Raw genomic sequence first — 115,343 nt, 5'->3', positions numbered from 1 at the left:
TCCGCAGACGGAGTCGAGGAAAGAGAGTCTAGCGAGTGCGGAAGAGCCAAACGAGGCCAGCCGGCAATGAGGCAAAACCTGTAGGCTGCAAGTTAGATAGCACCCGAGCATGGAGCCGGGAACCGGCTCCAAAGGTCAGCTTTTGCATCTGCAAAGAAAGCTGCTATTTACTATGTGGTATTACTACACAAATCGAAGTAGTAATTAAAATAAGAAGTCTCCTTGAATATTAAGGAGACTTCTTATTTTTTAGTGAAGTTATTACTATTTTATAGGGATTACCTCCTGGTTCTTATTTCAAATTAAAAAGCTAAACTATTTCAATTTACATATTTTTCACACATAGCACTATTATAAACTACTTCTGAGATATTTATCGATTATTATCCTCCCCCATTACATCATAACCACGCCATTTGTACTCTTTGCCAATTTTGGAGGCTGCCGGCCAGGCAATCTGGTGTTGGCTGCTGGCCACCCACTTGCGCCGGTTTTCTTCCGTGTCAAACGAGATCTGGATCTGATAATTATAAGTAGTCGCTTCGGCCTGGATTTCTTTAGCCAGATTTTCCGGATACAGGCGCAGCAGTTTAGATTCTAAATAGCCGGTCTGCACTTTCATGGCAGGTACATAAACGGTGTGATATATTTTTTCAAATGCTTCGCTTTCGGCTTTCGGAACTTTAAAATCCATCTGCAACGCTATGGCTTTTGCTTTTCCCGGTGACGTTTGCAAGGTTGCAGCATTTGGTTTAGCAGCCGCTACCCCGATCACCAGCAATTCCAGGTCTTCCTTGCCATCATTGGTAATGGTAGACTTTTCGCCTAATAACCCATAAAAAGAATCATCTGCTTTAATAGCAGCTTTCTCATTGTTTAACGCTACTGATCCCGAGCCTTTTATCACGTAGTAAACTTCTTCGATCCCATCCAGTTCGCGGGGTCCGGCGGTACTGCCGGCCGGAATGACTACATGATCTACGTGGTTCCAGTTCGTCCGGAAAATATCGGCGTTCAACACTCGGCGGTACAGTACCCCATTACCCGGGAAAGCCGCATTGTTGGTTTTAAGCGTGCTCCGCTCCATGCGACCGGACACAAATACCGGTATTGGATCCAGATTAACACCCACCCGGGCATCGGCTAAGTCAAAATTATCGGCCTGACCTTTTACTTTACTTACCGCAAAATTCAGCCATTTTAACTTTTCGTTAGTGGGGTTATAAATGGCATGTGCATCGCCCATTTTACAAGGCACTACTGCCGGCGCTTTAATTTTAGAAGTGCGGCCGTTTACGGTAAATTCAGCTTCGCCGGTTAGCAGTACATACATTTCCTCGATGTTGTGGTGAAAATGATGCCCAATGCCAGATTTAGGATCTATAACCCCGGAATGCAAGTAAAGAAAGTTAGTTGATAATTCGGTGCGCCCGATTAACTGGGTAAATCCCATTTTCCCGGCTCCGGCATGTACCGCCGATAATTGCCGGTATTTAGCCGGGTCGTTAGGCACAACGCGATTTTTAGTAGGCTGGCCGGTAGCCGGAACCATCATAAAAGTAAATAATAAGGCAAGCAAATGGTTCATGATTCGCAAGAGGTTTAGTTAACTAAATAAGTAGTAAGTAGTAAGTTAAAATTTTAAAAAATTGATACAGGTTTTCTCAATAGAGTCTATCAGCAAGCCTAGTGCTACGCCAAATTAAAAATTAGAAATTATGAATTAGAAATTAGGCCTAAAGGAACTGTATGATATCCTAAAGCCTAATAATCATTCTACATATTAAATTAAAAAAGCACCCGATTATTTATTTTTTACCCGGAAGCGCGTATACCACATAGCCTCTGGGTAAAGCACCCGGCTTTTTGGCGTGGTTAATCCCATCGCGGGTAAAGTTTGACGTAGCATTCACTACCAGGTATTGTTTCCCCGCTATTTCATACATGATTGGCTGCGCGTTCGATTCGTGGCTCAGGGTTGTTTCCCATAACAGCTTGCCCTTCTCCGAATCAAAAGCATATAATTTTCCGCCCTTCGCTGTACAAAATAGCAGACCATTGGAGGTGACCACCATGCCTTTTCTTTGCGCTCCGCCCGGTGTACCTAAATTTTGAGTTTCTTTATTTAGCGAGAGGGTATCCTCCCCAATGGTGTGTTCCCATTTAACTTTACCGGTATTCAAATCATAAGCCATCACCCTGGACCACTTCGGATTTAATAAACCCGGCCAGAAGGTACCATAATCAGTGGTATAGCGATCTTGCGGATGATCTACATCTTCGGGGTATTCCGACATAGGCGCCACAACTTTAGCATCTGGTTTAACCTTGGCCCCACCGGACGCCACTACCGGGCCCTCCGGCATTTTCGAAGAATCATTTTTGCGGCCAAAACCCATGCGCATGGCGGGGTTTCCACCTAAGAAACGGTAAATAGCGGTTACCTGTTCTTCCTGGATATGCGCAAAACCTGGCATTTGTCCGCGGCCGGCGGCCAACAAACCTTTAAAATCATCAATGCCTATGCGTTGTCCGGCGTTAACAATAGAAGGCGCAATGCCCGCCCCAGTCATATTTTCGCCATGGCAAGACCGGCAGGTACTCGCATACAGTTTCTTTGCTTTTTCTACATCATCCTGTGACATTAATTCGGTAGGTGCTTTAATTTTTTCAAGCTTGTAAACCGATGGGTATTCCTGCGCTAAAATGTACACCATTCCGTTTTTCGGATCGGCGGCCGTATTCCCAAAATTTACCCCGCCCAGAGCCCCCGGCACGGCAATGGTTTCGTATTTATCGGATGGTGGAATGTACAAACCCGATTTAGCTTCGGCAATACGCTTCTGCCACTTTTCTCTTTCGGTTTTTGAATAATAAGGGTTAAGCGTTTCCTGGGTAACCTCGTGCCGGGTAAAGCTGGGTACCACCGTCGGAATGGGTTGCGTGGGCCAGGCCTGTTCGCCGGGCATTTCGCTGGCCGGAAACGGTTTTTCTTCAATCGGAAAGATGGGTTCACCCGTAACCCGATCAAATACAAACATAAAGCCGTGCTTGGTAGCCGCCGCCACCGCATCAATGCGTTTGCCTTTATGTTTTACAGTTATTAATTGGGGCGCTGAAGCCAGGTCATAATCCCACAAATCGTGATGTACCGTCTGGAAATGCCACAAGCGTTTGCCGGTGCGGGCATCTAAAGCTACCAGGCTATTGCCAAATAAGTTGCTTCCGATGCGGTCGGCTCCGTAGTAATCATAAGTTGGTGAGCCCAAAGGCAAGTAAGCAATTCCCCTTTTTACATCCACGGATATTTCGCTCCACACATTTACGGCACCCACATACTTATACGCATCTTTCGGCCAGGTTTCGTAACCAAATTCCCCTGGATGCGGAATGGTATGGAATATCCATTCTTGTTTACCGGTAATTACATTATAAGCTCTTACGTGCCCAGGCGGTGAGAAATACGCTTCGCCGGGAGCAGATCCCATAATGATTAAATTATCAAATATTACCCCGGGCATCATGGATTGAATTCGGCGGATGCTGGATACTTCCCGGTCCAGGCCTTCCCGCATATCCACATAGCCGTTGTTGCCGAAGGTCAGGATAGATTTTCCGGTTAGGGCATCAATGGCCTGCAAGGAATTATTCAGGGTAAATAATAACCGACGGTCTTTCCGGTCTTTGCTTTCCCAGTAGTTAATGCCCCGGCGGGTTAATCCCTGTAAGTTGGCATGGATCCAGATTTCTTTACCCGTCAGGGCATTGATGGCGACTAAAGAATAATTTTTAGCCATTACATACATAACGGTATCCACCACAATCGGGCTAAAAAAATTAGGTACAGAATCGGCGGTGGGATAAACCCAGGCTACCTGCAACTTACTGACATTCTTTTTAGTAATCTGAGAACCTTTAAAATACCGCGATTGATCTGGTCCGCCGCCGTAATGTTGCCATTTGGCATAATCATCAGATAGCGAGGAATCCGGGGTAAAGCTGAAATAAGCAAATAAACATAAGAGGGCAATAAAAACACCGGTAAGCTTTTGTTTCATTTTGTATTATTTAAAATTTGTTGTGGTGAACAGGAAAGAATTAACCTATAGTTAATTTAAACAAGCCAGAATTTCCCAGGGCCAGGCTAATTATTTTCATGCATAATACACCAGCTATAATTTAATGAATTTTAAAGCAGTATTTGGAACATTAGCACTTTTAGTTTTTAAAATTTTTAGTCTCCAACAATCGTTGGATTTGGCAAACGGACCTTTGATTGCTCATTTAAATAATAGCGGGGCAAAGTTGTACAGATTGTTGCGCCAAACCGGCCAGGTATGACCACCCGGATATTCGGTATAAGTGTATTTTACCTTCATCTGGTCGAACTTGGCGAGCATTTCTTTGCAGTTATTGTAAGCAATATCTTCTTTGCCGCCCATGGCTACCCACAGCAGTTTTAAGTTGTTATTAATGGTGGTTGAGTTGTTTTGAATAAATTCGTACTGCGGATTAGATAAGGCCGGTTGATTACTAAACCAACCGGAGCTGAATACTCCCAAATAGTTAAACAAATCCGTGTTGCGCATGCCAGCGTGTAAGGTTTGCAAGCCACCCATCGATAAGCCCGCCAGCGCCCGGTTTTTACCATCCGGCAGAACCCGGTAAGTTTTTTCGACCACGGGTATAACCGCCTGTTTCAATTCATTTTCAAAAACTTTAAAAGCATTCTCGTTAAACCCGGACATACCCATATTGCCATCGAGCATAACTACCAGCATGGGCTTGGCTTTTTTATCGGCGATCAAATTATCCAGGATTAAGTCGGTTTTGCCTTGCGTCGCCCAGCCCCGTTCATCTTCGCCGCCCCCGTGCAGAATGTACAATACCGGATATTTTTCGGTAGTATTTTGGTCGTAGCCTGCTGGCGTATACACGTAAAACCGCCGCCACGAATTGGTAACCGGAGAAAAATAGCGTTTCATGCGCACCTCGCCGTGCGGCACCTCCTTTTCGGCGTAATAATCCCCACCCCGGAAAGGAATTTCGATGCCGCTGGCCTGCCGGCCCATGCCGTAGAAAGTTTCACTAGCCGGATCCGCTACAGCCAAACCATCAATTACTAAGGAGTAATAATGAAAGCCTTCGCCAATGGAATCGGTGGTTACTTCCCAGAATCCATCGGCTTGCTTTGCCATATCATACTTTTTACCCAGATCAATCTGCACTTTTTGCGCTTCGGGCGCCTTAGTCCGGAATACTACGCGGTTGTCGGGTAATATCTGCGGGTACTTTGCTGACCGGATGTTGGTAGCTGCCGGAGTTCCTAAAACGGTGTACTTGGGCAAAGAAGCCGTATTTACCGGCTTAAACAAGAACTGTGAGAACATATACAGCCCATTTTTCCAGACTTTAAAGTCGTGCCCGCCCGGCTCTACGTAATAAACATGCGGTACATTGTTGGTAAATAAATAATCGTGGGTGCGTTTGCTGAAGGTAATCAGGCCATCCTGGTCGCCGCAAGAAATCCAGAGTAGTTTTAATTTCTTTTTTGCTTCGGCAGGGTTCGGCATTAGCTCTTCTGGTTTTTTGGTGTTGGGCGCCGAGGAAAACCCTCCAACCCAGGCAAATTTATCTAAGTTACCTAAGCCAAAATTCAAGGATTGTCCCCCGCCCATGGATAGGCCGGCAATAGCACGATTTTCCCGGTCTTTACGCACCGGAAATTTTTTCTCTACGTAAGGAATCAGGTCATTTAGTAAATCTTTCTCGAAAGTAGCAAAGGCTTGCACCTTCTCTTGATCGAAAACATTGCCAATGGCCCGGTCGTCTTTCATAGCCCGGCCGTTCGGCAGCACTACGATCATGGGCTGCACCTTTTTCTGGGCGTACAAATTATCCAGGATTACCTGGGGTTGACCGCCCTTGAGCCATTCTTTCTCGTCGCCACCAATCCCGTGTAGTAAATACAATACCGGGTATTTTTTACTTTTGGAATACCCGGGCGGTGTATATACCAAAGCCCGGCGTTTGGTGCCCACCGTTTTAGAATCGTAAGTAATGGTATCTATTTTACCGTGCGCAATATTTTGCTGCACCACATCAAACCCCGTGGGAGCTTCTTTTTCAATGTTCTGTGCTTTGGTTGCTACACTAATCAGCAGTAAAACAGCGAGTAGTGGATAAAAATGTTTCATGTTAGTTTAATTATCAGTTTATATTCTTGAGGCGGAAATCAGTTTTTAGTGTTAAAATGGATAGTAATAGAAATATCTAAGTGCATAAATTTTTAAAAATGGTTGATATTGGTAGTGATACCAACACTAATTATCTAGACATTAATGGATTACTTTCTGGTAGAAACCTGCAATCATATTATTTAAAATATTGTTTGCATACTTCACAGCCTTTCCTCCCAGCATCTCCCGCCAGCTTATAGCTGGTGGGGAATAATAAGGGGAAGTTTTCAACTTCCGGCCAGTTGAAAACTGGCCACTATTAAAAGCTCCCAGTTACACTGCGTTAAACTGGAAGCAGGTACCACAAGCAGATACCACTTAAGGATTTTAGGTTACTTTTTTAAGTTGGTGCCTAAAATTCAAAATTGTCTTCAGGTTAATTTTTAAATAATTGCTGTAGAGAGTTTGCCAGGAATAATTTACAGTTCATCCAGGTGTGGCCGCCCGGTACAATCAGGGTTTCCAGCTTGATGTTCTTTTCTTTGAACATGGCAATATTCTGTTTTACCGGTTCGTACAGGAAATCTTCGGTACCTACGCTGATGGTAAATAGTTTGAGTTGCTTGTTCAGGGCAGCGGCATCCGGGTTCCAGTTGGTGAAATTTTTCTGGAATTCTTCGGTGGCCGTGTAGGGCGCATACGAACAGATATAAGCAAAGATATTGGGATTAGTAAGTCCAATATTCAGGGTTTGCCCGCCTCCTACCGAAAAGCCAGCTACGGCGCGGTTTTTAGTGTCGGTTAGTACCGGGTAATTGGCTTCGATAAACGGAATAATATCCTTAATAACATCTTGGGTGAAATCGGGCATGGGTGCCGGCCGTACGTTCCCGTAGGGCATTACAATAATCATGGGTTTGGCTTTTTTCTGGGCAATTAGGTTGTCGGCAATCAGGTTGGCACGGCCTACTTTGGTCCAGGTTTCTTCGGTATCGGAGCCTCCGTGAATCAGGTACAATACCGGGTATTTCGTTTTAGCGTTGGGGTTAAAGCCGGGCGGCGTATAAACGAGTAATTGCCGGGTGGTTTTTAACGTACCCGATTTATAATACCGGTAACTCACTTTGCCGTGGGGTACGTTTTGCATCGCGTGCACTAAAGGCGTACTGCCCGGTATTTCCACGATGCTGCGTTTGAACCGTTCGTTGGCGAAGATATTCGTGTTATTCGGGTCGGCTACGCCGATGCTATCTACCACAAAATTGTAGGGGTAAATATCGGGTTTAATCGGTCCTACGGTAATGCTCCAAATACCCGCATTGTCTTTCGTGAGTAATTGGTTGGATTTTAAAAATTCGCCGCTTAAGCTTACCTTTTTTGCATTGGGGGCATACAACCGGAAAGTTACGGTGTTATCGGCGTGTACGTCCGGGGAGCTAATGGCCGGCGGTCGTTGGGCAGAGGCAGTAATGGCAAGGGCAAAAAGCAGGAAGATTATGCTAAAAATATGTTTCATAGCAGGCTTATTTAAAAAGTAATTGGGCCGTTTGGGTCAGGTAAACTTTGGTGTTCATCCAGGTATGGCCGCCATCGGTTACTAAACTTTTATAATTCACGTTTTTAGCTTTCAGAAAATCCATAAACTCCACCGTGGATTTATATAGGAAGTCGTCGGTACCCACACTGATCCAGAATAATTTTAACTGTTGGTTCGTACGGCTGGCGTTTTCGTAGATGGGTTTGTAACTGCTTTCCATTTCCTTGGGGCTTAAGTAAGCGCTGTAGCAGCACACCCAGGAAAACTTATCCATGTTGCTGAAAGCCGTTCTTAGGGTCTGGCCGCCGCCTCTAGAAAAACCACCAATGGCGCGGTTATCTTTGTTGTTGATGGTGCGGTAATTTTTTTCGATGTAGGGCAGCACGTTTTGCATTAAATCGGCTTCGAAAGTTTTAGCGCGTGTTATGGCTTCTTCACTTTCCCGGCCCATGGGGTCGGCGGGTTTGGGGCCACCTTTCTGCGCTGCAATCCGGGCTTCTACGTTTCCGTAAGGCATTACCACAATCATAGGTTTGGCTTTGCCTTCGGCAATTAAGTTATCCAGTATTACATTGGTGCGGCCTACTTTAAACCAGGTCTCTTCGGTGTCGGTGGTACCGCTAATCAGGTAAAAAACCGGGTACTTTTTAGAAGCATCTTTGTCGTAACCCGGCGGAGTATACACCACTAAAGAACCCGTAGTACCGGAAACCGAAGGATAATATTCGTACGTAACCGAGCCGTGCGGCACATCGCGCATGGCGTGAATCAGCGGAGTTTCGCCGGGAATATCTACCAGGCTGGCTTTAAAACGCTCGTTCGGGAAAAAAGCCACATTCGCCGGGTCCATCACCGAAATGCCATCTACCACAAAATTATACGGGTAAATATCGGGCTTTACTGGCCCGACGGTTACACTCCAGATACCGGCCGTATCTTTAATCATGGCTACGGGCGCTTTCTCAAACTGGGCACTGAACTTTACTTCTTTAGCCGAGGGTGCCTGGTACCGGAAAGTCACTTTTTTATCCGGGTGAATTTGGGGCGAAATCACCAAAGGCCCCCGCGGCGGCTGACTAATCGCGTAGTTGGAAATACAAAACATTACCAAAAGCAGCAATAGTCGGGTAACTGATTTTTCTTGCATAGGTATATTGTTGGTAAAGAATTACTTATTCGGTGGTATTTTTTTCTAAAAGCGGTGGCTTTTTGCTTAATTACAGGTGATTTTTTTAAAAATTCTGATTATTTAAAAAGCTTTTGGGCAATGGTGGAGAGATAAAGTTTGCAATTCATCCAGGTATGGCCGCCTTCCGAAATAAAAGTTTCGTGCTTAATTTTTTTTTCGTCCAGCACTTTCAGGTAATCCTGAACCACCGGGTACAAAAAATCTTCTTTGCCTACTCCTATCCAGAATAACTTTAACTGTTGGTTCGTCTGCGTGGGATTTGCAAAAGCCACGGCGTTGTTGCGGTCGAATTCTTCTTTGAGCATACCAGGCGCAAAGCCGCAAACCCAGCCAAACAAATCCGGATTATTCAAGCCCAGGTACAAGGTTTCGCCCCCGCCGCCCGAAAACCCGGCTATGGCGCGGCTGTTCTTGTCTTTCTTTACGCGGTAATTTTGCTCCACAAACGGCAGCAGGTTATTCAGAAAATCTTTTTTAAATTCCTGCAGATTCTCCCAGTTCCGCAGGCTCCCCGACGATTTACTAATTACCGGATAGGCCCGGCCGTAGGGCATTACAATGATCATGGGTTGCGCCTTGCTTTGGGAAATCAGGTTATCCAGAATAATGTTGGCACGTCCTACTTTGCTCCAGGTTTCTTCGGTATCGGTAGTGCCGTGCAAGAGGTAAAGTACCGGGTATTTTTTGGCTTGCTCTTTCTCGTACCCCGGCGGGGTATAAATTACTACCGATCGGGTTCCTAATTCTTTGGAAGTATAATAGCGATAAGCCAGGGTACCGTGCGGCACATTCTGCAAGGTGTGTACCAAGGGCGTGTTACCGGTAATTTCCACCACACTATTTTGAAATCCTTCGTTGGGGAATATGGCAGAATTTTTAGGGTCGGCTACGGGAATACCATCTACCACAAAGCTATACGGGTACATATCGGGCTTCACCGGACCAACCGTTACACTCCAAATTCCGGAAGCGTCTTTCGTAATGGTAAGCGGTGCTTTTTCAAACTGGGCGTTCAGTTTCACTTCTTTGGCCGACGGCGCCAAAAACCGAAAAGTAACTGTATTATCCGGGTGCACCTCGGGCGATACCACCACGGGAGCGTTGTTTCCCTGACTCAAACCCAATTGGGGCAAACCCCAAAGCGTTACCCAAATCATTAAGTAATAGAGTAAGTTTTTATGCATATCGAGGCACGGTTTACAAAATAGATTTTTTTTAAAATTTCAATTTCTGAAACAGCTAAAACAGTAATTACTTAATTAAATAAAGCCCGCAGTTACCAACTAAGCTGGATAAACGATACGCCCTGCCGAGGTAAATCAAACTTTAAAACGGTTTTACCCTTATCTACTTTCTGCCAGGTTGGTGAGGTAAGCAATTGCAATTGGCCGGCTTTTTCTAGTTCCTGGTATTGGACTTTTGAAACATTATGAGGTTTGCCCATGGCCTTCCATTTTTCAAAGGAATTACTAAATTGCTGGTCAACGCGGTAATGATGGACGAACACCTTGTCTTTAGCAACGCCATCAATAGTTAGCTCAACCGGTGAGGCCGCCGCCGCCACATCATCATCGTGGTAATTCCAAACCATCACCGAAATAGAATGGTCGTTTTTACTGGCCAGGGCATTGATATCGGGCTTACCGGTTACGCCAGAGGAGATAATATCCGCGGCTTTAATACCATTAGCTGTTTGAACCGCTACTCTATCTCCGTTCATCATCCCAAACATGCGGAATATATTTAATACCGGTTTATCCACGCCATTCGTAGCCAAATCGCGGAAGCCAGCAAACCATTCCTGGTTCTCAAACTCGAACGACCAGCTTACCGCTCCCCGGAGGTTTACCTGGTGCTGGTCCATTAATTCGTAAATGCGGGCGTAGGCCGCCGCCGTGTAACTGGGGTACATGGTACCGTTGCGGTAGGCGTATTTTGGTTCTTTCTTTTCCGAACAGGCAGCACATCCTTCCGGGTCGTTTTCCCCGATTATAATCGGTATGTTTTTCAGTTCCGGGAAAGAATTAACGGCAGTGAACCCACGGGATATATCTTTTAACTGTACCCCCATATTCATGCGGATATGCCCGTTTACCAGTTCCGGTGCACCTTTGGCATGAAAGGCAATAAATTGCAGCGGCGTTCCGGTTTTCTTAGTGGCGTAATTCTTACCCCGCAAACAATGTTCTATAAATTTAGTCAGGTATTGGTATCCCTTTTCGCCGCGGGGGCTGGTGGTGTGTGGACCTCCAATGGTGCATTCGGGGCAGGCGCGCTTTAAGCCGTCGGCGGTATAATCATAAAGTTTGCAGTATTCTTCGAAGGTGCCCGACCAGTAGCCAATGTCCGGTTCGTTCCACAACTCCCATAACCAGGTCGTAACTTCTTGTTTGCCGTAACGCTGAATAGAGTGATTTACCCATTGGTATACCAGCTCCCGCCATTTATTGTAATCCTTCGGCGGATAAGTCCAGCCGGTCCAGATATTGCCGCCCGCACTCCATTTATGTTCGTACGGCTCGGGTTTAGAAGAAAGGGCTTTGGGCATAAACCCGATTTCCATAAGCGGCTTCATGCCCCTTTGCACGTAGGTATCCACGATGCTGTCGACGGTAACCCAGTTGTAAACAGGCTTGCCATTCTTGTCTTCGGTGTATGCATCCGTGAAGCCCCACTTCAGGTCGGGGCCGGGGCTGTTGCCTTTGGAGGTGAGCAGGTTGTGGGCCCGTACATAAACCGGAACCGGGCTCAGTTGCTGTAATTCGGTCAACAATTTCTGGCCATTCTTCCGGGTGGTATAATTTGGTTCATCGTAACCAAAGAAAGACCAGAACGGCTTCATGTCCCCGATAGATTTGGAGGCATCTACCGCTATAGAAACCGACGGCTGTTGTTGCGCAAACAAAAGCCCGGAATGCAACAGGAGAATACAGGTTATTATCGCACGACTCATAAAATGCTTCGTTTTCGGAAAAGAGTAAGTCATCAATCAATTATTATTTATCCAATTGTTTTTTTTCATCCACAGGAACAAAGGTTCTATCCAGTCCTTTTGCTTGAAGATGAACCCATGCCCACCTTTTGGATAAATATGCATTTCCACCTCAACACTTTGATTCCGCAGCTTTTGGAAATAGGCAATGCTGTTATCTACATCTACCAGTTTATCGTCGGCGGCATGCGTGATATAAGTCGGGGGAGTATTGGCGGTAACCTGCAATTCATTGGAAAATAAATCTACTGTTTCTTTAGCAGGATTTTTGCCCAATAAATTACTTCTGGAATCGGCATGCGTCAGGCCTTCCTGCATACTGATAACCGGGTACACCACCACCTGAAAATCAGGACGTAAATTGGTGTTTTTAGGATTTGGGATAAGCGGCTTGGCAAAATGCGTAGCCGCCGTGGCGGCCAGATGCCCACCGGCCGAGAACCCCACAATGCCTACTTTATTGGCATCAATACCATACTTTGCGGCATTTTCCCGCACCAGTTTAATGGCCTGTTGCGCGTCTTGCAAAGGGCCGATTTTTTTGTCCGTCAGGATGGTATCATTCGGCAACCGGTACTTGAGCACAAAAGCGGCTACGCCGTTTTTAGCAAATTCTTTGGCCGTTGCAACGCCTTCGCCCTGGAACACGATTACTTTGTAAGAACCACCCGGACAAATAATAACCGCCGCCCCGGAAGCATTTTCCTTGGCTGGCAGATAAACTTCTAAACTTGGCTTTACTACCCGGCGCACCAGTCCACCGGCTTCCAGGTTACCTTTATTAGCTCCCTGAAAAACTTTGGCATTGGGAATAGTACCGGGGTATAAATCAATTACTTCCTGGGCACTGGCTGTAAAACCAGCCAAGAATAAAACCAGGCCAGCCACTACTTGCTTTTTTAAAAATAGGAAACGGCGCGTATGCTTTACTTTCACTTTATGGAATAATAAAAATTTGAAATATGCATTTGCTTATAGTCGACCACGGAACTTGCAGGCAATTAATTTAAGAAAAACAACCACCCGGAACCCCTCCTAACTTAGGAGGGGAACTGAGGTACTTTTCCGAAATAGTTAATTTAGATAAGTTGTGACGTAAACTATAACCAGGGCTGGCCTGGATTTTAATTATTTAAAAAGCAGCGGACCTAGTTGATACAGGCTGCGACGCCAGGTTTGGAACTCATGGGCAGTACCCGGTGAAACATAAGTATTCACTTTATAGCCAGCCGCCTTTAAATCCGCTTCCACTTTGGGCAGCGCTTCGGCTCCGCGGGTTTCTTTGCTACCGTAGGTGATAAATAAAAGCTTCGGTTTCATTTTGCTTTGTAACTGCTCTGGCGTATAGTTACCCCCACTCATTAACCCCCAGTAACCAAAAACTTCTGGTTTAGCTAAGGTTATCGTGTGGGTTTCGAAACCACCCATGGATAGTCCGGCCATGGCCCGGTTATCCCGGTTGGCGATGGTCCGGAAATGGGAATCTACATACGGGATTAACTCATCCAATAAAACCGTCTGAAAAGCGGCAACCCCTGTAGGTTCGCCAGCCGTTACGCCGTTAGGCACAACACCAGGTGCACCCAAGGCAGGACGTGGAGCAGGTGCAGGAGCAGCACCGGCCGCTGGAGTTGCACCCGGCGCAGCAGCTGTTGCATTAGCAGCCGGACGTGGCGGCATACCTGGTCTACCACCGGTGTTGGTCATACCATAAGTCATCACCACGATAAATGGTTTTATGCGGCCTTCGGCAATCATGTTGTCCATAATCAGGTTAGTCTTGCCCTGAATAGCCCACGAAGTTTCGTTTTCGCCCCAGCCATGTTGCAGGTATAATACCGGATATTTGGTGTTGCCTTTTTCGTACCCGGGCGGCGTATACACATTAGCCACGCGGGAAGTTTTCGTGCTTTTGGAAGGGAATAATATTTGGTGCACGTGGCCGTGGGGCACATTTTTTAAAGTATAAAAATCCTGGTCTTTGGCTGGTATTTCAATGCCGCTTTCCCAACGCTGCGAGCCGTAAAAATTACCAGTTCCGGGATCATTAAATACGCCGCCGTCTACTATTAAGTGGTAATAGTGAAAACCTTCATCCAATGGCCCTTCGGTGGTTCCGGTAAAAGCACCATCCGCTCCTTTGGTTAATCGGGTTCCGCCTCTTCCACCCAGGCCAAGGGTTACCCGTATGCTGTCGGCCTGGGGCGCTACTATCCGGAAGCGGGCATACCCCTGGGAGTTTACCTGCGGATAGTCCTGAAAGGGCTGGTTAAAAGCCGATGGTTTAAAATCTTCTTTTATAGCGGCATTGTCTTGCGCCAAGGCCAGACTACCGGTAAGGACCGAAGCAAATAAGGTGGCTAAAACTTTACTTTTCATGAATTATGAGTTAGGAGTGGATGATGCTATATTATGGCTGAATATCGTTGGCAGATGTGGCATACAACCCGATCAGTGACCCAGTAAAACCACCGGCCACATTGGTAGAAAGAATATCCCCGGAAACCGTACCGCCTATATTTTTAAAATTTTGATTTTCCGTGCTGTAACGAAACTGGTAATCATCGCCCTGTGCTGCTACCTGAAGTTGAATGGATTTACGAATATCAACTTTTTCACTGGCCAGCACGGTGGTGTTGCCTTTTTCGGTACGGGCAAGCACCAGGTAATTATCGTTGCCTTTCTTGGTGATACCTAAAACGTAATTAAATTTTTCGCTCTGGTAACACGCCAAACCGGCCAGGTCTTTTTCGGATTTGGGCGCGTATTTTATAATTACCGTGCTTTCAAAATGGTTATGCTGCTGCCGGTGCCACAGCGCCGAGATAGGCGCTACCTCTTTAATATTTTTAGCAAAAGGCGTGATTTGCAAGCCGTTTTTGCTGGTAGTAATAAACTCTTCCCGCGGACCGCGCATGCCAATCCAGCGGTAATCTAAAGTCTTAGCCGTAAAGTTGTCGGTGAAAGTAAAGTTGCCGTTCGGGAAGAAGCCGTTTTGCCCGGTTTGATTTTTTACCCCAGCCGGCATTTTTAATTTGGGTTTTAAAGGTACCAGTCCGTTCTCGAATACCGGGAACTCGCCACTCCAATCAACGGGCAAGATAAAGGTTTCGCGGCCGGCGTTTACCCGGTCTTTTTCGTTGGGCCGGATGCCTAAAAATACCCCGTAATAGTTGCCATCCGGTCCTACGGTTAAATCGGCGTGGCCGGTCCAATCCATCTTGTTCGGACGGTTTTTCGGGAAATACCGTTGGGTCAGAATCGGGTTGTTTTTAGCGGGTACATATGGCCCCATTACCTTATCACTGGAAAAAATCACTTCGGTGTGGTTGTCGCCGGTACCGCCCTGAGCACACATTAAGTAGTAGCGGTTGTTCTTTTTGTAAATATGCGGCGCTTCAATCCAGATGGGTTTTTGGGTAATATCGGTACCGCCATTCACAATAATTTTGTCGGTGCCCGGTACTACCTGGTCTTTTTGCACATCGTACTCCCAAATTTTAATTACCCGGTGCCCTTCGTACTGTTCCGTACCTTTGGGCGGCGCATCGTTGTGTACCACGTAGGCTTTGCCATCGTCTTCAAAAAAGAGTGATGGGTCGATGCCGTTAAACTGCAATTTCACCGGGTTGCTCCAGCCTTTTGCCGGGTCTTTGGTTTTTACCACAATATTCCCCATGCCCCCAGAAAACTGGGTAGTAATCATGTAAAAGGTGTCGTTATGCTTGTTGTACTTGATATCCGGAGCATACACGCCCGCCGAAATACCCGAAGTTTCTACTTTTAACTGGGAAGTCCGGTCCAGAACGTGGCCGATTTGTTTCCAGTTTACTAAATCGTTGGAATGAAAAATGGGTACCCCCGGAAACATGGCGAAAGAAGAATTTACTAAATAATAATCATTGCCTTTGCGCGTAATGCTGGGGTCCGGATAACAGCCTTGCAGAATGGGAGTATAAAACTCATCGGGTTGCAGCGGATTTTCCTGGTAGATTTTATCGTCGCCTTTATAAGAAAACTGTGAAAAAACCGGGGCATCTTTGGCGGCCTTCTTGGTCCCTTGTGCCGATGCAGAAGAAGCTAGTAAAGTAGTAGCCAGTATTACAGATAAGGATTGCTTGAGCAGCGAAGCAAAAGTAAATGGGTATTCTTTCATTATAAAATTTTATTCTTTTTCCGGGTACTGATAAATCTATTATTTAGGGTATGAAAAATTTAAGAGCTTTACTAAAATGGCTATCTCTGCCAGCACTTGTAAAACCTAAATTTTAAAAATTTAGAATTTAAAGGGCCGTTAACGTGTAAGTTTTACCGGCTTGCGTCGGCACATCGTACAATAAAGTTTCTTTTAAATTCACCGGGGTAATAGTGGCCTGTTTTGACACCAAAGCAGCCGGCGTTTCTTCTACCTGGTAAAATGCATTGGTATTGTTACCACTAGCTTTCTTCAAAGAGCCACCCGCCAACGTAACAGCATTCGGAACCCGCAACCGCAGATTACCGCCCAGTTTAGATTTAATAACCGCTTTCACCACTTTACCATTTTTCCATTGCAGGCTCTCGATTTCAAAACCGCCAATGGCGCGTAAACCACTGATGCTGCCACTGGCTTGCCACACATCGGGTAAGGCAGGCAGTAAATGTACGGCACCATCGGCGCTTTGCATCAGCATTTCGGTAATGCCCGAAGTACAACCAAAATTGCCGTCGATCTGGAACGGCGGGTGAGCGTCAAATAAATTATTATAAGAACCGCCGCCTTCCCCAAACTGTCTTGGACCTATCTTTACCGGCGAAAGCTGCGCCTGAATTAATTTATAGGCGTGGTTGCCGTCCAGCATGCGGGCCCACCAGTTTACTTTCCAGCCCATACTCCAACCCGTAGAAATATCGCCGCGGTGCGTTAAAGTAGTTTTGGCAGCGCTATATAATTGCGGGGTGCGGTACGGTGAAATTTGGTTAGCCGGGAACAAGCCATAGAGATGCGAAATATGCCGGTGGTTATCTTTCGGGTCGTCAATATCATCGAGCCACTCTTGCAATTGCCCGTGCTGCCCGACTTGCATCGGGGGTAAACGTTGGCGCATTTGTTTTAAAGTATCCGCAAAAGCAGTATCTTTTTTTAAAATTTCGGCCGCTTTTATGGTCGTACTGAAAATATCAAACACAATCTGGTTGGTCATGGTAGTACCGGCATCCAGGGAAGAGTTTTGGTGCGCAGCCGGGGCATTTTCCGGCGACATATCCGGGTTGATTACCAGCCATTTTTTAGAGGGGTGTTCGATTAAAAAATCAACGTAAAAAGTGGAAGCTTCTTTTAAAACCGGATACACCGAAGCCAGGAAAGCTTTGTCGCCGTTATACAAATAATGTTCCCACAAATGCTGACTCGTCCAGCCGCCGGCCCCATTCCAGATGCCCCAGGTAGCACCGTCCACGGCCCCGGTGGTTCGCCAGATATCGGTATTGTGGTGCGCCGCCCAGCCCCGGGCGCCGTACATCTCTTTGGCGGTTTGCCGACCCGTAACTGATAAGTCTTTTACCAGTTGCAGAAAAGGCTCGTGCAGCTCCGATAAATTGGTTTTTTCAGCGGGCCAGTAATTCATCTGGGCGTTGATGTTAATGGTGTATTTACTATCCCAAGGCGGTTTTACTTTATTGTTCCAGATGCCCTGCAGGTTAGCCGCCTGCCCGCCCGGCTGCGACGAAGAAATTAGTAAATACCGCCCATATTGGTAATACAATGTTACCAACTGCGGGTCATTGCCGGTGGCAAATTGCTTTAACCGTTCGTCGGTGGGCAAATTAGCCGAAGCAGTGCTTCCCAAATCCAGTTTCACCCGGTTAAAATATTTTTGGTACGCCGCCACATGGGCCGGTAAAATAGCCGCTAAAGATTTTGGATAGGCTTTATTTAAATAATCGGCGGCTCTTTCATCGGCATCGCCGCTTACATCGTGGTAATTATTAAAATTGGTAGCAATGGAAATGTAAATGGTAACGGTGTTGGCATTTTTTATAATCAACGAAGTATCGTTAGCCGTGAGTGCCCCGCCATCTAATTTGATTTTAGCAACGCCTTTATATTTTACCAAGCCTTTCACGGTCTCGTGGTCCATGGTGGTACCCGAGATAGTTAGCTCTTTGGCGGCCGTAGTCTGTACCGTAGTATTAGGCAAAGGCTTAGTAAAAGACGCATTAAACGACAGACTGCCCGGTTTACTCGCGGTTAAGCGCATTACCACTACCCGGTCCGGGAAAGAGGCCAGGGCTTCGCGGGTATAGGTTACGCCGTTAACGGTATAAGAAGTTTTAGTAACGGCCTTTTCAATATCCAGCTCCCGATGATAATTGGTATAAGTGTCGTGGCCGCTGAAAGCCAATTGCAAGTTGCCCACCGGCTGAAACATTTGCCCGTGTGATTTCTTCGTGATAATAGCCTGGTTCGCTATTTTTTCGGCATCTTTCTGTTTCCCGGCAAATATTAATTGGCGAATTCTGGCTAAAGAATCCAGCGCCATGGGGTTATCATTCCGGTTGGGGCCACCGCTCCAGACGGTATGCTCGTTGAGTTGGATAATTTCTTTTTCTACGTTGCCGTACACCATGGCGCCCAACCGGCCATTGCCAATGGGTAAGGCGTTTTCCCAGGTAGTTCCGGAGGGGGTTTTATACCACAACTTTAAACCCGGTTTAGTCTGGGAAAAGCCGGATAAAGTACTTAATAACAAAAAGACCAAAAGCATTCTTCGCATAAGAGATACACGTGAAGTATTTAGGTATTGATAGAATTTAAAAATTCGATTACTCCGGATAATCCCCCCTACTCCGCTTACACCCCCGAAGAACTTTAAGCAACTGGTTAATGCTTTTGCATCCCAGCTATGTTTTTAAATAATTACTAAATCATAGCCCGGAATGTATAGGCAATATGTTTAAGTGTAATCCAGCGTCATTTTCCTGCAATATTGTAAAACCGGAACCTGCTTTAACATAAGGATTCAGCCTGTTTAAACTACTTCAGAAATAAAATTATTTACTGCTTAAAGTGTAAAAACAACAATTATAAAAAGAAGCAAAAAAATTTTAATTCCGAAGAATTAAATTATTAACAAGTGTGAAAACTACAATTAAAATTGAAAAAACAAAAGCTTTTTAACAATTAAATTTCTTTGGCAGGAGGAGCTGATTATCTGACTGTAAAACCAGGCTTTGGTTCACCGGATTAATGTCTTTAATGGCTGGATCGACTTATAGCTACTTACTAAAATAACGAGAGTACGATTTAAGAATTTACTAATTCAGACTACGGAAGTGCTCATTAAAACGCTAGAACTATAATTTTGCTATTGTTTAAGTCTATTTAGGTCTTTCTTCGGAATTCAAAGAAATCCGGAAGAATCTAATCCATTACTTGCTGGTAAGATTCCTCCGAGATGATGGAAAAGAAACAGAATAGCTTTTCTTTGATTGATTCTTGGCTTAGCTCAAACTTACGTGAGAAAAGCCTGATAGCTCTAGCTTACTTTTTTAAAATTATTCCGCCGTTTGGTTGTATCTCAACTTCCAGCATGCCATTTTTCTTGATAGTAATATCTTTGTTGTAAGGCGCTTTACTGCTGTCGTCGTTATAGTAATTAACTTTCTTACCAGCCAGCATAGGTAAATTTAATTTTAGTTTAAGCGGTTCTTTGGTGGCATTTACGCCGGCCACGTACCACTCTTCGCCATGCCGCCGGGCAATAACGCAGTACTTTCCAGGGTAACCATCTACGTAAATTGTTTCGTCCCAGGTGGTGGGTATCTGCTTCATGAACTCTATTTCAAAAGCCGGCACATCGGTTAAATTGTTGGGCGTGAGGCCAAATATCTGCATGGGGTTCTGAAACAAAACCGCGGTGGCTAACTGAAAAATATCGGTGGTGAGCCGTTTATTCCGCCCTTCATTACTTTTCACGAGATACTTGTTCAGTAAAACCCCGCCAAATTCCATACTCCCGACGGCATTGCGAATGAAAGGGTGTAAGGTAGCGTTAAATGCTTCGGCTTCGCGCACGTTTTGGGAAAAGATCAGCATTTCTGAAGCTAGTACCGCCTCGCTGCCCACAAAGTTTGGGTACATGCGTTCCCAACCGCGGGGCAAAGTAGTACCATGAAATATAATCATTAAGCCGTAATCGTTAGCATCCGAAAGAATGTCTTCGTACAAGCGCATGGTCTCCTGCTTGTCGCCGCCGAAGAAATCAACTTTTAAACCTTTTACACCCACTTCCCGGAGCCATTTCATTTCTTTTTTACGCTCTACCGCCGTATTCATTTTATTTCGGGGGCCTTGCGGGGCATCGTTAAACGGTCCGTTAGAATTATACCATAAAAATACATCTACATTCTTGGACTTGGCATAATTTATCAAATCTTTCATTTTGTCTTTGCCCACCTTGGTATCCCACAAGGCATCCATCAGAATATACTCGTATTGAAGCGCGGCGGCCAGATCAATGTATTTTACCTGATCTTCGTAGTTCATGCTGTTATCCTGCCACACAATCCAACTCCAGGTAGAACGCCCGAACTTATACTCCTGAGAAGGTTCGTATAACGGCTCAACCACGTCATACGGAATGGTGGTTTCTACAATGGGCTTCAGGTTTTCGCCTACCGTAATGGTGCGCCATGGAGTAACACCCGGCAGGGAAATAGCCGCTCCCGAACTGCCAAAACCATTGTTTTGCTTCGGATTTGGGTAAGCTACGGTATAAGTACCATCTTTCGAGGCCTCACTCAAATGGGAAGCACAATACAAACTGCTTACCCCAGTTTCGGAAACTAACACCCATCCGTTGGTGCCCACCCGAAAAAGTCCCGGGAATATGTAACCTTCCGGACGAGGGTTTGCTTTTACCAGCGGAGCATCGGCTTCGTAACTAGCTTCATAACTGGGTGCGGTGCGAGCAAAACCGGTCATGGGGTTCATCATCCCCGAAAGAAAGGTGGTAGAAACGGCCGGAAACTTAAACCCGGTAGCTTCTTTTTCTACAGCGCAGGAAAACCGCTCGCCCCAGGTAGGCAGTTCGTACCGGAAAGCAACGTTGTTATTGCTCACCTGAAAAACCACGCTGATCTTTTTTTGCTGTGCGTTTTCGAAAGTACAAGTAAGTTTATTGGCCACGTAATGAACCTGCGATTTCTTTATTTTGGTTTCTGTATAATTTTTATCAACCGCACCTTCCTCTTTATCCAGGTATTTCATGCCGGTCGTAAAATCGCCTTCGTTGGTAGTAAGCCCCAGTGGTGAATTTTCTAGCAGGGTTTTGCCTTTAAAACTTACGTTATACATCGGCTTACCATCTTGCACCAGAATAGTCACTTTTAATTGTTTATCCGGGCTAAACACGGTTAAATCCTGGGCAACACCTTTCAGCGAAATAACCATACACCATATACTTAAACAGGTAGTAAATAATAATTTCATAAAATTTAAAAATTTTAAAAATAAGCCGAATTCAGCGCCCTCATGCAGGACATCGGCAGAACAGGGAACGTTTAATTACTTGTTTTGGGTAATTTTTTCCTCTATCCGGAAGAAGTCGAAATCGGCGTAGCCACCCACATTTTTAGTAGCGTAGGTAAATAACCCGAACCGATAGCCCATAAAATGCGGAATGGTATACGCCATTTTTAGTTGGGTACCGATCGGTTTCCAGGATTTGCCATCGAGGCTGTAAAAGAAGTTAGCGACGTCTTTTTTATCGGTGAAATTGCATTCTGCTTTAAAGTAAACTGTTTTCTGGGTTAGCGGAATACTTTGTGCCTCCATGGGTTTACCGGTGCTGGCATTGATCATGACAATAGCTTTGCTGTTGCCATTTACTTTAGCCCCAACCAAACCGTAATTTTTTTGCAATAAGGCCAAACCGGCAAAGTCACCGTCTTTTAAATGCGACACATCCAGGGCAGTAATGCCCGATGAAACCGGACCAATGGTGCGCTGGGTTAAGGTATTGCGGGCTAAAATAAAAGACGTATCTATTCTTCCGGTCTTTAGCCGCAGGAACCCAGGCCTTTCTTTAATTGACCACAATTTATTCTCGGGGTTATGATTCCACTGCCACACTAAGGGCAAGGCGGGCTCGCCCGCTTTCCGGGTAAATTCATCGGAGGCCACAATGCCGGGGATTAATCCTTTGCTGGCCGGTAAGTTCAGCGTTTCCGGCACTTTGCCATTTACTCCCAACACCGGCCAACCATCTTCCCATTTTACCGGCACTAGGTACGGTATGCGCCCCACTGCCCCATAATCGCGGAACAAATATGCGTACCAATTCCCCTGCGCATCGTCAATTAAACCTCCTTGCGCTACTCCCAAATCCTGTAAACCAATGCGGCCTTCGTAAGGTCCGGTAATTTTATCAGCCCGGTGAATAACTACCGTACGCATGCCGCCTTTCGGCCAGGTAATGTTAAACAGGTAGTATTTGCCGTTTACTTTAAACAACTGCGAACCTTCGGCCGGGAGTCCACCACCGGTACCCGACGGCGCACTGGCGTTTTCGATAATAACCTGCTCCGTGGTTCCGGGTTTTACCCTGGAAGCATCAGCGGTTAATTCTACCATTTTAAGTTGGCCACCCCCATAGATCATGTAAACCCGGCCATCGTCGTCGAAGAACAAAGAATTGTCATGATAGGACGGCGAAAAAGAAACAGCTTTCCAGGAGCCTTTTTCGATGTTTTTGGTGGAGTAAACATGCGTTTTGCCGGTAGTTTGTGCAAAAGTAGAAACGTAGTAGGTGCCGTTATGATAACGCAAGCTGCTGGCCCAGGAACCCCGGCCATACGTACTTTTTCCGTTTTCCAGGTTAAGTTCATCTTTACTGGCTAAGGTGTCATACGCATAATTTACCAGTTTCCAGTTTACTAAATCAGTCGATTTCATGATCGGAACACCCGGGCTCAGGTGCATGGTAGTGCTGCTCATGTAATAAGCTTTGCCAACCCGGATAATGGAAATATCCGGCACATCGGCAAAAATAATCGGGTTTCTGGCACTTTGGCCTTGCGAAGGCAATACCAGGCACAGGCTTATAAGAATAAAAAATCCAAACGGAAGAATCTTTTTAATCATTCGTTTTATTGGGTATCGCCAGCATAAAAAAATTTAAAAAATGCATTTAATTGCTGACTGATTAGGGAATATTTTTTAAATTATTGCTTACTCCATCGGCCCGATCAGTTCTATAAAAGTTCCGTCGGGGTCTTGCACCAGCACAAAATGCGATTTCTCGTTTAAGGGGATAGGTGTACTGCCAAGGAATTTCACGTTTTTCGCTTTTAACCTGTCTATAACCGGTTTTAAGGCTTTTACATTAATGGTGATGTACTGCACCCCGGTATCGTCCTGAATAAATTTGGATTGGGGTCGGTTGGCTTTTTTCCCGAAACTCATCAGCTTCCACTCATTCGCTTCCGGACTGTTTTCTAATTTTAAAACCGTTACTTCCGTAGGCACCCCGTTCGATAAACCGGAACGTTTCCCAAAATCTGCGTTAATGGTAAAGTTATAGGCTTTTACCATACCAATGGTATTTACATAAAAGTCTAAAGACTTGTCTAAATCCGACACCACTACTCCGGAGCCAATTAACTTACTACTAAAGTTAGATTGCGAATAAGAAGTAAAAGTCAGCAACAAGGCCGCAACTAAGAATGAGAAATTTAATAAAGATTTTTTCATGTGGTTTGAGGTGTATTGAGGTTCAGAAACCCAATTCTTGTTAAAAATTAAAAATGTATAAATAGAGAAGGTATAATTTAGACTTTGGCTAATAAATTACTTTGACACAAACCTATAAACTTACTTCGTTTGCACGTTTTTGTAACCCAACAAGGCCAGCATCTTTTCCCCATATCGGGTTCCTAGTTTTCTGTAACCTTCGGCCGTGAAATGCAGATGATCCGGTACGGCCGTGCAACCTTCCGAAGAAATAACATGCGCGTTCGGGATGGTCTGGGGCAGCGTAGCAATAATTTCGTTCATGCTGGCGCAGGCTCCGCCCTCCTCTTTGCTTACGAGCTCACCGGCTAACAAAGGCACCGATTTAGCTTTTAAGCCCAAGTCTTTAATCAGGTTGTCGTAAACCCCTTTTACTTTTAAAGGCCATTCTTTATCACCCGTGTTCGACTCTCCCTGGTGCAGTAAGATTCCTTTAATTACTCCTTTTTTCTGAGCCAGTTTAGCCATTTCCAACAGGCGCCCGTAAGGATTCCCATCGTAAGATTTTATAAAACCAACCATCCAGTCAGGAGCTGTGGCCACGTAGGATTGGTAATTGTTTTTATCAAACAATTCAATTTTGCAGCCACCCACCGAAACATTTATAACAGCTACTTTAATTTTTTCGGGCAGGTTAGCGGTTAAGGTTCGGCCAAAATAATCGGCGGGGGTTAAGCCGGTATTGCATCTTGTTAAAGGCGGCGTAGCCGGATACCACTCCCCTTTTTTTCTTCCCAGATCCGGACAATCAACCGCTTCTAAAACCATAAACCGTTTATCTGCCGTAGTATCCTGGGGTTCAAACTTGGCATTGCCCTCCATATTCGATTGACCAAAGCACAGGAATACATACAGATTTTTGTCCTGCGAAAAAGCAGCGGTGTTTACTAAATTTAATAAAGCAGCCAGGAAAAAGATTCTTGTTATTTTCATTATACTCTAAATAAAATTACAAATCTGGAATTACTAAACATGTTTAAAAAGCTACCAATTAGGCGTCTGCCGGTTTAAAGCCTTATTATAGTTTTAAAAATAATGAGTTAAGAAGCACCAAATTACGAATAGCTGTCGATTTGACAATTTTAAGCAGGTACAAATTAATACGGATTGCCGTTAATTGTATCAGGAAAATCTTTTAGAAAAGCTAAAAAGCCTCTTCGTTTAAAACAAAGAGGCTTTTTAGCTGTAGTGGAAGGAACCGCCATCATCTACTTCCAGGTTTTTATCCGGATTAATGTGCAAGATACTTTCGTTAAATATATCTGGAAAGATATTGACATCTTCGTTCCAAGAAGTGCCTTTTAAGGAGAGATAAGTGTATCCTAATCGGGTAAGGTGTAGAACTGCAGGAATTTTTACGCGGGTGTTCTCGTTGAAAACCATGGTTTAAATATAGCAAAGAGAGTTAGCTTCATACCTAAAAAGAGCGCATAATAATTTCCAACTTACAAACACCACTACCACCCATCCTAAAAATTAAAATATTTTAAAAATTTTATATTTTTCCTGCTTTCTTACCGTATTCTAATCTCTCTCTAACGCCAGCCTAATACGGCGCATCTACTTTTGCTGCACTTCATCTTACTTGAGTTATGCAGCGATTACTTACTTTACTTGTTTTCATTTTATTAATCGGTTTCCGGGGGGCCGCCCAAAGTCCACCGGAAAACTTAATAAATGCCCGCACCGATACCCTTCGGCTAAATATGGCGCAAGCCGAAGAAATATTTTTAAAAAATAACCTGCCTTTGCTTTCGCAGCGGCTGGATATTGATGCGGCCAAGGCTGCCATTATTCAGGCCCGGTTATTCCCCAACCCTACCCTGTCGGTGGAGCAAAACATTTACAACCCCAACAACCAAAAATATTTCGATACGGGTAAATCGGGGCAGAACATTGTGGAGTTTCAACAAATGATTGAGTTGGCTGGCAAACGCAACAAACGCATCCAAATCGAACAACTCAATTCCCAAATCACCGAATTTCAATACTTTGATTTACTCCGTTCGCTGCGGTTTGAGTTACGCACCTCGTTGGTAGAGCTTAATTATTTAATCCAGAACCTGGCCATATACCAAAGCAAAACGGAACCCATTCGCCGACTGGTGACTGCCTACGAATCGCAGTTAAAAAAAGGCAACGTTTCGCTGAAAGAAGTAACCCGTTTAAAAGCGCTGATTTTTTCTCTGGAGAACGAGCGGCTGGACTTAATCCACCAGATTAATGACCGCGAAGCTAGCGTGAGTTTACTGCTGGGCGCCAAACCCACTATTTTTATTTTACCAACCTTTAACGAAACCCAACTAAACCGGGCAGATGCCACCCTACCCTACGAGCAGTTGCTGGCAACCGCCACCGAAAACCGCTACGATTTAAAACTGGTGCAAACCAACGTAAACCTGCAGGAAGCCCAATTAAACTACCAAAAAGCGCTGGCCGTGCCCGACCTGGGATTAGGCGCTATTTACGACCGGCAAGGGTCTTTTATCCGCGATTACGTGGGCGTACAGGCGCAGTTTAGTTTACCATTTTTAAACCGCAACCAGGGCAACATTAAAGCCGCCAAAATACTGGTGGATAAAAGCAAAACTGACTTGCAGCAATATCAAAACCAGGTAGAACAAGAAGTCATGTCGGCTTACAACAAGGTACGCGAAACCGATAAAATTTACCTGGGCCACTACGCCAACTTTTCCCAGGACTTTGACAAACTACTCGACGGCATTACCGAGAGCTTCGGCAAGCGCAACATCAGCCTGATTGAGTTTGTGGATTATTACGAAACCTACACCGAAAGCATTACCCAAATGCTGCAATTAAAAACCAACCGCATTAAAGCTTTAGAAGAAATAAATTTTGCCGTGGGCACCCCCGTCATTCAATACCAATAAACCGCATTCCTTATGAAAAGAAAAGTATTATTCAGCTATATCGCGTTTTTTGTGGCTAGTTACACCCTCAGCAGTTGCCACTCCACGCCAACGGTAAAAGTAGAGCCGCCCACCAGCTCATTTTGTCTGAACGATTCGCTGGCCACTAATTTAAAACTGGATACTGCCCTGATGCAGCCCGTACAGAATGAACTTACCTTATCCGGGAAAGTGGATTTCGACGAAAAAGGAGTTTTTAAAATTTTTCCTTTAGTAGGTGGTCAGGTATTGGATGTAAAAGCCGACTTAGGCGATTTCGTGGAAAAAGGACAAATACTGGCTGTAATTAAAAGCGGCGAAATTGCCGACTACGAAAAGCAATTGATTGATGCCCGTGCCAACTTACAATTAGCCAGCAAAAACCTGGACGTAGCGCAGGATATGTTTAAAGCCGGTTTAACCTCGGAGCGCGACTTAATTGCGGCCCAAAAAGAACACCAGAATGCCCAGGCCGACATCCAGAAAATTCAGGAAATTTTTAAAATTTATAATATTTCCCGCAACTCCGAATACGTGGTAAAAGCGCCGGCTTCGGGCTTTATTGCTGAAAAGCGGATTAACCGCGACACGCAAATCCGCTCCGACGATGCCAATAACATTTTTACCATATCCAGCATGAACCAGATCTGGGTAATGGCCAACGTGTACGAAACTGATATTTCTAAAATTGAAAGCGGGCAGGATGTAGAAGTTACTACCCTGAGCTATCCTGACAAAATTTTCCGGGGTAAAATTGATAAAACCATGAACATCATCGATCCGGAAACTCGCGTCATGAAAGTACGCATCCGGATGGAAAACCCGGATTACCTGCTCAAACCAGAGATGTTTACTACCGTTCGGGTAAAATACGGCTACCCCGACAACGAAAAGCTCATTACTATCCCCAGTCAGGACATCATTTTTGATAACAGCCGCAACTTTGTAGTGGTGTACCGCAAAAAATGCGACGTAGAAGTACGCGAAGTAGAAATTTTTAAAACCTCGGGCGCTCAGACCTACATTAAAAGCGGCTTAAAGGAAGGCGAGAAACTTATTTCGCAGAACCAATTGCTCGTGTACAACGCCCTGAACAGCTAGACTCGCCCTTATTCTATTTGCCTTTGTAGCCGGCACCGAAAGCCGAAAAATTTAAAAATACATGAAAAAATTTATCTCCAACCTGATTGGATTTTCGCTGAAAAACAAAGGGTTTGTTTTTATAGTAACAGCCGTGATGGTGATTGCCGGGGTGGTATCGTACCGCAATACGCCCATCGAAGCTTTTCCGGATGTTACCAATACCCAGATTACCATTATTACGCAATGGCCGGGCCGCAGCGCCGAAGAAATTGAAAAGTTTGTGACCGTGCCGGTAGAAATTGCCATGAACTCGGTGCCGAAAAAAACGGACGTGCGCTCTACCACCTTATTCGGATTGTCGGTGGTTAAAATTTTGTTCGAAGACGAAGTAACCGACGATTACGCCCGCATGCAGGTAAATAACATGCTCATGAACGTGGATTTACCCGAAGGCATAAACCCGGAAGTGCAACCGCCCTACGGCCCGACCGGTGAGATTTTCCGGTACACGCTCACGGGCAAAGGCCGCACCGCCCGTGATTTGAAAACCATTCAAGATTGGGTAATCGACCGGAATTTACGCAGCGTTCCCGGCGTAGCCGATATTGTGAGTTTTGGCGGCGAAGTAAAAACCTACGAAATCAGCGTGAACCCTACGCAATTACTTAAATACCAGATTACGCCCCTGGACGTGTACGAAGCCGTTTCGAAGAGTAATATTAACGTGGGTGGCGACGTAATTACCAAAAACAACCAGGCCTACGTGGTGCGGGGTATTGGCTTGCTCAACAACATTCCAGATATTGAAAACATCATTGTTACTAACATTAACGGAACGCCCATATTTGTAAAGAACGTGGCCGACGTAAATGAATCAGCAATGCCGCGCATGGGCCAGGTGGGCCGCGCTAACCAGGACGACGTAGTGGAAGGCATTGTGGTGATGCGCAAAGGCGAAGATGCTCAGGTGGTCATCGACCGGATAAAAACAAAGATTGAAGAACTCAACACCCGCATTTTACCTTCGGATGTAAACATCGATATTTTCTACAACCGCGAAACCCTGATCAACTACGCCATAAACACGGTATCGCATAACCTGGTAGAAGGCATTGTGCTGGTATCGTTTATTGTGCTTTTGTTTATGGCCGATTGGCGCACCACGGTTACTATTTCCATTGTTATTCCGCTGGCTTTATTGTTTGCTTTTATTTGCTTGCGTTTGCGGGGCATGTCGGCCAATTTGCTATCCATGGGCGCCATCGATTTTGGGATTATCGTGGATGGTGCGGTGGTAATGGTGGAAGGTATTTTTGTGTCGCTAGACCATTTGGCAAAGCGGGTCGGGATGGAGAAATTTAACCGCATGTCGAAGCTGGGCTTAATCCGGAAAACCGGCACCGAAATGGGCAAGGCGGTATTTTTCTCGAAGCTCATTATCATTACCTGTTTGCTGCCCATTTTCGCTTTCCAGAAAGTAGAAGGAAAAATGTTTTCGCCGCTGGCCTTTACTTTAGGTTTTGCCTTGCTGGGGGCTTTAATTTTTACCCTCACCCTGGTGCCGGTGCTGGCCAGTATGCTTCTGAAGAAAAACGTGCGCGAAAAGCACAACGTGTTTGTGGAGTTTATTACCCGCAATTCCATGCGCATTTTCAACTTTGGGTACGCCCGCAAAAAAGCCACTATTCTATTAGCCACTGCTGCCGTAGCCATTGGTTTATTCAGCTTTAAGTTTCTGGGTACCGAATTTTTACCGCAACTCGACGAAGGCTCGATTTACGTGCGGGCCAGCTTGCCCATGAGCATTTCCCTGGACGAATCGGTAAGGCTGAGTACCGAAATGCGGCACACTTTTTTAAAATTTGAAGAAGTTAACCAGGTCATGAGCCAAACCGGCCGGCCGAATGACGGCACCGACCCTACCGGTTTTTACAACATCGAATTCCACGTGGATATCAAACCCAAAGAAGAATGGAAAGTGAAACAAACCAAAAATGAGCTAATCGAGCGTATGAAAGAAAAACTGGCCGTGTACCCGGGCGTGGTGTTTGGTTTCTCGCAACCTATTTCGGATAACGTAGAAGAAGCCGCTTCGGGCGTAAAAGGTTCTATTGCGGTAAAAATTTACGGTCAGGATTTAAACGTGCTCGAAAAGAAAATCCAGGAAGTGTACAACCAACTGGCCACCGTGCAGGGCATCGAAGATTTAGGAATTTTAAAAAATATCGGTCAGCCCGAAATGCGCGTGGAGCTAGACGAACACAAAATGGCCTTGTATGGCGTTACCACCGCCGATGCCCAGAGCGTGGTAGAAATGGCGATTGGCGGTAAAGCTGCCACCGAGATCTACGAAGGCGAACGCAAATTTGACCTGCGCATCCGGTATCAGGGACCTTACCGCCAAACCGAGCGAGAATTAGCTAAACTAATGGTGCCTACCTTAAACGGCGCCCAGGTACCCATCAGCGAAATTGCCACGATTCGCACGATTACCGGTCCTTCGCTAATCTTCCGGGATAATAACCACCGTTTTATCGCGGTTAAGTTTTCGGTGCGGGGCCGCGACATGGGCGGTGCCGTGAAAGAAGCCCAGGAAAAAGTAAGTCAGGCTGTTAAACTATCCAAAGAAAATACCATTAAATGGACCGGCGATTTTGAAAACCAGCGCCGCGCCGAAGACCGTCTCATGCAAGTAGTACCAATTAGCTTGCTGTTAATTTTCTTTATCTTGTTTAGTTTGTTTGGCAATATGCGCGACGCCGGCTTAGTGTTGGTAAACGTACCGTTTGCCATTATCGGGGGCATTGCCGCCTTGCTGCTCACGGGCATTAACTTTAGTATATCGGCGGGTATTGGTTTTATTGCCTTGTTCGGGATTTGTATTCAAAACGGGGTAATTCTGATCTCTGTTTTTAAAAATAATTTAAATCTGGATATGCCCATGACCGAAGCCGTAAAAGATGGGGTTTTAAGCCGGGTGCGCCCCGTTGTCATGACGGCTTTAATGGCGGCCATCGGGTTGGTGCCGGCAGCCCTTTCTACCGGCATTGGTTCCGAAACCCAGAAACCCCTGGCTATTGTGGTAATCGGTGGATTGATCAGCGGTACCATCCTTACCCTGTTTGTATTCCCGCTCATATTTGATGTGTTCTACCGCCGCGCCGAAGTGCGGAAAGCGAAAAAACAGTTACGGAAAGTACAATGGCAGCGCGTGGAAATAAACTAATGTTTAATTGTGTAAATAATTGTCATGGTTAAAGTGTTAATATACGTAGTAAAGAAGGCAGCTGCAGGCTGCCTTTTTTCTTTTAACCAAGTAGAACCAAGCCTAAGTACCCAGCATATAATTGCTTATGCCTAGTTGATTCAGGATTAAAATTGGCTGAATTATTTCTATAATAGTTTGTAGGGTAGCGAATCACTATTGCGCGTATTTCTTAAATTTATTTCCCAGGTTAACTCAATATGAGGCGCCACGTAAAAATTAAAAACTTAAAAATAGTGCTATACTTCTATCAATATATTCGTGTTTTTAATTAATCCTGATTCGTACAAGATTGTAAATTTGTACGTGTTTGGATGAGCCTATAGAATTAAAAATGCCTATAACGCTCCACTCTGATTATTCAAATTCCCGCGCTGACTCACTGGTTGTTTTTTTGATTATTCTGCAAGCTATATTTTAGTTTGCCTAACCAGTATTACCTTACCGCCTATTATGCTTGTGTTTGAAATTGAAACTGTTGAGTTTGAACATCATCCGGATTTTAAAATTTTAGAACTTCGTTGGATTAAAGTAATTGAACCCCATAGTTGGGAGATTCTGGTACCTAAATTAATTGAAGTTGGTAACTCTTACCAGATTGAAAGTATTATATTCGACGCCAGCTATGCCGAAATCCAACCAAGTATCCAGGTGGTGCAACAATTACCTTTAAGCACTTACATTAAAAGGTTAAGTGCTATACTTTCTTTAAAAAAGATTGCCCGGGTAGCTTCCGGTTCCAGTACTTACGACCAGCTAGTACAAGACCAATATACCTCTGGCATGCCCGCCAATCCCGGCATAGAATTTAAAAATTTTGAACATCGCTACGCCGCCATCGATTGGGTTACCGGTAAAGCAAAGCTATCCTGAAATCATAAGAGCGATAAAGAAAAAGGTAATAAATTAACGAGGCAAATAAACAGTAATCCATAAAAGGCATAGTAATTTGTATAGCTTTGACCTGCCTTTTTTTAAGCCGCTACCGGCAAAGTAACCATTACTTCGGTGCCCTCTCCTTCCTGCGATTTAATGAGTAAGCTACCGCCGTGTTGGGCAATAATTTTATTGCTTAAATTTAACCCGATACCAGTACCCGGAATGCCTCGGGCATTATGCGCCCGGAAAAACGGGTGGGCCATATTGCTTAAGTCGGCGGCAGGAATGCCAATGCCCTGGTCCCGGATAGTAATTGCAATGATTTGATTTTCGGCTTTTAAAGTAACAAAAACGGGTTGGTAGTGCGAAAATTTAAGGGCATTTTCCAGTAGGTTCTTCAGGGCCGTTATTAATAATGCTTTGTTGCCCGCAACAATTAAGTTGTCTGGGTTTTCAGGTAAGTCTTCTAAGTTTAACCGGATGGCCGGCTGCTTTATTTCTTCCAGCAACTCCATAATTAGTTCATCAATCCGGAATGGCTCGGCCTGACTCTCCACTTCCGGTTGATCGGTTTGCGCGAGTTTTAACAAATTCTTGGTTAATTTTTCCAGGCGTTCGGTTTCGCTTTGCAAACGCTCCAACGAAATTTTGTATTCTGCGAGGCTGCGGTCGCGGGTTAAGGTAACTTCTATTTCGCCCGCAATAGCCGTTAACGGGTTCTGTAATTCGTGCGAAGCATTGGCGATAAAGTTTTTTTGTAGGACAAAAGAATTCTCCAACCGGTCGAGCATCTGGTTAAAAGTATTGCTCAGGTGCGCGATCTCGTCTTGGTTAGCATCTTCGGTCAGGCGCAGATGCAAATTGGTGGCCCTAATTTTATTTACCTGGTTTATGATGGCCGCAATGGGGTTTAAAGCCTGGTTAGCCACTACTCTACCCACAATTATCACGAGTAAAATACTGCCGATAAAACTAGCCAATAAGACCAATTGCAAGTACTTTAGTTTTCTTCTTCCCGAGGCATCATCTCCCGAAACCAATATGTAAAAATCGCCTTCGTTATCGGTATAGTAATAGGCAACGGCCTGGTTGTTGTTTAAAACAAAACTTTTAAATTCGTTGCGCTTTAGTTCCGGTAACACTTTTTGCAGCACCGCTGCTTCTTCCGGAGGCCGGGTTAACCAGCTTTTCTTTTCTTTGGCGTAAACGTTTACCTGCTCGCCCATTAAGGTTTGCCTCGATTTTTGTTTTAGTTTAGCCAGCGAAGCCGCACTAAGCTCGTCTTGCTCCAGTTGCAACTGTCCGGCCAGAATAGCCCGGTCGGCTAAGCGGTTGTAAAAGTCGCGCTTGGTAAAATTGGCCACTAGCAGGTACACCGCTAAACCACTAATAAAAATAATAATGGCAATAAGGGCCGTAAAAGTAAAAGTCAGGCGGTTACGAATGGTCATGTGGAGTTAAGCCGGTTCGCGTAAAGAATAACCCATGCCAATAACGGTCTGGATTAACTTGGGATGAAAGTCTTTATCTATTTTGTTGCGGAGGTAATTCACGTATACATCCACCACCTTGGGTCCCAAATCCATGTTAAAATCCCAGACGTTTTCCAGCAAGTCCATCCGGGAGAGTACTTTGCCTTTATTTTTTAAAAAATACTCGAGCAAAGCAAATTCCCGGGCCGTCAGGTTTATTTCTTTGCCATTGCGGCTGACGGTTTTGGTATCCAGGTTTAGTTCCAGATCGGCTAAGGACATGGAAATTGCGGCTTCTTTCATGGAGCTACGCCGGGTTAAAGCGCGCACCCGGGCCAGGAGTTCTTTAAATTTAAACGGTTTGGCAATGTAATCATCCGCGCCGTTATCCAGTCCGGTTACCACATCGTCGGTAGTGCCCAGGGCAGTTAACATTAAAATAGGCGTTTTTTTGTCGAAACTGCGAATGGCTTTGCATAACTCTAGGCCGTTAATGCCCGGCATAATTACGTCGAGCAAGATAAGGCTATACGAATTGCGCGAGGCCAGCATTTTACCGGTGGTGCCATCGTAGGCCACCTCCACTTCGTAAGCTTGTTCCTGCAACCCTTTTTTTAAAAAAGCGGCAACGTTGGGCTCATCTTCTACAATTAAAATATTCATCGGAGTGAAATTAGCAATCTAAATGAAATAAAAAACAAATAAAGCCGGAACACTTGTTAGCTTAGCAGCTACTTACTCCAACTTTGTACCTGCCTACCTTTTAAAGAACACCTAACTTTCTGCCAAAGAATATTTTTAAAAAAAGCAGTTTTTTAAATTTTACTACTGCCGCCTTTTAGCAGAACAACTTATATTGCAACTGCATTTCTCATGTTATTTATGGCAAGAAACATCATCGCTTTTAGTGTTCTGGTATTATTTTTCTTTTCAACAGGTTGTACGAAACAAATTAATCCGGAGGCCTGGATCCGCATCAATCAGTTGGGGTATCGCCCCAGTTCCCCGAAAGTGGCCGTTCGGTGCGCCAAGTCTGACGAAGCCCTAACTGATTTTGAATTAATTGATGTACAAACCGATAAAGTTGTATTTACAGGCAAAACCGGTAAAGCATACGGCAGCTACGGTCCTTTCGCCCAAACCTACCGCTTAAATTTTTCGGAGTACAAGAAGCCGGGAAAATTTAAGATACGGGCCGGGCAAGCAGAATCGCCGGCATTTGCGATTAACGAACAGGTATACGATAATGCGGCGGAGTTTTGTTTGCGGTATATGCGCCAGCAGCGCACGGGTTTTAATCCGTACCTGAAAGATAGTTGCCACACCCAGGATGGATATGTCTTATATGGTGCTAAAGCTGGTTTAAAAGACAGTACCTACGTAGATGTAGTAGGCGGCTGGCACGATGCCAGCGACTACCTACAATACGCTACTACTTCGGCCAATGCTACCTACAATTTGTTAGCCGCTTACCGCGATTTTCCGGCGGTATTTAAAGACCAGAAACAAGCTAATGGCCTTGATGGAGAAAATGGGCAACCTGATATTTTGGATGAAGCCAAGTGGGGACTGGACTGGCTGTTAAAAATGCACCCGCAAAAAAACGTAATGTTTAACCAGATTGGCGATGACCGGGACCATTACGCCATGCGCATTCCCAAAATGGATAGCGTTTATGGCCGCGGTTACCAACGGCCGGTTTACTTTATTAACGGCGAAGTGCAACAACGCGGTAAATTCCTGAACAATACGCAGGGCACCTCTTCTACTGCCTGCAAGTTTAGCAGCGCGTTTGCCCTGGGAGCCACTATTTTTAATGCAGCCGACAAAGCTTATGCCGGTAAACTTCAGGAAAAATCTTTAACTGCTTACCAATATGCCTTGCAAAAGCCGGGTGTTACCCAAACGGTTTCGGTAAAATCGCCTTACATCTACGCCGAAGAAAACTGGGTAGACGATATGGAACTGGCAGCCACTTTGGCAGGAAAATTAGAGGAAGCGCAAAAATATGCCCGCCAGGAGCCACAAACCCCGTGGCTGGGCACCGATACGGCCAGCCATTATCAGTGGTATCCGTTTATTAACCTGGGGCATTTTGAGTTAGCGAAACAACTTACCGGCGCATCCCGCGACACCATTGTTAATTTTTATAAGAAAGGCATTGCGTTGGTGCAAAACAAAGCTAAAACCAACGCTTTTAACCGGGGCGTGCCTTTTATCTGGTGCAGTAACAATCTTACTACTTCTTTTGCCATCCAGTGTTTTTGGTACCGGCAACTTACCAACGATACTCAGTTCGAAGAGCTGGAACAAGCCAACCTGGATTGGCTATTTGGCTGTAATCCCTGGGGCACGTCTATGGTTTATGGCTTACCCGCCAATGGTGACACGCCGGTTGATCCGCATTCGGCCTTTACACACCTGAAACAATACCCGATTGATGGCGGCCTGGTGGATGGACCGGTGTACACTAAAATTTACCAGAACCTGATTGGAATCAAATTAAATGACCCGGACGAGTATGAACCTTTCCAGAGTGACGTGGCAGTATACCACGACGACTACGGCGATTACAGCACCAATGAGCCCACCATGGACGGTACCGCCTCGCTCATTTACCTGCTGGCGGCAAAACAAGGCGAACAATTAAAATAACTCAGATGAGGCGGATGAAAGCGTTAATGGTAGATTTTTAAATTTTTAAAAATTCTACCTCATCACATTATACCAGTATTTCACTTACACCGCAAACACCGGTTGCCGGGTTTTCCATTTGCCGCGGGTAAAATCCGGAATGGGGATTGAAGCTGAGTTTTGCGCAATCGATTGTTCTGATAAAGGACTAATGGCCGACCAGGCAGCAGCATCGTACACATCAATGGGTGGGGCGGTTTTGTTTTTGATGGCTTCCACAAAGTCGCGCATCACAAAATAATCCATACCGCCGTGCCCGGAGCCTTCGGCTACTTTCTCGAATTGCTGCCAGAGTTTATGGTCGTATTTTTTTAAATAAGGGTCGGCGGGTTCCCATTCGTCGTTGGTTTTGCTTACTTTCTCAATATAAATCTGGTTGCCATCGTCCATCCAAAGGCCGTTGGTGCCCTGCACCCGGAACCCTAAAGAATACGGGCGCGGCGAGTTAGTATCGTGGGTAATTAAGATGGTTTCGCCGTTGGCGCATTTTATCATGGTTTGCACGACATCGCCCAGTTTAAATTTTACTTTAGCGTTCGGGTGATTTTCGCCGCCATTATCTACAATATATTTGTGCAAACCAAGTCCCTTAGAAGCCATGGAAGTTAAGTACAAAAACTGATTTCCACGGTTAATGTTTATCATTTCGGCCACGGGGCCAAGTCCATGGGTAGGATAAAGGTCGCCGTTGCGATCGATGGAATGTTGCGTGCGCCACCTGGCTTCGCTAAACGCTTTGGGCCCGAACTCGACCCCAACACCGGGCGGTTGTTTGCCGTCGTTAAATTTAATACCGCGTAAATCGTGTTGGTAGCCGCACTGCAAATGCATTATTTCCCCGAACAGGTTCTGGCGCACCATGTTTAACACGGCCATTACGTCGCGGCGGTAACACACGTTTTCGAGGATCATGCAGTGTGCCCCGGTTTTTTCAAAAGTATCTACCAAAGCCCAGGATTCTTCTAGTTTTACGGTAGCCGATACTTCAACGCCGGCGTATTTGCGGGCATTCATGGCGGCTAAAGCCATGGGCACGTGCCATTCCCAAGGAGTTGCAATAATCACCCCGTCTACATCGTCGCTCTTCACTAAATTTTCAAAATCGTGGTCGTTTTTGCTATAAACCTTAGCTTCCTTCCGTCCAGAGTCGCGCAGCATTTTCTGGGCGGCTGCAATGGCGGCAGGGTCGATGTCGCAGATAGCCGTGATACTTACTTCCGGAAAAGCTAAGGCATTGTGCAAGTGATCTCTACCGCGTAAACCCACGCCAATAAAACCCAACCTGACTTTAGGCGCTGTATTTTGCGCGAATACATGGCCGGGCATCAAACTGCTGGCTAACCCTGCTGCCAAAACCCCCGAACTCTGCCGGATAAACTCCCGCCGGTTAATTAAATACCCCATGAAATTAAAAGTTTATAGAAACACGAACAGCAATCGATTATTTAAGTAAGAAGCTGAGGTAAAATTTAAAAAATCATCATGAGCTAAGATAAAATGCTTTATTTCCAGCATTCATTTGCTTTCTGGTTTTAAGCTAATTTTTTATCCTTTTACCAATTTTTAAAAATTACAGTATTAAGATTTAGTTAATGAAATTGTATTTTTCATCTTCTGCATAATTACACCTGCCTCCGATTAAAATGTAAGGCTATTTTATCGCAATTTCAATTTATTTCTGAAGAACCAAACCGGATAATCTGGCTAAATACTGCTTGTTTGTTGTGCAATCGATTGCGCAAATTAAGCTATTTACTATGTGAAAATATTTGCTAGCTTTAATACCGGTAAGTGTTTCGTATTTAAACAATTAAACCCACCGGCTATGGCTGCTAATGTGCCTACGATGAAAGAAATTGCCAAACATTTGGGAGTTTCCATTACTACGGTTTCGCGGGCTTTACAAAACCATCCGCGCATTGGTTTGCGCACCCGCGAACAGGTACACGAGCTGGTGCAAAAAATGGGATACGTGCCTAATTCCACGGCCATTTATTTAAAAAAGAAGTGCACGTATAACATTGGCGTGGTTTTGCCTTTTTTAACGGAGCAATTTTTTTCATTAGCTATTTCGGGCATTGAAGATACTACTGCCAAATCGGGGTATAGTGTGTTAGTGGTACAATCGCGGAATAATTTTGAGCGGGAGCAGGCGGCCATCACCTCGCTTATTAAACATGGCGTAGATGGCATCATTGTTTCGGTAGCTTCTGAAACCCAAACCTACCGGCACCTCGACGAAGCCCAAAGACACGGCATTCCGGTTGTGTTATTTGATCGGGTAATAAAAAAAGCCCCCAACAGTTGCGTTTATTCGGATATTATGGTGGGCGCCTACGAGGCCATTGCTTTTTTGATTGCCCGGGGCCTAACCCGCATTGCTTTACTTAATGGCCCCAATACTTTGCAAGCCACCGAAGAACGTTTAAACGGCTACGTTAAAGCTTTGCAGGAGCATGGCATAGGGGTAAATATCCACTACATTAAAAGCGTAAACTTGTTGCGCGAAGATACCATCCGGAAAACCAACGAACTTTTAAATTTGCCCGAGCCGCCCCAGGCTATTCTGGCCTTTCACGATTATATTGCCCTGGATGCCATGCAGGTTTGCAAAGAACGGGGCATGCACATCAATAAAGATATTTGCTTTGTCAGCTTTTCGAATCTTTCTTTTTGCTCGTACCTCGATCATCCGCCCATTGCTTCCATCGAACAATTCCCTTACGAAATGGGCGAAAAAGCCGCGGAAATTTTAATGGCCGCCGTGGCCAATCCGGACACTGCCACCCGCCGCGAAGTAATTATAAAATCCAAACTAATCCAGCGCCAACCGTAAACGCTTAAAATTAAATTTTTTAAAAATTTAATTTTCCAGCAAGGTTTTTGAGTTTGATAAAAAGAACATGAACGAACAGATTTTGATCTTGGGAAATTATTAAAAACAAACCTGGTTGCATAACCAACAAGGTTTGTTTTAGCTAAAGTTATACTCGCTTACTGGCGGTTATTTCATTAAGATTTTTAAAGCATTGTCGCGGTATACTTTGCGCAGGGTTTCATCATCCAGGCCAAAACCGTTGCAGGGCCAGTGATAACCAAAGTGCTCGAATTCGTAAAAATGCTCGTCGAGGGTTTCCAGTATCCGGAAAGTAATCTGGTACATCCGGGCGCTGTTGCCCATATCGGTGCCGTAAACCAGGCGGTCCTGGTATTTTTTAAAAAATGCATTCATGTAGCGCGGAATCGGCGCCACTTCGCCGAAACGCGCTGCAATGTCGGCGTACAGGTTCGGGTATTTATCATATAAGTTTCCTAGAATGCTTAAATCATACTCCGCATTGGCAAAGTGGCAGGCAATAAAAGTTGTTTTGGGATTATCGCGTACCGCATTTTCCAGGGTTTTTATTAATTCGGCGTGGCCCAGTAAACCGGGTTGGGTTTTATCAATTTTCCATTTATAGGCGTTCATCAAACCGTCGTTGGTCGAGTCCATGGGTTCGTACATCCAATACGGTTCGGCCACGTGAATGCTGATGGGCATTTTTAATTCCGCGCATTTTTGCAGTAGCGGTTTCATTCGGGCATCGTCTATGTGCATGTAACCCGAAGTAGGCAGGGAGTAAAATTCGCCTAAACCTTTATCGCCCAACTCGCCTACCCCGCGCGCCCCTGCCTTGTAGCAGCGCTCCAGTTCTTTTACAGCTTTTTTTATCCAGCCGGGTTTATCTTTGCCGGTAAAGTCAAAGCCGCACCAAACCTCAAACCGGTTCTTGTATTTACTGTATTGTTTTTGAATGGAATCAAACTTAGCGCCCGTCGCATACGACATAATCACGGTTTTTTCTATTCCTACCTGATCCATGGTTTTCACCCATTGGTCCAGCTCCGCTTCGGTTTGGGCGTAGGGGTGCGAATGTAAGTCAATGATGGGGTACTTGGCTTTTTCTACTTTGGTAACCGGAATTTTATAAATGGATTGAGGCCGGTAATCTTTGAGTAAGAGCTTTTCTACGTCTTGCGCTGCACCGGTCGAAACAACTAAAACTTGGAAAACAAATAACAGGAGGAGGTTTTTAAACATACGCGTTCGTAATTTTTTAAAAATTTTTATTTTGATGTAAGCCGTTCTGGCTCTGGTTATACTTTTTAATTTTTAAAGATTTTATTTTCCGGCATCATTATCTTGACTTAGGCGGCCCGCAATTAAACCGGGCGATAAATCCAGGTTTCGCTTTTGGCCCTGGGAATCGACAATGGTAACCTGTGCCATGTTGGGCGTAATTTTTAAAACCCGCTCACTCTGCGACAGGAAAGAGCTGCCATAATAAAACTCGTGCCGGTAGCTTTTGCCATTTTGCAGCTTTACTTCGGCCCAGGCATCACGGCTTTGCGCCGGATAATAGTTGCCTTGCTTTTGCAGTTGAAATACTTCTAAGCCACCGTTGTTATTGCCCACCACCAATACCGGCAGGCCATCAGCCCGGCTGACCTGCACCAAACTCTTGGCATCGTGCTCGGCCACAAACCCGCTCTGGCTAGCTGGCACATTGGTAAAACCGCCTTTACCGTTGCCCCGCAAGTACCAGCCCAGCCCCGCATCTGCCCGGCCTGTGCTTACTTCCGGGGCGTAGGAGTTGCCCACGGCCAGCACATCTAAGTAACCATCCTGGTTGTAATCGCCTACTACCATGCCGTACACCGGTGCCAGTTGTACTTGCCGGGGCAATGCCGTTAGCCTAAACTTTCCTTGTCCTAAGTTCTCCAGGTAACTGCTTTCCATCCGCTCAGCGCAGAGCACCTGGGCGCCGGCCAGCTCCTGGGGCAAGAACGACTGCTGGAACGTGGCTTCCGCGTAGGACTGGTACGTAGGAAAGCGGCCCCGCATGGTGTTGATCTGGTCGATCAAATCATCGCGGCTGTGAAAAATATACTGCTGGCCTTGGTTGTAGTAACTCAGTACCGGGTCCAGGCGCCCGTCTTTGTTGTAGTCTTTGGCGTGCACGCACAAGGGCTCTTGGGCACTGGCCCGGTAGCGGGTGTTCAGGCCCAGGTTGCCGGCCACGTAGTCCATGTCCCCGTCCTGGTCAAAGTCCCCGCCCACTAAGCTGTTCCACCAGCCGGTTGTGTTCGCTAGTTCGGTTGCATTGGTCTGTTCCACCAGTTTGCCGTGCTGGTTGCGGTAAAAGCGCAGCGGCATAAACTCCCCGGCCAAAAGTAAATCGACCCAGCCATCGTTATCGTAGTCGCTCCACAGGGCGCTGGTAACCATCCCCGCCTGGGCCAGGTTAGATGGCGTTACATCCCGGAAAGAACAGTGCCCGTTTTTACTCTCGTTTTGCAGTAAGTAGCTGCGGGGGTAGTCGGGTACGCGCCTGGCGTTAGCCGCCCGCCCACAAACAAGTCTAAGTCGCCGTCCTGGTCATAGTCGGCCGCTACTACGCTGGCTTTGCTGGCGCGCATTGTGGGCAAGGCTTCTTTAGCTAAAGTAAAATGCCCTTGACCATCGTTGAGGTACAATTCATCCTGGTACCGGGGCGAGTTGGCCAGGTGTTCGGAGCCGCCCCGCACCAAATACAAGTCCTCATCCTGGTCCTGATCGGCATCAAAAAACAGCACGCCCAGGGTCTCACCTAAGCTGTCGCTGCCGGGCGTTGGGGCGGCCACAAACCTGCCCGAGGCTTGCTGGAGAAACAAGCGGCCGGCTTGTCCGGTAGCCCCGCTCACGTACACGTCGGCCAAGCCATCCTGGTTCACGTCGCTGGTAGCCAGCCCGGGACCTTGCCGCGAGTGGCCGTGGGGCAACAAAGGTTGCAGCTTAAAATCCACGAAGTTGTTCTCCCGGTGCGGGTAAGTTAAACCCGTATCTTCAGCAAGCAAGGTGAACAAGGGCGGGTCTGCCGCAAGCGATCTAGTTGGTGGCGGGCCCGCTTTAGCGTAATCTACTTGTAAGACCTGATTGGCTTTGACCTGCCGCAGCAACTGGTACTTGCCATCCGGCCAATATACTTCCACACTGTCTACTACCCGCGTGCTATCCAGTCCAAAATGGATCAGGGGATCAACCGAAGATTCATAGCCACGAGAGAGAAAATGTTCGTAAAACTGGCTGTGCCCTTTTCCTTTAACCGTAATCTTAGCACCAATGCCATTGCGGTTTTGCGAGCTGCCAACAAGCTTAATTTTTAAAAAATTACGATTTTGACGTTCATTACTTTTGTTTTCGTAGAACTGGGCTTCGGCATTAATGGCGTTCACCACCAGTTCTAAATCGCCGTCATTATCTAAATCAGCGTATAAGGCCCCGTTCGAAAAACCTTTGCTGTTTAACCCCCAATCTTCCGATCGTTTGGTAAACTTTAAATCGCCTTGATTTTCGTACAAATAATTGCTGAGCGGCACACCGGCCAAAGATTTAATAGCTTCTATTTTGTTTTTGATCTTGCTTTGCTCCGAGCCAATGGGGCCGTTATACACGTTTTGATAATGCACGTAGTCTAGGTCACCCATATTTTTTAAAAATCCGTTAGTTACAAACAAGTCCCGGTCGCCGTCATTATCGTAATCGGCCAGCAAAGCGCTCCAGCTCCAATCCGTACTGCTGATGCCGGTTAAATATCCAACTTCACTGAATTTGCCGTTTCCCTGGTTTAGCTGCAAAGTATTCCGGCTGTATTGCGCATCGTACCCTTTATCTAGGGTAAGTTGAAAGCGGTCGTACCCCGTTGCCGGCATAATCAATTTCTGGCGGTAGTTATCTTCCGGGCGCATGTCGAGCTCCACAATATCTACCAAACCATCATTGTTGATATCGGCGACGTCGTTGCCCATGCCCGCATAGCTGGTATGTTTTAAACATTCCGAGGCTTTGTCGGTGAAGGTGCCGTCCTGGTTGTTAATGTACAATACATCGTTACTAATAAAATCATTGGAAATATACACGTCCGGCCAACCATCGTTATTCATGTCACTCACGGCCAGACCCAGGCTGTACCCTTCCACCAAAATGCCCGCCTGCCGCGACACGTCTGTAAAAGTATGATCGCCATTGTTGCGGTAAAGTACGTCGGTGCTGGCGCTTTCGCCTTTTAATTGCCGGGTCCGGATTACGTTTACGTTGTCGCGCAACGAAGCCGGATTGACAATCATAAAAACGTCAAGGTCGTTATCGTGGTCGTAATCAAAAAAAGCAGCGTGCATCATTTGGCGGGTATCGGCCAGGCCGTACTTTTCGGCACTTTCGGTAAAAGTATTATTCCGGTTATTGATGTATAACAAATTGGCACGTTCCTGACCCGCTTGATTACCGGCCACGCAAACATAAATATCCAGCCAGCCGTCCTGGTTGATATCTACCATGGTGGCTCCGGTCTGCCAGCGATTACTCGTGACTCCCGCCGGCAGGGTAATATCTTCAAATTGCAGATTGCCTTTATTCAGGTACAAACGGCCCGAAACCATGCTCCCACTAAAAAAAAGATCCGTCAGGCCATCGTTATTAATGTCGCCGGCCGCTACGCCGGCTCCGGTGTAAATGTTGGTGTAAGTAAATACGTTGTGCTGATCGTCTTCCTGGATCGTATTTTTAAAATGAATGCCCGTTTCGCTAGGCTGTAGCCTTTGAAATACCGCCACCTGCTCTTTACACCCGATAGCGAACCAGCTAAAATTTAAAAATAAGAGTAGTTTAGTGATGGAGCGCATGTAGATTAACCGGAATAATTCTTTTTTCACCTGAAAATTTAAAAATAGTCAGCGAGGCTATGGCTTCGTTTATCAGCAATCCTCTTTCGGATTGCGACAGGAAAGAACTGCCGTAATAAAACTCGTGCCGGTAGGTTTTACCACTTTTCAGCTTTACTTCGGCCCAGGCATCACGGCTTTGCGCCGGATAATAGTTGCCTTGCTTTTGCAGTTGAAATACTTCTAAGCCACCGTTGTTATTGCCCACCACCACGACCTGCCGGCCATCAGCCCGGCTAACCTGCACCAAACTCTTGGCATCGTGCTCGGCCACAAACCCGCTCTGGCTAGCTGGCACATTGGTAAAACCGCCTTTACCGTTGCCCCGTAAGTACCAGCCCAGCCCCGCATCTGCCCGGCCTGTGCTTACTTCCGGGGCGTAGGAGTTGCCCACTGCCAGCACATCCAAATAGCCGTCCTGGTTGTAATCCCCCACCACCATGCCGTACATAGGCGCCAGTTGCACCTCTCTGGGCAAAGCTTTTATCTTAAACTTTCCGTGTCCTAAGTTCTCTACATAACTGCTTTCCATCCGCTCGGCGCATAGCACCTGGGCGCCGGCCAGCTCCTGGGGCAAGAACGACTGCTGAAAAGTAGCTTCGGCGTAGGACTGGTACGTAGGGAATCTTCCCCGCATGGTGTTGATCTGGTCGATTAAATCATCCCGGCTATGAAAAATGTACTGCTGGCCCTGGTTGTAGTAACTGAGTACCGGGTCGATCCTTCCGTCTTTGTTGTAGTCTTTGGCGTGCACGCACAAGGGCTCCTGAGTGCTGGCCTGGTAGCGGGAGTTTAATCCTAAGTTGCCGGCCACGTAGTCGATGTCCCCGTCCTGGTCAAAGTCCCCGGCCACTAAGCTGTTCCACCACCCGGTTGTATTTTGCAAACCGGTCTGGTTTGTTTGCTCCACCAGTTTACCTTGCTGATTATGGTAAAAGCGCAGGGGCATAAACTCGCCCGCCAGCACTAAGTCTACCCAGCCATCGTTATCGTAGTCGCTCCACAAAGCGCTCGTCACCATGCCTGCCTGCGCTAAGCCCGGACTTACCTGGTGGGTCACATCCCGGAAAAGACAACGGCCGTTTATACTCTCGTTGCGCAGTAAGTAGCTGCGGGGCGTGGTGGGGTACGCGCCGGGCGTGAGCCGCCCGCCCACAAACAAGTCTAAGTCGCCGTCCTGGTCGTAGTCGGCCGCTACCACGCTGGCTTTGCTTCCGCGCATCTGGGGCAAAGCATCTTTGGCTAAAGTAAAATGCCCCTGGCCATCGTTGAGGTAGAGTGCATCCTGGTACTGGGGCGAGCTGGCCCCTTGCTCGGAGCCGCCCCGTACTAAATACAAGTCTTGGTCTTGGTCCTGATCGGCATCAAAGAACAGCACGCCCAAAGTTTCGCCTAAGCTGTCGATGCCGGGCGTGGGGGCAGCCACAAACTTGCCCGAAGCTTGCTGGAGAAACAAACGCCCGGCCTGGCCGGTAGCCCCGCCCACGTACACGTCGGCTAAGCCATCCTGGTTCACGTCGCTCACCGCTAAGCCGGGGCCTTGCCGCGAGTGGCCGTGGGGCAGCAAAGGTTGCAGCTTAAAATCTACGAAGTTGTTTTCCCGGTGCTGGTACCGTAAACCCGTATCTTCCGAAAGCAAAGTAAACAAGGGCTTGGCCCCCGGAGAAGAATGAGCTGGTGCCGCACCAGCCTGCGCGTAATCTACTGTTAAAACCTGATTGGCTTGAACCTGGCGCAGCAACTGGTACTTGCCGTCCGGCCAGTATACTTCCACGCTATCTACTACCCGCATACTATCCAGACCAAAATGCAGGAAAGGCTCCACCGAAGAAAGATAACCGCGATAGGGCGAAAAATACTGGTATTGTTGCTGCCCTTTATTTCGCAGGTACACTTTGGCACCCAGGCCTTCCTGGTTAAGATTGGGTCCTTTTAAAGCGAGGCGAAGATAATTTGCTTGCGGCTGATATTTTTTAATTTGGTTTAAGCGGTTTTCCTGAATTGTAGCTTCTTGGTCCAGGTTATTTACGACTAAATCCAGATCCCCATCATTATCTAAATCCCCGAAAGCGGCCCCGTTGGAATAAGCCGGTTCGGTTATTCCCCAGGCTATCGATTGATTTTTGAAATTTAAATTTCCGTTATTCTGGTATACATAGTTGGCTACTTTAGCGCCAGGCAGTTGGTTTAACCGGTTTGTTCGTTCCTTTAAATTTCCGGCGGGAGTACCCATAAAACCGGCATGGTGTCCGTAAACTATAAAATCGAGGTTGGTGATATCTTTGGGGTAGCCGTTGGTAATAAACAAGTCTTTCTGGCCGTCGTTGTTGTAATCGGCGAATAAAGGTGCCCAGCTCCATTCGGTGGCTTCAATCCCGGCAAACTGCCCTACTTCACTAAAAGCGAGTGGTGCATTAGAGCTAAGGCCATTATTCAGTTGCAAGGTATTGCGCACGTACTGGGGTTCGTAGCCGCGCGCCAAAGTATTTTCAAATTCATCGTAGTTATTGCCCATGGTGGTTAGTTTCCAGCGGCGGTTATCTTCCGGCAACATATCCACTACTATTATATCGGGCAGGCCATCATTATTCACATCGGCCACATCGTTGCCCATGCCGTTGTAGGTTTGGTGTTTGAGGTAGCGACTAGCCTGGTTCGAGAAAGTACCGTCCTGGTTATTAATCCAGACCAGGTCGTTGGTGATAAAATCGTTGGACACGTACACGTCAGGCCAGCCATCCTGGTTGATATCGTTAATGGCCAGGCCTAAACCAAAGCCTTCGATTAAAATACCGGCCTCCGTAGAAACATCCGTAAACGTGTTATTGCCGTTGTTGCGAAACAACTTATCGGTGGAGGCTGCTTTGCCGTTTAGCTGCTTGGGCCGGGGATTGTTGCGGTTGTAATCCACGAAGGCGTTGCGCAGCAAATACATATCCAGGTCACCATCGCGATCGTAATCAAAAAAAGCGGCCTGAATGCCATAACCAGTATCGGCTAAACCATATTGTTCGGCCACTTCCGTGAAGGTGTTATTCTTGTTATTTAAAAAAAGCAGGTTGGCTTTATCTTGCTCGGGGGTGTTGCGGTTGCCGCCTACGCACACGTAAATATCTTTGTAACCGTCCTGGTTAATATCCACCAGGGCTACGCCATTGACCCAAGTATGCGTGCCTACCCCGGCAGTTTCGGTAATGTCTTCAAACTTCCAGTTTCCGCGGTTCAGGTATAATTTGCTGGTGGTTTGGTTGCCCGTAAAGTAGATATCCTGCAAGCCATCGTTATTGATATCGCCAATGGCTACACCGCCCCCGTTGTACAGGTATTCAAAATCCAGAACGGTTAAAGAATCGGAAGTTGTAATGATGTTGGTAAAGGCAATACCGGTAGCGGAGGCAGGCAAAGTCCGGAATAATTTCTCGGGGCGGCTGGTCCACTGCCATAAAGTAAAGGCCAGCAGCAACAGCAAAAAAGGTAAGCTAAATTTTAATAAATATTTATTCAATGACTTTTGCTGCATAATAAACTACCAACAACTAAAAGCTTTTAATACCCCAGAAAAAAAAGCCGATGAAAAAGACAACAGGAAAATAAAGCCGGTACCACAAAATCCCGGATCTATTCTGACTTTTTTAAAATTTATGATTTTTAAAAATTTGAACCGGATTAAATAAAAGTCACAACGGAGATGTTAAGCCGGCCAGCCTAACAAGAGGAACCTGGGGCTCCTCCTGGTGGGTTGGTGTTGTTTTTATAAAATTAGTATCCTGGATTTTGCTTTAAGGTACCACCGGTGCGGTCGATTTCGGTTTGCGGGAAAGGGTACACGTTATAGCGTTCCTGCCACTTATTTCCGAACACCTGCGGCCCGATTCCCCAGCGCACAATATCAAACCAGCGGTGCGGTTCAAAAGCTAGTTCCACTCTTTTTTCGTGCCGCAGGGCTTCGGTAAGATCTACCCCTGCCGTTAAAGTGGGCAAACCAGCCCGGTTCCGGATATCGTTAATTTGCTGGGTAGCATCGGCAGTTCTGCCCTGGGCAATTAAGGCCTCGGCGTATAACAACTTTAACTCCGCAAACCGGTACAGCCGTTCGTTGTTAAAATTAGCTTGTTGGTTCGGGGAGTTGTCGGCGGGTACCATGTTGCGGGCGCCGCCGTATTTTTTCATGGTAAAACCCGTAACCGACCACTCCGGATTGTAGGGCACGGGCGTAAAAGTAGTGGTATAATAGGTATCGCCGGCTTTGTACACGTACACGCTTAATCGCGCATCATTGGGTTCAAAGGAATTTACCAGTTCCGTAGAAGGCGCCCACCAGCCCAGTTTACCGCCCGGGGCGCCATTACCGGCATCCCAGTACCAGCTACGGGTTGTACCCTGCGAAGCTTTAAATGCTTCGGAGTGCGTATCGTCGAACACCCACACGTTATCATCGGAAAACGGACCGCCGTACTGCACTTCAAAAATGGCTTCCTGGTTGTTTTCATTGTTATAGGCAAAAACATCTTCCAAGTCTTTCACCGGATTACCGGTATTAATTAAAGCAAACGAACCATTGGCAATTACATCTTCAAAGGCCGTAATAGCCGTGGTCCAATCTTTTTTCCAGACGTTTACTTTGCCAATGTAAGCCTGGGCGGCGTATTTGGTGGCACGGCCTTTATTAGCATCGTCCCAGGATACGGGCAAGGCATTGTAGGCATCCGATAAATCCGCCAGAATCTGGGTGTATAGCTGCTCTTGAGTAGCGTTGGGCAGCGCCAAATTGTTTAAATCTCTGGGCACCTTCATGGCCAGTGGTGGCGTACCCCACAGTTTCATGGCTTCGAAATGAAAGAAAGCCCGCAAAAATTTAGCTTCCCCGTCGAGTAGCTTTTTTTCGTCGTCGCTTAAAGTATTCGGATTATTTAAATTTTCGATCACCAGGTTAGCGCGCAAAATACCTTCGTAAATCTGGGTGTACACGGCGGCAAAAGGCTTATCGCTGCTCCGGATTATTAAATTATCAGCATCCCGGGAAATATCATCGGTGCCGGCTTCCTGGTCGGCAACCACATCGTCGGAGGTTACCACGGATATTTTCCAGTATTCTCCGTTTTCGCCTAAAGTTTCGGTACTGGTACCCCAGAAATCCTGAATGGAAGAATAAGCGGCAAAAATGGCCCCGTCGAATTCACTGCGGGTTTTATAAAAATTATCAGCGGTAAGCTTATCCAGGGGTACTAAATCCAGGTTGTTACACGAATTTAGGAACAAGAAAGCAACTACCAGGGATAAAGATATCTTCTTCATGTTTGAGTCGGTAATTAAGAAAGCAGATTTTAAATTTTTTAAAAAGTTACTTGCACCCCTACCTGGTAAATGCGGGGCTGCGGCGAGTTGCCGGGGTCCTGGCCGTTGGCCAACACGATATCGCCCTTCTGGAAACTAAAGCCCCGGGTAACTTCCGGATCAAAGCCCAGGTATTTGGTGAAGGTGTATAAATTTTGGGCAGCTACGTACACGCGGGCTTTCGATACAAATTCTTTGGTCCAGCTTTGCAGTTTGTTGGTGGGCAAGGCATAGCCAATTTGTAAGTTTTTAATGCGCATAAAGCTGGCATTTTCAATCCACCGGTCGGAGTAGCGGTTGTTGCCGTTCGGGTCGTTGGGCACAATACGGGGCATAGAATTACTGGAGCCGGCTTCGGTCCAATGGTCGAGCACACGGGCGGTAAAGTTATTATTGCCGGTTAAGTTTTCTAAATTGCGCCGCGCTTCGTTGTACACGTCAATGCCGCCTACGCCTTGTAATAACAACGTCAGATCAAAGCCTTTATAACCCGCCGAGGCGTTGATGCCGTAGAAAAAAGATGGGTTCGGGTTACCGATTTTGGTGCGGTCCTGGGCATCAATTTTGCCATCTTTATTTACATCCACAAAGCGGATATCGCCGGGCGCCCTGCCGGAAGAAAAAGAATCCGGTATATTTTCGTCGGCATCTACTTCGGCCTGAGTTTGGTAAATGCCATTGGTTTTGTAGCCGTATAAATAACCCAAAGGTTCGCCCACAGTAGTGCGGTGCGTAGAAGCGCCGCTTACGCCCGTAATAATTTCCGGGATAGAGCCTAAATCCAACACTTCGTTGTGTACCGTAGTAATGTTGCCACCAATGCTGTAATTAAAATCGTTGATGCGGTTGCGGTAATTCACGGCAAACTCAAAGCCCCGGTTTAAAATTTCACCCACGTTGGCATCGGCGGGCAGGAAATAACCGGAGGTAAACGGTATGGGCAAACCAATTAATACATCTTTGGTGACTTTGTGGTAGTAATCGGCGGTTATTTCGATGCGGCCGGCCAGTAAACTAATGTCGGCACCAATATCTAACTGGTTGCTGGTTTCCCAGCGCAGATTGGCATTAGCAAAGTTAACGGGTGCCGGGGCGCGGGTAATAACCTGGCCTACCCCAATGGGGTAAAAAATAGTAGTTTTGAGGGTAGATAAGAAAGCAAAGTTTGCTCCGGTGAACTGGTTACCGGATTGTCCCCAGCTACCCCGGATTTTAATATCATCCACAATGTCGCCTTTCGGGAAGAAGCTTTCTTCGCTGATGCGCCAGCCCGCCGAAAACGACGGAAAAGTTTGGGAACGGTTGCCTTTCGCGAAGCGGGATGTATTATCGTTCCGCACGTTGGCGGTAAACAAATAACGTCCTTTGTACGAATAATTGATCCGGCCTAAATACCCGCGCAACGCCCATTGGTCAGCTTCGTTTGCCGCCGAAACCGAGGAACCGGTAGAAGCAAACTGAATGGCCGAATTGTATAAGTTGTTCCCCTGTAGCCTCACTTTATCAAACCGGAAATTGGTTTCTTCTTCCCCTACCAGCAAGGTTAAGCTGTGGTCGCCGAAGACTTTGTTGTAGGTTAAAGTGTGGCTTAAATTGGTGGTTAGCTCAATAGGGCGTTCCTGCACCAAAATAGAACTCCGCGGCGTAATGTTGTCGAAGGCAATGGCTTCCTGGAAAAAGTCACCGCTGCCCACGTTGTAGTCTACGCCCCCGGTAATTTTATATTTTAAGCCCGAGATAATTTCCCACTCGCCGTAAATGCTGGCCAGTACTTTGCGGGTAATAATGCGCGTGGAGTTTACCCGGGTGTCGGTACGTAAAACTAAATTTTGCCCGTAGCCGCCTTCGCCTACAGTTTGTACATTTTCGGGGTTGTAGCCTAAAGGTCCGTTGGGGTCATAGATTTTAAAATATGGCGCGTTAAGGGCTGCATTGTAACCCGCAAATAAACCGGTCTCGGTTTGGGTGAGCCGGTTTACCGAGCTTAGCAGCAGCGACTCGCCAAATTTTAATTTTTTACCTACGCTTACGTCCGAATTGGCTTTAATGGAATACCGGGTAAATCCTTGCCCCCGCTCAATGCCGTCCTGGTCGTAGTAACCGGCCCCGATAAAATAGTTGGCATTGGCCGAACCGCCGCTCACGGCAATGTTGTGGTTTTTAATGGTGGAGGTTTTGAAAACGGCATCTTGCCAATCTACGAAAGGCTGACCCCGGAACTGGCTGAAGTCGCGACCTAATTGCTGCTGGATATCAATGTACTGGTCTACATTAAGCACATCAATCCGTTTTTGGGTGCTGCCCTTGGCCATGTAGCCGTCATAAGACACGTTGGCTTTGCCTTCTTTGCCTCGTTTGGTAGTTACAATAATAACCCCGTTGGCCGCCCGGGCGCCGTAAATAGCCGCCGCCGAAGCGTCTTTAAGCACGTCCATGCTTTCGATATCGCTGGGGTTAATACCGGCCAAAGGATTTGATTCGGTGGAAGAACCAGTATTTACGGTCATGTTTTCGGTTTGCACAATCGGTACGCCGTCAATTACCCACAAAGGCTGGTTTACGCCCGGCGTGCCAATGCCCCGGATGCGCACGTTGATGGGTGCCCCCGGGTCGCCGCTGCGGTTGGAGATGTTCACCCCGGTAGCCCGGCCGGCCAGAATCTGGTCGGGGCTGGAAACCGGTTTGGACGTTATGCCAATGTCATCGCCCCGGATGCCACTTACGGCCCCAGTTAAATCGGCTTTTTTCTGAGTACCGAAACCGACTACTACTACTTCTTCCAATGCCTTTACATCGGGTTTTAAGGCTACGTTTATGGCACCTTGGCTGGTCACCGCTACTTCCTGCGAAACATAGCCCACGTACGACACCACTAAACGTGCATTAGATCCCGGCACAGACAACTCATAATTTCCGTTAGCATCTGTAGAAGTACCCGTAGTAGTACCTTTTACTACAATGGAAACTCCTGGCAAGGCATCGCCTTTGTCGGCATCGGTTATTTTCCCCCGCACCGTTCGCTCCTGCGCCAAAAGCGAAAGCGAAGTCGTTAGAAATAAAAAATTTAAAAATAATTTCAGAGTAGCGTTTCTCATTATAGGTACAGGTTTATCATTGAAATACTGTTAGCATTAAAAAAATGTACAACCTAAAAAACCAGCAAATTACCCTTTATATAAGGTTTAATCTGCTGTAACAGAACTTTAGCTTTTTTAAATAAAGTTTTATTTACCTGCCCGTAAACACAAGTACCGAAAACAATTACAAAGCTTTAACTTCAAAAAAACGCGTTAAAAAATAAGTATAATGCCCTTTGCCTCGGCTGGTGCTTTTGGCAAAAACCAGGAGTAAACCATGCTTCTGCACCGAGGATAAAATTAAGTTTACCGGACCGGAACGAAGCTGAAAGAAATTTAACTTTGGAGAGAATCTTAAACTGCCACTTATAACTCCAATATAGATTTTTTCAGAGTTATTATCAAGCCATTAGTCAGAGTAAATTTTAAAAAAACAGCAAAATAAGGCTTTTCGGGGTTGCGCAAACGTTTGCGCAAATTCTGGATATCAAGTTATAAAGTAAAATAATAGAGTTAAACCGGTAAAATAATAGTAAATCCAGGCTTTGAAAGCTCCGGGTTTAACAGACCAACTCTAAGGCAAAAAGAATAAAACAATACCTGTGAAATCTAATTTTTAAAAAATTGTCTTAAAATAATATTGATAATCGTTTTTACTTGTATATTACCTACCGCTTAACCTGCCCTACCTTATTTACCATTTATCTTATTCATCTTCTTATGAAACAAGTTAATCGTCGCGACTTTTTAAAGTCCACGGTAGTGGCAGGTTTAGGAACTACCCTGTTTACTCCCGAACTAGAAGCCAGTTCCGTAAGTCAAAGCAACCCGGCTACCCAGCTAACAACTCCATCTAATCAGGCGGGTAAAAAAGTAATTGTGGCCGGCGGTGGCATTGCCGGACTATGCTGCGGGTACGAATTAATGAAGCGCGGACACGATGTTACGGTACTGGAAGGCTCTCCGCGCCACGGCGGGCACGTGTTAACCGTCCGCGATGGCTTATCGGATGGATTGTACGCCGATTTTGGGGCCGAAAACATCACCAAACCGGGTTACGAATTATTTTGGGACTACGCCAAACAATTTAACTTAACGGTTTTGCCTTATCCCAAACGTGATAGCGTGTTACGCCGCATCAACGGTAAATTTTATTCCGAAGAAATGCTGCGCGACCCGGCCGTCTTGAAAAACTTTGGCTTTAATAGCCGCGAAATAACATTTTTAGGTCAGAATGAATGGCCGGAGCTGGATTTACTTTATACCAAACCCTACCTGGCTAAGTTCACCGACGAATACCAGCCTTTTGGCGTGGGTTACGATCATTTAGACACAATGCCCATTTCGGAAATTTACCGGAAAGAAGGCGCTTCGCCGGCGGCTTTACAATTTTTAAGCGGAAAAGATACTTCTGCCCAATTTGAGCTGTGGCGGCAGGCCATTTTGCAGATGCGGGGTTTGCCCCTTTACCCGAAAAAAGTTTACCGCTTGCAAAATGGCAATCAAAGTTTACCCAATGCTTTTGCGAAACAATTAGGCGAGCGCGTGAAATTAAATGCGCCGATTACCAGCATTAAGCACCATGCCGGGGGAGTAAGTGTTACATACCTGGAGTTTGGCAAAGAAAAAGAAATGACCGCCGATTATCTGGCAAATTGCATTCCGTTACCAGCCTTTAGTAAGATCCCAATTACCCCAGCCTTACCGCCCGAAAAACAGTATGTGTTAGAACATATTGCCTACGATTCGTACGCACGTTTTGTGTTTCAGGCCAGTTCTAAATTCTGGCTGAAAGATAATTTAAGCATTAACATGGAGCTCAACCATCCGCATATTGGGGGCATTTGGCAGGTAGCCGAAGAAGTAGACACCCACCGGGTAGCGTTAATGGGCATGTGCCCGGGCGGTACAACCCCCGACCAAGCCGTAGCCGCTTTCCGGGAAATTTATCCGGGTAAACAAGACACCATTGAACAAGCCCTAGTAAAAGATTGGCCCCGCGAAAAATATGCCTTTACCTGCGAACGACTGAATTTTCCGATGGGATCACTTAAAAAATTATGGCCTCAGGTAATGCAGCCGCATGGCCGCATCCATTTTGCCGGCGCTTATGCCGATAATTTAAATTGGGGCATGGAGGCCGCTACCCGCTCGGCCAACCGGGTTGCTAAAGAAATAGATCAAGCTTAAATCCGGAAAAATTTACTCCAGGTTAAACTCAGTAAAAATTGTAACTAAAAATTTACCAGTAAAGTTGGCCCTTCAGCTTTACTGGTAAATTTAAAATTGACTTTAATCTATCTTGTAAAAATTCCATTCTGAAAATGACCAAAAACATGTTTATTGTTTTGTTACAGTGTATTTGGAGGCCAATATTTTTAAATTTTAAAATTTCCGGAAAATAAAATTGATCCATAGCCGCTGCCCTTGCCTAATAGCTGCACTGATTAGTCTGCAACAATATTATGTACCGGCCTTAGTACCATTTCTGAGCCATTACTCCTTCAAAGCTTATCTCCTTATCGATCAAATATTTATAAATAGCAAAAATTTTAAAATAGAATTAATCCGAAAGATTTACTCTGTTTGCCACAACCATTGCAGCGCTTCATCTTTGTATAAGAAAAGTTTTATTTGCATTTTCTTTGTACTCGAGTCGTCGGTTTCCAAGGCAAATTGAATCCGGAATACATCCAAAGCTTCGAGCGCCATCGGACTAATTAAATAAGCAAAGCGTACTGCACGTTCTTTGAATAACGGAAAAATTTCCCGGATCACCCAATTTTGATCGGCTATTTCTAAATAAGCCCGAGCCCTTGTATCAAACAGGGTCTTATTAATTTGGTGCGTTAAAATGTAATCAATTACGCGTTGCAGTTGTTCCCTAAACTGGGCACTGTCGGGTTGCTGCAGCCAGGTAGTTTGCAAAAAACTAGTATCCAGGTCTACCTCTACCGTAACAAACTCGCTTGCTATTAATTGGCGTAAATTCATTTTCTTAAAATTACAATAAAATTGTATTAAGTAAGCGCCATCTTCGGGCTATTTATCTTGAAGATAACCTAACAACATCCGCCAGTACCAGCAAAGTTTAATTTTAAATAAGTTTAACACAAAAAAGATTATTTGCAAAATAGACTACAAATAGCACTTTATAAGTTATTTTTAACAAATATGAATCAAAATTCTGCCAAAAATTAAAAAATTTTAAATTTTATAACATTTGTAAGTAGTTGCTTTCTCATACTTAACGTATACTATAAAATAAAAATACTATATTTTACCCAATTTTTACTTTGCGCTCCATTCTTATTGGTTGTCCTGATTTTCATTACAAGTTATACGTGGCATGTTCCTTTCTTTACAAACGTGTCCGGAAGGCTTAAACACAAGAAAGATGATTGTTTTCAACCAAAATAATATGGAATTGGAATACCATCCCGAATTAAAGATGGTAGAAATAAGATGGATAGGAATTCTAGATCTAGAAGAATTGGCATCGTTGTGGTCTAAATCAGCGGGAGTAATAAATAAATACGAAATTGAACGAATTCTTTTGGATGCCACGCACGTGGACGTAGATAAAAGCCCGGTAATTGATGAAGATTTAATTAAAAAATATTTTTCCGAAAATTATCCGATACCAGCAGTAAAAAAGATTGCCCGGGTAGGAGCCGGCGTTACTTTCTACGATTCTTTAATGGCGAATTTGTACCAAAAAATATTAAAACAAAATAACTCCAATTCAGAATTTGCCAACTTTCAACATCATTACGAAGCTTTGGATTGGTTAACTGATAAAAATCAATTGTAATTTCTAGTTTTTTGCAAACTGTCGCTATTTCGACATTATACAGTTTACAATACATTTATCTATTTTAGGATACAATCTTAAAAATTCTTAATTTAATACTAAGTTGCTGCTCTCCGGTTATTCATATACAGTTTAAATACGTAACTGTTTTAAGGATTAATTAACCATTTAGGTTAGGGCGCGTTAATAAGGTTATATCCCATACAAATAAGAATTAAATTATGCTTGATCAAATTTTAGACCTTGTTAAACAGCAGATAGGTAGCAATCCCCAGGTTGCTTCGTCCATTCCCGCAGGCCAGGAAGATGCGGTTCATAAAGAAATTGCACACCAGGTTACTAGTGGCTTAGCTAGCCAGGCAGCTACGCAAGGTGGTGTAGGCGGTTTACTTTCATTATTACAAGGAGGTGCATCGTCGGGTAACCCAGTAACCAGCGCTATTGAAGGCGGACTGGTAAGTACTTTAGGTAGTAAGTTTGGTTTACCGCCGGCTGCTACGGGGGCTATTGCCGCAGCTTTGCCGGGCTTGTTACAAAAGTTTTCGCACAAAGCCAACGATCCCAACGACTCCAGCATCACTCCAGATAGTATTTCGCAAGCCTTATCTAACTTTGGTGGCTTGGGTGGTGGCGCCTTGGGTAATTTAGGTGGTGGTTTAGGTAGTTTATTTAAATAAATAAGCATCGTACTTCCATAATGTGCCTTTTTTCTATCAAGCGTATTTACAATTATGGTAGTCTAAAGATTAAGTAGCGAGAAGTGAGAAATTATATAATGAAAAATTTAGTTTTATACATCCACAAAATTTCACATTTTGCTACTTAATGCACTATGGCGCGGATTTACTTCCGTGCCTTGTAAATCAAAAAAGCTTTCGTACGCATAGCAGCTGCTATGGCTTTGATTTCTAAGTGGAGTTGTTTCATTGCTCGCTTCTTGTTCTTTTTGTCTTGACACAAAGTAAGAGGGCCCCTACCCCCAGAACCAAAAAAACGCAAGACGCTAAAACTCGTTGAACAACAGAACAGTTTATCGTCATTCCTTGCACCAGGAACAGCTACCTGTTGCAAAGGGGATATTTTTCTATATTGTATTTCAAACCTTATTGTGTTTGAAAAATTAAACTATCCTTCATTTTAAAAAGTGCTTGCAAAGTTTGATTTTTACCTTCGCTAGAGTACGTAGGAGAATACAAGCCCCAGTAGTAGGATAAAAGTTGTCGAATGGTGTCCTCCACAAAGCTATAATTTTAAAAATTTTAAGATTATAGCTTCTATTTTGCTTCTAGCGCTTTTCCAAAAAACTACCCCGCAGTAGTAGGTGGGGTTTGGTAAAAACGCTTCATTTCTCCGAAGCGTTGCCGCGCCAGCTTTGATTTTAAAGGCTCAAATACCCATACTTCTTTGCCCTTATTGCGCAGGGTAATTTTAAAAGGTTGATTTAGCTTTTGCGTGAAATGATAAATAGAAAGATATTCTGCTAAATCTTCGTTCCAGCTATTAGTACTGTATAAAGAAACCAGTGGCGTATGGGATAAAGCCTGGTAAACTGCTTTTGCTTTACTAATGGGTATGGGTTTGCCACCCCGGTAGCGGGTACTATCCAGCAGACTATGGCTATAAGTTGCGGTGAGATGGGTACGGTCTTTCCAGATGTTTTTACTAAATCCTGCACTTTGCCCTATTTGCAAGCTTACATCTACCATGTGCGTAGCTTCATGTAATATTACGTAGAGCATCGCGCTCAACGACCCAATATCGCAAGTTATTGCCAACGATGATCCGGTAGATTTAAAGCAAGTGCGCTCTTTTTCGGTCATCCATTCCGAGGCGGTTTGTTTAAAAATAGCGGCCCGCACAGTTAAGTCAAATACCGGAAATTTTGCATCGGGATTAACCGTGGCCGTTAAAGCAGTATTGGGCATGTTGTCCAGGAAACTAATACTTCGCAAACGATTTTGGAGTACCTGCTGGTGCAAAGGAGGCAAAGCCGCAAATACTTCTTGTAACTGCTGGCGTTCGGCAGTGGTTAAAGTATGTTCGGTAGGTGCCATACCAGCGTCTCTAAACATTTTCAATGTTTCTGCGGAGGCAGGTTTTACCCGTTCCTGTAAAGGTTGTTCGGGATTAATTTTAAATTTTTCCTGCGTTTCCCGGCGCCAAATTGCCAGCGAATCTATGTTTCGGGTTTTCTGCGCCAATAGATCTGCGGTAGTCAATGCAACACCAATTAAAAACATAAGCGTTGCCCGAACCGGCCCACACTTTAAGCTTACTTTTACCATAGCTAAATTTTTAATTTTTAAAAAATCAAAATATAAACGATTACAAGCAATTCGCGCCGGCTTTACTTTAAAGTTGCCCAAAGTATTTAATTTTTTACTAGAATTTACTATACCCCAGTAACTTGCTATCCTAAACGTAAGTGGATTATTCTAAATAAAAATCTGGTAGGCCTAATTAAACCAATTAGTACATTGCGCTTCAACTACCAGATATAGAGGTTGTACCGGCTGCACGCAGGTATCTTTCAGAAATTTCACCCGCTTACTTGCCAATTCCAGAATTATCAATCAGTATTGTATTTTGTAGTATATTTATTAATATATCCTTGTTTTATGCAAAGTGCCACTACAGAATGGTTACAATCCATTGAAAGTTTAAAAGATGTTCCCCCGGATCAATTGCAATGGTGGTTAGATAACAGCGTGCACCGCGAAATGCCGGAAGGAAGCTTTTTATTTAAATTAGGCGAGCCCATTATTGGCACTTACGTCATCGTGCAAGGCCGGGTGCGCATGTGGTTGCAGCAAAAAAATAATACCCGTAAACTGGGCTATTTCGAGGTAAAAGATATCACGGGTTTTCTGCCTTTTTCGCGCGGAACTACCGCCAGTGCCAACGGTCAGGTAGAGGAAACTTTGCAGGTAATGATTTTTCCGGTGGAGAAGATGAAGGATTTAATTGTCCAGCATTACGAACTCACTCAGGCGCTGGTGCATATCATGACTTCGCGGGTGCGCGATTTTACTACCATGCAGCAGCAAAACGAAAAAATGATGGCTTTGGGCAAGTTATCGGCTGGTTTGGCGCACGAGTTAAACAATCCGGCTTCGGCGATTGTGCGGGGTTCTATTTCTTTAAAAAAACACTTGCAACTGGTACCCGATACATTTAAAAAAGTGATTGCGGTGCGCATGAGTCCGGAGGACGTAGATAAAGTAAACGATAAAATGTTTGCGGTATTAGGTCGTCCCGAAAAGCCAATTTTAACTTTAATGCAACGCACCGCCCTGGAAGACGAACTAGCCGAATGTCTAGAGGACATGAGCGTAGATAACAGCCAGGAACTTGCCGAAAATTTTATTGAGTTTGGCTTTACCTGCCAGGACATGACCGAGTTTTCGGAACTGATTCCGGCGGCTTACTTGTCGCCGATGTTAAACTGGATTAACAATAACCTGGTAACCGAAAAAATGGTAACCGATATTCAGGAAGCTTCGCAGCGCATCGAAAAACTGGTAAGCGCCATTAAAAACTTTACCCACATGGACCGCGACCGCGACAAAGAATACGTGGATATTCACGGGGGCATTAAAAACACCTTAACCATGCTGGGCCATAAGTTAAAAAAAGGCAACGTGCAACTGGTAGAAGAATATGACCTTACCCTGCCCCGCATTAACGCTTACGTGGGCGAATTAAACCAGGTCTGGACCAACTTAATTGATAATGCCCTGGATGCCCTAGATGGCGTTCCGAATGGCCGTCTCGACATTAAAACCAAACAAGTTAATTCGTTTCTGGAAGTTAGTATTACTGACAATGGCCCCGGCATTCCCGAAGAAATTAAAAACCGCATCTTCGACCCGTTTTTCACCACCAAAGATGTAGGCAAAGGTACCGGTTTAGGTTTAGACGTGGTAACCCGGATAGTACAGCAACATAACGGGCACATAAAATTTAATTCCCAGCCTGGGCAAACCACTTTTTGCGTGTATTTTCCGCTGAACGGCCAGGACTGAATTGTAAATTTTTAAAAATTTTAAATTTATCTTTATTCCCATCCCTTTTCTCAAACTTACGGTTTTATGAATGAGCCTATTATCTTTTCGATTGACGACGACGTTCAGGTTTTAAGGGCCCTGAACCGGGATTTAAAAGCGCAATACCGGAAAGAATACAAGATACTAAGTACCCCCTCGGTGCAGGAAGCACTGGACAGTTTGCTGGAATTAAAAAATAAAGGCGAAACCATTGCAATGTTTATTGCCGACCAACGCATGCCCGAAATGGACGGCGTTTCTTTTCTGGTAAAAGCTACCGAGTTTTACCCCGAAGCCAAACGCGTTTTACTTACCGCCTACTCCGATACCGATGCCGCCATTAAAGCCATAAACGAAGTGCGGCTGGATTATTATTTAATGAAACCCTGGGACCCACCGGAGGAAAAATTATACCCCGTTGTTGACGACTTGCTCGACGAGTGGCAACACCATTACCAACCCGATTTTAAAGGCATTAAACTCATAGGTTACCAGTTTTCGCCCAAGTCGCATACCATTAAAGAATTTCTGGCGGGCAACCTGATTCCGTACCAATGGTTGGATGTAGAAAGTAACAAAGATGCCAAGCAACTGCTGGAAATAAACCAAATTAAAACCAAAGAGTTACCGGCTGTTTTCTTTGAAGATGGTACCTTTCTGCAATCGCCTACCTTGCGCGACTTAGCCGGTAAAGTGGGTTTAACGCCCACTTTGAAAAACGATATTTACGATGTAGTTATCATTGGGGCCGGACCGGCGGGTTTAGCCGCTTCGGTTTACGGCGCCTCCGAAGGATTAAAAACTTTGCTCATTGAGCGGCACGCCCCGGGCGGACAAGCCGGTACCAGTTCCCGCATCGAAAATTATTTAGGTTTTCCGGCAGGCTTAAGCGGTTCTGATTTAACCCGCCGGGCCATTACCCAGGCTACCCGGTTTGGCACCGAGTTTTTATCGCCGCAAGATGTAAAAGCCATTCACGAAAAAGACGGTTATAAACGTGTGATGCTGGAGGGCGGCGAAGAAATAAATACCCGCACGGTGGTTATTACTACCGGCGTAGATTACCGCAAATTGGAAACCAAAGGCGTAGAAGATTTTACTGGCGCCGGCATTTATTATGGTGCCGCCATGACTGAAGCTGCCTCCTGCACCGACAAAGAAGTGTACATTGTGGGTGGCGGTAATTCGGCGGGACAAGCAGCCATGTATCTATCGAAATTTGCTCGCAACGTGTACATTGTTATCCGCAAAGAAGATCTTACATCTTCCATGTCGTCGTACCTGATTGACCAGATTAGCGGTACGGCCAACATTCAGGTACTGGGCAAAACCGAGATAAAAGAAGCAATGGGCAACGGAAAATTAGAGCAGGTAAAAATTGGCCCGATTAATAACCCCGAAAGCGAAACCAAACAAGCCGATGCTCTTTACATTTTTATTGGTTCCCGGCCTTATACCGATTGGATTGGACAAGAAATTATCCGCAACGAAAAAGGCTTTATCGAAACCGGGCGCGACGCCAAGCGCTACGATGCTTTTAACAAAATCTGGAAGTTAAAACGCGATCCCTACTTACTCGAAACCAGCGCCCACGGCATTTTTGCCGCCGGCGACGTGCGCGCCAACGCCATGAATCGGGTTGCTTCGGCAGTAGGTGAAGGCAGCATGGCAATTAGCTTTGTGCATAAGTATTTAGCGGAAGTTTAGTAATTTTATTTTCTCAAAAAGGTGAATTTTTTAAAAATTCACCTTTTTTAATTTTTTGCTATATAGATGTCCATATCGTTAATGTCCTTTAGAGTTTGCCCCCATATACTGGCCACCCCTTTCTCTGGCTCTTTCTCTGGCGCAAGTTTTCAAACTTGTGCCTTCATATAAAGTAAAGTCTCCGACTTTACTCCGGCCATAAGCTGGAACCCGTGTCGGCTGAAGCAAGCTGCTTAAAAGAATTTTTAGTAATTTCATTCTTTAGAAAAATTTAAGTGCTTTTTCTACCGTACTTACTTGGAGCCTTTGCAAGTCTCCAGGCTGCAGGGCTATCTAGCTTGCTAGCTACAAGTTTTTCCTCGTGGCCGGCGGGCCTCGTTTGGCTCTCTCGCACTCGCTAGACTCTCTTTCCTCGCTCCGCTGCGGAATTTTGCTCCGCAAAACCGGAACCCTAGCAGGTGCTCAATAGCCAAACTGGAATCTTTGCGCTTAGCAACGGCTTTTCTGATTCCTGGAATTTACAATTGTTGTGCTTAGAGTTAGTGCAGTGCTCTAAGTACTTTGGGGCTGCCAATCAGAGATTGGCTGTCCGGAAAATGCGGAGAGACCGCTGGTGCGGTCTCTCCGCATAACGACAGTTAAAGCATAATCCACTACCAAATTTTTAAATTTCTACTTTTCTGAACAAGATTATTCTGGCTAGTATATATAGAATTTTTTAAATTTTTTACTTATTAAGCTTTTTTCCTTTTGCGCATTTTCTTCTCTTCCTTCATACGCTTGCGTACGCCATCGTCTACGCCGTGGCCAGCTTCCATGGCCTGGTATACCGAACCGGAGGTAGGTTCTTGCGGAGGTGCGGTTTTAATTTGATAACGGTGCACAATGTTAGCGGCAATGCGTTCAGTGAAGTGCGGGAATAAATGATGCGAGATCCAGGTACCGCGGGCTTTCCAACCGACCGGGATTTCTTTGCGCGGCCGCAGACTCATCCGGATTACCGCCTTTACTACTTTTTGGGGCGGGTCCATAGCGGCCATGCGGGCCGTACCCCCGCTGTAGTTGGCGGCGTGGCGCCAGAAAGGCGTATCAACTGCCCAGGGTTCTACAGTTACTACTTTAATGTTCTTATGTCCGCTAAGGCGTAATTCCTGATTTAAAGCCTGATCAAAATTTAAAATTGCGCCTTTGGTAGACGCATACGTAGCATGGTACGCCAGCGGGTTTTCGCTTTCAATCGAGCCCAGGTTGATGAGTGTACCGTAGCCCTGCGTCCGGAACTGCTTGATGGCAGCATAACTTCCGTAAATCACACCTTTCAGGTTAATATCCACTATGGCCGCCTGGTCGGATAATGGAATTTCCCAGAAACGGCCAATACCTCCTACACCAGCCATGTTAATCCAAACATCTACTTTATTGTACTGTTGCAGGGCCGTGGCCATAAGTTGTTCTACTTGTTCGGGTTTGCTGATGTCCGTGGTAACTACCAGGGCGGTGCCACCGGCCGCTCGAATATTGGTAGCAATTTCTTCGAGTAAATCGGTGCGGCGGGCGGCCAGCACTACGTTGGCTTTGTATGCCCCCAGCTGCTCGGCAACTCCCCTACCAAACCCGCTGGAAGCCCCGACAATCACAAAAGTTTTGCCCGCCGTCTTTTTCTGCCCCGCCGAACCCAGCTTGGAAGTAGCGCATCCGCCCAGTAATAAACCCAAAAAGATGAGCCCACTTGTTAAGACCGAATATTTAGAGAATACAAATTTGTAGTTTGCGGATGATGAAACAAAAAGAAGAATTTGTTTTAAAATGAAGGTTAATTTTTTTATCCGGAGAAAATGGTAACCTGGCCTAAAATATTGCGGAAGCAGCCATTTTTTAAAATTTAGTAAAAGTTGGTAAATAGGTGTCATGAGTGGAATAGTAAGTAAAAGTTTGTATTGGGGCTAAAAACTGCTCGTTCGCCAGCCTCTCCTTTCACGACACAAGCCCGGAATAGTTATACGTAAGTACAAATACGCAGCCCATCCAAACCTAAGACTTACCTAAAATTCACGTTTATCCTCCTTCATACATCAGGCAAATTCCACTTCTGGTTTACTGCACCATTTCCCGAATTTTAAAATAATTTTAAAACCGCGTAGGGGTAAAGTTTTACTTGGTTGTCATGGTTTCAGAAAACACAAAAAACTAATCTTAAAAAAAGAAAGCATGAAAAAAGCACTTTTTCTATCGTTATTGGCTTTGTTGGTATTGAGTCTTACCACGGTAAAAGCCCAAACCTCCGGATTTAATGTCGGCATTAAAGCCGGGGTGAACTACACCAAAATGCCCGCCGATCTAAACGAAGTAAGCAACGAAAGCGGCAAAGCCGGGTACACCGTTGGTATTTTTGCCCGAATGGGCGATGCATTGTTCATTCAGCCGGAAGTTAATTTTACCACGGTGGCAAGCAAATATGCCATTACGTCCCAGTCGTACCATCCTAAAATAAAACAGGTAAACGTACCGGTGTTGGTGGGCTACAAACTAATTAATTCGGATGCGCTAAATTTCCGGGTAGCTGTTGGCCCCGACTTTGGCTATACGCTAAACAAACCAGATGCGCCTGCGGGCTTTGACTACAAAAGAGTTAACGTCGGCGGCGCCATAAATGCCGGAATTGATATCGGGAACATTACTTTGGATGCTCGTTACAGCCGCGGTTTTACCAATATCAACAAAGACCTGGATGCCAAAGCCAATACTTACTCGCTGGCCGTCGGTTTTAAAATTTTCTAATCAGCTTTTTAATTTTCCGGAAAAGGTTATTACCTCCACCAATAACCTTTTCCGGTTGCTATCTGATGCTTCTGTATCGTGGGCATGATAAAATAAAATATATTTGATGCTAAGTAATTGTCTTGTAGTGGAACGCACCGAATTTACAAATGCCGAACTAATCGGGTTGTTAATAGAAGGCGATGAATTGGCTTTTGAACAAGTGTTTAAAACCCATTTCAAAGCGCTGCATGCCTATGCCTTCACCATCGTGAAAGATCAGGAAACAGCCGAAGAAATTGTACAAGCCTTGTTTTTACGGCTCTGGGAAAAGAAAGAAACCCTGGATTTGCAAACCAACCTGAAAGCGTATTTGTACCGCTCGGTTTACAACGATAGCCTGAACTACCTGAAGCACCAGAAAGTAAAATTAAAATACCAGAACCACCAGGTTTACCAGATGAAAAACGAATCCGACAACGCCGCCAACCGGGTGCAGTTAAGCGAGCTGGAAAACCAGTTGCAACGTGCCCTTACCGAACTGCCCGAACAATGCCGTACTATTTTTCAGTTGAGCCGTTTCGAAGAACTAAAATACCAGGAAATTGCCGATCACCTGAACTTATCGATTAAAACCGTGGAAAACCAAATGGGCAAAGCATTAAAATTATTACGCTTAAAACTGGTAGATTTTCTGCCTTTAATTTTAATGCTGTTGAGTAACCATATTACATTTTAGATTAGAGGGCCATGAACGACGAGTTGCTGACAAAATACCTGCTGGGCGAAACCACTCCCGAAGAAAATACTAACATTACGCAATGGCTGGCGCTGAGCGAGGATAACAAAAAGAAATTTGCCCATTTTAAACTAATTTGGGATACCAGTAAACAACTGGCTTTAAAAAGTACCGTGAATGAACACGAAGCCTGGCAACGGTTTAAGCAAAAAAGAGCGCAACAAGAACCCCCGGAAGCCGTTATTCGCCCAATAGCGGTGCCTAAAACCAGTAGCTTTAACTGGCTGCAGGTAGCGGCGGTTATACTGTTTGTATCCGTGGGTGCCTGGGCTACCTATTTAATGTTTTCCCGGCAAAACCAAGTATCGTACGCTCAAATAAATTTAAAAACTACCCAAAATACTTTAATCGATACTCTACCCGATGGTTCAGTAATCACCCTGAATAAAAACAGCCAGTTTAGCTACCCAGAGCAATTTACAGGAAACTCCCGGGAAGTAGCATTACTCGAGGGAGAAGCTTTTTTTAACGTTACTCCCGATAAAGCCAAGCCATTTCGGGTAAAAGTAAACGAAGTAACCGTACAAGTGGTAGGCACCTCGTTTAACGTAAAAACCAGTCCCCAAGCTACCGAAGTAATTGTGGAAACTGGTAAGGTACAGGTTAGCAAGCAAGCCCAAGCGGTGAGTTTAACGCCGAAAGAAATGGTGGTGGTACATGCCGGCGAGGCGAAACTAATCAAAGCTAAAACTACAGATCAATTATATACTTATTACCGCAGCAAGAAATTTATAGCCAACAATACGCCTCTGTGGCGGTTGATTGAAGTAATGAATGAAGCATACAACGCCAACATTGTAATTGCCCGAAAAGAGTTGCGCGACGTGCCGCTTACCAGTACCTTTATTTTTGAAAATCAATCGCTCCAAGACAACCTGAACGTTATTAGCCAAACGGTTGGCTTACAGGTTGAAAAAAGAGGCGATGAGATTATTTTGAAATAATTACCTTTGTACATGGCAAAACCAAACAGATTATTTCTGCTTATATCGGCATTATGGTTTGTTTTTGCTTTTGCCCAGAATACTTCAGCCCAAAATAATTTAGCACGTCGGGTTTCGGTAAATGTGCAGCAACAAAGGCTGGCCGATGCCCTGGATGAATTAAGCCGACAAGGCAATTTTTACTTTTCTTACAACAGCAACATTATTCCGGAAGACAGCCTGGTTACGGTAGTGGCGCAGAACCAAAGCATCCGTGATGTGCTGGATGAAATATTACCCGGTTACTTTGAGTATAAAGAAGCGCCACGCTACGTTATTTTAAGACCGGCTCCATACCAGTTACTTTTAAAAACCGATAAAATTCAGGAGAAGAAACACGGCTATATTATCAGCGGCCACGTGGTAGATGCCCAAACCGGCGCTCAAATTTCTGGCGCCAGCATTTACGAAAAACGCTTGTTGCTTTCTACTTTAAGCGACGCAGATGGATTTTTTAAAATTAAGGCAAAAACCCAGGATCACAGCCTGGCACTAACCGTAACCAAAGAACTTTATCAGGAAATTACTGTAAACATTCTGTCATCGGTAACCATTACGCCGGGTAATAATAATGCTTTTGGCTATGATCCGGAGGAATCCAGGCAGGTAGAACGAACCGGTTTTGGCCGTTTTCTAATTTCTTCCCGGCAACGCATCCAAAGCCTGAATTTGTCGGGCTTTTTTGCGAATAGTCCATTTCAGGCTTCTTTAACCCCCGGCTTAAGTTCGCACGGCATGCTCAGCAGCCAGGTAGTCAATAAGTTTTCGCTGAACGTTTTAGGGGGATATACCGCCGGGGTAAATGGCGTTGAATGGGCTGGCGCGTTTAACATTAATAAAAAAAACGCGCAGTTCATGCAGGCTGCCGGCTTGTTTAACATGGTGGGCGGCAACATGCGTGGAGTTCAGTTTGCTGGCCTAAGCAACACCGTTTTGCACGACGTAAACGGCGTACAAGCCGCCGGTTTGTTTAATCGCTCTAAAGGCACCCATACCGGCGTGCAAGCCGCGGGCTTAATAAATACAGCAAGTAAAACAGTAAACGGGGCTCAAATTGCCGGAATAAGTAATTACAGCAAAAGCCAGTTGCAGGGCATACAAGTAGCCGGCTTGTTAAACATCGTTAACCAGGATATAAAAGGCTGGCAAATTGCCGGATTGGGTAATATTTCCAGAAAAAACCTACAAGGCACCCAAATAGGCGGACTTGCAAATATTAGCCACGGTGAAATACACGGAATTCAAATTGCCGGATTGTATAACTACGCCAAAAAACTACGCGGGCTGCAGGTAGGTATCGTAAATAAAGCCGACTCTTCCGCGGGTATCAGTTTGGGAATTTTAAATTTTATTAAAGGCGGTTACCGCAAAGTTTCGTTGTCGGCCAATGAGCTAACCAATACCAATATTTCTTTAAAAACCGGCAATGCTACCTTATACAGCATTATTAGTGCGGGCGTACATGTAGCTCCGGCTACCTCCAAACGGTATAATCTGGAATTTGGCTTAGGCCATGATTTTTTGCTCAGCAAGCGTTTTGCTTTATCTACCGAATTAACTTCGGTAAATATGTACTTCCGGAACCAAGACAAATTTTACGATTTCATCCGGACCAAGGCCAAGCTGCAGGTAAACTGCGGCAAGAAAATTAGTGTATTTGCAGGCCCTACTTTCTCGCTTTTTACCAACTCCAACAAATTAACTCCTGCCGAATTCAGCCAAAATTTACCGCCTAAAAATTACCCAACCATTTCGTTTAGTTCCGATGTAAAAGGCTGGCTGGGATGGGAAACTGGTATTTCTTTGTTTTAGGATTTTTAAATTTTTAAAAATTTAAAAATCTGCTTTTTACTGAAGCATTATTTCCTTTCATGAATACCCGCCAGCTTAAGCTGGCGGCAATGCAATGCATTTTAAATGGGCAGCGATGGCTTCTGGCAAGCAGCTTTGTTTTAAACCAGATACAAAACAGCTTTGTAGTTAATAACTATTTAAAATAAAGTAAAAAGAATTAACAAGAGTGCATAGGGGTAAAAGCGTGGGTAGTTGTCATGATTAAAACTTACAAAACAACTACCCTTATGATTTCTTCTAAATTAAAAACCAGTAACCGTACTTCTATTTTTGTTTGCTTTAAAACTTTCCTGAGTATTTTATTTTTAGCGGCCGCTTTGGTGGCCCAAGGGCAAACAAACGAGCAACGTTCTATTCACGTGGGTTTGTTTTACCCGATCAGCAACCACGGAGTACAGGCTGCCCAATACACCAACGTGTTTTCTTTAAACGCCATTGCGGGAGTATCGCGCGCCGAAAAAGGTTTAACCATTGGGGGCGTAACGAACGTAATAAAAGAAAATGCCTCTGGTTTTCAAATTGCCGGCGTATCGAACCATTTGGGTGGTAGCTCTAGAGGTTTACTAATAGCAGGCGTAGTCAATACTTATGATAGCGCCGCTGGTTTTCAGGTGGCTGGTTTAACTAATATTGCTCGCAACCGGGTAAAAGGCGCGCAATTGGCCGGATTAATTAATACTGCCGAAACGGTGGATGGCGTGCAGATTGCCGGTTTAGTAAATAAAGCTAAAAAGGTAAAAGGCGTGCAACTGGCGGGCTTGGTAAACATAGCCGATAGCAGCGACTACCCGATTGGCATCATTAATATTATTAAAAACGGCGAAAAAAGCGTGGGCATCAGCATCGACGAAACCCTTACAACTTTAGCTACTTTCCGGTCGGGTGGCCGGGTGCTGTACGGTATCCTCGGGGTAGGTTATAATTTTAAAAATTCAGATGATAAATACGCTTTGGAAGGAGGTATTGGCGCCCACATCGGCAAAGGAAAACGGTTCCGGGTAAATGCCGAAGCGGTAACAGTAAACTTAAGCGATTTTAAAAAAGGCAATTACTCCCGCTCGGCCCTACGCCTGATGCCCGCTTTTAAAATCAGTCCGAACCTGGAAATATTTGCCGGCCCCAGCGTTAACTTTATTCAAACAAACACACCCGATGGAAAAAGCCTGACGGAGCATTACATCTGGGACCACACTTCCGGTAACAACCTGAAAGCGCTTTATGTAGGCGGCACGGGTGGTTTGCAATGGATATGGTAACCTCCCAATTTAAATGCTATTATCTGGTAAATTTTTAAAAAATCACTAAAATGCCAGGTGCATAAATCGTGCACCTGGCTTTTGTCTATCCAAAATCAGTCTGATTTTTAAATTTTTTATTTTATGATAAGGGATGCAATAAAAATTAATCCATAGGTGAAGTTATCGTGGACTTACCTGGAATTAAACTTAATAGGCAATTGCTTTCAGGTAGTTTAATCCTTTTTGAGTAACCAGGTATTTTTCCTGCCGCGACCTTCGTTTGTCGAGTAAATTGGTTTTTAAATACCGGTTAGACAGCAAGGCCCCAATGTAGCGGGTGTAATTAACCGGATTACAATCCAGATTAATATGTGTCAGGATTTCTTCCCGGTCGTGGGCCAGTAAGCAAAACTCCAGAATTTCTTTTTTAACATCTTCTAAGGCCAAGATACCTTGTTTTTCTTCCATAACAACTGGTTTTTGTAATACCACACCCTAAACTAAATAGCTAATTCAGCTAAACTCCTCCTATTTTCAACTATTGATTTAACTGCTACTAGCCTTGAAGTTTGTAGTTAGTGCCGTTACGAATCCATTTTTCAAAAAAAGAATTGTCGTTGTATTCGCCGGAAAGTAATTCAAAATCGGGACGGTCTTTTTCCGGTCGGGAATCTAAAAATTGCGGGAGAAACTTTTCGTTGTTGGGTGTCCAGTCACTTCCTTTTTGCAAAGCCACGCATAAATACTCCCGAGTAGTGCTATCTACTAAATATCTTCTGTTCATGTATTTGTTTTTTAATTAAATTCCGTTGCATTACTATTTTATCTTAAACGGTTGATGAAAAGAGTAAAATAAAAAAGCCTTACCGTGGGTAAGGCTTTTGTTTATTCTTATGGATTAGACTAAGCTAACTTCACATTTATGGCGTTTGGTCCTTTTTTACCTTCTTGCAAATCAAAAGTAACCTGGTCGTTTTCTCTGATGTCTTGTAATAAGCCCGAAACGTGGACAAAATAATCCTGATCTGAATCTGCTCCTTTGATGAACCCAAATCCCTTCAGGTTATTAAAAAATTTTACTGTTCCGTTATTCATATAATATTGTTATATACTTACTACAGGTATTTAGCCATTAAGGTTCATTTCTTTTTTTCAATGGCAACTTAAAAATGTACCATAACTCCCTTATTAAGTTTGTAAAACACTCTTGTGGAGTGGTATACCCGGTTTAGCTAGCCGTGAAACTTTTTTAAAAATTATTTATTTCAATTTACTGCAGTGGTTAATTAGTGCCATCAACTATAAAAACGACTTACTACCAGATAGCTATTTTGGAAACGCTCTGACTGAATCCATTCTGAATTTTAATTTTTTAAAAATCGGGCTTCCGGGTAGTGGCCCGGCCAATGCCGAACTGGTCGCCAGCTTTTACGGCTTTGTTGTTAACCAGGTGCACTTCCACCATTTTCTCACTGGACACGTTGTTGTAATTTTCGTCTTGCAGGGTAAGTAAAGTTTTACGGGTTTTTACGTCGATTACTTCGCCACTAGATGGGTAAGCGTATTTGCCGTCCATACTGAAGGTGATCCAGCCGGGCATGTCTTGCAGGGGAATGGTGGTAAGCTGCTGGTACGGCGGCGTGGCGCTAAAAACGTGCAGGCGCATGTTATGGCCATCGGCAAGCCAGATTTCTTTTTCGTCGGGGGTTAAGCCAATGCCGTGGCTGGGATTGCCGTGGCGCCGCACGGGCCCTTTGTTCCAACCTTCTACCACTTTGCGTTCGAGCAATTTACCGGTTTTTAAATCGCCTACTTCAAAGCCCAGCAAACTATCTACCGTAACAAAGGCCAGCGTTTCGGTGCTATTAATGGTAAACGGACGGATGCCGCGGCCAAACGGACCTACTTTTTTCACGATGGTATGGGTTTTGGTATCGGCTACGTGCAGCAAAGGCGAGGCAATATCGGCGAGGTAAGCGTATTTGCCCGAAGGCCCGTAAATGGTATTATGCGCCCGGCCCACTACTTCTATTTTTTTTAAAATATTACCCGTTTCGCAATCCACCACATTCCAGAACGTATTTTCCAGCGAAGGTAAGTACATAATTTTACCGTCCGGCGAAATGGCCATGCGGTCGGCGCCACCCACGTACGGTTTTTCCCAGATAATTTTGTCGGTAGTTAAATCGATGCGTTGCACCGATTGCAGGGTACTCACGTAAATGCTGTTGAGCGGCACACTTACGGCTACGCCTTTCACGTTGGAGGGCTTCCCATTTTCCCGCAATCCTTTTGTTTTAATGCGTTTTACGAATTGATGGTTGTTATCCATATCAAAGACCAGGATGCCGTGTCCGCCGTAACCCAGGTAATCGCGGATGCCCGGCACGGCCACGTACAAGTAGCGCCCGGTACCCGGCGCTTTTTTATCTGCGTTAAGCGCTGGGGTTGCGTTGGGCTTCCAGGCCAGAATGCTTAATACCAAAGCGCAACAGCAAACTGTTAAAATCCATAACTTGGCTTTCATACGATTCTAATTTTAAGTACGCATTAGCCTGTAATGTAATAAAATAACGCGTGCTTCTCCTGCAGTGGGTAGGGTTTATCTGCTAAAATTTTAAAAATTTACTGAGCCAAATCACGCCTCTTCTATTCTCTTCTGTTTACAGTCTATCGCGAGGGTCCTCGCTCGTAATGCTTATGTTCGGCCTCTGGCCGGTTGGAATTCTGTTGCTGATTTGCTTTTTATTCTAGTATATCGGTTTGTCTGGCCAGAGGAACTACCGGCTAGTTGCCACGAGCGAAGACGCCCGCGCCAGCTTTGATATAAAAAATTAATGGGACTGGTTGAGTAGAATAACTTTTATCTTTTATGCTATTATCCTACCGGGTTCCAGGAGAATTGCTTACTATTACTTAACGAATGAGAAGGTTATGATTTTTAAATTTGTGCAGTCGAACCGGTATAAGGTAGCTCCTACCTGCCCGTGCGGAAAGAATAACCGGGACGGTAAATTTTCGCCTATTATCCTGGATGGTGTACCTAACCCGGCATTCGGACACTGCCACAGTTGCGGCCAAAATTTTTTCCCAAACACCTCTGCTCAGGAAAATTTTGTACTTCCGGTTTTTACGCCTACGCCTAAAAAGCCCTTGCAAATAATCAGCGCGGACTTAGTGAAGCAAACTTTAAAAAGTTACGCACACAATAATTTTGCCGTTTGGCTGCAAACCAAATACCCCACTACCGCCGATTACTTACTGCAGTATTTTTCGATTGGCACCACCAAAGCCGGCGGTACTATTTTCTGGTACCAGGACAAAGCCGGTAATTACCGCAAACCCAAACGCATTTACTACAAGCCCGATGGGCACCGGGTAAAAGCCAGCGAAGACGAAGCCCGCAGTAAACCTAGCCCATTGGTATTTACCAACCAGGAAGGTTACGAATATTGCTTATTCGGGGAATTTCAGTTGGCGCAATATCCGGCTACGGCCAAGATAGTAATGGTTGAAAGTGAAAAATCGGCCATTATCGGGCACGTGCATTTTCCGGACTTTATCTGGGTAGCTACCGGTGGGGCAGTTAGTTTAAAAAAAGAAAAAGCGGCCGTACTACAAGGCCGCAAAGTGATGATTATACCGGATATGCACCAAACCGGCCGCGAAGGAGCTTTGCGCATGCAAACTATTTTAAAAGAGGTAGGCTGCCGCACCCGCATCATCGAGATAGATAAACACCGCGAAGATGGCGACGATATTGCCGATATTCTGGTGCGGCGCGCCAATATGAAATAGATTCAGTTAGTTTTAGTTTTAAAAAGGACTACCTCAAACATACGGGTTTAATCGTTATTTCCTCCCCCACCCCCTCAAAAGGGGACAATGAGTTCTGAATGTATCCATATCGCGAGCGTCCACGCTCGTGATGATTATCGTCCGGCCTCTGGCCGGTAGGAAATTCTTGCTGATTTGCTTTTTATTCTAGTATATCGGTTCGCCCGGCCAGAGGCCTACCACATGGTAGCCACGAGCGAGGACGCTCGCGCCATCTTTCCGAACTTCCAAAAGGGAATTTTTACTAATTTTTAAAATTATTGATAAAATTAACGTGTGTTCGATGTAAGCACTAATTTTAAATACAGAAAAAATTCATAGCTGTGTTAACAAGACAAAATTCTATTTTTCTGGATCTTGCTGTCCATTTAAGTCATCCTGCAAGAACTCGAAGAATTCCGGAAAGATCTAACCAGTAGGTAACCGATTAGGTTCTTCCGGAATGACGTGCTTAGAGAAGGATAGCGTTTAATTCTTTTTTTATCTCGAACTCACGTTAAAATTAGTTCTAACAACTTTTCGTTTACGGCACAATCACAATCTTGCCGGTAGTATGCTTCGTTTGAATTTGATTTAAAGCTTCGGCGGTTTGGTCCAGAGTAAACGTTTTACTTACGTGTACCTTTAATTTTCCCTGATCGGCTAATTCGCGCATGTGCTCCAATTGGGTGCTATTGGGTTCCACGAACACGTATTGAAAATCAATATCTGGGTCCAGGCCTTCGCCGTGGTGCAGAATGGAAACCAGTTTGCCTTTGGATTTCAGGGCCGATAAACTTTGCTGCAAGGTATCGCCGCTGGCGCAGTCAAAAATTAAATCTACCCCTTCGGGTACTAACGCTTTTACGGCAGCCCCAATATCGCCCTGGCTGTAGTCGATCGTATGATCGGCGCCCAGTTCTTGCATAAAATCGTGGTTTTTGGCGCTGGCTACTCCAATTACCCGCGCGCCTTTGGCTTTGGCTAACTGAATACCCAAACTACCTACTCCCCCGGAAGCTCCCAATATCAACACGGTTTGATTTGCTTGCAGCTTACCTACATCGAACATAGACTGGTAAGCCGTAAGCCCGACCAGCGGAATGCCGGCAGCTTCTTCAAAAGACAGTTTTTCGGGTTTGTGCGCCAGATAACTCTCCGGAATAACAATGTACTCGGCAAATGTTCCGTACTGCACCATGGGTCGTCGGGCATAGGCGTAGACGGCATCGCCAACCGCAAACCGGCGGGCACTAAAACCCCGGTCTTCTACCGTGCCGGCCATGTCCCAGCCCGGTATAATCGGGAAAGTATAAGGTAGGTAATTTTTTAAATAACCTTCCCGCACAGCGGCATCCACCGGGTTAACGCCGGCCGCCTTTAAACGGACCAATACCTCGCCTTCTTTTATTTCCGGAATGGCCGTGCTGCGAATCTGAATTTTATCGGCCCCGCCAAACTCCTCGTAAACCGCCGCTTTCATCTGTCTTTCCATGGTATTTTATTATAAGTGTTTGGGATTTATACCGACTCAGGTGGAAAGAGTTTACGAATGGAGAATTAAAAATTAATAAAAATGACAGCAATACTTAACTAAACTCAGCTACTATTTATCCCTAATAAGTAATCGGCACTTAGGTTACTGATTATTTTCAACCATATAGCATTTAATAGTCATTTTAAGCTGGAGCTTGCACCAAGCAATGATATTATTATTTATATTGTAGCTTCCAGCTTGTACCAAGCTTACATGATTACCTCCTCTTCGCTTTCTATTAAACAAAGTCTGAATAAAGCTTACTGCCTAATCAAAACTAATAGCGCCATCATGGAGGCATCAAAAACCAATTTGGTGCATTTGCTCAGCCAGAAAGACGAGAAGGAAAGCAAAGAAAATTATAAAATCCATTTAATGAATTTGCTGAATAATACTTTTTACAACCCCGATCACCTGGTACTTCACTGGAAAAGCAGCTAAATGAATTGTTTTATCAACTTTATGAGCTTACGCCGGAGGAGATTGCTATTGTAATTGCTATTGTAGAGGGGAGTTAACCGATTAAATATTTATACTTACTTAATAAATAGTTAAAATAAAAAAATATATAATTATGAAAAATTTCGAATTTGAACCGTCTGATTCACAAGAGGAAAATCTTGAGTCTTTTTTTGCATTCGCTATTGAAAAGAATCCTATACTTGGTCAGATCTTATATAATAATAAAGAATTGTTGCTCCAATTTGAAAATGATCTCTCTAACCCTAAAAAGTTAGAAATAAGAACAAAAATCACTAAAGAAGTTCAAGAAGCCCTTAATACAAAAAGTTAATGAAAAGGTATTTTTTATCTTCAATTGAAATTGAGGGTTTCAGAGGAATTAATAATGAACTTTCTCCATTGAAGATTAAAATAGATGATAAAAAGGTGCATTCTATTTTTGCACCTAATGCTTCTGGGAAAAGCTCCATATACGATGCATTAAGTTATGCCCTTAAAGATGAAATACCAAGACTTAAGGCTTTACATTCTAAAGAAAAGTCAGAGGATTATTATATCAATAAATTTCATTCAACAGGTAACTCAATTATTAATTTATGCTTTAAACCTGACGATTCATCCCAAATTATTAATGTTCAAATTAGAAAGGATAGAACAGGTGGATACTCAATAACTTCTCCCGAAGAATCAAATATCAAAGAATTTTAAAATTCTTTAAACCATGATGGGCTATTAGTTGATTATAACATATTCCGCTCTTTTATTGATAACAAACCACTTGAAAGGGGAAGAGCATTTTCTTCTTTAATTGGACTTTCCAAAATATCAGCATTAAAACAAAGTCTTGATACATTAAATAGGAATATTAAAACGGATTTTAACTTTGAAAATTTAAATACCAAACTAAATAATACAAGGAATAGATATAAAACTATAGCAGAAGAAATTACATCATTATTAGAGAAATTAGAATTACAAGATGTTGATTATAATGATTTAGCTACTTTAGAGAAAAAAGCTATTTTAATTTTAAGGAGTATTCCCATATTAGAAAAAATTCTTATTGAAGAGGAGTTGCTAAAAGTAAATTTTGACCTTCTCATAGCTACATTAAAGGAGGCAGAAGGTGGAAAAACACAGAATGAATTGGTTGAAAAAAATAAACGAAAAGAAAGCCTCGCTTTACTACAAAGTAAAAATTCAACTGCTGAATTTGAAGAACTATCTAAAATTGGCGAATTGATTAAGGCAAAAGATGAATTAATAGTTTCAACTTTAGGAAAAGAGTTTAATACCCTATATAATACAGCAAAAGACATTTTTGAAAAATCAAATCTGCAAAAAGATACGTGCCCGTTATGTGATTCTTCCGATTTAATATTTGACGGCAATAAATCTTTATATGATGTAATTATTAACAAGCTAAAAGATTTTGAAGAAATAAAGCAATTGAATCTACAAATTAAAAAACAGTGGAATGTATTTTCTGGAAAGCAACGAATCATAAGTATCGGTTTATATTTAGAAAATAATAAGAACATAAACTTATATACAGAGGCTGAAAGACTAATAAGCTCAGAATCTATTAATAAAGAAGAGTACAATAAGCTAGTTAGCTATCTAATTGAAACAGATAAAAAAGTTTCTGAAGAGCAAAATAAGTTATTTGAAGAAGTAGAAAACTTAAAAGCGAAGCTTCCTGCATCAATTTCAGAAACTTTTGAGAAAATAAATAATGTAAAGCAACTTGTTTTTAAAATTAAACAGCTAGTTGAAGTAACAGAAGAGGGTAAAGAATTAAAAAAACAAGTGGTTAAAATAAAACAGTGGCAAGATTATCTTTCTAACCTTACACAACAAATTTCAAGTGCAGAGACAAAGTTAAATCAAACTATTTGTGTTGATATTGAAAGTAATACCAGAAATTATTTTAGTAAAATAATTAATAACAATAATATAGTACCCAGTTTAACTAGAGCTGTAAAATCTCAGGACCTTGACCTTGAACTGGAGACTTTCTTTAACACCGATAATTTAAACGCTACTCCCTTACTCTCTGAATCCTATAGAAACGCATTAGCAATTTCTATCTTTTTAGCTTCATTAATGAGGAGCAAGCATAAAGCTAAATTTGTAGTTTTTGATGATATATGTTCAAGTTTTGATGCGGGGAATCAATTAAGCTTAATGAACTTGTTATATAATGAAATTTCAACTGCTTTTAATCCCGATGGTTTACAGATAATTATTCTTAGCCATGATGGTCTCTTAAGGAAATATTTTAATTCACAATCATCTCAACCAGAAAGTAAATGGAGAAGTATTGAATTACAAGGATTAGCGCCACATGGAAAAGTTCTTATAATTAATAATGAAAATGAGCAATTAAAAACTACAATTATTAACCAATTAAATTTTGGCAACATCAATATTGCAACTCCATTAATGAGGCAGTATTTGGAATATGTATCACTAGATATAATTAGAAAGCTTAGAATACCAGTTCCTTTTGATATGGCCTTAAAAGAAGATACCAGAACAATTAGCGAATGTTTAAACGCAATTCAAGCCCATATTAAATTAACAAAATTAGCAAACATTTGTATTCTTGATGCAAATCAGACTCTTGCAGTACAAACAACAATTATTCCTTCTATTCTTGGAAATTGGTTAAGCCATTTTGAAACTAATTCAATTATGAGTTTAAATTCTTCAACCTTATTAGGCTTTATGAGTCAGATTGATTCATTTTATGATTGTTTTAAATATGACAAAGATGGAAGTAAATGTTTTTACAAATCCTTAATTCAAAAGTAGAATATTTAGTCTTTAATACATTTTGAATATATTTTTTTATTAATTAATAATTACATTATTAATCTTGGATTTTATTTTAAATACACAACAAACAACCATGTGAATGGTCAGAGGAGGGAATGATGCTTCTCTGGTTGATTATTTTTTAACGAAGAACTTAGAAGCCATTAGGTGGAACCAGGTAGGTGATTTAACTCAGTTTAAAGATTTAGAAAGCCTTAAGACCAAACTGCAAGTAGCTAATGCGGAGTATAAAATAGGCAAAATAAACAACCTTCCTAGCCAGAACATTTTATGACGCGCGTCTAACGCAGTATAACGCGCACAAAAGTTATTTTGGAAATAATTATATTTAAATAGTTTTTAATCTGAAACTAAAACCTAGTCTACAGCAGAGAACATTCAAGTTTTGCATAAACTGCATTAAAAGCGCGCTAGTAAATGCATAAAGTCTGAACTTAAGCGTCTTTCATCGATTAGTATTCAGTTAAATGTCTGTCGAAACTCCAGGGGCGACATGTTCGTTTTCTTCTTAAAAAGCGTACTGAACGATTGTGCATGTTCAAAGCCCAGGGCATAGGCTATTTCGCTGACCGATAAGTTGGTAGTGGATAGCCTTTCTTTTGCTTTCTGGATCAATTTCTCGTGAATGTGTTGTTGGGTGTTTTGCCCGGTATGCACCCGCAGCATATCGCTCAGGTAGTTGGGCGAAAGGTTCATGCGTTCAGCAATATACTGCACGGTTAACAAGCCTTGTTCGGCGGTATCGTTGGCAGTAAAGTACTCGTTAATTAATTGCTCGAATTTAGTAAGAAGCTGGTGGTTGTTGTTTTTACGGGTAATAAACTGGCGCTCGTAAAAACGGTTAGAATAGTTGAGCAGTAAATCAATCTGCGATAAAATAATTTCCTGGGTGTGCCGGTCGATGTGCGCACATTCTTTGTTAATCTTATTTAAAATGGTAATCAGATCGTCCTCTTCTTCTTCGGAAAGATGCAGGGCCTCGTTTACGGCGTAAGAGAAAAAGCCATATTGATGTATGGTGCTGGCCAAAGTATGTTTCAGCAAAAAATCCGGATGAAAAATAAGCAGGTAGCCCGAGCCGCATTCCATATTCTGCAAATCCAAAGATTGTACCTGGTTAGGGGCTGTAAAGCTTAATACGCCCTTGTCGTAATCGTAGTGCTGCTGCCCGTATTTAATTTTTCCTTTTGCTTCTCGTTTTAGGGCAACGCAGTAAAATTGGTTTACAAAACCTTGCCACACCTCATCTTCCAAAAAAATGCATTCGTTCAAATTTATCACGCTTACCAGTGGGTGCCGGGGTGCCGGCAAAGACAATAACCGGTGAAATTCGGAAATAGATTTAATGGCGTTCATAAAACGATAGTAATTAAGGAAAGAGACATTAGTATTTAGATATTAGATGTTAGACTTTTTGTGATTAAGTAATTGAATAATCAAAATTTTGATAAAAGTTCTAATTATTCAACTATGTTAGAGTGCTTTTGTTTAATTACTTAACAACGGATGCTACTAAAAAAAATCATTTAAGCTTTAACCAGATTGACAGTATTTACCTCCGTGTAATCTACAATCCTTTAGACTTATTACTTTGTGTAACATGAGTTAATAAGAAATGTAAACGGCTGCATTAATAAATGCAGCCGTTTTAAAAAATTAATCAATCAGCCCCATGCTGAATTCATCGTAGGGTTTACCGGTATCAGTACCTAGCGGCACAATACTTTCTAATTTAGATAAGTCAGATTCGGTAAGTTGGATAGTGGTAGCCGCTATGTTTTCTTCTACATATTTCCGGCGTTTGGTGCCCGGAATAGGAACAATGCCTTTGCTTATGACCCAAGCCAAGGCCAACTGCGAGGAAGTAACATTTTTTTCTGCGGCCATAGTCTCGATTGCTTTAACCAACTCCAGGTTTTTATAAAAGTGCTCTTCCTGAAAACGGGGAATTGACCGGCGAAAATCGTTTTCCGGTAAATCATTGATGCTCCGGATTTGCCCCGATAAAAACCCGCGACCTAGGGGTGAGTAAGCAACAAAGCCTATTCCCAAGTCCTGAAGGGTTTGCAAAACGCCGCGTTCTTCCACGGTGCGCTCAAACAAGGAATATTCGCTTTGCACTGCCGTAACCGGGTGAACGGCATGGGCTCTTTTCACGGTTTCGGAAGATACCTCTGATAAGCCGATATACCCTACTTTACCTTCTTTTACCAAATCGCTCATGGCTTGAACCGTTTCCTCGATAGGCGTGGATTTATCCAGACGGTGCATGTAATATAAGTCAATATAATCGGTGTTGAGGTTTTTGAGAGAACGCTCCAAAGCTTTTTTTACATATTCTTTTTTACCGTTAATAGCCCAGGTTATTTTATCGTTATCATCTATTTCCCAACCAAATTTGGTAGCAATAATGTATTTGTCCCGGTTGCCTTTAATGGCTTTGGCAATAAGCCGCTCGTTTTTTAAGGGCCCATATAGGTCGGCGGTGTCCAGAAAGTTGCCGCCTAATTCCAATGATCGGTGAATGGTAGCCATGGCTTCCTGCTCATCTGCTTCGCCATACGTGTTAGCTTCTTCAAAGCCGGTCATACCCATACACCCTAAACCAATAACCGGAACCGATAAACCCTGATTTCCTAATTTTATTTTTTGCATTTCCATAGTGTTTAATTTTACAATTCAAAATTAACTAAGCCGGTAAAGCTGGCTGTATGCAAAACCCTGTAACTTGTTTGCAAATCGGGGGTTTACGAATAGATAAGTACCTGGACAAAATTAATTTTACAATACTTGGTTTCGATTTTAATGTAACAAGTAATTGAATTTTAGTTATTTACCTACGCAAAGTCTAACATCTAATATCTAGATACTTGTGTCTCTTTACTTTGTATATTGTGCTTAAAAATTTTACGGGTCAATTTAAAAGTCATAGCTATTTCTACATCTTTAAACTAACCATATAGCTATACCTATTTTAAAAAAATTATTTTTTCGGAGTATTAACCTAATAAAAACTAACGTTTTGGGTGTGTTTACATTCTTATTCCTGGTGTAGGTGTGTTGCTAAAAGGAAAAGGAGGAACCACTTGGTAAAATAGTGCTGGCCAAAGTTGTTTATGATAAAAACGCGAACCTTAATTTTATTGAAAAAATTTGCTGGCCGTTGTAAATACTGAATCAAATACAATCTGCCCTTATTGCCTGATTATTCGTATATTTATTTTTTACCTTAAAATAGCAACTTACATGCGGGAAATACAATTGGTGGTTACTTCGAGACCGATGAAAGAAATTCCGGAAGATGAAGATTTTAACTATTGGTTATCGCGCCCGATAGCAGAACGTTTACGGGCCGTAACGTTACTGTAAGTCAATCGGTAAAGCCGGGTCAACGCTTAGATAAATCAATAATACTTACCAGAAAGTTAAAGGCCTCTTAAAACATAGAGTTATTACCAGACTTCCGGGATTTTATCTCGCTCTTAAATCAATATAAAGTAGAATATTTGATAGTAGGCGGCTAAGGCACACCGGCGACCTGGATATCTGGATTAACATTTCGGATAGAATGGTAAATGTACTGCAAGCTTTTGGCGTAGGTTCATTAGGTTTAAGTCAGGCTGATTTCCTGAAAAAAGGTTATGTGAGCCAGATTGGTTACCTACCTTTACGGATTGATATTTTAAATTCAATTGATGGTGTTTCTTTTACCGAAGCTTACCCAAATAAGCAAACTATTAAACTTGAAGACCTGGAAATAAGCTTTATTGGATTACAAGATATGATTACCAATAAAGAATCATCAGCAAGAAGCCAGGACTTAACAGATTTACAACAATTAACCAAGCTTTCTAATAATAAAAAGTAACCAAGGCTTAATTGGAAGCACACTATGGTGCGGTAGTTAAAAGTAAGCTTTCCGCTAAATAATTAAAAAATAAAAGCTTGCCAGGTTAAACCTAACAAGCTTCTGCATTAGCTTAGTAATAAAAGATAACTTTAAATTTAAGGGTTTATTTTATCCAACTAAGTAGGTTAAAATAACCCGGAACGTTATTTAGAATCTTCTCCGTCGTAATTGCTCCATTGCGCTACCCCTTTTGGTTCGGCACTGGTAATTTCGGCACTTTTGGTTTTACTTAACTCTTTGTTTAGTTTTTCAGTTAACTTCATTTCCTTTTCAATGCCTTTCTCCCGATTCTGCAATCCCGTAGTTTCTTTCACGTGCGCCAGCGGGTCGGCTATATAATCCCAGGATTTACCGGTTTTGGGCATTTCGCCTTCATTCCAGGGGCCACGGGCACTTTCGCCTTGCGACAAGTTAAAGTACTGGTTGGTAAAACGCGGGTCGGCTTGTAATACTCCGGGCGGGTAGTTTGGTTTAATAGTTTCTAAAGCCGCCTGAAACATTTCAAAATGGGCTACTTCCCGGGTCATTAAAAAAGAGAGGGTTTCTTTTACGTAAGGGTCATCGGTAAATTGCATTAAATACTCGTACACCAGCTTGGCCCTGGATTCGGAAGCAATATTGGAGCGCAAATCTACGGTTAAGTCGCCGTTAGAATGAATATAGGAAGCGCACCATGGAATGCCCTGGCTGTTGGTAAGGCGGGGTCCGCCGGCACTAAGGGTGCCAAATTGCGGGTTAGTCAAAGCCTGGTGAATAATATTTTCTTTGGCCGCTTTCCCGTTCATCACTTCCATAATTTCAGATTGATCGGCAGCATCTTTTAACTCGCCGTTTACGCCTTTAAGTAGCATCTGGATAGTTGCCCCTACAATTTCCAAATGGCTAAATTCTTCTGTGGCAATATCCATCAGCATATCATACTTATCCGGATAAGGCATTTTAGCTGCAAAAGCTTGGGTAAAATATTGCATGGCTGCCGCCAGTTCACCGTTTTCGCCGCCAAATTGTTCCAATAATAATGTTGCAAACCGAGGATCTGGCTTAGATACACGGGCATTAAATTGTAAGTCTTTTACGTGATGAAACATAGCTTATTTAATTTGATTTCTGCTATACGCAAACGGGCACCTTTATAAATAGTTCGGAAATTTTAGTTATAACCTTACACTCAACTAAATAAATTTAATAACCGGATTTAATAACAGAACATGCGTTCGAGAGAAGAAAAACACCCATAAACAGTAAGCTCCTCTTCTTTAATGCTGTTATAATGGAAGAATTAGGCGGGAAACTCGGCAGTTTTATTTTTTGCTGATACAGGGCAGGTATGTTTTTTTCTGGTTAGCGCTTCTATCGAATTCATAATAACCATCCTCCTGCACCCCGACCATTTTAGTTCCGTTACCTGCGCCTCTATTCGGCTAAAAAAATTTATTGGCTTAGTAAAAAAACGGGTTAGACTAATTTATCGCCATTTATTTTAATACACTACCATTATAAAAACTCATCTATGGATTTATCTTTATTTGGGACAAACTGATGCTGATGAAAGTTTTCGAGTTTTTTTAAAATCCGAAGCAATTGCTGTTTTTCGAGTAGGTCCAGGTTGCCGCTCACAATGCGGGAAACTTTGCGGAGTTGGCCCAGCGAAGCAAACAAAGCCGCTTTTCCGCGGTCGTTAATGGTTAAATACACTTTTCGCTTATCGGTTTCGTCGCGGGCTTCGTTTACCCAGCCTTGCCGGATCAGGCGTTTAATAATTTCGGTGCCCGACGGAATATCCTGAATGTTTTTTTGAATCAGGGTAGATTTGGTTGTGGGGCCGCCATCGAGTAAGTGCATCAGGTAGCCAAAATCATCCAGCGAAACAAACTCGGTGTGGTGCAGGGCTTTTTTAATGTAAAACTTGGCGTAGCGGTTAAGTAACGTTAAATAACGGGCAATCTCTCCGTCCAGTGCTTCGGCCGGGGTACTGGCGGGCATGGTTTCTTTTTCCTGCAGCAACCGCTCGCCCAGCCATTTCTGAAAATCCGGTAAGTTTACTGCCGCCGGGCCCTGCTCCTGCTCGTAGCGGTCCAGGTAAGGCAAAAGCTCCTGCAGTAATTGGTATTTGGTAGCCGACATATAGATAGGCTTGGTAAAATTTTAAAATTAATGTTAATGAAGTAGTTTCACTAAGACTTATGCAAAAGGAAGGCTGTGATGACACAACCTACGGCATCACGCCACAACTAACGGCAGCAGGTCTCTAAATTTGGCTATTCCGATATAACCCATGGCAGCAGCCGTGGACAGTGTCTTCCCTGACTACTTTTAAGTAAGCTCCGTTGGTAATGATTTTTCTAATATTTCAATCCAAAACGATTCTTATTAGTAAATGGAATGACCAGTAACAAAACAGCTCCTGCACCTAAACTTAATTTAAATTTTTTGCTTAAGTCTTCAGCTTAAAAACAAATTATGGAGTATTATGTTATCATAAAAATTTATTATTAAAACATAACACATGCGTTATTTACTTTTACTAGCTTGGTTGTTACCGGTATTTAGTTATGCGCAAACCGGCGTTATTACGGGTACCGTACGCGATGTAAATACCCAGGAAGCCTTAATTGGGGTTACGGTACAATTAGCCAATACCCAATTGGGCACGGTTACCAACGAAAACGGCACGTACCGCCTCGAAAACATTCCGCTGGGCAGCTATACCGTGCAAAGTTCGTATATTGGTTATCAAGCCCAGAGCAAGTTTAACATCAACGTTACCTCGGGCAATATCCAGATTTTAAATTTTGAACTGGCGCCCACTGCTAACACCTTGCAGGAAGTGGAAATTACCACCAATCGCCGGCAAAGCGCCGCGGTGGCCGATTTAATCACGCCACTTTCGGTGCAAAGTTTAAGCCTGGAAGAAATTAGAAGTAACCCCGGTGGCAATTTTGATATTTCGAAAGTGGTGCAGGTTTTACAGGGGGTGGCCAGCAATGGCGCGGGTGGCGGTAGCCGCAACGACATTATTATCCGGGGAGGCGCACCCAGCGAAAACGTGTATTACCTCGATGGCATCGAGATTCCGTTGATCAACCATTTTACCACGCAAGGCAGCGCGGGCGGGGCGACCGGGATTTTGAACGTATCGTTTATTGAAGACTTAAAAGTTAGCTCCTCGGCTTTTGATGCTCGTTACGACAATGCCCTATCGTCGGTGTTTCAGTTCCGGCAACGCTACGGCAACCCCGATCGTTTTTCGGGTAATATCCGGTTAAGCGGTTCGGAATTTTCGACTACTTTCGAAGGCCCTATCTCGTCACGCACTACTTATTTAGTTTCGGCGCGGCGCTCGTATTTGCAGTTTTTGTTTAAGCTCCTGGATTTACCTATCCGGCCCAATTACTGGGATTTTCAGTACAAAGTAGACCATAAAATAGACGCTAAAACTTCGCTTTCCTTTATCGGCGTAGGCGCTATCGATGAATTTTCGTTTGGCATACCCCGCAACAGTACCCCCGAAAACGAATACATTCTGCGGTCTATTCCCTTGAACAATCAATGGAATTACACCACGGGGGTAGCGGTAAAAAGATTAGTAAACGACGGGTACATCAACCTGGCACTCAGCCGTAATGCCTTTAACATCGACCTGGAAAAATTTACCGATGCCCAAAACAACAATCCGGCGCTACGTACTTTAAAATCCAACTCCCGCGAAACCGAAAACAAACTGCGGCTGGACGTAAACAAATTCCGCAACGGGTTTAAATACGCCTATGGTGTGTCGGGGCAATACGTGCAGTTCACCAACGATGTTTTTAACGTTATCCGGCCGGAATTAATAAACGAAGAAGGCGCCGTGGTGCAACCCGGCTTAACTGTAAATTACAACACCAATCTCGATTTTTTCCGCTATGGCGCTTTTGCCCAAGTTTCAAAATCAATTTTCAATAATAAACTGGGCTTGTCATTTGGTCTTCGCACAGATTTAAATTCGTTTACCCAAAACGGCAATAAGCCTTTAAAAACTTTGTCGCCGCGGGGCGCTATTTCGTATGTGGTTTCGCATAAATGGACGATTAATGCTTCTTCCGGCATTTACTACAAGCTGCCCACCTACACGGTTTTGGGTTACCAGCAAGACGGCCAATACCTGAACAAAACAGCCGATTACATTAAATCTACGCACTACGTTTTAGGAACCGAATTTTTGCCCCGCCTGGATCTGCGGTTTACTTTAGAAGGTTTTTACAAGAGATACAACAACTACCCGGTATCCATCCGCGACGGCATTTCGCTGGCCAACCAGGGCGGTGATTTTGGCTCTATTGGCAACGAGCCTGTAGTTACCAACGGCAAAGGCCGGGCTTATGGGTTGGAATTTTACCTGCAAAAGAAGCTGACCAGCAGTGTGTTTTCGGTGCTTTCGTATACCTACGTAGTGAGCGAATTTGCTGGCACCAACGGTAAATACGTTTCAAGTTCCTGGGATTACCGCCATTTAATTTCGGGATTATTGGGTAAAAAGCTGCCCCGTAATTGGGAGCTCGGCGCCAAATACCGTTTTGCCGGCGGCGCACCCACTACGCCATTCGATTTAGAAGCCTCGAAACGCAATTACGGTTCTTTGGGCGTGGGCATCCTGGATTATTCCCGTTTAAATTCCGAGCGGTTGCGGCCATTCAGTCAGTTTGATATCCGGGTAGATAAAAAGTGGAATTTTAATAAATTCACTTTCGACCTGTTTCTGGATATTGCCAACGTTTTGGGCAGTAAAACACCGGGCTACGACCGCTATACGTTCCAACGCAACGCCGACAACACCGGCTTCGCCACCACCGACGGCAACCTGTTAAGCGACGACGGCAGCAACGCTATTCCTTTAATCTTAAATAACGACGACGGCAATCTGGTACCGACTCTGGGGTTTATTATTGAGTTCTAGTTTAGGTAGCAGGTAGTATGTAGTATGTAGTATGTAGTAGGTTTTGAATTATTTGTAATTGGTAAATGGAAACTGGTAAATGGTAATTTAAAAAAAGCTCCCCTCCTAAGATTAGGAGGGGCAGGGGTGGTTGACTGGATGCTAAGGTTATTACTTGGAGCCGGTTCTCGTTTGTTAACATTTGGGCGAATAGGAACGTGCTGCGGCACGTTCCTACAAAAGTAAATATTTCGGTATATTACGCTTAAACGACCCTCTATAGTCAAACTGGTATTAGGTCTATTATTTAAATATTAAAAAATCAATGCTGGCGCGAGCGTCTTCGCTCGTGGCTACTATTTGGTAGGCCTCTGGCCGGGCGAACCGAAGATCTTTTTTACTACAACTATAGTAAGTTCCTACCAGCCAGAGGCTGGACGATAAGCATCACGAGCGAGGACGCTCGCGATAGTAGGAATTTTTAAAAATTTGAAATTTTAGAATTTTAAAAATGCATTAAAGCCACCTACTATGAAAAAAATTAAAACGTTAGCGGTTCTCAATTTTATATTTTTTCTGGTACACTTAATACCCTCGCAACTTACGCAATTCCGGTTGCTGAACGACCAAACCATTGGCGATGTGTCGGATAAATATCCAGCCTTGTTTACGCCGGCGGGGCTTACTTTTTCTATTTGGGGCGTGATTTATTTGGCTTTAACGGCATTTTGTATTTACCACTTAGTAAAAGCTTTTAGAGCGGATATTAGACACGAGGCCAATCAGGATGTGAATCGGTTGGGCTATTGGTTTATTTTAAACAACCTGGCTACCGGCGCCTGGACTTTTGCCTGGGTCTATGAACAACTAACTTTATCAGTCGTTTTAATTGTATTTCAGCTAATTACTTTAATAGCCATGCACCTCCGGTTGCAAATTTATAATCCGGCCCGTACGGTGGCTTCGCGGTGGTTTACGCAATTCCCGTTGAGCATTTATTTGGGCTGGATTTGCATTGCTACAGTGGCTAATGCGAGTTCTGTTCTGGCAGCATCTGGTTGGAATGGATTTGGTTTATCGGCCGGTTTTTGGACCATTCTTATGCTAGGAGTAGCCACGCTTTTAACTTTATTTTTAGTTTTAAAGCGGCGCAATCCGTTTATTGGTTTAGTAACTATTTGGGCTTTTTACGGCATTATCCGGAAGCACCAGGAATTAAACTTAGCCGATAGTCCACAGATTATAGCGAGTGCCTGGATAGGTTTCGGTTTTTTAACGGTTCTGGTTTTATTACAATTGTATCGGAACAGCCATGTAAAACAGTTTGTCTCTTCGGGAAATTAGTTTTTGACTGAAAATTCGATGTTCTATATTCGGATGTTAGGTATACGATAAACGCGGCCGATTTGCATTCGGAGTGATATTGACAAAACCAATATCAGTAGTATCCTTACTACCAATATCAGAAATTTGAATGCATTAATTTTGGCGTGTTCCCGCAGCAGGTACTTCTATTTAAATAAAATCATCAATGCAGCTTCCACGCTCAAGCAACTACACTACTGAACGGAACTGTTCTAATTTTTAAAATTTATAATTTACAAGTGCTAGCAACGGCTTTAGATCAAGAGTAATTTAGAAAAAAATGAGTAGTGAGGACACCACTCATGGCTACAAAAAATCTTATAATTAGAAGCTTATATTTCTTGTTGTTATTTATTCTTAGAGTATAAAAATGCTAATTTCATACGCACATTATTTAAGTTAAAAAAAGCAGAACATCCACCTCCATCTGATTTAAAACAAGGCGCTACCGGGAAGTTCCGGAGCGCCTTTTTTTAAATTTTCTTAATTTACCGGTTAGCGGTTAAAGACTTATAACAGAGCATTTTATTGGCCCACGGAATAAAGTACTTGATGTTGGGTGCATCGGTGTGGCCGCCATCGTGTTGGCGCCAGGCTAATTCCCCATCCAGCATATCCATGTTCACGCTGGGCATTTTGGCCGTTTTATAACTTTCGGTTACGCCCAGATCGCGAGCGCCGAGTAAGCGAAATACGGGTCCGGCGGCTACCGTGGCCATAAAACTACCTTGCTGATCGAGCCACTTCGAATCGCCTTTTTCGGGAATGCCGTAGCTGATAAAGGTAGGTCGCGGGGCACACAAAGCGATGAGTTGGTGGGCATCCACGGGAATATCGTTGGCATTTTTACTGCCAAAGCTAGACTGCGACGCGCCGTATTTTAAAAAATTTCCCGCCATCCAATGGTATTCGCCGCTGGCAGTTAGGTTCTCCACTGCTTCGCCAAAATTACGGCGGTGCAACTTGGTACCGCCCTCTCCCGCCGAACCAATTAAACCCAAGGCAAAGCGTTGGTCAAAGGCTTGCGCTACCAAAGCTGCTTTTCCGTACCGCGATACGCCTTCGATGCCTACTTTTTTTGCGTCTACGGCCGGATCAGTTTCTAAGTAATCTAAGCCGCGCGAAGCTCCCCAGGCCCAGGCCCGCAAAGCGCCCCAGTCGTCGGGTTTACGTGGTTGGCCTTTGTTTACTAAACCAATAATGCCTTTGGTTAAACCCGCCCCGTTATCAGCCTGAATGCTGCCGGGCTCAATCAACACATAGCCCCAACCTGCCGCTAGTAATTGGTTAGGCGTAGGCGGATCGCCGGCCGGCGTCCCCATTGGGAAACCCGACGGAACAGCCGCCGGAATGGGCGTATAAGCCGGATATTGCTCGAAAATAGCCTTTAACGACGGATCGCTTTTAACCAGTAAGTCTTTTAAAGCATTGTTAATTTTCTCCAGACTTTCTTTGGGTGGTTGCGCCGGCGCAGGCAAAGCGCTGCGGCTAAACATCATTAATACCGGTACCGGGCCTTTAGCATTGGCGGGGGTCACTACCGTCATGGCAATATTTACTTCCAGTAAGGGGTACTCGCTGTTATCTACCTGCCCTACTAGTTGCTTGGCTATTACCGGCGTCCAGCCTACTACTTCGCGTTCGTTAATCAGCACTTTCCAGTTTACCTTAGGTACTTTTTTAGGTACTCTCCCCACTACCTCTTTTTCAAAATCTTCGATAATCTCCGGGCGGCGTTGCTTCCACCATTGTTCGGGCGTGGTTACTTTTTTACCGTTTTTTAAAGTTAAAACTTCCGGTAAGTTGGGGTATGGGTTTGCCAAAGCTTCGTCGTAGTTGGCGTGGTTTGGCGCCGATTCGTCGCCGCTGGGGCCGGGCCGCAGCGCTTTAATGCCCAACTGCTGCATCATGTTTTGGTGGTCCTGCTCCGTAGTAAAGTTTACCGGCTGGGGTAAATTAGCCGCGTTAGTAGCAACCCTATTTTGAGCCGAAGCCGCGGAAAAGGCAAAAACAAATAACAGGTAACCTAATTTTTTCATAAAGTTAATAATAGAGTTTTGGGTTTAGCTGCAACTATAGTTTTAGGTGATTAAAGTAAAATAGAGTAAGTAATGGCAATAACGGCACAGCGTTTTTTACTTATCTAAAACTTTCTAAAATTTAAAATTTTAAAAAATGAGCTTTGAAATAATAGAAGAATAAATGCCCTGGTTCACCGCATTGCTTCTCCTGAAGAATCGTGAATATACTTGATTTTTAAAGAAATCAGCGCGAATAAAAAGGAATTAAAAAGAAGAACTTTTAAAAATTTGGGCGTCCTAAATAAGTGGGATTGGTAATTATAATTAAATTTTTCTCGGGCGAGAAACTATATCAGCTTTTAGCCGGAGTAGATTTACTTGCAGGAGCATCAATCTAGTTTTATCGCGAGCATCCACACTCGTGCCAGCCTTGTTCCAATATCATTACACCATCGTTACATCATCACTCCAACATTTTTCTAGCATTACTATTACCAATAAAAAAGGCCCTGAATCACTTCAGAGCCTTTCGTATTTTTTAAAAATTAGCTATTCGGTACCGCCATCCCACCAAACTTTGGTGGTGTAGGTATCGGGTTTAGTAGCGCCAGTGGTGTAATTTTGGTTACCAGCCGCTTCGGTAGATGGGTATTTTAACCGCACCGGTATTGTGCCGTTGGTTACGTTGCCCTGGTAATTAACCGGGGTTAACTGCGGATATTCGGTTCTTCTCCAGTCAGACCAGGCTTCCCACCAGTTAAAGAATTTGTTTACCCACAACTGCTCGTAAATCATTGGTAAATTGCCTTTTGTTACTCCATAAGGGTACGCATTCAGGTAGGTGGCTACGGCGGCATCCGAAACTGTAAGCGAAGCATCGTAAGGAGTATACATTTGCATAGAAGCTTTTACCCCGGCATTGTAATGGTCCGCGGCCGAGCCGGATATGCCGGTACCAATTCCTCTTTCCAAAGCTTCGGCCAACAGCAATTCTACTTCGCCGTAGTTCATAATCATATATGGGTCATCCAGTTGCAGCATTAAAAAGTTAATTCGCGAATAGGTTTTTGCCTGATCTACGGGTTTACCTTCTAAAGCATCCAGGCCACTCTGGTCAAATCCGTTGGGCATGCCTTTTTGGGCTAATGGGTCGGTGTTAATGGGTTTCCACTCGGCAGCGGACCAATCGGCAATACCGCCACTTAAAATCATTAACCGCGGATCATCATCTGCTACCGAGTTTGGATTAGCACCCTTCAGAAAATCAACTAAAGTTTTGCTTAAGTAAGAAGGCTGTCCGCCATCGCCCGGATAAAAGGCCCGCGAAATACCGTTTTGGTTAATCCATTGGCTGGGTCCGGTGCCCATTTTTACCCACACATTGTCGGCGTTGCTGGTAAATACGCCACCCGCTACCGCTTTGGTAACATATTGCTTTGCCAGATCGGGGTTAACGTTAGAAACGCGCATAGCTAAGCGTAACATCAGTGAGTAGCCCCATCTTTTCCATTTAGCAATATCGCCTTCGTAAATAAAATCCGATTTCGAAAATCCTTCGTCAGGGTTAGAGGCATTTAAAGCAGTGGCGGCTTCGTCCAGTTCTTTTAATAAATCGGCGTAAATAGCCGATTGCTTATCGTATTTAGGAAAGAAAATTCCTTCCATACCTTGGTTGGCTTCAAAGTAAGGAACGTTGCCGTAAAAGTCGGTTAACCGATGAAAGCTAAAGGCGCGTAAAATCCGGGAAGCATTCCGTAAATTCTGATACTTTCCTTCGGCAAAACCACCCGGACCAGTTTGTTTTAAAATTTCAGCAATGTTTTTTAACTGGTCGTTGTAGGTAAATTCAAAAGGAGCCGAAGCCGTTTCAAAGTTATCGGTGTACTTATCGCCGGGCGCAATACCGCCACCGGCATTTGCCAGATGCTGTATGGCATAGGCGGTCATCCCGATGTTGGTTCGCCAATCGATAAACCGGTTATCGCCAGCCGAACCGTTAGAAGCAATACCCAACTCCGAAGCCGTAAAAAGGTAATTTAAATCAATCTGGTTTACGGCTTGCGGGTTCACGTTTAAATTATGCAACTCATCGGTATCGCAGCCAGCCAGGGGCACTACCAACCCCATGGCGCCTAAAATAATTTTATGTATGTGTTTCATTTTTGTTTTTACTTTTTAGTTCATCAAAATCCTACCCGCAAGTTAAAACCGTAGCTCCGCGAACGGGGCATACCGAAGTAATCCAAACCTTGACCATTACCGCTGGAGTAGCTGGATTCCGGATCAATGTTGTCGGTTTTCTTCCAGAGAATGGCTAGGTTACGACCTACAAAAGAAAGGCTTAAGCTTTGGAAAGGCGTTTTCTTTAAAATAGACTGTGGGAAGTTGTAGCCAAAAGTTAACTGGCGCAGTTTCGCAAAAGAAGCATCGTATACGAACCGGTCCTGGGCTCTTTCGCCTAATTGGTTCCAGTAATTTTGCGCTTCTTGCGGCGTTAAGGTTTTAGAGAATTGCTCATAAATTGGATTGCCGGCCGCGTCGGTACCATTTTGAGTTACACCTGATACGGTTAAAGGAGGTTGACCTTCCCGGCCTTGTAAAGTTTGCTTATGTAAGCCCCACTGGGTTAAGCGCACGTTCGTACCGGAGTAAATATCGCCACCCAATTTAAAATCCACCAGCACTCCCAGGTTAAAGTTTTTAAAGGAGAAGGAGTTATTAAAACCACCCGTCCAATCAGCTAAACCATTACCGATAATTTCCATTTTGTCGGATTGTACCGGAGCACCGTTGGCTTCAAATACTAACTGCCCATCGGGAGATTTCTTTTGTACCCAACCGGTTAATTCACCAAAAGGTTGTTCCACGATGTGTTTAACGAACACAGTCCTGGTGCGAGGCTCTTCCACGATTAATTCATCATTACCTTCAATTAATTTAATAACCTTATTGCGGTTACGAGCAAAGTTTAAGGAAGCATCCCAGGTGAAAGCACCTCTAACCGGGGTTGCGTTTAGTAATACTTCAATCCCTTTATTTTCCAGTTCACCCACGTTCACTAACGTAGATCCAAATCCAGATGCACGGGAGATAGTAGCGTTCAGGATGTCGTTCGTAGTTTTTTGATGGTAGTAGGTAAATTCAACGCCTAAACGGTCTTGCAAAAAGCGCAAATCAGTACCTACCTCAATTTCGGTAGAAGTTAATGGTAAAAGGTCGGGGTTAGGAATAGAACCATTGTTGCCACCAGCAGTAGAAAAGGAAGCCATGGGTCGACCCAAATGGGTTGCGCCCAATAAAGAATAGGTGTTATTTGTTTGGTAAGGTCCTACGGTTACGTTACCCACTTGGGCCCAAGAGGCCCGTATTTTACCAAAGCTAAGCCATGCCGGCATTGTAGAAAATGCATCGGTAAATACAAAACTAGCACCAATGGAAGGATAGGTAATATCATTGATATTCGGATTTAAAACTGAGAACCAATCTTTCCGCATGGTACCTGTTAAATACAGATATTCATTAAAGCTAATTTCTGCTGAAGCAAAAATAGAGTTAATACCTGATTCGGAGTAGCCGAAATCATAGGTACGGGTTGCTGCATTATTAATAAAGTGTTCGAAAGGAACGTTAAAACCATTACCATTTAAATTTAACCGCTCGCTGCTCCGACGCATGCGATTAGCACCTACAAAAGCATTTACCCCAATTTTACCAAAGGTTTTATCGAAGCCCAGGATAGATTCCAGGTTTATTTCCCGCACTCGGTCTTCCCCTTCGTTCATGGAACCACCACGTGTGTGGCCGGTACCTTGGGGCACTATTTGTTGGTCGCGACGGGTAAACCAGTCCATACCAGCCCGGCCGGAAATGTATAAGTAATCGGTGAGATTATACCGCAATTGCGCCGAAGGAATAATCCGGTCGCGCACATCATCTACAGATACTTGATAGGCAACCCAGTAAGGGTTCTGGCCCCATGGGTTATTAGATTGCTGAAATTCTTCGCCCACAGCTTTACCCCAAATGCTCAGCAAAGCAGGATCTGTATTGGCTGGAATAGCGCCTAATTTATTTGGATCACCTTTGTAGTCTAGTACATTGTAGTTACCGGGCATCCGGTAAATCGACTGAAATGCGTTGTTCGGCGAATCTGATAACCACGGCCGGTTGTCGGCATCTTCGTGGGAATACAGCACTTTGGCATTGAAAGTTAATTTTTTACCAAATCTACCGTCAGTAGCTAAAGACATGTTTAAGCGGTCGAAGCTAGAATTGGGCATAGTAGATTTACTCCGCAAATCCGATACGGAAAAACGGAATGTTTGATTATCGCCACCACCCGTTAAGGAAAGGGTATTGGTCCAGGCCGAACCAGTTTCGTAAAAACGTTTCCAATTATCGCCGGTGTAGGAATATGGCCGGGTTACGCCATCAAACTGAATTACCGGGCTACCATCAAACCGCGGGCCCCAGGAAACATCACCCCAATTGTAAGCTTGTTGCGCACTGGTTGGTTTGGAGGCTACAAACCCGGAGGTTGGGTCGTTCGGGTTAGAGCGCACGTAGTTACCACTACCGTATTCTTTTTGTAAGTCGGTTTGGTTGTTAATGCTTTCCATAACAAAGTTAGAGTTATACTCTACCCCAATACCTTTTCTTTTAGTACCTTTTTTAGTAGTGATGTTAATAACGCCGTTAGCTGCCCGGGCACCATAAAGCGCTGCGGCGCTCGCACCTTTTAACACCGAAATAGATTCAATATCGTCGGGGTTAATGCTGGCCATGCCATCGCCGCGGTCAACGCCACCCCAAACCCCGGCCTGGCCAAAGTTAGAGTTGTCCATCGGGATACCATCTACCACATACAATGGCTGGTTATTACCTTGCAGCGACTTGTTACCCCGGATTACTACCCGCGAAGAACCGGCTGGACCGGATGCTACCCCACTTACGTTTACCCCGGCTACTCTACCGGATAAAGCATTGGACAGGTTATTTTCCCGGGCTTGGGTCAAATTTTCGCCACCTACTTCGGTAACCGAGTACCCCAAGGCTTTTTTCTCGCGCTGAATACCCAAAGCCGTTACTACCACCTCGTTTAATTGTTTGGTATCTGCCTCTAGAGTTACATTAATGGTAGCTTGGTTGTTAATGGCCACCGTTTTAGACAAATACCCGATGTAAGAAAATACCAAGGTACCGGTAGCTGGCGCCTGCAGGGAGTAATCCCCGTTAGCATCTGTTGTTGTACCTTGCGTGGTGCCCTGAACCAGGATACTTACCCCCGGTAAGGGCTCATTACCGGCAGCAACTACTTTTCCTTTAATGGTAACCTGGGCCATGGCATGCATGGTTAGCCAGCACAACATAAAGGAAATAAGAAGTAATTTTTTTCTCATTTCTTTGATTGTTTGGTGTTTGATAAGTAAAATGTAATTCAATAATAGGCTCCGGTACATACCGGTTCAGCAGCATTCTACCATCCCATACGGGTGGTCAGCAGTAGGTCATTAAAGTAGCATTTGAAAAGAATAGATGGTTATAAATATAGCATTAAATTCGAGATAAAGAACTTTAATTGTAAAATTTTAACATTCTATTGAATAATATTTAAGCTATTAAATAAATACTAATTAAGTAAGAGCAACTCTTTAATTTATTTAAGACAAAAGAACCCTTTTTTAAAATTTTATTTTTACAGAAAAGTACAGTTTTAGCATCAGGATTACTCTATTAAGCTAAATTGTAATTCAAAATAACTATCGGTGCATCTTTGCGCTCATGTTAGATAAACTGCTATATTATAGTAATAGCTTTATGATTGAATAGAGAAAGCCCGTATAGTTTATATACTCGATTGTAAAAAAATTTTTAAATATTTTTATTTGTAGGAAAGCTTGGCTGCTTTAGAGTAATAACTTCTGGGTGAAAGGCATTCCTAAAATTTACCCCTTCAACTACGGACTAGTTATAAGATTATAAAGTACCCGTATATGCTTAGTTGGTAGCTTACATGAGTAACAGAAGAAAAGAAAAAGCAGGTAAGTTTTGTTCGGTTTAACTTTAAAGAAAAATGTCTTTTGTTGTTTCTACTACAGATGTTGGTTATTCTTAATTAAATACGATTTTTAAATTTTAGCAACCGGATTACATCTAAACTTAGAACACAGGCTTTGGTTAAGTTTAATTAATTAAAATAATCCAAAATAATCTACCTAATTTGTGCCGTTGCTGATACACAGCGGCGGCACAACGCCGGGTAGAAACGTAGATTTTAAAATTTTATTTCTGCAGTGTGATGTAAGTAAAATAACCGGGAAGCTATTTTGGAAATTTAAATTTGAAGCTGCTTAGGCTTTATTAAAAATAGAGGTAACGTTCTTATTTGGAGGTGTCTCTCCGGTATTGCTATTGAGAACATCACCCCGGGCAACGTTTTTAGTCTATTTGATAGCTATCTAATCTATTTGTTACTCTAGTTTTAGTTTTTGTAATACAAACTCCCCTATTTGCTGACCCTGGATAAAGCCATTGTCTACGGCATCGCGGTAATGTATGCCCCCGTACAAACGCGAAACCGCGGCTTCGTGAGCGGCTTGCCGGAACGAGCTGAAATGGCGGGCCGGTAAACCAAATTCCACCTCTACGGTGTCGGTATACGCGAAATTCTCGCCGGCTAAAGCCGTGAGAATGGTAGCTACGGCCGCCGATACCACGCTATGGCCACTGGTATATTCCGGAAAAGGGGGCGTTTGCAACAAAGAGCGCCAATTGCGGTCGATGTGGGTGTTAATAAAAGTTTCGGGCCGGATGCGGTTGCTCCGGTACTTCTCATTCCAGCACGAAATAAAAGCATCGGCCATGGTAATACCGACCAAGGTGTGCCAGCGAATAGTTTCGGCTAAAGAAAGCTGTTTTTTAAGACAAGCTATTCCGGTAATACCAACCCAATGGCCGCCGGGTGATATTTTTTTAGTACCGTAACTTACGTGGCCTTGCTGCACCAGAAAAAACGGATTGCAATCCCAGAAGTTGGCAATGTTGTGTTGCTCCTGGTTCATGTTTTTAACTACATCATGCACTTCCATGGCTAATTTATGGAAAGGCGTGCCAGCTTGTCCGCTGTAAGGTACGGCGGGCAAAGGCTTAAATTGCGCGGCACTATCCAGCATAAAAGGCCGTAAAGTGCCCCAATGGGGTTCGTAGGCTTCCATATACCCTGGCGGGGTGGGTTGCCAGCTACTCGCGGTGTTTAAGGGCGTATACCGCAATAAGCCCGTAGTTTTTAAATAATTATCTTTAGCGGCATACTGCATTATTTGTTTTACTACCTGGTCGCTGTACGCCACCGAAGCATCAACAGCTTCCTTGCTTAAACGATGCTTCTTTTGTGCTTCGGCCACTAACAATTTACGGGGTTCTTCCAGTAAATAACCCGAAGGCAGTAATTCTTCACCCATACGGAGCAGGGTGTAAACGCTCGCAAAATTGGCGTTTACCAATTTGCCCTTACCGGCCGGGGCAAATTCCGGATAATCCCGCAATAAACCCCGTAAAGAAGCGTAATGGATGGGATGCGCTTGTTGGTTCTGTACTTCATAGGCAGCCAGGTTGGCGTAAGCATAATACCGGGCAGCCGCACACGGACCAGTAACATCCTGGACCATTACATCGGTGAGCTTTTTTAAAGTTTGTACGTAGATTTTAGCATCTGCCGGGTAAGTTTGGGCTTTTGCGTAGTTCCCTTGGGTAATAATTAAAGCCAGAACCAGGAACCATCGTATTACTTGTTTCATAAACCGGGGGTGTTTAATAAATACCCTTGTGTAGCTTGATTATTGCGGCCAAATAACAACCAGGTGGCGCTGCCTTTTTTAATAACAGCAATATCACGCACGTCGCCTTTTACCTGCAGGCCGCTTTGCCACTGGGGCACGTAAGTAAATTTAAAATTCCCGTTGTTGCGCAGCACGGTACCGTAATTGGCATCCATTTTCCCGATTTTTAAACGGGTATAAGATTGATTACCGCCCAGAATAATATCTTTTAGACCATCATGATCTACATCTACCAGCGCAATGGCGTAAACGGGCGCAAACTGCGCTTCCTGGGGTAATTCGTGGGTGGCAAAAGTACCATCGCCTTTATTTTCCAGGATTAAGGAATTAAAATTAGTGGCTTTTAAAGTTTTGGCTTGCTGCAACTGCTCCGTCGTAAAAATTTCCTGCAAAGTAGCATTGGCGTAAGAGCGGTACGATGTAAACTTTTTACGCAGCGGAATAATTTGATTTAAAGCTTCATCGCGGGTAACTAAGGGGTACGATTTGCCTTGAATGTAATAGCACACAAACGGATCAATGGCTTCGTTCTGGTCGAAATCGCTGTACACCACGGTTACGGGTTCTTTTTCGCTGGGCTTAAGTTGCGTATTTTGGCCAAAATTACCGGCTACTATATCTAAATCCCCGTCTTTATCTAAATCTTCCAAAGCTAAACGGCTCCACCAGCCCAAGGTGCTGGCTCCTTTGATGGCATTTTCGGCTGGTTTTAAAACACCTTGCTGGTTAAGTAAAACCGTAATCGGCATCCACTCGCCCACTACTACTAAATCGGGCCACGAATCTTTGTTTACATCCAGGGTAACCGCATCGGTAACCAAGCCAAATTTTTCTAAAAAAGGCGCGAGCTGGGCAGTAGCTTCGGTAAATTTACCTTTGCCATCGTTGAGTAAAAGGCGACTATTGGCTGGTTCCGGGTATTTACCCGGAATAACCCGCCCACCTACAAAAAGATCTAAATCCCCGTCTTTGTCAATATCCAGGGTAGTTACGCAGGCATCGCTGCTGCTTTCGTAAGGAATATTGCCGTGCGCTCTCGTAAAATTACCGGCCCCATCGTTTAAATACAACCGGTCTTGCAGCAGCATGTCTTTTTCCATGTAAGCAAAGCCCCCGCTCACCACGTACAAATCCGGGTCGCCATCCTGGTCGGCATCAAAAAAAACGGCATCCGTATCTTCGAACATAAAGTCGGCCATAAAGGCTGGTGGATTGGTAGCTTTCCAGGTTCCGTTCTTTTGCTGTAACAACAAAGTACCGGCTTGCCCTTTTGCCCCGGCGGCGTAAATATCAATTAGGCCATCTTTATTGACGTCGGCTTGCGCCAACTTGGGTCCCTGGTACGAGAGCATATTGGGCATGAGCAGTTGCCGTTTAAAATCGTTGTACTCGTCTTCCTGGTGCTCGTAGGGCAAGGTAACGCGGCTCATGGGCAGGAAATAAGGTTTTGCTTTGGCCATAGGCTTCCAGGTAGAGCTGGCATTGGGGTGCTCCACGATAATTTTCTGGTTAGCTGGTACCTGGGTTAACACGTGTTGCTTGCCATCGAGCCAGACAATGCGTAAGCTATCCACTTTGGAGGCAGTTCCTAAACCAAAGTGCAAGGGCTGGTACATGCTCGACTGAAACCCTCGGGATGGATAAAATTCCTGGTATTGTTTATTGTTTTGGGCATAAACCCACACTTTAGCGCCTAAATCTTTGGCAGCGTAACTTTTACCTAATTGGATTTGCAGATACTTACTGGCGCTGGTATGGGCCTCGTTGCGGTAAATGGCGGCTTCCTGGTTTACGTTGTTGGTGATAATTTCCAAATCTCCATCGTTATCCAGATCGGCATAAACAGCTCCGTTCGACAAAAATGTTTGATCAAAGCCCCAGTCTTTTACTTTGTTCTCGAAACCCAAACGGCCGTTGTTCCGGAAGATATAATTCTGGGTAGCGGTAGAGGGCATTTGTTTCATGATGTCCATAAGGGCGGTGGGGCTGCCCTGGGCTTCTTTCATTTTCTGGTCGGCGTAGAACTTCATAAAGTCCATGTTGGTATAATCGCGCAGATAACCGTTGGTGATAAATAAATCTTTCCAGCCATCGTTATCGAAATCGGCTACCAAAGGTGCCCAGCTCCAATCGGTGTTAGAAATGCCCGCCAATTGCCCTACTTCGCTAAAAGTACCATCGCCGTTATTTAATTGCAGCATGTTGCGCATGAGCTGGTGGTAAAACCCGTTACGGAGCATGTTTTGGTAGGTCTCGTAATTTTCCGGACCGTACAGCAATTTTTGCCGGTAGTTGTCGGCGGGCAGCATATCCAAGGTTAGAATATCAGGCAAGCCATCGTTATTAATATCTACCACTTCGTTACCCATCGAAAAATAACTTAAATGGCCAACGGCTTGCTCTAATTTATCAGTAAAGGTGCCATTGCCGTTATTCAGGTACAAGTAATCCTGTTCGATGTAATCGTTCGAAACGTAAATATCGGGCCAGCCGTCCTGGTTAATGTCCGCAATGGCTATGCCCAAACCAAAGCCAATGGGGTTGCCTTTAATACCGGCCGCAGCACTAACATCCACAAACTTACCATTATCGTTGCGGAGCAAGCGATCACCGGCAAATTCATCCCGCATGGCTTTCACGGCGGCCGCATCAAAACGTTTAAAATCTTTTACGTTGTGGTTTAAAACAAAACAGTCGAGGTCGCCGTCTTTGTCGTAGTCAAAAAATACCGCCTGCGTGCTGTGGGTGGGTAAGTCCAGACCGTATTCGGCAGCTTTTTCGGTAAAAGTTAAATTTTTATTGTTAATGTAAAGCTTATTGCGTCGGTTTCGTGGTTCGCCATTGCCGGAGTAGCACACGTAAATATCCAACCAGCCATCCTGGTTTAAATCTACCAGCGACACTCCCGTTTTCCAGCCTTTAGCATTGTTTAAGCCGGACTTTGGCGTAGCATCCTTAAATTGCAAGTTGCCCTGATTTACATACAAGCGGTCCGGCACCATGTTACCGGTAAAATACAAATCGGGTAAACCGTCGTTGTTTAAATCGCCAACGGCTACCCCACCCCCGTTGTAGAAATATTCATAAGCCAGCACATTGGCCGACTCGGATTCAATTAATTTATTTACAAAAGAAACGCCGGTTTGCTGAGCGGGTACCAAGGTAAACTGGGCCGCGCACGGATTTACCGCAGAAACTAAAAAACCAACTGCTGCAATTTTCCAGGAAGTTAAAACGGATTTTAAGTGCCGGTAAACTGGCGAAGAGGTTAGTAAATGGGGGTCAGGAAATGATCTTGTTCTCAAGGCACTATAATTCTACTACGAGTATGGAAACTGATTTTGTAACAGCCTTAATTTTTGCTGCTAGCGTTTACCAATACAATATACTCATCAATTTTATTTTTAGAAAATAATTATTTTTTCTTTAAAAATTCATATCTTAATATCTATAAATAGGAAACCAAAACGCTTACTGGTGCGGTTTTTTCAAAAAATTTATCATCCTACTAAATATTCTTTTCTTACGATGTAAGTTCAGCACTAAATTTGCCTATTCTGTAATAAATAAATTTACATCGTTTTAAACCTTTAATGCCTTACGTTATCTAACAGATAAATTAAACATTAAAAGCTTAAAATTAAGCAGTTTAGTTTTAAACCCAATTGGCAATAATGCCCAGAGACCAGAATCATTTAAAAAATTTATGAATAAAGCATTACAAATTTTAGTAATCAGCCTTTGCAGCCTGAACTTAGCCGCTCCGGTTTTCGCCTCCGGATTATGCAGCTCCAATCACAAGCAGACTGTGGCAACGGTGGCCAAAGTACAGGAACCGACTCAGGAAGTGAAAGTGTACCCCAACCCGACTACCGGTAAATTATTTATATCGCTGCAAGGTTTTAAACAAAAGCCGGTGCAAGTGCAGGTAATTAACGTAATAGGCAATGTAGTTTTACAAGAAAAGTTTTACGAAACCGAAGATCAGTTTACCAAAACGTTAGAGCTTAGTAAATTTAACAAAGGTTTGTATTACGTAAAATTACAAGCCGATAAATACAGCGAAATGCGTAAGGTGTTTTTAAATTAACCTTCCAGATTTTAAAAGATAGCTGATTGTAAAACGATTTTTAAAGTTTAATTTTTAAAGTTTATCTTCCGACGAATAAATACTTACCTGGTTTTAGAGATAATTAAAAGATAGATTTTAAAAAATTCATTTAAACAAAAAAGGTAAGCTGGTGGGCTTACCTTTTTTGTTGTTATCAGCGTAATTGCTAACCGTTTATTGGTTTGCGGAACCGGAAGTTAGAATGATCTTCTTTCCCAAAATGTTTACCCCGCTTTGCCTGCATTTGGTTGCGCTGGGCTTCGTATTGGGCATATTGTTTTTTACTTACAATACGCTTAAAATCTTTTTCCCAATTGGCCCGGAGTTGTTTTCTTTCTTCCCGGGTAGCAGCGTTTTTAGGACCTCCACCCTGGGCATATTGTTGATTTAAAGCTTGCATTTGCTGAGCCTGTTTTAGATTGAGGGCCTGTAGTTTCTTTTTCTGGTTTTTGCTTAAATCTAACTTTTGACTCAGCATTTCGGTATGCCGGGTTGCCCGCTCCTCCGCCGACAAGACGGGCCGCTGGTTTTTACCACGTTTAAAAACTTGCTTTTCGTGACTTTCGTATTTTAAAGTTTTATCTTGTTTTTGGTTGGGTTGCCGGATAGTTTGCGCAAAAGAAGTTCCGGTTAAAGTTAAACCCAAGACGAACATTACTGCTAACTTTTTCATAATCTTTACTTTTAAAATTTATTATTATTTTAATATCCCGGTTTATACTACCAGGGTACTTCAGATTATTCAAAGCTAGTGCCAGATATGCCATAAAATTTACCATACAAGGCAAGCATCGATCAACGGCCTTTATTTATCGACCATTCCAGCAAAACAATCGACTACGTAAAAAATATAATTTTTAAAATATTTAGAATTAAAACAATTTAGCTGATTCATTTTTCATTTCGCCTACAAGAATGAAGGCTTATGCTAGTTATTCCGCTTGTAAATTTTTAAAAATTTAGAATTTGGCGAATATTAAAAAAGGCAATAAAAGGTTTTAACCTCCTATTGCCTTTTCTGCGTTTTGTTAAGTAATATCAATTGCTATCCGCAAAGTTTTCCAGGGTGTTAAAGGTAGATGCGGGTAAACCGGCTTTGTTAAATAAGTTGGGTTCAGCAATATTATCCCAGGCAAACCGTACCGCTGCAGGGTTCTTAATTTCTTTGGCTTGCACCACTACCGTTTTGCCGCTGATTTTGGCCGTGGCCGGCACAAACCGGTTATCAGAACCGGCAATTTCAAAATGCGTAAGCGCTTTTCCATCTTTGGCAACCAAGCCCGACTCCGCATGGTCAAACTGAATCCGGATTTTATCTCCTTCTACCTTCATGCTTTTATAAAGGGGGCCGGAATAGGTAAGCTCTTTTTTACCATAGGTTTTCGCTAAAGCCAGGTTCGCTAATCGTAAACCCACATCAATTTTGTTGCGTGGATGGATATCGTCTTTGTTGCCAATGTCGGTAATCACGATCATACCGGTATTGGGCGTAGTTAACGTGCGGCGTTGCGCTTCGCGAAGCATGGCACCTTCGTGCGGCCGACCGTATTTGTAAGGTGCTAATTGCACGAAATAAAACGGAAAATCTTTGTTCCACTCCTGGCGCCAGTTCTGAATTAAGGCGGGCAATAATTGAGCGTAGTTGCCCGGGTCGCTCACGTTGGCTTCGCCCTGGTACCATAAAGCGCCGGCAATTTGGTACGGAATAAGCGGCGCGATCATGGCGTTATAAGTTTTACCGGGTCTTACCGGTCCCCAGGGAACTTCCTGCAGTTTAGCAGCCGCCTGTGCTAAGTTTTCGGTTTTGGAAATCGCCTGGGGGTTTACCCAAACCTCGGCGGGCGTGCCGCCCCAACTGCTGTTAATTAAGCCCACCGGCATTTTTAAATTTAGGTAAATTTGCCGACCGAAAAAGTAACCTACCGCGCTGAAGTTGGGCATGGTTTCGGGCGAGCACACCACCCACTCCCCATCTACATCTAACTGCACCCCATCCGCTGACCGGCGAGGCACCGTAAAAAACCGGATCGACGGGAAGTTAGCTTTCGGGATTTCGGCGGCACCATTGTCAATGCCCGCTTTGGTAGTCCACTCCATGTTCGACTGCCCCGAGCAAAGCCATACTTCACCAACCAACACATCTTCCAGGTTAATGGTATTTTGGCCTTTTACCGTAACAGAAAACGGACCTCCCGCCGCCGGGGTTTTTAATTTTACCTGCCACTGCGCCAAATTACTTGCTTTGGTTTTTACGGCTTCCTGGTTCCAGCTACCCGTAACCGTAATTTCCTCCCCCGGATTACCCCAGCCCCACATGGTTACTTCGGCATTTTGTTGCAGCACCATGTGGCTGCCAAATATTTTAGGTAACGAAACAGCCGTTGCTGCTTTACTTGAAAAAAGAAATAAAAGGCAGATAGCCCCAAACCGGAACGCGTTTTTTAACATGAAGTGCAATTAAAGTTTAGTTGTTAGTACCGCTAAATATAAGATTGAAATTTATTAAAAAGATGTGGTTCACTAATTTTTGTAGAAAGCAGAAATGGATCGCTGGTATTTTGTTGTCGATTAATCTTTCGTTTGCAACGCCTACTTTAAAGGTATCGCAGGATTTAGGTAAAATCTTTCCCTATCTTATAATTATATACTTTGCTGTCGGATCAAAGAATACCAGAATAACCGCATCTCCTTCCCTGTTTTTAGGGAAGGTGCCGTAGGCGGAAGGGTATTTATATCAAGACAAAAAGAACAAGACCTAAGCAATGAAACAACTTCAATATAATATAAAGCTAAAGCCGCAGCTATGCGAACAAAAATAATTATACTAAAGGAAATACCTAAAATTATACTAAACGTTCATCCCATTATTTCAGAAGACTCCTCTAATATCAACCACCTTTTACGATAAAAAATTTTAAAAAATATTCAAAACTTACCAGTAATTTACCGGTATTATGCCGCCCGAAACGGGCAGCATCTTCTTATACCTTTGTTTAACTAAAACTACTATGATCGCTTTTAACCCGAGCCGTTACCAGTTTGGCCATTTTTTAAAAAAAAGCATATTTTTAAGTTTTTTACTTTTTTGGTCTATAACATCCGCATGGGCCCAACAGGCAACCATTATCCCCATCGAAACACAACGTTTCGGTATGGCTTTGCAAGTAGGCACCGATAAACGGGTGGGCATTATACATTTCGGCACTAAGCTTAATAACAGCGCGGAGTACCAATACGCACCGGCTATGTACCGCCGCGGCGACGATTATTCCGGCATTTTAAATGCGGCATATACGCCTAGTGGCTCGCGCAACCTGGTAGAACCCGCTATTCAGGTAACGCACGCCGATGGCAATACTTCGCTGGATTTGCAGTACGTGCGCCATAACGTGCAGAAAACTGATAATAACGTTTCTACCACCAGCGTAGTGCTTCGCGACCCGGTTTATGGCCTGGAAGTTACCCTGTATTACAAAGTGTACACCGCCGAAGACGTAGTGGAGCAATGGTCGGTGATTAAAAACAACGAAAAAGGCAATGTAACCCTGAATAAATATGCATCGGCCAATTTGTACGTGTCGGCTAATAATTACTGGCTCAAACACTACCACGGCGATTGGGCCAAAGAAATGCAAACCGAAGAAACTCGCCTGACTCCGGGCATTAAAGTACTGGATACAAAACTGGGTACCCGCGCCAACCTATACCAACCGCCTTCCTTTATGGTTTCGCTGGACCGTCCCGCTACCGAAGACGAAGGCCGCGTATTGTACGGTTCCGTAGAATGGACAGGAAATTTCCGGGTTGATTTAGAAGTAGACCCATTGAATAATCTACGTTTGATTGCCGGGATAAACCCGCACGCTTCGGAATACACCTTAACCAAAGGGCAGGAATTTACTACCCCCTTGTTCCTATACACTTACTCGGATAAAGGAAAAGGCGCTGCCAGCCGCAACCTGCACCGCTGGGCCCGCAATTACCGCATTATGCAAGGAAATGGTTCCCGCTTAACCTTGCTGAATAACTGGGAAGCTACTTACTTCGATTTTAACGAGCCCAAACTGGCCGAGTTGATTAAAGATACCAAGCGCCTGGGCGTTGATATGTTTTTGCTTGACGATGGCTGGTTCGCGAACAAATACCCCCGCAATGCCGATAATGCTGGCTTAGGGGATTGGCAGGAAAATGTTAAAAAATTGCCGCACGGCATCGGTTATTTAGTAAAAGAGGCGCAGAACAACCAGGTAAAATTTGGTATTTGGGTAGAGCCCGAAATGGTAAATCCCAAAAGCGAGCTCTACGAAAAACACCCCGACTGGGTAATTCGCCAACCGAAGCGGGAAGAGCATTTGTACCGCAACCAATTGGTACTGGATTTAAGCAACCCTAAAGTGCAGGATTTTGTGTTTGGCGTGCTGGATAATATTATGACCAAAAACCCGAATGTAGCTTTCTTTAAATGGGATTGCAACGCCGTTATTTACAACGCGCATTCGGAATATTTAAAAAATAAGCAATCGCATTTGTACGTGGATTACGTACGCGGTTTGTACAAAGTGCTCGAGCGTTTCCGGGCCAAATACCCGGATTTACCCATGATGTTGTGTTCCGGCGGTGGGGGCCGCGTGGATTATGGTGCTTTAAAATATTTTACCGAGTTCTGGGTAAGCGACAATACCGATCCGTTGGAGCGGATTTTTATGCAGTACGAGTATTCTTACTTTTTCCCGGCCATAGCCCACGACAACCACGTAACTGACTGGGGCAAGCAACCCATTAAATACCGCACAGACGTAGCCATGATGGGCAAACTGGGCTTTGACATTGTGGTAAGTAAACTGGAACCAAACGACTTGCAATTCTGCCAGGACGCCGTTAAAACTTATAAGTCCCTAAGCGACGTGATCTGGCACGGCGATTTATACCGGTTGGCCAACCCTCGCGACAACGATTTTGCCTCGGTGATGTACGTAAACGAAGCTAAAAACCGGGCGGTCATGTTTAACTATTTGGTATCTAACCGCTACGGTGCCGGAACTTTGTCGCCGGTTAAAATGGGCGGCTTAGACCCGAATAAAAAGTACCAGGTAAAAGAAATTAACTTGTATCCCGGCACTCAATCTTCTATTACCGGTAACACCTCCTACTCCGGCAACTACCTCATGACAGTAGGGTTCAACCCCAATGTAAACGCCCGCCGCACCAGCGTTATTTTGGAAATAACCGAAGCCCGGTAAATAGTGGTTTGTTCCGGTTATCGGTTGATTTTGGCAGGATATATGGAATAAGAAAGTAAAATATAACGCAGGTAAACGGAGTTACTCCGTTTACCTGCTTGTTACCTGTAAGAGGAATTAAAAATTTGAAGAAATATACCAAGGATTTTCTTATTGCAGCTCACGACAAAAGCTCTTCACATAAAAAAGAAATAATGGAGAGTGAGCAATGTGTATGCTTCTATTGCCAAGGAATCTATTCACCGACTGAAATTGTGGAATGGATTAACGAAAATAATGGAGGAGAAACAGCAGTTTGCCCCAAATGTGGTATTGATTCGGTATTAGGTTCAAAGTCAGGCTTACCAATTACTGATAAAGAATTTATAGAAGAAATGACTGAATACTTTTTCTGAGTTGATATTCAATTCATCAATGTAGAAAAAAAGTAAAACTCAATCAGGTAACACAGCACAGGCATCATGTTCGGCTATCGCCTCACCCGTTGCCTGTCCGAGACCGTTAGGCCATAATTAAAAAGAAACAGATTAAATTGTTATTTGTAATTACTTTCTTGTTTAACCTGCTTCCTAATGATTTAGGATGTTCAAAATTTAATCGTACATCTCATGTAAAGAAAGCTTTAGGATTCAATCAGATTAAAGACATAATTGAAGTTTGTAAAGCTGACTCTACTTTTGAGCAAACTATTCACTATAGGCAGAAAAGCCTTAAATCAACAAAATTAGTAAGAACAGAGGTTAAAAAAGGGAAATGGCAGATAAGGAAAGATACATTAATGCTAACTTGGTTATCTAATGAAGCTGGTGAAATTACTCATACATACTTAATTAAAAAGAATAAATTAACCTACTTCCATTACGACCCTAAAAATCATAGGGGCGGTGCCTTAAGTAAATATAATTGGAAATTATCTGAAGGAAGTAATTCATTGGAGTAAAGAAAAATCATTGCCTAATAATGTATATACAAAATCCTTGTTTCACTTTGGGTTTTGCATATACGTGGCCCGTTGTACAAAATTGAATGATACTCTTTGATCGAATAAATAACCCTGCCTTTTTAGACACTCACTCAATTGAGTCAGATTTGAGTGAAGGTAAAACTGTTGTCATCCAATTTTCAGAAAAAGTCTATGATGATAAGATTCTCGCTGATCTTAATATGCTGTGTGCAAAGAATAATGAATTACTAGAGGTTAGATTCTATGGGCACTATGAAGATAAAGGACGCTTTGACTGCAAAATTCTTGAAAAGCTTCCTGAGGTAAAGTCTCTGTACATGGATTGCCTTTATCATGTGGAGAACCTGTCTTCCCTAACTAAACTTAAGCATCTTCATACACTGAGCATAGGCTTCTATGAGCTGAGAGAATCTGAACTTCTAAATTCAGACAACTTGAAGTCATTACAAAAGCTATTGCTTTTTGACACAAGGAGTAAAGCTCTAAAACTAAAGTATCTAGAAGATTACCAAAAACTTAATTACTTAATTTGCTGCGGTCACACCAAAAACATTGAAGCACTTGGAGAACTTAGCAATTTGGAGGAACTGTCACTTAACTCCATAAGTAAAGCACCTATCGGCTTTGTAAATAAATTAAAAAAGTTGAAGATACTTAAGTTAATATTAGGAGGCAGAAGCAATATAAATGAAATAGAAGAAAACGACATGGAAGAACTTGAAATTATAAGAGTAAGAGGCTTTACTGAGATAAATAACATTGCATCCTTCAGAAAGCTAAAGAAGCTCCAAATAGAGGACCTAATTCAATTAAATGAACTAGTATTTGAAAAGCCTCTTCAACATCTAGAAGAACTAGCTATTTTAAATTGTAAGTCTTTTTCACTTTTGGATGGGTTAGACAAAACAGAAAGCCTCAGAAAGCTATGGATTTATAAAACTAATCTTGACTTTGACAACTTAATCAATAAGTGCCTACCGAAATCACTGAACACATTCGGTTTTTATACTTCAAAAGTAAAAGTAGATAAAGAAATACAAAGCAGAATTAAGTCATTAGGTTATCTTAATAGATTAGAAAAGGCATAAGAACAACTTTGTACAATAACACCTTTACGGTAGCAACGCCATCGCAAATCCTTAATGTGCCATCAGATAAAGCGGACTCACTAAATATAAAATAGTAGATTTAAGAACAATATATATGGCAACAGTTAACACCTATTTATATTTTAATGGGAATTGTGAAAAAGCCTTTAACTTTTATAAATCTGTTTTTAAGAAAGAATTCAAATTTATTGGACGTTATAAAGATGTGCCTGCAGATGCAAGACAGAATTTCCCGCATTGCAAAGATGAACATATTATGCATATAGGACTACCTATTAGTAATGAAACAATTATAATGGGAGCCGACATTATTGATGTCAAACGACAAGAAAATAGTGCAGCTAGATACTTCTCGCTTTATATTAATACTGAAAGTAAAGAAGAAGCTGATAGGTTGTTTGATTCGTTCTCAAAAGAAGGAGAAATAAAACTTCCTATTTCTGAGCAATTTTGGGGTTCTTATTATGGAATCTGCGTGGATAAATTTGGTATTAACTGGAAAATTAGTTTCAGTTTGCAAACTACTTAAACAAAAAAAGATTGTACAATGGGCAGTGGCTATAAGGTATCTACGCCACCTTATAGCTACTGCCCATTGTGTGTAATAGCAAGAAGCTCCGGACAAATGACTACAGAATTATCACCAGAAGAATTCCAATCGACCTTTGGGATATCGATGCATGATGTGACCATAACTGCAGAACCTGTAACTGAAATCTGGCCCTACGTTGAGTGTTTAAAGAATTATGGAGTAGTTCAAATGATAGTATACGACCAAGAACTTGTGGAAAAAGTGTACCGAAGTTGTGAGAATACCTACGACCATGTATTGTTGCCAACCGAAAACCAAAATACTTTTATAGTAATCGTAATTGACCTATTAGCTAAGAATATCAGAGGGCATTATATACTTAACTTAGATCGGGAATACGAGTTAAAATAAAAGCAGCAGCATATAACAGCAGTAATTGTTGCACAACTCAGCAGTCCGCAAGAGACTTAATTAATCCTTTTTTACTTTTTCCGTTTCTACAGTTGTAAGTGGCCAAGGGAATTGCTGATATTACCCATGTTGTATAACTTGCACATTGCTTTACCCATTGGAACGGCGTCCCCGAGTTTATGGAAAAAGTTAATGAAAATGAAAAAATGAACGAGCAGGATACCAAACGACTTTCCCGGCTGGCTGCCATTCTCACGCAACTGCAAACCAAACGTCTACTAACCGCGACAAATCTGGCAGCTAAATTTAAGGTAAGCGTCAGAACCATTTACCGCGACATCCGGGCTTTGGAACAAGCCGGGGTTCCGGTTATTACCGAAGAAGGGAAAGGCTATACCTTAATGGAAGGGTATAAAATTCCGCCCATCATGTTTTCTGAAAAACAAGCGAATGCCTTAATTCTGGCCGAACAATTAGTTTTAAAAAATAAAGACGCCTCGTTTATTAATGATTATACCGAAGCCATTGACAAAATAAAAGCGGTACTGCGGCAAGCAGAGAAAGACAAAGCAAATTTACTAGCCGATCGTACCCGTTTTGCACAAAACCTTAACCGGGAAAGAAGCAGCAACCATCTTTCGCAGCTACAATACGCCCTCACCAATTTTTACCTGATACAAATTGATTATTGCAACGAACAAGGCAAAACCACCAGCCGCAGCATTGAGCCCTTTGCCCTAATCAGCACTACCGAAAATTGGCTTTTAATCGCTTACTGCCGTTTACGGGCGGAGTTTAGATACTTCCGCTTAGATCGAATAACCAAGATGCAAATGCTTTCAGAGAAGTTTGCGCCCCACCCTATGACTTTACAGGAATTTTTTGAAAAATATCATTAGCCTCTTCTAACCCCTGACATAAGGCTGTCCTGGCCCTGCTCCATCTTTGCCTTGTTAATTTTAAAGCAACATAAAATGGAAAAACAAACATTCGACCCTTGGGCCTGGGGTAAAAACACTAATTCGGTACAGGCAGTGGAAGTAAAGAACGTAAGCGCCACCCTTTACTGTTCGGGGCAAGTAGCCCTGGCCGCAAACGGCACCCCAAGCAACGCCGATATGCGTTCGCAGCTCCTGCAAACCATTGCCAATCTGGAACAACTCATTCATGAATCGGGATTTGCCTGTAAAAATATCGTCCGGCTAAATGTATTTACCACCTCTACCCAGGAGTTTTTTACTACCTGTATGGATATTTACGTACCTTTTCTTCAACGGCACCAAATTCAGCAGGCTACTACTTTACTGGAAGTAAAAGGACTTTTTGCCAACTTAACCGTAGAACTGGAAGCCACCGTAGTAAAGTAAATGCCGCAAAAAAGCGGTGTAATTACTTAATCTTACAAGCCGTACAAATTGGCGAAAATGGTTAGCGATAACCAGTTTTTAAACAAGCTGTACGGCTTATTTTTTATTACCAGATTTTAAATTTTTTAAATTTTAGCTTTGAGAAGACAACCCGCAACTCCCGCCAGCTTGTAGCTGGTGGGTATTTATAAAGGTAAGTTTTCAACTTCCGGCCAGTTAAAACTGGCCACTATAGACTGCTCCCTTTGCACTGCGTTAAATTGGAAGCAGTATATCAGCAACTTTAACCTGATTACTCCTGGCAAAAGCATGGAATAAGTGCTACTGGTAAATCACAAATTCAAAACAGGTGCTATTTTTAAAATTTTTAACTTTGCAGAGATAACGTAAAAGAAAACAGTAACAAATGGAAGTACTTCTGGAGAAAGAAAATTATACATTTATTCTGGATAAGCAGTTTGATTATAAGTACCTCGCTCCTATTGGCAGATATGTGCAGTGGAAACTAGAGCACCAGCATTGGGATGATTATAACGAGCTCTACCACGCCACCCGACTGGTCGAAAATCTGCTGAGAAATCCGGAGGTTTGGATTGACTCGCATGCTATTTTAAAAAATAATGCTCCGGCCGGAGTTATTTTAATGGTAGGTGGTAAAATTAAAAAGCTGGAAGATAAATACCCGATTATAAACGAGGACCAGTCCTTATTGTTAAAATATTTCCATATCCAGGATAAAGGACAAGGCCTTGGGAGCTTTTGGTTAAATTCAATAATCCTCCCTTATTATCGAGCCTTAGAATTTAAAGAAATATACGTGAATTCGAGTCACCCCCATTCTTTTGGGTTTTACCGGCGCATTGGTTCTTTGATTAATACGTACCAACAACCCAGTGATAACAACCGCTATACACGGGAAGGCAGTTGTTTTAAGGTAAACCTTTAAATCGGAAATTTTTAAAAATTTAAAATCATGCAACAGGTGCATCACCCTGTTTTTTTTAGCGCCATTTTTTAGATAGGTAGCGCCTTACTGGAATGTCGTAAAACTTCATTACTACATAGGCAAAAATTACCAGCACAATAACAGCCGGTACAATAATGTACGGTAAATCGCTGAGCGGCGGCTTTTTGGTGGTAAAGTAGTTGCCATAAACCCAGAGAAAGGCGTAATGCGTCATGTAAAGTGGGTAAGATATATTACCGGAAAACTGGCAAACTTTTTTCCATTGCCCCGATAAGGTGGAGCCGGCTCCCAGCGCCACCAGTAAGGGGAAATAAAAAATTACTACCAAAGCTTCCGTCAGCCAGTTGTACTTAGAACCAGGCATCAGAAAGGCTAATAACAACAAAATTGCCAATCCCCCGAAACCCAGCCGGTTTTTAATAATCCAATTGGAGCGGAACAAAAACAAACCCGCTAAAAAAGAATAAGCCACCCGGGCACCACCGTCCAGGAAAGTATCTTTCGACCAGCCACCCAGCAAATTGCCGGCCTGGTAACTCACCACACAAAGTGCCACCGCCGCCAGCATGGTTAACCCACCCAAAGCCCTACGGCTGAAGCGATGCAGAATAATGGCGTAAAAAATGTTGGCTACGTATTCGTAAAACAACGACCAGGAAGGCGCATTCAATCCAAAAAGGTTAAAAGCGCGGTCGGGCATTACCGGAAAAGGAATCAAAAAAACGGAGCAGGCAAACAGCAAAGCTAATCGGCCAAAGTCGTAAGTAATGGGAGCGGCAAAAGGATCGAACAGCAACGCCACTAACCCCAAAACAGAACCCAGCACCACTAATGGGTGCAACCGGATTAGCCTGGCCTTAAAAAAAGCCCACATCCCCAGTTTGCCCAAACGGTCGTCGTATGCGTAACCAATTACAAAACCCGACAAGCAAAAGAAAAAATCGACGGCTAAAAAACCATGACCAATAATGTTTTGGTTGATATCCGTAAAAACCCATTCCATAAAATGGAAAATAACCACTGCCAGAGCGGCAACCCCTCTTAATCCATCCAGAATATCAAAATGCTGTTTTGTTTTTACAAGGCTTGCGCTTGGTTTTACGTCGTTCATTAATTTTGCATCAAAGTGAACTGCCACCTCAGGAGCCGCTAAACTTAAGGCTTTTTTAGTGGCAAAAGATGCGGCAAAGTAAGCGTTAAAATAATAAAAATTGAAGCTTTGGCCGGCCTGTTTCCTTTGGGCAAAATTTTAAAAATAAAGCAATCACGAATAAGCAAACAGTAATAAGTTAGCTTACAGATAATTACAATTTTACTTCATATTAAGCGGGCAGCTCGTTTTCTGTTTTAACTATAAGTTTATTTGCTTGTTCAGATGAGGGTAAGAAACCAGATGCATGCTGTTAGAAATAAAGTTTTCTCAGTTAAACTATCTGGCATAGGTCTAAGCGGTAAGTAGCCGATTAAATTTTTACTACCTCCGGGTAAGGTGGTGATGCAAAATCTTAAAATTTAAAAATTATGAAGCGTTTAATTGGTGTTTTGTTTCTGCTGTTTTCTGCTGTCCAGGCCTTTGCCCAGCAAAAAGAAATGCTCATCCGCATAGCCGAGGTAGAGATTGCGGCCGATTACCTGAATGCGTATAAAAAAATCTTGCAGGAAGAAGCGGAAGCCACGGTGCGTTTAGAACCAGGCGTAATTACTATTTTTCCGATGTACCAGAAAGAAAACCTAAACCACATTAGAATCTTAGAAATTTACGCCAACCAAGAAGCGTATGCGGCTCATTTAAAAACCCCGCATTTCCTGAAATATAAAACCTCCACTCAAAAAATGGTAAAATCGCTGAAACTAGTAGATATGCAAGCCTTGGATGCTGACCTAATGAATAAAATATTTTTAAAACTAAAACTATAAATCAAAGCAGGCTGGTTGTGGCCAGGTTACGTTACCCCGTTACATACCTTGTTACGAACTACGGCCAACCTGCCAGATTAACTTATAGTGCAAAAAAGATACAAACAGGCAGCTATCAACTATCAAATCGTTTACCTTCGCTTAGTTCCAGAAATCAGATTTACTTGTAATTAGCTGCTTTTTTAAAAATTTTAAATCTTGGATATAAATTTTACAACTATTATTGAAGTGTTAGGCACCTTTGCCTTTGCCATTAGCGGCATCCGGTTTGCTTCCGGCAAACAGATTGACTGGTTTGGCGCTTATATTATTGGTTTGGTAACGGCCATTGGCGGGGGCACTGCCCGCGATTTGTTATTAGATATAACCCCTTTTTGGATGCAGGACGGTAAATATTTTGTAACCACCGGCTTTGCCCTACTGGCTACGCTGCTTTTTAAAAATCAGGTATTTAAATGGAGCAGCACCTTATTTTTATTTGATTCCGTTGGGCTTGGCTTATTTACCATCGTGGGCATCAGCAAAAGTCTGGATGCCGATTTACCTTTTTGGGTTTGTATTATTATGGGCACCATTACGGGCACCCTGGGCGGGGTAGTGCGGGATATTTTGTTAAACGAAGTGCCCCTGCTTTTCCGGAAAGACATTTACGCCCTGGGCTGCATTGCCGGTGGCGTTGTTTATTTTATCTGTTACAGC

Annotated in this window: 83 protein-coding genes (1 of these 83 running past the window's edge); 38 read left to right on the top strand and 45 right to left on the bottom strand. The window is 43.8% G+C overall.

What is annotated here, in order from left to right; all coding sequences use genetic code 11:
• Positions 1 to 373: 373 nt before the first annotated feature.
• The 16 genes from HUW51_RS19635 to HUW51_RS19560 form a co-directional block, all read right to left on the bottom strand.
• Entirely contained in the window at positions 374 to 1,588 is a 1,215-nt protein-coding gene (locus tag HUW51_RS19635) for a cupin domain-containing protein (RefSeq protein WP_185271326.1), read from the bottom strand.
• A 220-nt stretch (positions 1,589 to 1,808) separates the two neighbouring features.
• Positions 1,809 to 4,058 (bottom strand): outer membrane protein assembly factor BamB family protein, encoded by a 2,250-nt coding sequence (locus tag HUW51_RS19630; RefSeq protein ID WP_185271325.1) that lies wholly within the window; start codon positions 4,056 to 4,058, stop codon positions 1,809 to 1,811.
• A 222-nt stretch (positions 4,059 to 4,280) separates the two neighbouring features.
• Positions 4,281 to 6,197, bottom strand: a complete 1,917-nt coding sequence (locus tag HUW51_RS19625) for an alpha/beta hydrolase-fold protein (RefSeq protein WP_185271324.1) — start codon at positions 6,195 to 6,197, stop codon at positions 4,281 to 4,283.
• Positions 6,198 to 6,615: 418 nt separating this feature from the next.
• Positions 6,616 to 7,695, bottom strand: a complete 1,080-nt coding sequence (locus tag HUW51_RS19620; RefSeq protein WP_185271323.1) for an esterase — start codon at positions 7,693 to 7,695, stop codon at positions 6,616 to 6,618.
• Between the two features lie 7 nt (positions 7,696 to 7,702).
• Complete coding sequence (locus HUW51_RS19615) at positions 7,703 to 8,863, bottom strand: esterase (RefSeq protein ID WP_185271322.1); 1,161 nt, start codon at positions 8,861 to 8,863, stop codon at positions 7,703 to 7,705.
• A 98-nt stretch (positions 8,864 to 8,961) separates the two neighbouring features.
• Positions 8,962 to 10,089 carry an esterase gene (locus HUW51_RS19610; protein WP_185271321.1) on the bottom strand — a complete coding sequence of 376 codons (1,128 nt, stop codon included), beginning with the start codon at positions 10,087 to 10,089 and terminating at the stop codon, positions 8,962 to 8,964.
• Positions 10,090 to 10,181: 92 nt separating this feature from the next.
• Positions 10,182 to 11,858 (bottom strand): GH39 family glycosyl hydrolase, encoded by a 1,677-nt coding sequence (locus HUW51_RS19605; RefSeq protein WP_185271320.1) that lies wholly within the window; start codon positions 11,856 to 11,858, stop codon positions 10,182 to 10,184.
• Positions 11,859 to 11,894: 36 nt separating this feature from the next.
• Positions 11,895 to 12,833, bottom strand: a complete 939-nt coding sequence (locus tag HUW51_RS19600; protein ID WP_394353940.1) for an alpha/beta hydrolase — start codon at positions 12,831 to 12,833, stop codon at positions 11,895 to 11,897.
• A gap of 192 nt (positions 12,834 to 13,025) precedes the next feature.
• A complete protein-coding gene (locus HUW51_RS24645; RefSeq protein WP_228466760.1) occupies positions 13,026 to 14,276 on the bottom strand; it encodes an alpha/beta hydrolase-fold protein in 1,251 nt (416 codons plus the stop codon).
• 31 nt (positions 14,277 to 14,307) lie between these two features.
• A complete protein-coding gene (locus HUW51_RS19590) occupies positions 14,308 to 16,053 on the bottom strand; it encodes a glycoside hydrolase family 43 protein (RefSeq protein WP_185271319.1) in 1,746 nt (581 codons plus the stop codon).
• Between the two features lie 127 nt (positions 16,054 to 16,180).
• A complete protein-coding gene (locus HUW51_RS19585) occupies positions 16,181 to 18,652 on the bottom strand; it encodes a glycoside hydrolase family 95 protein (protein ID WP_185271318.1) in 2,472 nt (823 codons plus the stop codon).
• A 767-nt stretch (positions 18,653 to 19,419) separates the two neighbouring features.
• Entirely contained in the window at positions 19,420 to 21,369 is a 1,950-nt protein-coding gene (locus HUW51_RS19580) for a glycoside hydrolase family 97 protein (protein ID WP_185271317.1), read from the bottom strand.
• 75 nt (positions 21,370 to 21,444) lie between these two features.
• Positions 21,445 to 23,022, bottom strand: coding sequence for a glycoside hydrolase family 43 protein (locus HUW51_RS19575; RefSeq protein ID WP_185271316.1), 1,578 nt, complete (start codon positions 23,020 to 23,022; stop codon positions 21,445 to 21,447).
• A gap of 87 nt (positions 23,023 to 23,109) precedes the next feature.
• Positions 23,110 to 23,631 (bottom strand): VOC family protein, encoded by a 522-nt coding sequence (locus HUW51_RS19570; RefSeq protein WP_185271315.1) that lies wholly within the window; start codon positions 23,629 to 23,631, stop codon positions 23,110 to 23,112.
• 120 nt (positions 23,632 to 23,751) lie between these two features.
• Entirely contained in the window at positions 23,752 to 24,603 is an 852-nt protein-coding gene (locus tag HUW51_RS19565) for a sialate O-acetylesterase (RefSeq protein ID WP_185271314.1), read from the bottom strand.
• 246 nt (positions 24,604 to 24,849) lie between these two features.
• Positions 24,850 to 25,053, bottom strand: a complete 204-nt coding sequence (locus HUW51_RS19560; protein ID WP_228466758.1) for a hypothetical protein — start codon at positions 25,051 to 25,053, stop codon at positions 24,850 to 24,852.
• Between the two features lie 209 nt (positions 25,054 to 25,262).
• On the opposite strand from HUW51_RS19560, the gene HUW51_RS19555 reads away from it, so the two are divergent.
• The 4 genes from HUW51_RS19555 (at position 25,263) to HUW51_RS19540 (ending at position 31,800) form a co-directional block, all read left to right on the top strand.
• Positions 25,263 to 26,561, top strand: coding sequence for a TolC family protein (locus HUW51_RS19555; protein WP_185271313.1), 1,299 nt, complete (start codon positions 25,263 to 25,265; stop codon positions 26,559 to 26,561).
• Positions 26,562 to 26,573: 12 nt separating this feature from the next.
• Positions 26,574 to 27,680: an efflux RND transporter periplasmic adaptor subunit gene (locus HUW51_RS19550; protein ID WP_185271312.1), complete on the top strand. Its 1,107-nt coding sequence runs from the start codon at positions 26,574 to 26,576 to the stop codon at positions 27,678 to 27,680.
• Positions 27,681 to 27,741: 61 nt separating this feature from the next.
• The gene (locus HUW51_RS19545; RefSeq protein WP_185271311.1) at positions 27,742 to 30,888 is read left to right on the top strand and encodes an efflux RND transporter permease subunit; all 3,147 of its coding nucleotides are present in this window, start codon (positions 27,742 to 27,744) and stop codon (positions 30,886 to 30,888) included.
• A 492-nt stretch (positions 30,889 to 31,380) separates the two neighbouring features.
• Positions 31,381 to 31,800: a hypothetical protein gene (locus tag HUW51_RS19540; RefSeq protein ID WP_185271310.1), complete on the top strand. Its 420-nt coding sequence runs from the start codon at positions 31,381 to 31,383 to the stop codon at positions 31,798 to 31,800.
• 101 nt (positions 31,801 to 31,901) lie between these two features.
• On the opposite strand, the gene HUW51_RS19535 is transcribed toward HUW51_RS19540, so the two are convergent.
• Both HUW51_RS19535 and HUW51_RS19530 read right to left on the bottom strand, forming a co-directional pair.
• Positions 31,902 to 33,257 (bottom strand): HAMP domain-containing sensor histidine kinase, encoded by a 1,356-nt coding sequence (locus tag HUW51_RS19535; protein WP_185271309.1) that lies wholly within the window; start codon positions 33,255 to 33,257, stop codon positions 31,902 to 31,904.
• Between the two features lie 6 nt (positions 33,258 to 33,263).
• A complete protein-coding gene (locus HUW51_RS19530; RefSeq protein ID WP_185271308.1) occupies positions 33,264 to 33,941 on the bottom strand; it encodes a response regulator transcription factor in 678 nt (225 codons plus the stop codon).
• Positions 33,942 to 34,160: 219 nt separating this feature from the next.
• Here HUW51_RS19530 and HUW51_RS19525 point away from each other — a divergent pair, with 219 nt between their 5' ends.
• Entirely contained in the window at positions 34,161 to 35,933 is a 1,773-nt protein-coding gene (locus tag HUW51_RS19525; RefSeq protein WP_185271307.1) for a glycoside hydrolase family 9 protein, read from the top strand.
• Between the two features lie 84 nt (positions 35,934 to 36,017).
• On the opposite strand, the gene HUW51_RS19520 is transcribed toward HUW51_RS19525, so the two are convergent.
• The gene (locus tag HUW51_RS19520; RefSeq protein ID WP_185271306.1) at positions 36,018 to 37,376 is read right to left on the bottom strand and encodes a Gfo/Idh/MocA family protein; all 1,359 of its coding nucleotides are present in this window, start codon (positions 37,374 to 37,376) and stop codon (positions 36,018 to 36,020) included.
• A 421-nt stretch (positions 37,377 to 37,797) separates the two neighbouring features.
• On the opposite strand from HUW51_RS19520, the gene HUW51_RS19515 reads away from it, so the two are divergent.
• Positions 37,798 to 38,808: a LacI family DNA-binding transcriptional regulator gene (locus HUW51_RS19515; protein ID WP_185271305.1), complete on the top strand. Its 1,011-nt coding sequence runs from the start codon at positions 37,798 to 37,800 to the stop codon at positions 38,806 to 38,808.
• Positions 38,809 to 38,976: 168 nt separating this feature from the next.
• On the opposite strand, the gene HUW51_RS19510 is transcribed toward HUW51_RS19515, so the two are convergent.
• From HUW51_RS19510 to HUW51_RS19485, 6 genes are all read right to left on the bottom strand, one after another.
• Positions 38,977 to 40,053: an amidohydrolase family protein gene (locus HUW51_RS19510; protein WP_185271304.1), complete on the bottom strand. Its 1,077-nt coding sequence runs from the start codon at positions 40,051 to 40,053 to the stop codon at positions 38,977 to 38,979.
• A gap of 81 nt (positions 40,054 to 40,134) precedes the next feature.
• Positions 40,135 to 41,241, bottom strand: coding sequence for an FG-GAP repeat domain-containing protein (locus HUW51_RS19505; RefSeq protein ID WP_185271303.1), 1,107 nt, complete (start codon positions 41,239 to 41,241; stop codon positions 40,135 to 40,137).
• Positions 41,242 to 41,267: 26 nt separating this feature from the next.
• Positions 41,268 to 43,703, bottom strand: coding sequence for a VCBS repeat-containing protein (locus tag HUW51_RS19500; protein ID WP_185271302.1), 2,436 nt, complete (start codon positions 43,701 to 43,703; stop codon positions 41,268 to 41,270).
• Positions 43,657 to 47,217: a VCBS repeat-containing protein gene (locus HUW51_RS19495; RefSeq protein WP_185271301.1), complete on the bottom strand. Its 3,561-nt coding sequence runs from the start codon at positions 47,215 to 47,217 to the stop codon at positions 43,657 to 43,659. The genes HUW51_RS19500 and HUW51_RS19495 overlap by 47 nt, the downstream gene beginning before the upstream one ends.
• Positions 47,218 to 47,471: 254 nt before the next feature.
• The gene (locus tag HUW51_RS19490) at positions 47,472 to 49,007 is read right to left on the bottom strand and encodes a RagB/SusD family nutrient uptake outer membrane protein (protein WP_185271300.1); all 1,536 of its coding nucleotides are present in this window, start codon (positions 49,005 to 49,007) and stop codon (positions 47,472 to 47,474) included.
• Positions 49,008 to 49,045: 38 nt separating this feature from the next.
• On the bottom strand, positions 49,046 to 52,141 hold the full coding sequence (locus tag HUW51_RS19485) for a SusC/RagA family TonB-linked outer membrane protein (protein ID WP_185271299.1): 3,096 nt from the start codon (positions 52,139 to 52,141) through the stop codon (positions 49,046 to 49,048).
• A 702-nt stretch (positions 52,142 to 52,843) separates the two neighbouring features.
• Here HUW51_RS19485 and HUW51_RS19480 point away from each other — a divergent pair.
• Entirely contained in the window at positions 52,844 to 54,313 is a 1,470-nt protein-coding gene (locus HUW51_RS19480; RefSeq protein WP_185271298.1) for a flavin monoamine oxidase family protein, read from the top strand.
• A 387-nt stretch (positions 54,314 to 54,700) separates the two neighbouring features.
• Here the strand turns inward: HUW51_RS19480 and HUW51_RS19475 are convergent, their stop codons facing one another.
• On the bottom strand, positions 54,701 to 55,117 hold the full coding sequence (locus tag HUW51_RS19475) for a hypothetical protein (protein WP_185271297.1): 417 nt from the start codon (positions 55,115 to 55,117) through the stop codon (positions 54,701 to 54,703).
• A 427-nt stretch (positions 55,118 to 55,544) separates the two neighbouring features.
• Here HUW51_RS19475 and HUW51_RS19470 point away from each other — a divergent pair, with 427 nt between their 5' ends.
• Both HUW51_RS19470 and HUW51_RS19465 read left to right on the top strand, forming a co-directional pair.
• Positions 55,545 to 55,937 (top strand): hypothetical protein, encoded by a 393-nt coding sequence (locus tag HUW51_RS19470; RefSeq protein ID WP_185271296.1) that lies wholly within the window; start codon positions 55,545 to 55,547, stop codon positions 55,935 to 55,937.
• A 221-nt stretch (positions 55,938 to 56,158) separates the two neighbouring features.
• Positions 56,159 to 56,614, top strand: a complete 456-nt coding sequence (locus HUW51_RS19465) for a DUF937 domain-containing protein (RefSeq protein ID WP_185271295.1) — start codon at positions 56,159 to 56,161, stop codon at positions 56,612 to 56,614.
• Between the two features lie 627 nt (positions 56,615 to 57,241).
• Here the strand turns inward: HUW51_RS19465 and HUW51_RS19460 are convergent.
• Positions 57,242 to 58,222, bottom strand: a complete 981-nt coding sequence (locus HUW51_RS19460; RefSeq protein ID WP_185271294.1) for a hypothetical protein — start codon at positions 58,220 to 58,222, stop codon at positions 57,242 to 57,244.
• Between the two features lie 333 nt (positions 58,223 to 58,555).
• Here HUW51_RS19460 and HUW51_RS19455 point away from each other — a divergent pair, with 333 nt between their 5' ends.
• Positions 58,556 to 59,962 carry a sensor histidine kinase gene (locus tag HUW51_RS19455; RefSeq protein ID WP_185271293.1) on the top strand — a complete coding sequence of 469 codons (1,407 nt, stop codon included), beginning with the start codon at positions 58,556 to 58,558 and terminating at the stop codon, positions 59,960 to 59,962.
• 66 nt (positions 59,963 to 60,028) lie between these two features.
• Complete coding sequence (locus HUW51_RS19450) at positions 60,029 to 61,690, top strand: FAD-dependent oxidoreductase (RefSeq protein WP_185271292.1); 1,662 nt, start codon at positions 60,029 to 60,031, stop codon at positions 61,688 to 61,690.
• A gap of 734 nt (positions 61,691 to 62,424) precedes the next feature.
• Here HUW51_RS19450 and HUW51_RS19445 read toward each other — a convergent pair.
• A complete protein-coding gene (locus HUW51_RS19445) occupies positions 62,425 to 63,405 on the bottom strand; it encodes an SDR family NAD(P)-dependent oxidoreductase (protein WP_228466755.1) in 981 nt (326 codons plus the stop codon).
• Between the two features lie 493 nt (positions 63,406 to 63,898).
• Between HUW51_RS19445 and HUW51_RS19440 the strand changes: the two genes are divergently transcribed.
• The 5 genes from HUW51_RS19440 (at position 63,899) to HUW51_RS19420 (ending at position 69,339) form a co-directional block, all read left to right on the top strand.
• Positions 63,899 to 64,468: a porin family protein gene (locus tag HUW51_RS19440; protein WP_185271290.1), complete on the top strand. Its 570-nt coding sequence runs from the start codon at positions 63,899 to 63,901 to the stop codon at positions 64,466 to 64,468.
• A gap of 127 nt (positions 64,469 to 64,595) precedes the next feature.
• Positions 64,596 to 65,186: an RNA polymerase sigma-70 factor gene (locus tag HUW51_RS19435; RefSeq protein ID WP_228466753.1), complete on the top strand. Its 591-nt coding sequence runs from the start codon at positions 64,596 to 64,598 to the stop codon at positions 65,184 to 65,186.
• A gap of 11 nt (positions 65,187 to 65,197) precedes the next feature.
• The gene (locus tag HUW51_RS19430; protein ID WP_185271288.1) at positions 65,198 to 66,190 is read left to right on the top strand and encodes a FecR family protein; all 993 of its coding nucleotides are present in this window, start codon (positions 65,198 to 65,200) and stop codon (positions 66,188 to 66,190) included.
• A 12-nt stretch (positions 66,191 to 66,202) separates the two neighbouring features.
• Positions 66,203 to 68,041, top strand: coding sequence for a carboxypeptidase-like regulatory domain-containing protein (locus tag HUW51_RS19425; RefSeq protein WP_185271287.1), 1,839 nt, complete (start codon positions 66,203 to 66,205; stop codon positions 68,039 to 68,041).
• 269 nt (positions 68,042 to 68,310) lie between these two features.
• On the top strand, positions 68,311 to 69,339 hold the full coding sequence (locus HUW51_RS19420) for a hypothetical protein (RefSeq protein WP_185271286.1): 1,029 nt from the start codon (positions 68,311 to 68,313) through the stop codon (positions 69,337 to 69,339).
• A 189-nt stretch (positions 69,340 to 69,528) separates the two neighbouring features.
• Here HUW51_RS19420 and HUW51_RS19415 read toward each other — a convergent pair whose 3' ends face one another.
• The 4 genes from HUW51_RS19415 to HUW51_RS19400 form a co-directional block, all read right to left on the bottom strand.
• Positions 69,529 to 69,789 (bottom strand): hypothetical protein, encoded by a 261-nt coding sequence (locus tag HUW51_RS19415; RefSeq protein WP_185271285.1) that lies wholly within the window; start codon positions 69,787 to 69,789, stop codon positions 69,529 to 69,531.
• A gap of 88 nt (positions 69,790 to 69,877) precedes the next feature.
• Entirely contained in the window at positions 69,878 to 70,105 is a 228-nt protein-coding gene (locus HUW51_RS19410; RefSeq protein ID WP_185271284.1) for a hypothetical protein, read from the bottom strand.
• 119 nt (positions 70,106 to 70,224) lie between these two features.
• Positions 70,225 to 70,416 carry a cold-shock protein gene (locus HUW51_RS19405; RefSeq protein WP_185271283.1) on the bottom strand — a complete coding sequence of 64 codons (192 nt, stop codon included), beginning with the start codon at positions 70,414 to 70,416 and terminating at the stop codon, positions 70,225 to 70,227.
• Between the two features lie 277 nt (positions 70,417 to 70,693).
• Positions 70,694 to 71,848 carry a YncE family protein gene (locus HUW51_RS19400; protein ID WP_185271282.1) on the bottom strand — a complete coding sequence of 385 codons (1,155 nt, stop codon included), beginning with the start codon at positions 71,846 to 71,848 and terminating at the stop codon, positions 70,694 to 70,696.
• A gap of 407 nt (positions 71,849 to 72,255) precedes the next feature.
• Between HUW51_RS19400 and HUW51_RS19395 the strand changes: the two genes are divergently transcribed.
• Positions 72,256 to 73,119 (top strand): DUF6371 domain-containing protein, encoded by an 864-nt coding sequence (locus HUW51_RS19395; protein ID WP_185271281.1) that lies wholly within the window; start codon positions 72,256 to 72,258, stop codon positions 73,117 to 73,119.
• A 562-nt stretch (positions 73,120 to 73,681) separates the two neighbouring features.
• Here the strand turns inward: HUW51_RS19395 and HUW51_RS19390 are convergent.
• Positions 73,682 to 74,632, bottom strand: coding sequence for an NADP-dependent oxidoreductase (locus HUW51_RS19390; protein WP_185271280.1), 951 nt, complete (start codon positions 74,630 to 74,632; stop codon positions 73,682 to 73,684).
• Between the two features lie 255 nt (positions 74,633 to 74,887).
• On the opposite strand from HUW51_RS19390, the gene HUW51_RS19385 reads away from it, so the two are divergent.
• From HUW51_RS19385 to HUW51_RS19365, 5 genes are all read left to right on the top strand, one after another.
• Positions 74,888 to 75,115 (top strand): DUF7149 domain-containing protein, encoded by a 228-nt coding sequence (locus HUW51_RS19385; protein ID WP_449369435.1) that lies wholly within the window; start codon positions 74,888 to 74,890, stop codon positions 75,113 to 75,115.
• A 133-nt stretch (positions 75,116 to 75,248) separates the two neighbouring features.
• Complete coding sequence (locus tag HUW51_RS19380) at positions 75,249 to 75,467, top strand: hypothetical protein (protein ID WP_185271278.1); 219 nt, start codon at positions 75,249 to 75,251, stop codon at positions 75,465 to 75,467.
• Complete coding sequence (locus HUW51_RS19375) at positions 75,467 to 75,844, top strand: ATP-binding protein (RefSeq protein ID WP_185271277.1); 378 nt, start codon at positions 75,467 to 75,469, stop codon at positions 75,842 to 75,844. The genes HUW51_RS19380 and HUW51_RS19375 overlap by 1 nt, the downstream gene beginning before the upstream one ends.
• 366 nt (positions 75,845 to 76,210) lie before the next feature.
• Entirely contained in the window at positions 76,211 to 77,953 is a 1,743-nt protein-coding gene (locus HUW51_RS19370; protein ID WP_185271276.1) for a hypothetical protein, read from the top strand.
• 103 nt (positions 77,954 to 78,056) lie between these two features.
• On the top strand, positions 78,057 to 78,251 hold the full coding sequence (locus tag HUW51_RS19365) for a hypothetical protein (RefSeq protein WP_185271275.1): 195 nt from the start codon (positions 78,057 to 78,059) through the stop codon (positions 78,249 to 78,251).
• A 185-nt stretch (positions 78,252 to 78,436) separates the two neighbouring features.
• Here the strand turns inward: HUW51_RS19365 and HUW51_RS19360 are convergent, their stop codons facing one another.
• Entirely contained in the window at positions 78,437 to 79,333 is an 897-nt protein-coding gene (locus HUW51_RS19360; protein WP_185271274.1) for a helix-turn-helix domain-containing protein, read from the bottom strand.
• A gap of 300 nt (positions 79,334 to 79,633) precedes the next feature.
• A complete protein-coding gene (locus HUW51_RS19355; protein ID WP_228467055.1) occupies positions 79,634 to 80,632 on the bottom strand; it encodes an aldo/keto reductase in 999 nt (332 codons plus the stop codon).
• 591 nt (positions 80,633 to 81,223) lie between these two features.
• Between HUW51_RS19355 and HUW51_RS24795 the strand changes: the two genes are divergently transcribed.
• Complete coding sequence (locus tag HUW51_RS24795) at positions 81,224 to 81,346, top strand: hypothetical protein (RefSeq protein WP_262891294.1); 123 nt, start codon at positions 81,224 to 81,226, stop codon at positions 81,344 to 81,346.
• A 199-nt stretch (positions 81,347 to 81,545) separates the two neighbouring features.
• On the top strand, positions 81,546 to 81,845 hold the full coding sequence (locus HUW51_RS19350) for a hypothetical protein (protein ID WP_228466752.1): 300 nt from the start codon (positions 81,546 to 81,548) through the stop codon (positions 81,843 to 81,845).
• A gap of 185 nt (positions 81,846 to 82,030) precedes the next feature.
• On the opposite strand, the gene HUW51_RS19345 is transcribed toward HUW51_RS19350, so the two are convergent.
• Together HUW51_RS19345 and HUW51_RS19340 are read right to left on the bottom strand one after the other, a co-directional pair.
• Positions 82,031 to 82,975, bottom strand: coding sequence for a manganese catalase family protein (locus tag HUW51_RS19345; RefSeq protein ID WP_185271272.1), 945 nt, complete (start codon positions 82,973 to 82,975; stop codon positions 82,031 to 82,033).
• 406 nt (positions 82,976 to 83,381) lie between these two features.
• Complete coding sequence (locus HUW51_RS19340; protein WP_185271271.1) at positions 83,382 to 84,011, bottom strand: MarR family winged helix-turn-helix transcriptional regulator; 630 nt, start codon at positions 84,009 to 84,011, stop codon at positions 83,382 to 83,384.
• 382 nt (positions 84,012 to 84,393) lie between these two features.
• On the opposite strand from HUW51_RS19340, the gene HUW51_RS19335 reads away from it, so the two are divergent.
• Positions 84,394 to 86,823, top strand: coding sequence for a TonB-dependent receptor (locus HUW51_RS19335; RefSeq protein WP_185271270.1), 2,430 nt, complete (start codon positions 84,394 to 84,396; stop codon positions 86,821 to 86,823).
• 510 nt (positions 86,824 to 87,333) lie between these two features.
• Positions 87,334 to 88,146 carry a hypothetical protein gene (locus tag HUW51_RS19330; protein ID WP_185271269.1) on the top strand — a complete coding sequence of 271 codons (813 nt, stop codon included), beginning with the start codon at positions 87,334 to 87,336 and terminating at the stop codon, positions 88,144 to 88,146.
• A 509-nt stretch (positions 88,147 to 88,655) separates the two neighbouring features.
• On the opposite strand, the gene HUW51_RS19325 is transcribed toward HUW51_RS19330, so the two are convergent.
• From HUW51_RS19325 to HUW51_RS19305, 5 genes are all read right to left on the bottom strand, one after another.
• Positions 88,656 to 90,206: a glucuronyl esterase domain-containing protein gene (locus tag HUW51_RS19325; RefSeq protein WP_185271268.1), complete on the bottom strand. Its 1,551-nt coding sequence runs from the start codon at positions 90,204 to 90,206 to the stop codon at positions 88,656 to 88,658.
• Between the two features lie 531 nt (positions 90,207 to 90,737).
• Positions 90,738 to 92,348 (bottom strand): SusD/RagB family nutrient-binding outer membrane lipoprotein, encoded by a 1,611-nt coding sequence (locus tag HUW51_RS19320; RefSeq protein WP_185271267.1) that lies wholly within the window; start codon positions 92,346 to 92,348, stop codon positions 90,738 to 90,740.
• Between the two features lie 23 nt (positions 92,349 to 92,371).
• A complete protein-coding gene (locus HUW51_RS19315) occupies positions 92,372 to 95,587 on the bottom strand; it encodes a SusC/RagA family TonB-linked outer membrane protein (RefSeq protein ID WP_185271266.1) in 3,216 nt (1,071 codons plus the stop codon).
• Positions 95,588 to 96,658: 1,071 nt separating this feature from the next.
• Complete coding sequence (locus HUW51_RS19310) at positions 96,659 to 97,984, bottom strand: vanadium-dependent haloperoxidase (RefSeq protein ID WP_228466750.1); 1,326 nt, start codon at positions 97,982 to 97,984, stop codon at positions 96,659 to 96,661.
• On the bottom strand, positions 97,981 to 101,331 hold the full coding sequence (locus HUW51_RS19305) for a VCBS repeat-containing protein (RefSeq protein WP_228466748.1): 3,351 nt from the start codon (positions 101,329 to 101,331) through the stop codon (positions 97,981 to 97,983). The genes HUW51_RS19310 and HUW51_RS19305 overlap by 4 nt, the downstream gene beginning before the upstream one ends.
• A 401-nt stretch (positions 101,332 to 101,732) precedes the next feature.
• On the opposite strand from HUW51_RS19305, the gene HUW51_RS19300 reads away from it, so the two are divergent.
• A complete protein-coding gene (locus HUW51_RS19300; RefSeq protein ID WP_185271265.1) occupies positions 101,733 to 102,116 on the top strand; it encodes a T9SS type A sorting domain-containing protein in 384 nt (127 codons plus the stop codon).
• 187 nt (positions 102,117 to 102,303) lie between these two features.
• Here HUW51_RS19300 and HUW51_RS19295 read toward each other — a convergent pair whose 3' ends face one another.
• Together HUW51_RS19295 and HUW51_RS19290 are read right to left on the bottom strand one after the other, a co-directional pair.
• Positions 102,304 to 102,810, bottom strand: a complete 507-nt coding sequence (locus HUW51_RS19295; RefSeq protein WP_185271264.1) for a hypothetical protein — start codon at positions 102,808 to 102,810, stop codon at positions 102,304 to 102,306.
• A gap of 365 nt (positions 102,811 to 103,175) precedes the next feature.
• Positions 103,176 to 104,585 carry a sialate O-acetylesterase gene (locus tag HUW51_RS19290; protein WP_185271263.1) on the bottom strand — a complete coding sequence of 470 codons (1,410 nt, stop codon included), beginning with the start codon at positions 104,583 to 104,585 and terminating at the stop codon, positions 103,176 to 103,178.
• Between the two features lie 560 nt (positions 104,586 to 105,145).
• On the opposite strand from HUW51_RS19290, the gene HUW51_RS19285 reads away from it, so the two are divergent.
• The 9 genes from HUW51_RS19285 (at position 105,146) to HUW51_RS19245 (ending at position 112,706) form a co-directional block, all read left to right on the top strand.
• Positions 105,146 to 107,377 (top strand): alpha-galactosidase, encoded by a 2,232-nt coding sequence (locus HUW51_RS19285; protein WP_185271262.1) that lies wholly within the window; start codon positions 105,146 to 105,148, stop codon positions 107,375 to 107,377.
• Between the two features lie 125 nt (positions 107,378 to 107,502).
• The gene (locus tag HUW51_RS19280; protein ID WP_185271261.1) at positions 107,503 to 107,772 is read left to right on the top strand and encodes a hypothetical protein; all 270 of its coding nucleotides are present in this window, start codon (positions 107,503 to 107,505) and stop codon (positions 107,770 to 107,772) included.
• Between the two features lie 158 nt (positions 107,773 to 107,930).
• Positions 107,931 to 108,317, top strand: a complete 387-nt coding sequence (locus tag HUW51_RS19275; protein ID WP_185271260.1) for a hypothetical protein — start codon at positions 107,931 to 107,933, stop codon at positions 108,315 to 108,317.
• A gap of 86 nt (positions 108,318 to 108,403) precedes the next feature.
• Positions 108,404 to 109,429, top strand: coding sequence for a hypothetical protein (locus HUW51_RS19270; protein ID WP_185271259.1), 1,026 nt, complete (start codon positions 108,404 to 108,406; stop codon positions 109,427 to 109,429).
• Positions 109,430 to 109,544: 115 nt separating this feature from the next.
• Positions 109,545 to 109,979 (top strand): VOC family protein, encoded by a 435-nt coding sequence (locus HUW51_RS19265; protein ID WP_185271258.1) that lies wholly within the window; start codon positions 109,545 to 109,547, stop codon positions 109,977 to 109,979.
• A gap of 231 nt (positions 109,980 to 110,210) precedes the next feature.
• Positions 110,211 to 110,393 carry a hypothetical protein gene (locus HUW51_RS19260; protein ID WP_185271257.1) on the top strand — a complete coding sequence of 61 codons (183 nt, stop codon included), beginning with the start codon at positions 110,211 to 110,213 and terminating at the stop codon, positions 110,391 to 110,393.
• A 206-nt stretch (positions 110,394 to 110,599) separates the two neighbouring features.
• Positions 110,600 to 111,292: a helix-turn-helix transcriptional regulator gene (locus HUW51_RS19255; RefSeq protein ID WP_185274590.1), complete on the top strand. Its 693-nt coding sequence runs from the start codon at positions 110,600 to 110,602 to the stop codon at positions 111,290 to 111,292.
• A 75-nt stretch (positions 111,293 to 111,367) separates the two neighbouring features.
• Complete coding sequence (locus tag HUW51_RS19250) at positions 111,368 to 111,760, top strand: RidA family protein (RefSeq protein ID WP_185271256.1); 393 nt, start codon at positions 111,368 to 111,370, stop codon at positions 111,758 to 111,760.
• A gap of 406 nt (positions 111,761 to 112,166) precedes the next feature.
• Positions 112,167 to 112,706, top strand: a complete 540-nt coding sequence (locus HUW51_RS19245) for a hypothetical protein (RefSeq protein WP_185271255.1) — start codon at positions 112,167 to 112,169, stop codon at positions 112,704 to 112,706.
• Between the two features lie 55 nt (positions 112,707 to 112,761).
• Here HUW51_RS19245 and HUW51_RS19240 read toward each other — a convergent pair whose 3' ends face one another.
• Positions 112,762 to 113,865 carry an acyltransferase family protein gene (locus tag HUW51_RS19240; RefSeq protein WP_228466746.1) on the bottom strand — a complete coding sequence of 368 codons (1,104 nt, stop codon included), beginning with the start codon at positions 113,863 to 113,865 and terminating at the stop codon, positions 112,762 to 112,764.
• Positions 113,866 to 114,248: 383 nt separating this feature from the next.
• On the opposite strand from HUW51_RS19240, the gene HUW51_RS19235 reads away from it, so the two are divergent.
• Both HUW51_RS19235 and HUW51_RS19230 read left to right on the top strand, forming a co-directional pair.
• On the top strand, positions 114,249 to 114,644 hold the full coding sequence (locus HUW51_RS19235; protein WP_228466744.1) for a putative quinol monooxygenase: 396 nt from the start codon (positions 114,249 to 114,251) through the stop codon (positions 114,642 to 114,644).
• A 198-nt stretch (positions 114,645 to 114,842) separates the two neighbouring features.
• A protein-coding gene (locus HUW51_RS19230) for a trimeric intracellular cation channel family protein (protein WP_185271254.1) crosses the window boundary here: on the top strand, positions 114,843 to 115,343 show its 5' portion. Its footprint extends 147 nt past the window's final position; only the first 501 of its 648 coding nucleotides appear in the window; it begins with the start codon at positions 114,843 to 114,845; its stop codon lies beyond the right edge, outside the window.

Origin of the sequence: Adhaeribacter swui (genome assembly GCF_014217805.1) — a bacterium.
In the GTDB taxonomy this organism is placed as follows: Bacteria; Bacteroidota; Bacteroidia; order Cytophagales; family Hymenobacteraceae; genus Adhaeribacter; species Adhaeribacter swui.
Note: the sequence above shows the minus strand (reverse complement) of the source record. Positions and strands in the feature narration are given on the sequence as shown.

Excerpts from the sequence above, each read along its gene's own strand:
- HUW51_RS19635 (WP_185271326.1), bottom strand. The coding sequence starts at position 1,588 with ATGAACCATTTGCTTGCCTTATTATTTACTTTTATGATGGTTCCGGCT.
- HUW51_RS19630 (WP_185271325.1), bottom strand. The coding sequence starts at position 4,058 with ATGAAACAAAAGCTTACCGGTGTTTTTATTGCCCTCTTATGTTTATTT.
- HUW51_RS19625 (WP_185271324.1), bottom strand. The coding sequence starts at position 6,197 with ATGAAACATTTTTATCCACTACTCGCTGTTTTACTGCTGATTAGTGTA.
- HUW51_RS19620 (WP_185271323.1), bottom strand. The coding sequence starts at position 7,695 with ATGAAACATATTTTTAGCATAATCTTCCTGCTTTTTGCCCTTGCCATT.
- HUW51_RS19615 (WP_185271322.1), bottom strand. The coding sequence starts at position 8,863 with ATGCAAGAAAAATCAGTTACCCGACTATTGCTGCTTTTGGTAATGTTT.
- HUW51_RS19610 (WP_185271321.1), bottom strand. The coding sequence starts at position 10,089 with ATGCATAAAAACTTACTCTATTACTTAATGATTTGGGTAACGCTTTGG.
- HUW51_RS19605 (WP_185271320.1), bottom strand. The coding sequence starts at position 11,858 with ATGAGTCGTGCGATAATAACCTGTATTCTCCTGTTGCATTCCGGGCTT.
- HUW51_RS24645 (WP_228466760.1), bottom strand. The coding sequence starts at position 14,276 with ATGAAAAGTAAAGTTTTAGCCACCTTATTTGCTTCGGTCCTTACCGGT.
- HUW51_RS19590 (WP_185271319.1), bottom strand. The coding sequence starts at position 16,053 with ATGAAAGAATACCCATTTACTTTTGCTTCGCTGCTCAAGCAATCCTTA.
- HUW51_RS19585 (WP_185271318.1), bottom strand. The coding sequence starts at position 18,652 with ATGCGAAGAATGCTTTTGGTCTTTTTGTTATTAAGTACTTTATCCGGC.
- HUW51_RS19580 (WP_185271317.1), bottom strand. The coding sequence starts at position 21,369 with ATGAAATTATTATTTACTACCTGTTTAAGTATATGGTGTATGGTTATT.
- HUW51_RS19575 (WP_185271316.1), bottom strand. The coding sequence starts at position 23,022 with ATGATTAAAAAGATTCTTCCGTTTGGATTTTTTATTCTTATAAGCCTG.
- HUW51_RS19570 (WP_185271315.1), bottom strand. The coding sequence starts at position 23,631 with ATGAAAAAATCTTTATTAAATTTCTCATTCTTAGTTGCGGCCTTGTTG.
- HUW51_RS19565 (WP_185271314.1), bottom strand. The coding sequence starts at position 24,603 with ATGAAAATAACAAGAATCTTTTTCCTGGCTGCTTTATTAAATTTAGTA.
- HUW51_RS19560 (WP_228466758.1), bottom strand. The coding sequence starts at position 25,053 with ATGGTTTTCAACGAGAACACCCGCGTAAAAATTCCTGCAGTTCTACAC.
- HUW51_RS19555 (WP_185271313.1), top strand. The coding sequence starts at position 25,263 with ATGCAGCGATTACTTACTTTACTTGTTTTCATTTTATTAATCGGTTTC.
- HUW51_RS19550 (WP_185271312.1), top strand. The coding sequence starts at position 26,574 with ATGAAAAGAAAAGTATTATTCAGCTATATCGCGTTTTTTGTGGCTAGT.
- HUW51_RS19545 (WP_185271311.1), top strand. The coding sequence starts at position 27,742 with ATGAAAAAATTTATCTCCAACCTGATTGGATTTTCGCTGAAAAACAAA.
- HUW51_RS19540 (WP_185271310.1), top strand. The coding sequence starts at position 31,381 with ATGCTTGTGTTTGAAATTGAAACTGTTGAGTTTGAACATCATCCGGAT.
- HUW51_RS19535 (WP_185271309.1), bottom strand. The coding sequence starts at position 33,257 with ATGACCATTCGTAACCGCCTGACTTTTACTTTTACGGCCCTTATTGCC.
- HUW51_RS19530 (WP_185271308.1), bottom strand. The coding sequence starts at position 33,941 with ATGAATATTTTAATTGTAGAAGATGAGCCCAACGTTGCCGCTTTTTTA.
- HUW51_RS19525 (WP_185271307.1), top strand. The coding sequence starts at position 34,161 with ATGGCAAGAAACATCATCGCTTTTAGTGTTCTGGTATTATTTTTCTTT.
- HUW51_RS19520 (WP_185271306.1), bottom strand. The coding sequence starts at position 37,376 with ATGGGGTATTTAATTAACCGGCGGGAGTTTATCCGGCAGAGTTCGGGG.
- HUW51_RS19515 (WP_185271305.1), top strand. The coding sequence starts at position 37,798 with ATGGCTGCTAATGTGCCTACGATGAAAGAAATTGCCAAACATTTGGGA.
- HUW51_RS19510 (WP_185271304.1), bottom strand. The coding sequence starts at position 40,053 with ATGTTTAAAAACCTCCTCCTGTTATTTGTTTTCCAAGTTTTAGTTGTT.
- HUW51_RS19505 (WP_185271303.1), bottom strand. The coding sequence starts at position 41,241 with ATGGTTACCAGCGCCCTGTGGAGCGACTACGATAACGATGGCTGGGTC.
- HUW51_RS19490 (WP_185271300.1), bottom strand. The coding sequence starts at position 49,007 with ATGAAGAAGATATCTTTATCCCTGGTAGTTGCTTTCTTGTTCCTAAAT.
- HUW51_RS19485 (WP_185271299.1), bottom strand. The coding sequence starts at position 52,141 with ATGAGAAACGCTACTCTGAAATTATTTTTAAATTTTTTATTTCTAACG.
- HUW51_RS19480 (WP_185271298.1), top strand. The coding sequence starts at position 52,844 with ATGAAACAAGTTAATCGTCGCGACTTTTTAAAGTCCACGGTAGTGGCA.
- HUW51_RS19475 (WP_185271297.1), bottom strand. The coding sequence starts at position 55,117 with ATGAATTTACGCCAATTAATAGCAAGCGAGTTTGTTACGGTAGAGGTA.
- HUW51_RS19470 (WP_185271296.1), top strand. The coding sequence starts at position 55,545 with ATGGAATTGGAATACCATCCCGAATTAAAGATGGTAGAAATAAGATGG.
- HUW51_RS19465 (WP_185271295.1), top strand. The coding sequence starts at position 56,159 with ATGCTTGATCAAATTTTAGACCTTGTTAAACAGCAGATAGGTAGCAAT.
- HUW51_RS19460 (WP_185271294.1), bottom strand. The coding sequence starts at position 58,222 with ATGGTAAAAGTAAGCTTAAAGTGTGGGCCGGTTCGGGCAACGCTTATG.
- HUW51_RS19455 (WP_185271293.1), top strand. The coding sequence starts at position 58,556 with ATGCAAAGTGCCACTACAGAATGGTTACAATCCATTGAAAGTTTAAAA.
- HUW51_RS19450 (WP_185271292.1), top strand. The coding sequence starts at position 60,029 with ATGAATGAGCCTATTATCTTTTCGATTGACGACGACGTTCAGGTTTTA.
- HUW51_RS19440 (WP_185271290.1), top strand. The coding sequence starts at position 63,899 with ATGAAAAAAGCACTTTTTCTATCGTTATTGGCTTTGTTGGTATTGAGT.
- HUW51_RS19430 (WP_185271288.1), top strand. The coding sequence starts at position 65,198 with ATGAACGACGAGTTGCTGACAAAATACCTGCTGGGCGAAACCACTCCC.
- HUW51_RS19425 (WP_185271287.1), top strand. The coding sequence starts at position 66,203 with ATGGCAAAACCAAACAGATTATTTCTGCTTATATCGGCATTATGGTTT.
- HUW51_RS19420 (WP_185271286.1), top strand. The coding sequence starts at position 68,311 with ATGATTTCTTCTAAATTAAAAACCAGTAACCGTACTTCTATTTTTGTT.
- HUW51_RS19415 (WP_185271285.1), bottom strand. The coding sequence starts at position 69,789 with ATGGAAGAAAAACAAGGTATCTTGGCCTTAGAAGATGTTAAAAAAGAA.
- HUW51_RS19410 (WP_185271284.1), bottom strand. The coding sequence starts at position 70,105 with ATGAACAGAAGATATTTAGTAGATAGCACTACTCGGGAGTATTTATGC.
- HUW51_RS19405 (WP_185271283.1), bottom strand. The coding sequence starts at position 70,416 with ATGAATAACGGAACAGTAAAATTTTTTAATAACCTGAAGGGATTTGGG.
- HUW51_RS19400 (WP_185271282.1), bottom strand. The coding sequence starts at position 71,848 with ATGAAAGCCAAGTTATGGATTTTAACAGTTTGCTGTTGCGCTTTGGTA.
- HUW51_RS19395 (WP_185271281.1), top strand. The coding sequence starts at position 72,256 with ATGATTTTTAAATTTGTGCAGTCGAACCGGTATAAGGTAGCTCCTACC.
- HUW51_RS19390 (WP_185271280.1), bottom strand. The coding sequence starts at position 74,632 with ATGGAAAGACAGATGAAAGCGGCGGTTTACGAGGAGTTTGGCGGGGCC.
- HUW51_RS19385 (WP_449369435.1), top strand. The coding sequence starts at position 74,888 with ATGATTACCTCCTCTTCGCTTTCTATTAAACAAAGTCTGAATAAAGCT.
- HUW51_RS19380 (WP_185271278.1), top strand. The coding sequence starts at position 75,249 with ATGAAAAATTTCGAATTTGAACCGTCTGATTCACAAGAGGAAAATCTT.
- HUW51_RS19375 (WP_185271277.1), top strand. The coding sequence starts at position 75,467 with ATGAAAAGGTATTTTTTATCTTCAATTGAAATTGAGGGTTTCAGAGGA.
- HUW51_RS19365 (WP_185271275.1), top strand. The coding sequence starts at position 78,057 with ATGGTCAGAGGAGGGAATGATGCTTCTCTGGTTGATTATTTTTTAACG.
- HUW51_RS19360 (WP_185271274.1), bottom strand. The coding sequence starts at position 79,333 with ATGAACGCCATTAAATCTATTTCCGAATTTCACCGGTTATTGTCTTTG.
- HUW51_RS19355 (WP_228467055.1), bottom strand. The coding sequence starts at position 80,632 with ATGCAAAAAATAAAATTAGGAAATCAGGGTTTATCGGTTCCGGTTATT.
- HUW51_RS24795 (WP_262891294.1), top strand. The coding sequence starts at position 81,224 with ATGCGGGAAATACAATTGGTGGTTACTTCGAGACCGATGAAAGAAATT.
- HUW51_RS19350 (WP_228466752.1), top strand. The coding sequence starts at position 81,546 with ATGGTAAATGTACTGCAAGCTTTTGGCGTAGGTTCATTAGGTTTAAGT.
- HUW51_RS19345 (WP_185271272.1), bottom strand. The coding sequence starts at position 82,975 with ATGTTTCATCACGTAAAAGACTTACAATTTAATGCCCGTGTATCTAAG.
- HUW51_RS19340 (WP_185271271.1), bottom strand. The coding sequence starts at position 84,011 with ATGTCGGCTACCAAATACCAATTACTGCAGGAGCTTTTGCCTTACCTG.
- HUW51_RS19335 (WP_185271270.1), top strand. The coding sequence starts at position 84,394 with ATGCGTTATTTACTTTTACTAGCTTGGTTGTTACCGGTATTTAGTTAT.
- HUW51_RS19330 (WP_185271269.1), top strand. The coding sequence starts at position 87,334 with ATGAAAAAAATTAAAACGTTAGCGGTTCTCAATTTTATATTTTTTCTG.
- HUW51_RS19325 (WP_185271268.1), bottom strand. The coding sequence starts at position 90,206 with ATGAAAAAATTAGGTTACCTGTTATTTGTTTTTGCCTTTTCCGCGGCT.
- HUW51_RS19320 (WP_185271267.1), bottom strand. The coding sequence starts at position 92,348 with ATGAAACACATACATAAAATTATTTTAGGCGCCATGGGGTTGGTAGTG.
- HUW51_RS19315 (WP_185271266.1), bottom strand. The coding sequence starts at position 95,587 with ATGAGAAAAAAATTACTTCTTATTTCCTTTATGTTGTGCTGGCTAACC.
- HUW51_RS19310 (WP_228466750.1), bottom strand. The coding sequence starts at position 97,984 with ATGAAACAAGTAATACGATGGTTCCTGGTTCTGGCTTTAATTATTACC.
- HUW51_RS19300 (WP_185271265.1), top strand. The coding sequence starts at position 101,733 with ATGAATAAAGCATTACAAATTTTAGTAATCAGCCTTTGCAGCCTGAAC.
- HUW51_RS19295 (WP_185271264.1), bottom strand. The coding sequence starts at position 102,810 with ATGAAAAAGTTAGCAGTAATGTTCGTCTTGGGTTTAACTTTAACCGGA.
- HUW51_RS19290 (WP_185271263.1), bottom strand. The coding sequence starts at position 104,585 with ATGTTAAAAAACGCGTTCCGGTTTGGGGCTATCTGCCTTTTATTTCTT.
- HUW51_RS19285 (WP_185271262.1), top strand. The coding sequence starts at position 105,146 with ATGATCGCTTTTAACCCGAGCCGTTACCAGTTTGGCCATTTTTTAAAA.
- HUW51_RS19270 (WP_185271259.1), top strand. The coding sequence starts at position 108,404 with ATGATACTCTTTGATCGAATAAATAACCCTGCCTTTTTAGACACTCAC.
- HUW51_RS19265 (WP_185271258.1), top strand. The coding sequence starts at position 109,545 with ATGGCAACAGTTAACACCTATTTATATTTTAATGGGAATTGTGAAAAA.
- HUW51_RS19260 (WP_185271257.1), top strand. The coding sequence starts at position 110,211 with ATGATAGTATACGACCAAGAACTTGTGGAAAAAGTGTACCGAAGTTGT.
- HUW51_RS19255 (WP_185274590.1), top strand. The coding sequence starts at position 110,600 with ATGAACGAGCAGGATACCAAACGACTTTCCCGGCTGGCTGCCATTCTC.
- HUW51_RS19250 (WP_185271256.1), top strand. The coding sequence starts at position 111,368 with ATGGAAAAACAAACATTCGACCCTTGGGCCTGGGGTAAAAACACTAAT.
- HUW51_RS19245 (WP_185271255.1), top strand. The coding sequence starts at position 112,167 with ATGGAAGTACTTCTGGAGAAAGAAAATTATACATTTATTCTGGATAAG.
- HUW51_RS19235 (WP_228466744.1), top strand. The coding sequence starts at position 114,249 with ATGAAGCGTTTAATTGGTGTTTTGTTTCTGCTGTTTTCTGCTGTCCAG.